The organism is Desulfovibrio sp. Fe33 (assembly GCF_028532725.1).
Lineage (GTDB): Bacteria > Desulfobacterota > Desulfovibrionia > Desulfovibrionales > Desulfovibrionaceae > Pseudodesulfovibrio.
This window is the reverse complement of record NZ_JAQKGU010000010.1, coordinates 56,269-160,327: the sequence shown is the minus strand read 5'-3', so window position 1 is coordinate 160,327 and position 104,059 is coordinate 56,269. Positions and strand designations below refer to the sequence as shown.

At 62.9% G+C, this 104,059-nt stretch carries 86 protein-coding genes (1 of these 86 cut by a window edge); 59 read left to right on the top strand and 27 right to left on the bottom strand.

Annotated features, from left to right (window positions below):
- Window positions 1–833 precede the first annotated feature (833 nt).
- The 9 genes from PSN43_RS13325 to PSN43_RS13285 all read left to right on the top strand — a co-directional run bounded on the left by PSN43_RS13325 (window position 834) and on the right by PSN43_RS13285 (window position 10,291).
- Window positions 834–2,123 (top strand): hypothetical protein, encoded by a 1,290-nt coding sequence (locus tag PSN43_RS13325; RefSeq protein ID WP_272701231.1) that lies wholly within the window; start codon window positions 834–836, stop codon window positions 2,121–2,123.
- A gap of 215 nt (window positions 2,124–2,338) precedes the next feature.
- A complete protein-coding gene (locus tag PSN43_RS13320) occupies window positions 2,339–3,136 on the top strand; it encodes a DUF3100 domain-containing protein (RefSeq protein ID WP_272701230.1) in 798 nt (265 codons plus the stop codon).
- A 2-nt stretch (window positions 3,137–3,138) separates the two neighbouring features.
- On the top strand, window positions 3,139–3,585 hold the full coding sequence (locus PSN43_RS13315) for a hypothetical protein (RefSeq protein WP_272701229.1): 447 nt from the start codon (window positions 3,139–3,141) through the stop codon (window positions 3,583–3,585).
- Window positions 3,586–4,740, top strand: coding sequence for an amidohydrolase (locus tag PSN43_RS13310; RefSeq protein WP_272701228.1), 1,155 nt, complete (start codon window positions 3,586–3,588; stop codon window positions 4,738–4,740).
- A gap of 87 nt (window positions 4,741–4,827) precedes the next feature.
- The gene (locus tag PSN43_RS13305; RefSeq protein WP_272701227.1) at window positions 4,828–6,033 is read left to right on the top strand and encodes an L-serine ammonia-lyase, iron-sulfur-dependent, subunit alpha; all 1,206 of its coding nucleotides are present in this window, start codon (window positions 4,828–4,830) and stop codon (window positions 6,031–6,033) included.
- A 246-nt stretch (window positions 6,034–6,279) separates the two neighbouring features.
- The gene (locus tag PSN43_RS13300; RefSeq protein ID WP_272701226.1) at window positions 6,280–7,119 is read left to right on the top strand and encodes a nuclear transport factor 2 family protein; all 840 of its coding nucleotides are present in this window, start codon (window positions 6,280–6,282) and stop codon (window positions 7,117–7,119) included.
- Between the two features lie 105 nt (window positions 7,120–7,224).
- On the top strand, window positions 7,225–8,160 hold the full coding sequence (locus PSN43_RS13295; protein ID WP_272701225.1) for a helix-turn-helix domain-containing protein: 936 nt from the start codon (window positions 7,225–7,227) through the stop codon (window positions 8,158–8,160).
- 10 nt (window positions 8,161–8,170) lie between these two features.
- On the top strand, window positions 8,171–8,851 hold the full coding sequence (locus PSN43_RS13290) for a 4Fe-4S binding protein (protein ID WP_272701224.1): 681 nt from the start codon (window positions 8,171–8,173) through the stop codon (window positions 8,849–8,851).
- A 162-nt stretch (window positions 8,852–9,013) separates the two neighbouring features.
- Entirely contained in the window at window positions 9,014–10,291 is a 1,278-nt protein-coding gene (locus PSN43_RS13285; protein WP_272701223.1) for a BamA/TamA family outer membrane protein, read from the top strand.
- 150 nt (window positions 10,292–10,441) lie between these two features.
- On the opposite strand, the gene PSN43_RS13280 is transcribed toward PSN43_RS13285, so the two are convergent.
- The 6 genes from PSN43_RS13280 to PSN43_RS13255 form a co-directional block, all read right to left on the bottom strand.
- Window positions 10,442–13,525, bottom strand: coding sequence for a molybdopterin dinucleotide binding domain-containing protein (locus tag PSN43_RS13280; RefSeq protein ID WP_272701222.1), 3,084 nt, complete (start codon window positions 13,523–13,525; stop codon window positions 10,442–10,444).
- The gene (gene nrfD, locus PSN43_RS13275; protein WP_272701221.1) at window positions 13,518–14,489 is read right to left on the bottom strand and encodes an NrfD/PsrC family molybdoenzyme membrane anchor subunit; all 972 of its coding nucleotides are present in this window, start codon (window positions 14,487–14,489) and stop codon (window positions 13,518–13,520) included. The genes PSN43_RS13280 and nrfD (PSN43_RS13275) overlap by 8 nt, the downstream gene beginning before the upstream one ends.
- The gene (locus PSN43_RS13270; RefSeq protein WP_272701220.1) at window positions 14,482–15,198 is read right to left on the bottom strand and encodes a 4Fe-4S dicluster domain-containing protein; all 717 of its coding nucleotides are present in this window, start codon (window positions 15,196–15,198) and stop codon (window positions 14,482–14,484) included. Before PSN43_RS13270 ends, nrfD (PSN43_RS13275) begins: the two co-directional genes overlap by 8 nt.
- Before the next feature lie 229 nt (window positions 15,199–15,427).
- A complete protein-coding gene (locus PSN43_RS13265; RefSeq protein ID WP_272701219.1) occupies window positions 15,428–16,075 on the bottom strand; it encodes a response regulator in 648 nt (215 codons plus the stop codon).
- Window positions 16,068–17,912: a sensor histidine kinase gene (locus tag PSN43_RS13260; RefSeq protein ID WP_272701218.1), complete on the bottom strand. Its 1,845-nt coding sequence runs from the start codon at window positions 17,910–17,912 to the stop codon at window positions 16,068–16,070. Before PSN43_RS13260 ends, PSN43_RS13265 begins: the two co-directional genes overlap by 8 nt.
- 72 nt (window positions 17,913–17,984) lie before the next feature.
- Window positions 17,985–18,779 (bottom strand): MBL fold metallo-hydrolase, encoded by a 795-nt coding sequence (locus tag PSN43_RS13255; RefSeq protein WP_272701217.1) that lies wholly within the window; start codon window positions 18,777–18,779, stop codon window positions 17,985–17,987.
- A gap of 173 nt (window positions 18,780–18,952) precedes the next feature.
- Here PSN43_RS13255 and PSN43_RS13250 point away from each other — a divergent pair, with 173 nt between their 5' ends.
- The 3 genes from PSN43_RS13250 to PSN43_RS13240 all read left to right on the top strand — a co-directional run bounded on the left by PSN43_RS13250 (window position 18,953) and on the right by PSN43_RS13240 (window position 20,941).
- A complete protein-coding gene (locus PSN43_RS13250) occupies window positions 18,953–19,930 on the top strand; it encodes a lipoate--protein ligase (protein WP_272701216.1) in 978 nt (325 codons plus the stop codon).
- 185 nt (window positions 19,931–20,115) lie between these two features.
- On the top strand, window positions 20,116–20,442 hold the full coding sequence (locus PSN43_RS13245) for a carboxymuconolactone decarboxylase family protein (RefSeq protein ID WP_272701215.1): 327 nt from the start codon (window positions 20,116–20,118) through the stop codon (window positions 20,440–20,442).
- A 109-nt stretch (window positions 20,443–20,551) separates the two neighbouring features.
- Window positions 20,552–20,941, top strand: a complete 390-nt coding sequence (locus tag PSN43_RS13240; protein WP_272701214.1) for a PaaI family thioesterase — start codon at window positions 20,552–20,554, stop codon at window positions 20,939–20,941.
- 99 nt (window positions 20,942–21,040) lie between these two features.
- On the opposite strand, the gene PSN43_RS13235 is transcribed toward PSN43_RS13240, so the two are convergent.
- The 6 genes from PSN43_RS13235 to PSN43_RS13210 all read right to left on the bottom strand — a co-directional run bounded on the left by PSN43_RS13235 (window position 21,041) and on the right by PSN43_RS13210 (window position 26,193).
- Window positions 21,041–21,349 carry a DUF6506 family protein gene (locus PSN43_RS13235; protein WP_272701213.1) on the bottom strand — a complete coding sequence of 103 codons (309 nt, stop codon included), beginning with the start codon at window positions 21,347–21,349 and terminating at the stop codon, window positions 21,041–21,043.
- The gene (locus PSN43_RS13230; RefSeq protein ID WP_272701212.1) at window positions 21,346–22,356 is read right to left on the bottom strand and encodes an NAD(+)/NADH kinase; all 1,011 of its coding nucleotides are present in this window, start codon (window positions 22,354–22,356) and stop codon (window positions 21,346–21,348) included. The genes PSN43_RS13235 and PSN43_RS13230 overlap by 4 nt, the downstream gene beginning before the upstream one ends.
- Before the next feature lie 65 nt (window positions 22,357–22,421).
- Complete coding sequence (locus PSN43_RS13225) at window positions 22,422–23,393, bottom strand: alpha-ketoacid dehydrogenase subunit beta (RefSeq protein ID WP_272701211.1); 972 nt, start codon at window positions 23,391–23,393, stop codon at window positions 22,422–22,424.
- 48 nt (window positions 23,394–23,441) lie between these two features.
- A complete protein-coding gene (locus PSN43_RS13220) occupies window positions 23,442–24,401 on the bottom strand; it encodes a thiamine pyrophosphate-dependent dehydrogenase E1 component subunit alpha (protein WP_272701210.1) in 960 nt (319 codons plus the stop codon).
- Between the two features lie 18 nt (window positions 24,402–24,419).
- Window positions 24,420–24,845, bottom strand: a complete 426-nt coding sequence (locus PSN43_RS13215) for a Lin0512 family protein (RefSeq protein WP_272701209.1) — start codon at window positions 24,843–24,845, stop codon at window positions 24,420–24,422.
- 10 nt (window positions 24,846–24,855) lie between these two features.
- On the bottom strand, window positions 24,856–26,193 hold the full coding sequence (locus PSN43_RS13210) for a dihydrolipoamide acetyltransferase family protein (protein WP_272701208.1): 1,338 nt from the start codon (window positions 26,191–26,193) through the stop codon (window positions 24,856–24,858).
- Between the two features lie 318 nt (window positions 26,194–26,511).
- Here PSN43_RS13210 and PSN43_RS13205 point away from each other — a divergent pair, with 318 nt between their 5' ends.
- A complete protein-coding gene (locus PSN43_RS13205; protein WP_272701207.1) occupies window positions 26,512–28,581 on the top strand; it encodes a sigma-54-dependent Fis family transcriptional regulator in 2,070 nt (689 codons plus the stop codon).
- An 80-nt stretch (window positions 28,582–28,661) separates the two neighbouring features.
- Here PSN43_RS13205 and PSN43_RS13200 read toward each other — a convergent pair whose 3' ends face one another.
- Genes PSN43_RS13200 through PSN43_RS13190 form a run of 3 tightly spaced genes read right to left on the bottom strand, consistent with a single transcriptional unit; the run spans window position 28,662 to window position 32,879 of the window.
- Window positions 28,662–30,821 carry a tetrathionate reductase family octaheme c-type cytochrome gene (locus PSN43_RS13200; RefSeq protein ID WP_272701206.1) on the bottom strand — a complete coding sequence of 720 codons (2,160 nt, stop codon included), beginning with the start codon at window positions 30,819–30,821 and terminating at the stop codon, window positions 28,662–28,664.
- Window positions 30,818–31,981: an NrfD/PsrC family molybdoenzyme membrane anchor subunit gene (gene nrfD / locus PSN43_RS13195; RefSeq protein ID WP_272701205.1), complete on the bottom strand. Its 1,164-nt coding sequence runs from the start codon at window positions 31,979–31,981 to the stop codon at window positions 30,818–30,820. The genes PSN43_RS13200 and nrfD (PSN43_RS13195) overlap by 4 nt, the downstream gene beginning before the upstream one ends.
- Window positions 31,971–32,879, bottom strand: a complete 909-nt coding sequence (locus tag PSN43_RS13190; protein ID WP_272701204.1) for a 4Fe-4S dicluster domain-containing protein — start codon at window positions 32,877–32,879, stop codon at window positions 31,971–31,973. The genes nrfD (PSN43_RS13195) and PSN43_RS13190 overlap by 11 nt, the downstream gene beginning before the upstream one ends.
- Before the next feature lie 110 nt (window positions 32,880–32,989).
- Between PSN43_RS13190 and PSN43_RS13185 the strand changes: the two genes are divergently transcribed.
- From PSN43_RS13185 to PSN43_RS13085, 21 genes are all read left to right on the top strand, one after another.
- Window positions 32,990–33,670, top strand: a complete 681-nt coding sequence (locus PSN43_RS13185) for a Crp/Fnr family transcriptional regulator (RefSeq protein ID WP_272701203.1) — start codon at window positions 32,990–32,992, stop codon at window positions 33,668–33,670.
- A 428-nt stretch (window positions 33,671–34,098) separates the two neighbouring features.
- Complete coding sequence (locus PSN43_RS13180; RefSeq protein ID WP_272701202.1) at window positions 34,099–35,313, top strand: efflux RND transporter periplasmic adaptor subunit; 1,215 nt, start codon at window positions 34,099–34,101, stop codon at window positions 35,311–35,313.
- Window positions 35,313–38,417, top strand: coding sequence for an efflux RND transporter permease subunit (locus tag PSN43_RS13175; RefSeq protein WP_272701201.1), 3,105 nt, complete (start codon window positions 35,313–35,315; stop codon window positions 38,415–38,417). The genes PSN43_RS13180 and PSN43_RS13175 overlap by 1 nt, the downstream gene beginning before the upstream one ends.
- Window positions 38,418–38,720: 303 nt before the next feature.
- Window positions 38,721–40,679 (top strand): amylo-alpha-1,6-glucosidase, encoded by a 1,959-nt coding sequence (locus PSN43_RS13170; protein ID WP_272701200.1) that lies wholly within the window; start codon window positions 38,721–38,723, stop codon window positions 40,677–40,679.
- Between the two features lie 2 nt (window positions 40,680–40,681).
- On the top strand, window positions 40,682–41,968 hold the full coding sequence (locus PSN43_RS13165; protein ID WP_272701199.1) for a glycosyltransferase family 4 protein: 1,287 nt from the start codon (window positions 40,682–40,684) through the stop codon (window positions 41,966–41,968).
- Window positions 41,965–43,167 carry a glycoside hydrolase family 57 protein gene (locus PSN43_RS13160; protein ID WP_272701198.1) on the top strand — a complete coding sequence of 401 codons (1,203 nt, stop codon included), beginning with the start codon at window positions 41,965–41,967 and terminating at the stop codon, window positions 43,165–43,167. Before PSN43_RS13165 ends, PSN43_RS13160 begins: the two co-directional genes overlap by 4 nt.
- Before the next feature lie 10 nt (window positions 43,168–43,177).
- Entirely contained in the window at window positions 43,178–47,416 is a 4,239-nt protein-coding gene (glgP, locus tag PSN43_RS13155; protein ID WP_272701197.1) for an alpha-glucan family phosphorylase, read from the top strand.
- A gap of 204 nt (window positions 47,417–47,620) precedes the next feature.
- A complete protein-coding gene (locus tag PSN43_RS13150) occupies window positions 47,621–49,021 on the top strand; it encodes a sigma-54 dependent transcriptional regulator (RefSeq protein ID WP_272701196.1) in 1,401 nt (466 codons plus the stop codon).
- A 356-nt stretch (window positions 49,022–49,377) separates the two neighbouring features.
- Complete coding sequence (locus tag PSN43_RS13145; protein ID WP_272701195.1) at window positions 49,378–49,566, top strand: hypothetical protein; 189 nt, start codon at window positions 49,378–49,380, stop codon at window positions 49,564–49,566.
- Between the two features lie 3 nt (window positions 49,567–49,569).
- Complete coding sequence (locus tag PSN43_RS13140) at window positions 49,570–49,920, top strand: hypothetical protein (protein WP_272701194.1); 351 nt, start codon at window positions 49,570–49,572, stop codon at window positions 49,918–49,920.
- 28 nt (window positions 49,921–49,948) lie between these two features.
- The gene (locus PSN43_RS13135) at window positions 49,949–50,512 is read left to right on the top strand and encodes a GNAT family N-acetyltransferase (RefSeq protein WP_272701193.1); all 564 of its coding nucleotides are present in this window, start codon (window positions 49,949–49,951) and stop codon (window positions 50,510–50,512) included.
- Window positions 50,513–50,523: 11 nt separating this feature from the next.
- Window positions 50,524–50,796 (top strand): hypothetical protein, encoded by a 273-nt coding sequence (locus PSN43_RS13130; protein WP_272701192.1) that lies wholly within the window; start codon window positions 50,524–50,526, stop codon window positions 50,794–50,796.
- 55 nt (window positions 50,797–50,851) lie between these two features.
- Window positions 50,852–51,496 carry an SET domain-containing protein gene (locus tag PSN43_RS13125; RefSeq protein WP_272701191.1) on the top strand — a complete coding sequence of 215 codons (645 nt, stop codon included), beginning with the start codon at window positions 50,852–50,854 and terminating at the stop codon, window positions 51,494–51,496.
- Window positions 51,497–51,585: 89 nt separating this feature from the next.
- On the top strand, window positions 51,586–52,665 hold the full coding sequence (locus PSN43_RS13120) for an acyltransferase family protein (protein ID WP_272701190.1): 1,080 nt from the start codon (window positions 51,586–51,588) through the stop codon (window positions 52,663–52,665).
- Window positions 52,666–52,697: 32 nt separating this feature from the next.
- Window positions 52,698–53,816, top strand: coding sequence for a spermidine/putrescine ABC transporter ATP-binding protein PotA (potA, locus tag PSN43_RS13115; RefSeq protein WP_272701189.1), 1,119 nt, complete (start codon window positions 52,698–52,700; stop codon window positions 53,814–53,816).
- Window positions 53,806–54,657, top strand: coding sequence for a spermidine/putrescine ABC transporter permease PotB (gene potB, locus PSN43_RS13110; RefSeq protein ID WP_272701188.1), 852 nt, complete (start codon window positions 53,806–53,808; stop codon window positions 54,655–54,657). Before potA ends, potB begins: the two co-directional genes overlap by 11 nt.
- Entirely contained in the window at window positions 54,654–55,421 is a 768-nt protein-coding gene (gene potC, locus PSN43_RS13105; protein WP_272701187.1) for a spermidine/putrescine ABC transporter permease PotC, read from the top strand. The genes potB and potC overlap by 4 nt, the downstream gene beginning before the upstream one ends.
- The gene (locus tag PSN43_RS13100) at window positions 55,418–56,452 is read left to right on the top strand and encodes an extracellular solute-binding protein (RefSeq protein ID WP_272701186.1); all 1,035 of its coding nucleotides are present in this window, start codon (window positions 55,418–55,420) and stop codon (window positions 56,450–56,452) included. Before potC ends, PSN43_RS13100 begins: the two co-directional genes overlap by 4 nt.
- A 310-nt stretch (window positions 56,453–56,762) precedes the next feature.
- Window positions 56,763–57,446, top strand: a complete 684-nt coding sequence (locus tag PSN43_RS13095) for a TetR/AcrR family transcriptional regulator (RefSeq protein WP_272701185.1) — start codon at window positions 56,763–56,765, stop codon at window positions 57,444–57,446.
- A complete protein-coding gene (locus PSN43_RS13090; protein ID WP_272701184.1) occupies window positions 57,443–58,534 on the top strand; it encodes an efflux RND transporter periplasmic adaptor subunit in 1,092 nt (363 codons plus the stop codon). The genes PSN43_RS13095 and PSN43_RS13090 overlap by 4 nt, the downstream gene beginning before the upstream one ends.
- Before the next feature lie 2 nt (window positions 58,535–58,536).
- Window positions 58,537–61,647, top strand: a complete 3,111-nt coding sequence (locus tag PSN43_RS13085) for an efflux RND transporter permease subunit (protein WP_272701183.1) — start codon at window positions 58,537–58,539, stop codon at window positions 61,645–61,647.
- A 51-nt stretch (window positions 61,648–61,698) separates the two neighbouring features.
- On the opposite strand, the gene PSN43_RS13080 is transcribed toward PSN43_RS13085, so the two are convergent.
- Genes PSN43_RS13080 through PSN43_RS13065 form a run of 4 tightly spaced genes read right to left on the bottom strand, consistent with a single transcriptional unit; the run spans window position 61,699 to window position 66,360 of the window.
- Window positions 61,699–63,204 carry an ATP-binding protein gene (locus tag PSN43_RS13080; protein ID WP_272701182.1) on the bottom strand — a complete coding sequence of 502 codons (1,506 nt, stop codon included), beginning with the start codon at window positions 63,202–63,204 and terminating at the stop codon, window positions 61,699–61,701.
- A complete protein-coding gene (locus PSN43_RS13075) occupies window positions 63,197–63,739 on the bottom strand; it encodes a YfiR family protein (protein ID WP_272701181.1) in 543 nt (180 codons plus the stop codon). The genes PSN43_RS13080 and PSN43_RS13075 overlap by 8 nt, the downstream gene beginning before the upstream one ends.
- Window positions 63,739–65,649 (bottom strand): TonB-dependent receptor plug domain-containing protein, encoded by a 1,911-nt coding sequence (locus PSN43_RS13070; RefSeq protein ID WP_272701180.1) that lies wholly within the window; start codon window positions 65,647–65,649, stop codon window positions 63,739–63,741. Before PSN43_RS13070 ends, PSN43_RS13075 begins: the two co-directional genes overlap by 1 nt.
- Window positions 65,650–66,360, bottom strand: coding sequence for a response regulator transcription factor (locus PSN43_RS13065; protein ID WP_272701179.1), 711 nt, complete (start codon window positions 66,358–66,360; stop codon window positions 65,650–65,652).
- A gap of 259 nt (window positions 66,361–66,619) precedes the next feature.
- Between PSN43_RS13065 and PSN43_RS13060 the strand changes: the two genes are divergently transcribed.
- The 18 genes from PSN43_RS13060 (at window position 66,620) to PSN43_RS12975 (ending at window position 88,063) form a co-directional block, all read left to right on the top strand.
- Window positions 66,620–67,480, top strand: coding sequence for a flagellin N-terminal helical domain-containing protein (locus PSN43_RS13060; protein WP_272701178.1), 861 nt, complete (start codon window positions 66,620–66,622; stop codon window positions 67,478–67,480).
- A gap of 329 nt (window positions 67,481–67,809) precedes the next feature.
- Window positions 67,810–68,394 (top strand): RNA polymerase sigma factor, encoded by a 585-nt coding sequence (locus PSN43_RS13055; RefSeq protein ID WP_272701177.1) that lies wholly within the window; start codon window positions 67,810–67,812, stop codon window positions 68,392–68,394.
- On the top strand, window positions 68,391–69,068 hold the full coding sequence (locus tag PSN43_RS13050; RefSeq protein WP_272701176.1) for a flagellar hook assembly protein FlgD: 678 nt from the start codon (window positions 68,391–68,393) through the stop codon (window positions 69,066–69,068). The genes PSN43_RS13055 and PSN43_RS13050 overlap by 4 nt, the downstream gene beginning before the upstream one ends.
- Window positions 69,069–69,094: 26 nt before the next feature.
- Complete coding sequence (locus tag PSN43_RS13045) at window positions 69,095–70,645, top strand: flagellar hook protein FlgE (RefSeq protein WP_272701175.1); 1,551 nt, start codon at window positions 69,095–69,097, stop codon at window positions 70,643–70,645.
- Between the two features lie 24 nt (window positions 70,646–70,669).
- Window positions 70,670–72,679, top strand: coding sequence for a flagellar hook-associated protein FlgK (flgK, locus tag PSN43_RS13040; RefSeq protein ID WP_272701174.1), 2,010 nt, complete (start codon window positions 70,670–70,672; stop codon window positions 72,677–72,679).
- Between the two features lie 17 nt (window positions 72,680–72,696).
- Entirely contained in the window at window positions 72,697–73,890 is a 1,194-nt protein-coding gene (locus tag PSN43_RS13035; protein WP_272701173.1) for a flagellin N-terminal helical domain-containing protein, read from the top strand.
- Window positions 73,891–73,899: 9 nt separating this feature from the next.
- Entirely contained in the window at window positions 73,900–75,618 is a 1,719-nt protein-coding gene (fliD, locus tag PSN43_RS13030; protein ID WP_272701172.1) for a flagellar filament capping protein FliD, read from the top strand.
- A gap of 171 nt (window positions 75,619–75,789) precedes the next feature.
- Window positions 75,790–76,575: a formate dehydrogenase accessory sulfurtransferase FdhD gene (gene fdhD, locus PSN43_RS13025; protein WP_272701171.1), complete on the top strand. Its 786-nt coding sequence runs from the start codon at window positions 75,790–75,792 to the stop codon at window positions 76,573–76,575.
- Window positions 76,576–76,746: 171 nt separating this feature from the next.
- On the top strand, window positions 76,747–77,091 hold the full coding sequence (locus PSN43_RS13020; protein ID WP_272701170.1) for a hypothetical protein: 345 nt from the start codon (window positions 76,747–76,749) through the stop codon (window positions 77,089–77,091).
- 79 nt (window positions 77,092–77,170) lie between these two features.
- The gene (locus PSN43_RS13015) at window positions 77,171–77,335 is read left to right on the top strand and encodes a hypothetical protein (RefSeq protein ID WP_272701169.1); all 165 of its coding nucleotides are present in this window, start codon (window positions 77,171–77,173) and stop codon (window positions 77,333–77,335) included.
- 359 nt (window positions 77,336–77,694) lie between these two features.
- A complete protein-coding gene (locus PSN43_RS13010; RefSeq protein WP_272701168.1) occupies window positions 77,695–78,582 on the top strand; it encodes a formate dehydrogenase accessory protein FdhE in 888 nt (295 codons plus the stop codon).
- 39 nt (window positions 78,583–78,621) lie between these two features.
- A complete protein-coding gene (locus PSN43_RS13005; protein WP_442874877.1) occupies window positions 78,622–79,524 on the top strand; it encodes a transposase in 903 nt (300 codons plus the stop codon).
- A gap of 293 nt (window positions 79,525–79,817) precedes the next feature.
- Entirely contained in the window at window positions 79,818–80,048 is a 231-nt protein-coding gene (locus tag PSN43_RS13000) for a hypothetical protein (protein ID WP_272701166.1), read from the top strand.
- A 24-nt stretch (window positions 80,049–80,072) separates the two neighbouring features.
- Window positions 80,073–83,099: a formate dehydrogenase-N subunit alpha gene (gene fdnG, locus PSN43_RS12995; protein ID WP_272701165.1), complete on the top strand. Its 3,027-nt coding sequence runs from the start codon at window positions 80,073–80,075 to the stop codon at window positions 83,097–83,099.
- 12 nt (window positions 83,100–83,111) lie between these two features.
- Window positions 83,112–83,837, top strand: coding sequence for a 4Fe-4S dicluster domain-containing protein (locus PSN43_RS12990; protein ID WP_272701164.1), 726 nt, complete (start codon window positions 83,112–83,114; stop codon window positions 83,835–83,837).
- Window positions 83,838–84,123: 286 nt separating this feature from the next.
- Window positions 84,124–85,347, top strand: coding sequence for an ABC transporter substrate-binding protein (locus PSN43_RS12985; protein ID WP_272701163.1), 1,224 nt, complete (start codon window positions 84,124–84,126; stop codon window positions 85,345–85,347).
- Complete coding sequence (locus tag PSN43_RS12980; RefSeq protein WP_272701162.1) at window positions 85,344–87,350, top strand: ATP-binding protein; 2,007 nt, start codon at window positions 85,344–85,346, stop codon at window positions 87,348–87,350. The genes PSN43_RS12985 and PSN43_RS12980 overlap by 4 nt, the downstream gene beginning before the upstream one ends.
- The gene (locus tag PSN43_RS12975; RefSeq protein WP_272701161.1) at window positions 87,347–88,063 is read left to right on the top strand and encodes a response regulator; all 717 of its coding nucleotides are present in this window, start codon (window positions 87,347–87,349) and stop codon (window positions 88,061–88,063) included. The genes PSN43_RS12980 and PSN43_RS12975 overlap by 4 nt, the downstream gene beginning before the upstream one ends.
- 3 nt (window positions 88,064–88,066) lie before the next feature.
- On the opposite strand, the gene PSN43_RS12970 is transcribed toward PSN43_RS12975, so the two are convergent.
- Entirely contained in the window at window positions 88,067–88,645 is a 579-nt protein-coding gene (locus tag PSN43_RS12970) for a peroxiredoxin (protein ID WP_272701160.1), read from the bottom strand.
- Window positions 88,646–88,655: 10 nt separating this feature from the next.
- Complete coding sequence (locus tag PSN43_RS12965) at window positions 88,656–89,198, bottom strand: TlpA disulfide reductase family protein (protein WP_272701159.1); 543 nt, start codon at window positions 89,196–89,198, stop codon at window positions 88,656–88,658.
- Between the two features lie 169 nt (window positions 89,199–89,367).
- On the opposite strand from PSN43_RS12965, the gene PSN43_RS12960 reads away from it, so the two are divergent.
- The 3 genes from PSN43_RS12960 (at window position 89,368) to PSN43_RS12950 (ending at window position 92,854) form a co-directional block, all read left to right on the top strand.
- Window positions 89,368–90,078 (top strand): SIMPL domain-containing protein, encoded by a 711-nt coding sequence (locus PSN43_RS12960; protein ID WP_272701158.1) that lies wholly within the window; start codon window positions 89,368–89,370, stop codon window positions 90,076–90,078.
- 183 nt (window positions 90,079–90,261) lie between these two features.
- The gene (gene phnD / locus PSN43_RS12955; protein ID WP_272701157.1) at window positions 90,262–91,257 is read left to right on the top strand and encodes a phosphate/phosphite/phosphonate ABC transporter substrate-binding protein; all 996 of its coding nucleotides are present in this window, start codon (window positions 90,262–90,264) and stop codon (window positions 91,255–91,257) included.
- A 4-nt stretch (window positions 91,258–91,261) separates the two neighbouring features.
- The gene (locus PSN43_RS12950; protein ID WP_272701156.1) at window positions 91,262–92,854 is read left to right on the top strand and encodes a sensor histidine kinase; all 1,593 of its coding nucleotides are present in this window, start codon (window positions 91,262–91,264) and stop codon (window positions 92,852–92,854) included.
- 182 nt (window positions 92,855–93,036) lie between these two features.
- Here the strand turns inward: PSN43_RS12950 and PSN43_RS12945 are convergent, their stop codons facing one another.
- A complete protein-coding gene (locus tag PSN43_RS12945) occupies window positions 93,037–93,342 on the bottom strand; it encodes a c-type cytochrome (protein WP_272701155.1) in 306 nt (101 codons plus the stop codon).
- Window positions 93,343–94,109: 767 nt separating this feature from the next.
- Here PSN43_RS12945 and tmcD point away from each other — a divergent pair.
- From tmcD to tmcA, 4 genes are read left to right on the top strand one after another with little or no spacing between them, the layout of a single operon-like run.
- Window positions 94,110–95,369: an electron transfer complex subunit TmcD gene (gene tmcD / locus PSN43_RS12940; protein WP_272701154.1), complete on the top strand. Its 1,260-nt coding sequence runs from the start codon at window positions 94,110–94,112 to the stop codon at window positions 95,367–95,369.
- Between the two features lie 15 nt (window positions 95,370–95,384).
- Window positions 95,385–96,044 (top strand): TmcC family electron transfer complex membrane anchor subunit, encoded by a 660-nt coding sequence (gene tmcC, locus PSN43_RS12935; protein WP_272701153.1) that lies wholly within the window; start codon window positions 95,385–95,387, stop codon window positions 96,042–96,044.
- Window positions 96,045–96,077: 33 nt separating this feature from the next.
- Window positions 96,078–97,397: an electron transfer complex ferredoxin TmcB gene (gene tmcB / locus PSN43_RS12930; protein ID WP_272701152.1), complete on the top strand. Its 1,320-nt coding sequence runs from the start codon at window positions 96,078–96,080 to the stop codon at window positions 97,395–97,397.
- A 9-nt stretch (window positions 97,398–97,406) separates the two neighbouring features.
- Window positions 97,407–97,805, top strand: a complete 399-nt coding sequence (gene tmcA, locus PSN43_RS12925; RefSeq protein ID WP_272701151.1) for an acidic tetraheme cytochrome c3 TmcA — start codon at window positions 97,407–97,409, stop codon at window positions 97,803–97,805.
- A 609-nt stretch (window positions 97,806–98,414) separates the two neighbouring features.
- Here the strand turns inward: tmcA and PSN43_RS12920 are convergent.
- The 5 genes from PSN43_RS12920 to PSN43_RS12900 all read right to left on the bottom strand — a co-directional run.
- The gene (locus tag PSN43_RS12920) at window positions 98,415–101,006 is read right to left on the bottom strand and encodes a PEP/pyruvate-binding domain-containing protein (RefSeq protein WP_272701150.1); all 2,592 of its coding nucleotides are present in this window, start codon (window positions 101,004–101,006) and stop codon (window positions 98,415–98,417) included.
- Between the two features lie 78 nt (window positions 101,007–101,084).
- On the bottom strand, window positions 101,085–101,492 hold the full coding sequence (locus PSN43_RS12915; RefSeq protein ID WP_272701149.1) for a response regulator: 408 nt from the start codon (window positions 101,490–101,492) through the stop codon (window positions 101,085–101,087).
- A gap of 32 nt (window positions 101,493–101,524) precedes the next feature.
- Window positions 101,525–101,896 (bottom strand): response regulator, encoded by a 372-nt coding sequence (locus PSN43_RS12910; protein ID WP_272701148.1) that lies wholly within the window; start codon window positions 101,894–101,896, stop codon window positions 101,525–101,527.
- Between the two features lie 9 nt (window positions 101,897–101,905).
- Complete coding sequence (locus PSN43_RS12905; protein WP_272701147.1) at window positions 101,906–102,340, bottom strand: response regulator; 435 nt, start codon at window positions 102,338–102,340, stop codon at window positions 101,906–101,908.
- Window positions 102,341–102,367: 27 nt separating this feature from the next.
- Window positions 102,368–104,059, bottom strand: the 3' portion of a protein-coding gene (locus PSN43_RS12900; protein ID WP_272701146.1) for a sensor histidine kinase. Its footprint extends 27 nt past the window's final position; 1,692 of the gene's 1,719 nt are visible here — the last part of the coding sequence; the start codon falls outside the window, past its right edge — the gene reads right to left on this strand; it ends in the stop codon at window positions 102,368–102,370.

Sequence of the window (104,059 nt, the reverse complement as noted above, 5' to 3'; positions counted from 1 at the left end):
ATGTGTCTTTTTCTCAAAGAACGTCCCGCCGTCAGGCGGGAAGAGGGAAACTATGCTTTCGCGTCGTCCCCGTCAACACCTTTTTTCAACTTTTTCCGTTGTTTCAGATGTCGTCCTACCCAAAGGCAGGATGGGGAAGCTAAGCCTTTCGCTTCGCCCCGTCAACACCTTTTTTCAACTTTTTTTCGTCGAAGCGGACGTTGACCCCACTCGTTGGCGGGATGGGAAAACTATGCCGTAGCCCTTCCCAAGTCAACACCTTTTTTCGCCCGGGTTCATCTTTTTTCACCACCTCCCGGGAAAGCCCGTCATACAGCCATTTCCAGCCGCAATCAAACGCACCAATCCGCCCGTCATCGCCCCTGTCCCCTCATGCTTTCGCTGTCGCGAGTAGCAATTGAGGGCAGATCGGCGAGGCGTGATCCACCGCCCCGGCCAGTCCATCGCGGCTGATTCCCTATTCCGAATGCGGCAATTCCCGACTTCACCTTCACCGCCTTGCGCCCCAACCTTCATCATTAAGCCCCCCTCACATCGTTTCAAGCCAGCGAAGCAGGCCGTGCACGGCAGTCCCCGGCTTGATGGACACCTGCTCACCGCCAGGAGGTTTTGCCTCCCGCAAATTGCAGCCCCCTCCCAGGCAACCGAACCGGCCTTCCATGACCAGGCGCTATTTCTATTATATAAGGAGAGGTTCCCATCTGCGCCAGCTCCCCAGGGAATATGGGCCGCCCCTGTTGACAAGCTTGTACGGAAAGGCTAGGAAAAGCTATTTACGGGCATTTTTCGGACAAGACCGTAACTACCCTGTAACAGCTTCCGGCCGGCATGTAATGAAAAAGACAATCGCGCTCATCGGTCCCTCCGACTCGGTGGAAATCATGCGGGAATCCATGGTCCGGTTCTTCCCAAACGTCCCGTACAGGGAATACGTCCGGGAGCGCATTGAAGACACCCACGAAGTCATAGAGCAATGCCAAAGGGAATGCGACGGCCTGCTCTTCTCCGGTATCGGCGTCCAGGAAGCCGCCAAGGCCCGATGCATCCTGACAAGGCCCTACGCCAAGATCGAACGCGGCGCCTACAGCCTTATCCGCGCCTTCTCCGAAGTTATCCGCCAGGGAATCTCCTTCGACCGCCTCAGCATCGACTGCGTCACGCATCAAATCCTGCATGAAGTCGTCCGGGAGTTCGGCATTCCCTTCGGCCAGGTTCATTCCATGCCCTTCTCGACCAAAACGCCGGAACAAGCCTTCCTTGACTGGCACCGCGAGCTCCTGGAGTCCGGCCAGGTCGACCTGGCCATTTCCGGTTTCGGCCTAGTGTATCAGGAACTGGTTTCCCACGGCCACTCGGCGCTCCGCATGTTGCCCAGCTCCCTGCAGGTCCGCGACACGGTAGAGCACCTGCTGACCGCCATCGCAGCCCAAGGGCTTCGCTCCGCAGGCATCGCCATCCAGATCATCCAATTGAGCCGCAACGAAACATACTCCACCAATCAATATGACCGGATGAAGGACGAAGGGCGCTTTTTCCTTGAGCTGCTCGATTACGTCCGTGCCGTCCAGGGCAGTATTTTCACCATCGGCAAGCGTGAATACGTCATTTTCTCCACCAGGGGCGTCATCGAAAGCCCCGAGCACCTGGAGATGTTCGGACTCCTCATAGACTGGGGCCGCAAGAACAGCATCAACGTCAGCTCGGGCATCGGCATCGGCACCACGGCCTATGAGGCGGAGAAATCCGCCCAAACAGCCATCTCGCACAGCCGCGAGCTTCCCGAAGGCGGCCTGTTCCTCGTCCACGACGACCACATTCGAGGCCCGTTGGGGGAAGAGGACGAGCTGCTTTACCGTACGCGGGTCGAGGACAACGCCCTGCTGCGCATCGCCAGGGAGATGGGCACCACGCCCCGCTACCTGGACCGCATCCGGGCCATCATCGAAAAAACCGGCAAGAACACCTTCGACTCCGGCGACCTGGCCGCATGTCTGGGCATCAGCGAACGCAGCGCCAGGCGGGTCCTGAAAAAATTCATGGACAACGGCCATGCTTCGGTGGTGGGTCAGGGCGCTCCCCACACCGTCGGGCGTCCGAAAAAACTTTTCCAAATAAAATTGTAACGTACGCGGTTTTTGTTTTACGCATTTTCGGACATATTTCTGACGTGTCCGTTATAAGACATCCAACCGCATCAACATGGAAAGGGAGGGCAAGAAGAGAGGTCCGAATCCAATGGGAGAGGCCGGCGGGAAGCGGTTCCCCGCTCCAGTGAGGGAGAGGGCGAGGCCGACCGCGCCGGATACGCATCAATCAAACCAACAAAAGGTAACATTCCATGGTAGACGCAATCAAAAACGTGAAGGTCCACCTGCTTGTGCTCGCGCTGGTGGTCGGCTCCGAGCTGATCGGCATTCTCAAGTTCAACGTTGGCCCGGGCATGTTGGTCCTGATCCCCATGCTCTATGCCGTCCTCATCGGCACGTTCATGGGACCGAAATTCCTCAAGGTCGTCAACGACAAGGATATGGGCCACGCCAGCTCCCTGGTCGCCCTGACCCTCATGCTGCTCATGGCCCGCTACGGCACCCTGGTCGGCCCGAACATCCTTGAGCTCATCAAGGCCGGTCCGGCTCTGCTCCTCCAGGAGTTCGGCAACATCGGGACCCTGATCGTCGGCATTCCGGTCGCCATCTTCCTCGGCCTGAAGCGCGAGGCCGTGGGCGCGGCCCACTCCATCGCCCGCGAGCCCAACGTCGCCCTCATCGGCGAGGTGTACGGACTGGATTCCGCCGAAGGCCGGGGCGTCATGGGCGTCTACATCTGCGGCACGGTCTTCGGCACCATCTTCTTCGGCCTGACCGCCTCCATCCTGAGCGCGCTGAACCTGTTCCACCCCTACGCCCTGGCCATGGCCGCAGGCGTCGGATCGGCCAGCATGATGACCGCCACCGTAGGCAGCCTCTCGGCCATCTACCCCGAAATGGCCGACAAGATCCAGGCGCTGGGCGTGGCCAGCAACACCCTGTCCGGGTTGGACGGCCTGTACATGTCCATGTTCATCGCCCTGCCCCTGGCCAACAAACTGTATAAGATCGTGTACCGCATCCGGTACGGCGCCACCCAGGAGGCCTAGTAATGAACAAGATCACGGAATCCGCAATCGTCCTCGTCATCGTGGCCGCCATCACCCTGGTCGGCAACTGGATCGGCTACGGCTTCGGCATCATCGACGCCCTGCCCGGCATGGCCGTGCTCGTGGCGATCTCGCTCCTCGGCATTCTGGCCAGCAAGTACGTCTTCAAGCTGCCCGCCGTCCTTTACGTCATCACCTTCGGGATGATCCTGACCATGCCCGGCGTTCCCGGCAACACCGTCATCGCGGGATGGGTCTCCAAGGTCAACTTCCTGGCCCTGACCACCCCGATCCTCGCCTATGCGGGCGTCGGCATCGGAAAGGACCTGCCTGCCCTGAAGGCGACCGGCTGGCGCATCGCGGTCATCAGCCTGTTCGTCATGGCCGGCACCTACATCGCCTCGGCCGGTATCGCCCAGATCATCCTCAAATCTCTTGGAGAGATCTAAATGCCTCTGAACCCAGAGATCGAAGCCTGTTTCGAAGAAATGCGGGCCATCCGCAGGCACCTGCACACATGCCCGGAAATCGGACTGGAAACAGCCGGGACCGCCGCATTCGTGAAAGGGCAGCTCGACAGCTTCGGCATCGGCTACCAGGACATCGGCGCCAACTCGCTGATAGCCACAGTCGAGGGGCGCAAGCCGGGTAAGACCATCGCCTTCCGCGCCGACATGGACGGATTGGAGATCACCGAAGAAACCGGACTGCCTTATCAATCCCGGACCGAAGGACGTATGCACGCCTGCGGCCACGACGGCCACACCGCCACCATGCTGACCTTCGCCCGCTATCTGGCTGACCACCGGGACTTCGACGGCACGGCGCTTCTCCTCTTCCAATCAGGCGAAGAGGGATTCGGAGGCGCGCTCAAGATCATTGAGGACGGCCTGTTCGAAAAGTTCAATATCGACTTCATGTTCGGATTGCATAACTGGCCCGGGCACGCGGAGAACCACATCATCGTCCACCCGGGTGCCTGCATGGCCTCGGAAGACCGTTTCGACGTGACCATCCGGGGCATGAGCGGGCACGCTTCCTCCCCGGACCTCTGCGTGGAGCCCTTCGCCGCCGTGGCCGACTTCATCGGCGGGGCGCAGTCGATCATCCCCCGCAAGGTCTCGGCGCACGACAAGGCCGTTATCAGCATAACCCAGGTGCATGGCGGCAGCGCGTACAACATCATCCCGGACGAGGTGGTCATTCGCGGCAACGTGCGGACCACCGACGGCGGCGTGCAGGACCTCATCGAGGAATCCCTGGGCCGCCTGGCCGACGGGTTGGCCTCCATCTACGGGGTGCGCACGACGTTCGCCTACCACCGGAAGCATCCGGTGCTGGTGAACTCGACGCCGGAACCGGCCATGAAGGCCGCGGCCCGCGTGGTAGGCGAAGAGAATGTGCGCACCAAGGAACTCCCGGCCATGGGAAGCGAGGACTTCGCCTTCTTCATGCAGCACACCAAGGGGTGCTTCGTGTGGGTCGGCAACGGCAATGATTCGCCTGTCCTCCACAACAGCAAGTTCGACTTCAACGACCACGGCATCCTCGTGGGAGCCTCCTACTTCGCGGAGCTCCTGAAGGAAGTCACGCGGCAGTCCTAAACACCGCCGCATAAACCCATTCCCACAACGCTGCCCGGGACGTCGCGTCCCGGGCAGCCCCATCCATCTTTCACAACGGAACAGGAAATGGATTCTCTGAAAGAGCTCTACAAGAAAGGCAACGGCCCCTCCAGCAGCCATACCATGGGCCCGCAAAAAGCGGCCAGGGAGTTTATGGACCGCACGCCCGGAGCCGCGCGCTACAGGGCTACCCTGTTCGGCAGCCTTGCGGCCACGGGCAAGGGGCATCTCACGGACTGGATCATCGAACAGACCTTGGGAACCGAGCGCACGGAAATCGTCTGGAAGCCGGAGATCGTGCGTCCCTTCCACTCCAACGGAATGATCTTCGAGGCCCTGGACGGCCGGGGAAGCGTCATTGATTCCTGGGAGGTTTACAGCGTGGGAGGCGGCACCATCGCCGAAGCAGATTCGCCGACCCGGGGGACGAAGACCCTGTACCCCCACTCCTCGCTGTCGGCCATCACGGCCTACTGCAAGGAGAACAACCTGGAGCTGTGGCAGTACGCCGAGGAACAGGAAGGGCCGGAACTCTGGCCGTTCCTGGAAGACATCTGGAGAGCCATGCAGGACGCCATAGAACGCGGTCTCAAACGCACGGGAGTCCTGCCGGGCGAGCTGCATTATCCCCGCAAGGCCAGCACGTTCTTCAAAAAGGCCCGTACCCAGTCCGGACCGCTGCGCAGCACGGGCAAGACCTTCGCATACGCCCTGGCCGTCGCCGAGGAAAACGCCTCGGGCGGCAAGGTCGTCACCGCGCCCACATGCGGCTCGGCCGGGCTGATCCCCGCTGTCCTGCGCTCCATGCAGGAGAGCTATGAACTGGGCGAAATGGAAATCCTGCACGCCCTGGCCGTGGGCGGCCTGATCGGCAACATCGTCAAGACCAACGCCTCCATCTCCGGCGCGGAAGTCGGCTGCCAAGGGGAAATAGGGACCGCGTGCGCCATGGCCGGAGGCATGGCCGCCTACCTGTTCGGCGGCTCGCTCATGCAGATCGACTACGCGGCCGAAATGTCCCTGGAGCATCATCTGGGCATGACCTGCGACCCGGTCGGAGGATATGTTCAGGTGCCCTGCATCGAACGCAACGCGGTCTCGGCCATCCGGGCCATCAACGCGGCCGAGTACGTCCTTTTCACGGACGGCGAGCACCGCATCAGCTTCGACCAGGTCGTGCAGACCATGGCGGAGACGGGCCGCGACCTGAAATGCGGCTACCGCGAGACCTCCCTGGCCGGACTGGCCAGACTCGGCATCAGGAAGGGCTGAGGCGACACGCGCCAAAGCGGCTGTCCCTGCCGCCCTCCTTCACCCTCGCGCACCCGGCCCGCGCATCGAACAACCGATGCGCGGGCCGTCAACGACTGTCCGCCTGAAAACGCCCCCCCCGGTTGGGTCCTCACCGGCCAAAAGTGCCACTCTTCCGCCATTCAATCCCTTTCTCCAAGGAGGGGGGCCGGATATTTTTCCTGAACGCGGCATATCCCGCCCGATAAAACAACCAGGAGATATTCCATGAAAAAACTGATCCTCTTGTTGGCCCTCATCCTTGTCGTCGCAAGCGGCGCGCAAAACGCCCGGTCCGAAGGGGAAACCGACCTGTCCCACAAGGATAAGGCCGTCGCCCTGATCCGGAGCATCGAATCCGGCGACAGCGGGCCGGTCTCGTATGTGAATCCCGAAAAGTACATCCAGCACAACCTGCTGGTCGCCGACGGCCTTGCGGGCTTCGGGGCGGTCCTCGCCCAGCTCCCCGCCGGAAGTGCCAAGGCCCGCGTGGTCCGCGCCTTCCAGGACAGCGAGTATGTCTTCCTCCACACCGAGTACGACTTCTTCGGCCCCAAGGCCGGGTTCGACATCTTCCGGTTCGAGAACGGCCTGATCGTCGAGCACTGGGACAACCTCCAGGCCATCGCCCCGGCTAATCCGGCCGGACGGACGCAGTTTGACGGTCCGACCTCCGTCGCCGACCGGGACAAGACCGAGGAGAACAAAACGCTCGTGAAGGGCTTCGTGAAGGACGTGCTCATGGGCGGCAATCCGGGCAAGATCACGGACTACATCGTCCCGGCCTACACCCAGCACAACCCCGCCATCGGCGACGGACTCGAAGCGCTGGGCGCCGCCCTGAAGGCCATGGCCGATGCCGGAACCCCGATGATATACACCGCCAACCACATGATTCTCGGCGAAGGCAACTTCGTGCTCAGCGTGTCCGAAGGCGAATTCCTCGGCAAACCCTCAGCCTTCTACGACCTTTTCCGCGTCGAGAACGGCAGGCTCGTCGAGCACTGGGACACCATCGAGGAAATCCTCCCCAGAGACGCCTGGAAGAACGGCAACGGCAAATTCTAGCGCGACGGACGCCCGGTTCCTTTGCCGGACCGGGCGTCCCTGCTCGAAAAGGAAGGTGAAACGAGTATGGAATGGCGTTCGGGCGGCACAGCCGGGAACCCTTTTATGGCTGGTTCGATCGGCGCGGTCCGTGGTATCGTGGCGGACATGAAGAGCGCAGTACCCACACACAAGGCAGCGGACCACATCGACGTATTGTCCAACTTCGAGATATGGCCCTTCACCGTCGGCACGGGCTGCCCGATCAGCGACCTGAGCGCGGCGCACTGCCACGACTTCTATGTGGTCCACTACGTTACCCGGGGACGCGGAAGGCACGTCATCGACTTCGAATACTACGATATCGAGCCGGGGACGCTGTTTTTCGTTTCGCCGCGCCAACTGCACCTGTGGCAGGTCGAGGAGGAACTGGACGGCTTCATCATGGCGTTCAGCGAAGACTTCTTCCTCTCTTCAGGCGGGCTGGGGGACGGCGTTCCCGAACTGGAATTCTTCCACACCGCCACGCACTCCCCCGCTCTCCGCCTTACCGAAGCCCACGGCCGCGCCATCGCGGCCCAGCTTTGCGCCATGCGAAAGGAATACGCCGAACGCCGCGAAGGATACGTGTCCGTGCTCCGGGCCTCCTTCCACATCTTCATCATCCAGTTGCAGCGCATCGCCGCGGAAGAGATGACACGGGTGAAAGTCCGGAAAGAACACCGGCTGGTGCGCCGGTTCAAACGGCTGGCCTCGGAACTGTACGCGAGCCAGACCAACATTCAGGAATACGCCGGGAAGCTCAACGTCAGCGTGAGCAGGCTCAACGAAGTCATCAAGGAAGGCACGGGGCTCACGCCCGGCCAAATCGTGCGGAACGAACAGGTAATGGCGGCCAAAAGACTGCTTGCCCTTTCCGACATGAGCGTGTCCGAAATCTGTTTCAGCCTCAACTTCGAGGACCCCTCGTATTTCGGACGCTTCTTCAAGCGGGAAACCGGCGCGTCGCCGTTGACCTTTCGGGATTCAATGCGAAACAAATACCATCAATTTTCCAGATAGGAGACGGCTCATGACTCTGCGGGAGATCCATTCGGCCATCGAAAAGATCGGCTGCCTCACTTTCACCACGCTCGACAACGGTGCCATGCACAGCAGAATCGTCAGCGTGTGCGGAGGCGACGACGAGGGCATCTATTTCCTGACGATGAACATCAAGCCCTTTTACCGCCAGTTGAAAAGCAACCCCCATGTGTCCATATGCGGGATTTACCCCTCCGGCCGGAAGGAAGGGAAAAACAAGGTGGGCCAGCCGTATTGGAGGCCAGGCTTTTTCCTGCGCCTCACGGGCGAGGCCCGGGAAATCCAGGAAGACGAAATGAGAAGAAAGGCGGAAGACGGCAGCGAGCCGCACAGATATGCCCTGGAGGATGCGGAACGATACCCGGCGATCAGGCTTTTCTGCATATTCAGGGGCAAAGGGGAAATCTTCGATTACGACTTCGAGATGGAAAACCGCGACCACAAGTTGCTGCGCTCGCGCTTCGCCTTCGGCGGAGAGACCGTCCGGCAGGCCGGTGTCCGCATCGATCCCGACAAGTGCGTAGCCTGCGGAGAATGCCGCGAAGCCTGCACCTTCAAGGCCATCGAGGAAGGCGACGTCTACCGGGTCGACGGTGAACGGTGCGACGAGTGCGGCAGTTGCATCCAGGTCTGCCCACAGGACGCCATCGAATTCCCCGAGACCATGTGACCCGCTCTCCCCGCCCCGGGATGCCGCATTCCGGGGCACGAAACTGTTTTCTCTTCGCGCCGGGAATGCTAACAACGGTCGCGGGGACGATATAGGCGACCCTTTTGCGGATCGGTCGGCGCGCCCCCCCTGAATTCATCTGAACCAGCGGCGGCGCATCCGATGATCGAAACGCTTTTCGCAAGAATCCTGACCGGAACCCTGCTTTTTCTCCTGGCGGGGACATCCGCGGTCTTTTGCCCTCCCGATCCGGCGCGGGCCGAAAGCTTCGGCCCGGCCCTCATCGGCAAGGCGGGGACCGAAGGCGAAAAGACCACCCGTTCACTGCTGATCCCCTTCGCCTTCCGTTCGGATCTGGTCGGGCTGGCCGTGGGCATCGGAGCCGGGGCCACGGGATTCCAGGACGGTCAGATGAGCGTTGCGGGAACCGGATACATATCGACCCAGAAGGCGCTGGTTCTAGTGGGAGCGGTGTCCAATTACCGGGTTTGGAACACGGAGCGGCTCTTCCTGGACACCGTCGGCTCCCTCGGCACCTACCCGCATCTATGGGTTTTTTCCGGGCCGGACGGCGCGGGCGGCAACGCATCGGGAAAGGACCAGCGGCTCAGCGGACGCGGCCACGACAACTGGATCGAAACGAAGTTCAAATACGTCCTGCCGTGGGGCGGCGGCGCGGAAAATCCCATCGCCGATTACCGCCTCAAAAACGGCCTGCTGGCCACCGGAGCCACCGGGGGCGGCGACTGGAATCCCCTCTCGGGAGGACTGACCTATCTCGACGTGACCCCGTTCTTTCGGGACCAGACCATCAAGGAAAGCGATTCCGACGAGGAAGTCTTTGAAACGGTGGGTGTCCGAATGGGGCTGCGCCACGACAACACAGACTTCCCGCTCAATCCGACAGTGGGGAGCAAACAGAAAATCGCCGTTTCCCACGGATTCGACGCCCTCGCGCACAGCGACAGTTGGACGGCCGTGGAAGCCGAATGGAGCAAGTTCTTTTCCCTCGGCCCGACGGATTCCGCCAGCCAGCGCGTCATCGGCATCGACGTCTGGACCGCTGGCACGCTGTCCTCCCAAAGACCTCCGCCGTTTGAAGGCGCGACCCTGGGAGGCATCAACAGGATGCGCGGTTACGACAACAACCGCTTCAACGACCGCGCGGCCCTCTACTACGGGCTGGAATACCGGTACATGCCCCGCTGGAATCCCCTGAAAGACCTCCGGTTCGCCAAGGTCGACTGGGTCCAGGTGACGCTCTTCGGCGAGCTCGGCCGCGTGGCCGACGAGTGGGACCTCATCACTCTCAACCGCGACATGAAGTACGACGCAGGCGTCCGGTTCTCGGCGCTCATCAACGACTACCTGGGCCGCGCCGACTTCGCTTTTTCCCCGGAGACCTGGCACATCCGGGTCATGGTCGGCCTCCCCTTCTGAAGCCGCCCTTCGGAGGCTGACCGACCCGCCCCGCAGACCGTTTCCATATGAATCCACGGCTGTCCCGACGCAGAAGACAGGCCCCCGCGAAAACGATGTTTCCGCGAGGGCCTTCAATCAAGGGAGTTTGACTGTATTGGGGGAACTGGGTCAGACGACCTTTCTCAGGCGCACGGGGATGCCCTGGCGGGCGGCCGCGCCGGTTTCGTGTTCCTGTAGGGTGGAAACGCCCCGGCGGGTGGGGTCTTCCGGGACGAGATCATTGAGGCTGAAGCCGTTGGCTGCGCCCGGGTTGGCCGGAATGACCGAACCGTCCACCTCCACGCTCGCCGCTCCGAGGGCGCGGTGGCCGAAGCCGTGCTCCACGGCGATGACGCCGGGCGCGACCACGGCGCCGACCACCACCCTGGCGCGGGCTGCGGCGGCCGGGCTTTCGATCTCCACCTCGTCGCCGTGGACCAGGCCGAGCCTGGCTGCGTCCTTGTCGTTGACCATGACCATGTTCAGCGGCTTGATGGCCCGCAGCCGATCCAGAACGACGGCGTAGGAATTTATCAGGTTAGACTTGAACGAGGTCATGACAAAGGGGTAGTCGGCCTCGGTCCAGACCGTGCGCAGCTCGCTGCCGTCGCAAAGCCTGGGCGGCATGAAAGTGGCCACGCCGAGGTACGGCTCGCCGGTTTGGGAGTTGATGGAAGTGCCCACGGTCTCGTTGTAGATCTGCATGGTCCGCTTCCACCGCCCGCCCAGCCATTCGCCGTCGTAGCTCTTGGAGTACGGCGCGAACCGGCCCCCCCGGCTGTACACGGCTGCCACCGGGCCTCGTTCGTCGGGCCGCAGGGTGCGCTCGATATCCGGCAGGATGCGCTCGATGCCGGACAGCCTGACGTCCTCCCCACTCGGCGCGGGCAATTCCTGCCCCTTGAAGAAGGCGATGTTGGCCGCCAGCCGCAAATAGTAATCCTCCGGCCCGTTCAGGGGGTCGACCGAGCCGTCTTCGGCCGGGATAGCGTTGTCGCCGAAGCCCGGCAAGTCCATGCGTTTGGCCGCCTCGATGAGGAACTGCTCCATGCACACAGGACGGCCGTCCGCCGTCCTCTCCTGCCGGGGCTCCACGGCGGGCCAGCGTGCCGTGGACATTTTGGTCAACACCCCGGACCATGCGCCGGAGAATCCGCCCCACCCCTCGAACATGCACGGGTCCGGGACGAGATAGTCCGCATAGGCGTTGGTCTCGTTATGGAAGGTGTCGATGCCGATAATCAGCGGCAGGCTTTTCGGGTCCCTGAGGCTTTCGTCCACGGCCCGCTGGAGGCCGCCGTGGCCGTAGATGACGTTGCCGGTCCAGTTGATCCAGCACTTGTAGCGGAACGGGTGGCCGTTCACATGGCTGAGCAGGTGCTCGGCGGGCATGTTCGGCGGGGTGAACGGGTACCAGGGATACAAGGCCGGGTAAGGGTTCTGACCGACGGCCTTTTTCTTTTTGAACTCCGTCGACTTCTGATACGGCGCGCGGCAACGGATGGCCGGGAATCCCTTGGCCTTGACCTGGCCGGGAAATCCTTCAAGGTCGTACTTCGGCCCCTTCATGGCGGGGCCGTGAAAATTGCCCGCCGTGGCCGAAATGCCGCCCTTGGCGTTGATGTTTCCAATAAGCGTGTTCAGCGTCAGCACGGTGAAGGTGGCATTGGCGCCCGAGGTGCTCATCATGCCCCCATGCACGTCCACAACCGCCTTCTTGCCGTGGGAAGTAAACTCCCGGGCCAGTTCGATCATCCGCTCCACGGACACGCCGCAACGGTCGGACATCTCGTCCAGTTCATGGGCCATGGCCTGCTCCTTGAGAAGCTCGAAGGAGGTGGCCGCCTCGACGGTTTCGCCCGACGCAAGGGTAATTTCCCCACGGAACTCCAACACGCCCTCGTCGCTCTTCTCCGAAGAGGCTGGCTTGCCGGTGGCCGCGTCCAGGACAACGAATTCCTCCTCGCCGCCCAGGCCGAGTTGAACCGCCCGAAGGAACTTTCCCCTGGACCCGCCGGACCGGGCCACCAGATAGGTGGCGTTGCTGATGCTGATTTCACCCGCTTTCACAGCGGCGGCCTCATTGGGGCGGACCAGGAAATTCCTGTCGTACCGCCGGTTCTCGATGATCCAGCGGATCATGCCCATGGCCAGCGCCGAGTCCATGCCGGGGGTGATCGGCACCCATTTGGCCCGCTCGCCTACCGCGTCCGAGGCGGGCATACGCAGCACCGGGTCGATGACCGCATAATGCAGCTTGCCGTCCGTCCTGGCCGAAGCCAGGAGCCGGGCCGAACGGTTGAACGGGTTGGAGGCCTGGGACGGCGCGGTGCCCCAGAACAGGGCGAACTCGCAATTGGCGTAGTCCGGCTTGATGTGGGCGTTCTTGGCCAGATCGTCCATGAACATGCCGGAACCGATGCGGAAGGAAAGGCCGCAGTAGGCCCCGTGCTTGCCGAAGTTCTTGGTGCCGAAGGAATTCATGCCGAACCGTCGGAAGAAGAAATCGCTGCGCCCGTCGTCCACGGCGTAGGTCAGAAGCAACTGGTTGCTCTTGGGACCGAATTCCGGGTGCTCGGGGTTGGCCGGGCCCTTGGATTCGCGGATGGCGCGCAGGCCGTCCACACGCCCTTCGCCGAACAGATCACCGCCCTCGACCACCTCTTCCAACAACTGCTCGAAGGGGATGCGCTTCCATTTGTTTTCGCCGCGCTTGCCCGCGCGCTTGAGGCAATGGGTAATGCGGAACGGGCTGTCCGAAGCCTCGAACATGGCCGCCCCGCGCCCGCAGACCGTGGACCGCTGGGCATGGCCCATGTCCTTGTCGGCGGAGAGACGGTCGAGCGCCTCCTTCACCGGCATGGACATGGGGAAGTGCTTCTCGTGAGACAGAGGGTTGTACGGGTTGCCCGCCACCCGGACCACCTTGCCGGTGGCCTCGTCGATGTGCAGACGCACGCCGCAGAAGGTGGTGCACCCCCAGCACTGGTTAAAGGCGATGCGGCTCCCCTTGCCGAGGCTGACCTCACCGTCAGGGGTGCGCTCGTATTCGGGCGGAAGGGACCGGGGGGAGACCTTTTTCGGGTCCTCGGCCGCACCGGTCACGGATTCGGCTTCCGCGCTGCCGGGCCTGATAAGCGCAGCCGCGCCGAGAACGCCCAGCCCGGCGGCCGCGAGACCGTTCCTGACGAGTTCGCGTCTGTCTTTATCCATGTGAATGCTCCTTCCTCACCGTGACGACGTTGCTGAAAAGGGATTTCAGGACCAGGCCCAGCCCCACCAGGAAGACCAGGCTTCCGGCGATGGACAGCAGGGACTGAGCCGAGACGAGATGGGCCGCCGCGCCCGCGTCGACGGCGGTGAACGATTTGCGGGGAACCGCCTGACCGAGGAAAATGAGCCGGATAAAGAAACCGAGTCCCGCCCCGTAGCCAGCCAGCCCGGCCAGGAACGCCAGTCCCCGCGCCTTGACGGCTATCAGGCCGAGCACAGCCCCGGCCACGCCGATCAGTGAAAGCGCGGTCCAGGCCCCGGGAGCGGCCAGAACGTACCCTTCGGGCGGCGTGAGCAGGAAACCGGCTCCGGCGCACAACAGGGACGCTCCGCTCATTGTCAGGAGCAGCCAGCCGGGCGCGGCCTGCCTCCGAAGTCCGCCGAGCAGCGCGGCAAGCCCCGCGCCGCCCGACAGCCCGGCCAGCGCGAAGCCAACCGGCAGCATCCCGGAAGTCCACATGACCCGGCCCTGCAAATAGCCGATTTCGCGCGAAGCGTAGGTCAGCACTCCCAAAGAAAGAAACATCGCCGCCCCGGCCACGAACCGGGAACGGGAATCGCCGTCCGCATCGAAGTACAGGGCCAGCAGGGACACGCCGAGAAACACCGGCAGCAAAAAGGTGCCGATGGTCGTCCAGGAACTGAAGGAGGGCGAGACCATGAACATATACAGATGAAAGGGATTGCCGAGGGACAGCGCGAGCGCGCCCATGCCGGTCATGGCCGAGGCGATGCCCGTGGCGAACAACGTCCTGCGGCCTTCCCCGCTCCTTCCCGCAAGGGTCAGCCCCCCTGCCAGCAGGACCGCGACGGCCGCCGATGTGAGCATGGCCAGGGCGAGCGGCTCCAGGATCTCCCAGGTTATGGCCGGGGGCACGTTGACCAGTTCAATCACCCTAGGCATATCCACCTCCCACCGGCATCGCGCCCTCGGCCATGGGCAGTCCGACATTGGCCGGGCTTTCCAGGAAGGCGTTCAGGTTGACGTAATAGACATTGGGCTTGGTGCCCATTTCCGGGGCCAGCACCTTTATCGCGCCCTTGTGCTCCTTGAGGGTCCGGCTGACCAGGCTTTCGGGATCGTTCATGTCGCCGAAGACGCGCGCCCCGCCCACGCAATTCTCCACGCAGACGGGCAGCAGCCCGGCCTGAAGACGATGGACGCAGAACGTGCATTTGTCCGTGGAACGGGTTTCCGGGTTGATATAGCGGGCATCGTAAGGGCAGGCCTGCACGCAGAAACCGCAGGCCAGACACTTGTCGCTGTCCACCAGGACCAGTCCGTCCGCGTTCTTGTAGGTGGCGTGCACCGGGCAGACCGGCACGCAGGCTGGCTCTTCGCAGTGGTTGCAGAGCCGGGGCAGCGGGGCCACCGTAGGATTCGCGCCCTCGATGACGTACTCACCCACCGAGGCGCGGTATTTCCCCACCGGGACCCGGTTCTCCACGGAACAGGAGACCGAGCAGGAATGGCAGCCCACGCACCTTCTGAGATCTATGACCATTGCGTATCGAGGGGCGTTGCCGCCCCCGGCACGCGCTTCCGCCGCCCTGAGCGCGCCCAGGGCGGGCACCCCGGCACAGGCGAGCTTGAGAAATTTCCGTCTGTCCATGAAACCTCCGGTTGCGCTTTTCGCGTTTACCGGAAGAATGCGACGGTTTTGCGACCGGAACAATCGGGAAGCTTCTGATTCGACGGTTCCTTTTTTCAGGCCGTTGCGGCGGCAGACACAACGGCACCTTAATTAAAAACAATATGTTAGAGAATATAAGCCTGACACGGACCGACGCAGCCCACGGCCAAGGGTGGGGAATTTCCCGAAGGAAGGTGCCGGACGGGCGTCAGACCGAGATCAGCCCGTGGCGGATGGCCAGCTTGGTCAGGTCCGGAATGGTCCCGACATCGAGCTTTTCCATCAGATTGTACTTGTGGGTCTCCACGGTCTTGGGGCTGATGTGGAGCTTGGCCGCCGCTTCCTTGACGGTGAGACCGTCGGCCAAAAGCCGGAAGACCTCCAGCTCGCGCGGACTCAGATGATCGAACAAGGCCGCCTCGCCCGCACGCTCCGGGGAGAGCTGACGCAGGAGCGCGGCCGGATCGATGGTCGTAAAATACGTCTTCCCGGCCATGACCGCCTCCACGGCGGCGCACAGTTCGGCGGGCGGACCTTCCTTGAGCACATGGCCGGAAATGCCCGCCTTGAACAGCTCCAGGATGAACCGCTGGTCCGAGTGCATGGTGTAAATGATGATCCGCGTGTCCGGCGAGACCTCGCGGATGCGCTCGGTGGCTTCCACCCCGTCCATCTCCGGCATGGAGATGTCCATGATGACGATATCCGGGCGCAACGCGCGGGCGCGGTCCACGGCCTCGACGCCGTTGGCGGCCTCGCCCACGATCTCGATGTCGCGGCGCGGGGCGAGCAGGCTGCGGATGCCCGCGATGACCACCTGATGGTCGTCGGCGATAAGCAGGGAGGTCTTATGCATCGTTGTTTTCCCGGATGTTCAGCTCGGCCAGTATCTGCGTGCCCCGGCCGGGTGCGGATTCGAGGTGGAAAGCCCCTTCCAGTTGGACCATGCGTTCCTTCATCAGGGTCAGTCCCAGGCTGCCGGACGACCCCGCCGCCTCGGCCACGGCCGCCGGGTCGAACCCCCGGCCGTCGTCCTCGATGGTCAGGTTGAGCCGCCCGTCCCGGTCGATCAAGCTGATGTGGACCTGCCTGGCCCCGGCGTATTTGACCGTATTGGTCAGGGCCTCCTGGGTGATCCTGTATAGGGCCAGCTCCTTTTGGCTGTCAAAACGTTTGGGCACGCCCTTATGGAAGAAATGAATGTCGAGATCGGTGGCGGCGCGATACTCGTCGAGCAGCGCCTCGATGGCCTGGGCCAGGCCGAGATACTCCAAAGTGTCGGGCCGAAGCCCCTTGGAAATAGACTTGATGTCGCGCTGGACCAGGGTGATCTTGTCCGCCGCGCTCTCCAATTGCCCCCGGCAGCACCCGTCCGACGAGGCCAGGGACTCCAATGCGGCCTGCAAATCAAGCCGCAGGGTGGTCAGAAGCTGCCCGGTGTGGTCGTGCAGTTCGCGGGCCACTTCCCGGCGGTCCTCCTCCAGCAGGTTGATAAGGTCGCGGGACAGTATCTTGCGCTGCTCGTGCTCCCCTGCCAAGCGGCTGTGAATCTTGCGCAGCTCCTCATTGGCCTCAGCCAGTTCGCGGGTGCGCTCGCGCACGCGGTCCTCAAGCTCCCTGCGGGCCTCCTCCAGGGCGTGTTCGGCCTTGAGCCGGGCGTCCAACTCGGATTTGAGGGTGGCGGTCTTGGCGTCCACCTCGGACTCCAGCTCCGAGGCGTGGAGTAGGAGCCGCCCGGTCAGCGGACGCAGCAGCCGCCACAGGCCGATGAGGCAGACCGCATAAATGAGCAGGGAGTAAAGGGCCAGTTGGATGAGCCGCAACCTGATCGGGTTGTACAACTCCCGTTCGTTGATGGACACGGCCAGTCCCCATCCGCTGCCGCTCACCGGGGTATAGGCCGTGACCTCGTCGCCGAAGGCCAGGATGCCGGATTTCCCGGCCACGGCCAGACGCAACGCCTCCGCCTGGCTGCCCGCCGTCCCGACCGTTCCCCCGGTTCCGTCAGGAAACGGCGCGACGCCGTTCCCTGTAGCGTAGCCGAGGCCGATGGCTCCCGCGCCCCGGACGTTGCGTCCGCTTTCGACGATCCCGAGGAGCCGGGAAATGTTCATGACCACCAGGTCCACGCCAAGCCTGCGCCCGGGACGATCCCGAATGGGCGCGGCGATGACCAGACACGGAACGCCCCCCAGAACCGAGGGGGCGGAGAAGCGCACGTCCCCGGCGGACGACGCCAAATCCTCGGCAAGGGCCTCGGGCACGGGCACGCCCACCGAGGTCACGAAACGGCCGTCCCGATCCAGGCGGGTCAGGCCGACCACCTCCTCGGACAGGTTCATGGCGTCTTCCAGCTTGGGCCGGGTAAAGGCGGCCAGCTCCTCCAAAGAGACGCGGCCCGCGCTGTACGCGGCCAGCTCCTCCCGGATGCGGGTCCGGCTTGTGACCTGCCGCGACAGGTCCACGGCCCGGCGGCACCACTCGCCAACGGCCAGGGCGCGGGTCTCGGCGATATGGGCAAGCCCGGCCTCCTCGGCCTGCTCAAGTTGGCTGAACAGCGTCGCAACCACGGAAAGTCCCACGCCGAGCGCCAGAACGAGCAACGCGCCGGAAGCGTAGAGAAAGAGCTGTTTCTTGAGCCGGTCCGACAGCCGGGAGCCGGAATTGCGCGGAGATGTCGTGGGTTCGGGCATGGTTGTGGTCCTTCCCCCATCAGTAGCCGCAATCGGCCGTGACCGCAATCCGCCCGCAGGAATCAGCAGCCCCTACTCGCCCGGCGGGCAGAGGCGCGCCGAGGGGTTGCCCGCGTCGAGCACATGAACCGGAAGGTCCGGGCGTCCGTACCGTTCCAGCGCGCGCCTGACCGTGAAGGCGAGATGGAACGGATCGCGCCCCTCCGGCGGCATGTGGTAGATGAACACCTCGCGCGGACGGAAGATGCCGTCGATAATCGCCTGGCCGTCGGGATTGTGGAAGAAAATCGGATTGACGAAAACCGCGTCGAGATTCACACCTCTCAGGGCGTCTCCGTAATAATCCGGCACATGATCGGCGTCGCCGGTGAAAAGCAGGTTCATGCCCGCCAGGGAAACGAGCAGGCAGTCGTTGCGCACCTCCCGGAACTGCGGCCCCATGTGGCGCGCGCCCACGGCGGTCACAGACAGCCCCGGCTCGGGCTTCACCGTTCGGGTTTGCCCCGGCAAAAGGCCCATGGACCAGTTCGGAACGCCCTTCTCCGCGAGCGCGTCCCTGTACCGTGCCAGCTCTGGCGAACCTTCGGCCGCGTCCGGCAGAAACACGCCCCTCACGGGCCTGCGGCGAAGGAACTCCAACGCCAGCCCCGGCGTGAAGTGGTCCGGATGCTCGTGGGTGAACAAAAGGTAGTCCAGGTGAACGTAAATACCCTCTCCCCGAGCCATGCGCTCCCTGTCCTCCACGCTCACACGGCTGAACGGATGTCCGTCCTGATCGTGAACGCCGTCCACGAGCAGCCCCAGTCCGCCGCCCCTGACCATGACTCCCGCATTGGCCACGAGATCGATGTCGATACACTCGGTCACGTCTTTCCCTCCTTGCGGCGTTCCCGATGCAAGGGTCATACCCTCTTCGGCCGCCCGAGGCCAGACAGATCGCCGAAGCGGAGCCTTGCCCGGCGGCCCTACAGCGGGTATAGGGCGGACGGCCCGGATTCGCCGGGCCCGCCTTTTGCAATGCCCGCCACAAAGGAGCGTTCATGCGATACATCCACAACCAATCCACCGACCCCGCGTTCAATCTGGCCGCCGAGGAATGGCTGCTGACGGAGTCCGGCGACGAGGTCTTCATGCTCTGGCGCAACCGGCCCGCGGTCATCGTCGGACGAAACCAGAACACCCTGGCAGAAATCGACGAAACCTTCACCCGGGAACGGGACATCCCGGTGGTCCGCAGGCTGAGCGGCGGCGGGGCCGTGTTTCACGACCTCGGAAACATCAACTTCACCTTCATCAACAACGGCAACCCATCGGAAGGACTCGACTTCGAGCGGTTTACCGTGCCCATCCAGCAGGCCCTGCGCTCCATGGACGTGGAATGCGTCTTCAGCGGCCGCAACGACCTGCTCATCGACGGCAAAAAATTTTCGGGCAACGCCCAGCACTTCCACGGCGGGCGCATCCTCCACCACGGCACCCTGCTCTTCGCCTCGGACATGACCGACCTCTCAGGCGCGCTGCGCGTGGACCCGGAAAAATACCGGGACAAGGCGGTAAAAAGCGTGCGCTCCAGGGTGACGAACATATCCAGCCACCTGGAAAAACCCATGGAAGTCACAGAGTTCATCGAGGCGCTCATGGCGTTCGTATCCGACAACGCCTCCCCGGACCATATGGCCCTGACCGACGGCGAGACCGAGGCCATCGACCGGCTGGCCGACAAGCGGTACCGCACCTGGAACTGGAACTTCGGCTCCTCCCCGGCCTACAATTTCAGCCGACGCACCCGCACCCCCGGCGGCCTGCTGGACGTAAACCTCTACGTCAAGAAAGGGCGCGTCCTCAAAGCCCGGCTGTTCGGCGACTACTTCGGCGTCCGCGACGTCGCCGAGCTGGAGGAACGGCTCGTCGGAAGCCGCCACGACCGCCGAGAAATCGAGGAACGCCTGTCCGGAATCCCCCTCGACGACTACTTGCACGGCGTCACCCTGCCCACCCTCCTCGACTGCCTGTTCTAAGCCCGTCCCGGACGGCCTGTTCGAAATCCGAGCAATGTTCACGTCCGGGACAGGCTTCGGCCTTCTTTCCCCATCTCCGCAATCCGTTATTTAAGCAAACATACTGTTTTCTAATACAAAAATTACCGGGGCATACTCCTTGCTGTATTCGTGCATCGCAACTTCAAAACCCAGGAGAAAATCTCATGGATGCATCCGAAAAAGCAGCAACGACCTTGGCCAAAATGACGCAGCGCGCGGGCAACGTCTTCCCGAATTACCTTGCCTTCACAAAGGAGATCAGCCAGTTTGGCCCCATCGATCACAAGACGCAGGAACTGATTCACGTGGCCTGCTCCATGATGTCCCAGTGCGAAATGTGCATCTCCCTTCATATCCAGGGAGCGGCCAGCCACGGGGCGACCAAGGAAGAGATCATGCAGGCCGCCATGCTGGCCATTTCCATGGGCGGCTCGCCGAAGGTCATGTACATGCACTACGTGTTCGACGAACTGGACGACCTTTTCGATTAACCGGACGGCGGATTTCGTCGGGGCCGTGGGGCGTGCGTTCCGCCCCGGGCCCCGAAGCTCCGCCGCCAGCCCGACGGCGGACGACCAGGCCGCCTTCCCGGAGGCATTGATGGAGATAAAGACCCACGAAGGCATCGACCGCGCCCTGTGCGGCGAGCCGGTCGAAATAAAGGAAGGGAGCAGCACGGTCCGGCTGGAATGCGCCCCGTGCATGGCCGCCGACGCCAGCGGACTGGTGCACGGCGGGTTCATATTCGGCTTGGCCGACTATGCCGCCATGCTGTCCGTCAACCACCCGAACGTGGTCCTCGGCGCGGCCGAGACCCGCTTCCTGAAACCGTCCCGAGTGGGCGACGTGCTCATCGCCACGGCGCAGGACCAGACCCCGCAGGAGCGCAAGCATCTCGTACAGGTGGAAGTGTCGTGCGGCGAAGATGTGGTCTTCAGCGGAACGTTCACCTGCTTCGTGACCAAGGAGCACGTGCTCGCCGGGGCCTGACCTGCGTCCCGGACCGGGTGATTTCGCATCCGGCGGGCAAGGCTTCCCGCCCCTGCATCCCATGTTGCGCCTGCGGCGCGGCAAACGTCCTTTCTTCGGCTAGCCGAACAGGGTGTCCCCGCTGACGTTGCCCAGGCCCGGATGCACGTCGAACCGGACCGCGCCCACCGGCACATTCACCGCCGCCGCCACGCGGGCGGTCCCCGCGACGCCGAATCCGCCGCACAGCTCTATGGCGGCGACGCCTTCCTTCTCAACCAGGTCTCGGGCCACGGTTTCGGCCTGAGCATAGTCCTTCACGGCCACGGCCAGCAGCTCCACGGCCTCGGTCCTGACCCAGTTGCGGTCCCGCGCCGGATCGGTGTTGGGCGCGACAAAGATGAATGCGGCTTTCAGTGCCTTGCTCATATCGACTCCTTTGCTTTTTTGTACGGTCCCCGAAACAGCCCCTCATCCCTGGCCAGGGCCATGGTCCTGTCCACGTCGATGACCAGGGGGCCTTCGGTGTTCAGCCGAATGGACGCGCGGGAGCCGCTCGGTATCTCCACCTCGCGTTCGCCGTCCAGGGCGATGAGTCCGGGGCTTGTCTCGATGTTGAAAATCTCTCCGGGGGCCATCTCCGTGACGCCGGTGACGGGCACGTCCGCGAACATGCCCGGCGCGATGGCGGCGGTAACCACCAAGGGCGATCCGTTCCCGAGACGCAGTGCGAGCCCCTTCGGTTCCTCCGGCCGGATGGAACGCAACTGGCCGCCGATGGCCGACAGCCCGATGGCGCTTGCGCTGCACCGGGTCAGGAACAGTTGGGGCACCTTGTCCATGTGCCAGACCGCCTTGGACGCGAGAAACACGTCGTCGTACACCGCCGCGTCCACCAGGGCCATGTCCGCCACCTCGCCGTCGAGGAGGACATCGAACATGCAGGAACGGTAGCAGCATTTGTCGCGGGACAACCGCCCGCAGGCCACCAGCCCGGCGGCCAGCCCCGCCACGGTGGCCTCCCCCATGAAGGGAAAGACGTTGTTTGTCCCCGTGGAAAGCGGCAGAAGCGGAACGGCCGTCGAGCCTTTGCAGGCCGCCCGGCTGGTGCCGTCGCCTCCGAGGACGACAAGGCACTGCGCGCCGAGGATTTCCATGATGCCCGCCGCCACGGTGGTGTCGGTCTGGCTGTTGCGGATGGGCATTTCCACCGCTTCCACGGGGATGGAAGGAGAAATGGCGTTGAGGGCTCTCGGCACGATGGCGTAGGAGTCCGGCATGTAGAGAATTCTGGTCACCCCGGCCTTTTCCAGGCCGAGGATGAGCCGCCGGACCATACGCACCTTTTCCTGGTTGTCGAAAACGGAACCGTGGGCCACCAGGCGGCGGATGTCCTTGCCGGAGGCGGGATTGGCCAGAATGGCTGCGATGCTCAATGGGTCGCCCTCATGAGAGTGCGGCGGAAGGACGGCCGAAACCGCCCTCCCGCCAGGCTATGGGATTAGCGAATGCTCTTGACTGCCGCGACGATGTTGTCCGCGCCGGGAATGTAGAACTGCTCCAGCGGCGGGGAGAACGGCACCGGGCAGAACGGCGCGCCGACCCGCTTCACCGGGGCGTCCAGGTAATCGAGGGCCTCTTCGGCCGCCATGGCCGCGATCTCCGCGCCGGGACCGGCGAACTGCACGGCCTCGTGGACCACGACCAGGGCATGGGTCTTCCTGACGGACTCCAGGATGATATCCTTGTCCAGCGGCTGGAGGCAGCGCGGGTCCACGACCTCGGCGTCGATGCCGTCGGCCTTGAGCCGCTCCGCCGCTTCCAGGGCGGAGTAGACCATCTGGGAGGTGGCCACGATGGTCACGTCCGCGCCCTCGCGCTTGACCTCGCCCTTGCCCAGCTCAATGGAGTAGCTCTCGTCCGGAACCTCGCCGGAAACCCCGTAAAGCAGCTTGTGCTCCAGGAAGACCACCGGGTTGTCGTCGCGAATGGCGCTGATGAGCAGCCCCTTGGCGTCATAGGGGGTGGAAGGGATGACCACCTTGAGGCCGGGGATGTTCATGAACCAGGACTCCAAGGATTGGGAGTGCTGGGCGGCCGCGCCGATACCCGCGCCCTGGGGCATACGCAGGGTCATGGGCACCGTAGCCTTGCCGCCGAACATGAAACGCATCTTGGCGGCCTGGTTGAAGAGCTGGTCCATGGCCACGCCGATGAAGTCGACGAACATGAGCTCGGCCACGGGCCGCAGCCCGGCCGCCGCTGCACCGGCGGCCGCGCCGACAATGGCGCTTTCGGTGATGGGGGTGTCCATGACGCGGTCTTCGCCGAACTGGTCGAACAGGCCCTGGGTGACGCCGAAGCAACCGCCGAACCGGCCCACGTCCTCGCCGAGAATGAACACGTTCCCGTCGCGCTCCATTTCCTGCCTCAACGCCTCATTGAGTGCCTGAAGATATGTTTTTTCGGACATTGTTCTCTCCGTAGAATTTTATTGGATTCGTTAAAGGTGAACCGCCGGTTAGGCGTAAACGTCGTCCATGAGCACGCTGGTGGACGGCATCGGGCTGTTCTTGGCGAAGTCCACGGCCTCGTCGATATCCTTGGCGATGCGCTCCTTGATCGTGTCCGCTTCCTTCCTGGACAGGGTCTTGCTCTCCAACAGCTTGGCCTCGAACCGGGGGATGGGGTCCTTGGCCATCCATTCCTCCAGCTCCTCCACGCAACGGTAGGTGCAGGCATCGCCCTCGAAATGACCGCGCCAACGGTAGGTCTTGCACTCGATGAGCGAGGGGCCTTGGCCGTTGCGGGCGCGCTTCACGGCCTCGGTGACCGCCTCGTGCACGGCCAGCACGTCGTTGCCGTCGACCACCACGCCGGGCATGTCGTAGGCGGCGGCGCGGTCGGCGATGTCGACCACGGCCATGGACTTGCACTGCGGGCAGGAGATGCCGTAGCCGTTGTTCTCATTGACGAAAACCAGGGGCAGCTTCCAGGCGCTGGCCATGTTCAGAGCCTCCTGGGTCGTACCTTGGTTCGATGCGCCGTCGCCGAAGAAGCAGAGGGCCACGTCCTTGGATTTCTTGTACTTGGCGGCCAGAGCCGCGCCCACGGCCAACGGCCCACCGCCGCCCACGATGCCGTTCGCGCCGAGGATGCCGAGGTCGAGGTCGGCGATGTGCATGGAACCGCCCTTGCCCTTGCAATAGCCGGTGGAGCGGCCGAAAATCTCGGCCATCATCAGCTTCAGATCGCCGCCCTTGGCCAGCAGATGACCGTGGCCGCGATGGGTGCTGGTAATCATGTCGGCATCGGTCAGGGCCGAACAGGCCCCGGTGGCCACGGCTTCCTCTCCGAGATAGAGGTGCACGAAGCCCGGAATCTCGCCCGCGGCGAAAAATTCCTGCAATCTCTGCTCGAACAATCTGATTTTGTTCATGGTTTCATACATGTGAATCAATGTCTTCTTGCTAAGAGCCATTGCTTTCTCTCCTGTAAGTTATTCGGCCTTGGCGGCGCATCCGCCGGCCTGTTGGTTCGATCCTTCCGCTCCCTCCGCCGCGTCCATCTCAATGGAGACGGTCAGGGCGGCGCAGGCCGCGACTATGTTGCTCACGCCCGGGGCGAAGCACGGGACCTCCAGCCCCGGCACGCTCATTCCCCCGGCGCGCACCGTCAGGGACGTTTCGCCGATGGGAATGCAGGCGAGCACCGCGTCGCGGTCCACGCCGTCGGGGTTCGGAACGGCCACATCCGCATGGACATGCACCCCCTGGAATCGATCACGGCCGCAGATTTCCACGATGCCGCACAGGCAGACGCGGGACACGGCGTCGCGCACCGCGCGGACAGCGGCCTTGGTCATGTCCTCGCCGTGCAGGTCGGCGGCGTAGCCGAGTTCGATCGCAAACCGCTTCAATGCCATGGGAGCCCCCTTAGACGATCATCAGGCCCGGGGTTTCCAGCATGTCTCCAAGCTCGCGCAGGAAGGCCATGGCCGGAGCCCCGTCCGTGGTCATGTGGTTGAAGGTCAGGGACAGGGTCATCATCCGGCGCACCGCGATTTCGCCGTTGTGAACGGCGGGCTTCTCGACGATCCGGCCCACGCCCAGAATGCCGGTCTCGGGCGGGTTGAGGATGGGTGTGAAGCCGTCCACGCCGAGCATACTGACGTTGCTGATGGTGAAGGTGCCGCCGCTGATTTCATCCATGCTCAGGCCGCCCTTGCGCGCCCGCCCCGCCACGTCGCGGATACGGGTCCTGAGCTCTTCGAGACCGAAGGTGTCGGCTTCCTTGACGTTGGGCACGATGAGCCCCTTGTCGATGGACACGGCGACGCCGAGGTTGACGCGCTCGTGCAGATGGATGCCGTCCTCCTGAAGCGTGGAGTTCATGATCGGATGCCGCTTCAGGGCGCGGCAGACGGCGTAGGAGATGATGTCGTTGTAGGACAGGCGGTACTCGGCGTCGCGTCTGTTGCGCTCCAGCAGCCGCGTGCGCAGGTCCACCATCCCGGTGACGTCGACCTCCACGAACACGGTCAACTGGGCGGCGTTCTGAAGGCTCGCCTGCATGTTGTCCGCGATGAGCCTGCGCACGCCCTCCATGGGCAGCACGGTGTCCCTGGCGGCGGGCGCGGCGGCCACGGGCTGGTCGGCAGCCGGATTCATGGCGCGCAGAATATCCGCCTTGGTGATCCTGCCGTCCTCGCCGGTTCCCTCGACCATGGAAAGGTCGATGCCCTGCTTGCGGGCGAACTCGATGGCCTTGGGGCTGGCGTTGATTCCGGCAAAGGCCGAATCGGCATGGGCCTGGACGTCCTTCATGGTGATGGAACCGTTCCGCCCGGTCCCGGCGACTGCGGCCAGGTCCACGCCCAGCTCGCGGGCGAGCTTGCGCGCGGCGGGCATGGCCGGAACGAACTTGCCGTCCCCGGCGGGAGCGGCGGCGGACGCTTCCGCCACGGCTGCGGGAGCCGCCTCCGCACCTGCCCCGCCGGCCCCGGAAGGCGCGGCCGCGCTCTCCACGGCCTCACCGGGCGCGGCGATGATGCCGAGCACGGCCTGTACCGGCGCCACGTCCCCCTCGGGGACGATGATTTTAGCCAGAACGCCCCCGGCGGGCGATTCGACCGAGTTGGTAATCTTGTCCGTCTCCACCTCGAACAAGGGCTCTCCGGCTTCGACCGAATCCCCTTCGCCCTTAAGCCAGCGGACGACCTTACCTTCCTTCATGGTCAGGCCCCACTTGGGCATTATCACATTTTGAGCCATAACCAAGTCCTCCTGTTTTTTTGCTTATGTTCGCAGGAGGATTGCAACGGCGGTGCCAATAGATTTAAACCAATTATTTTAGCATAATATCACGTATTTCTAGATTTTTGGCCGAACAACTGTTCGGGGCGCGAACAACCGGCGGCAATTCACTAAAACGTCTTTCAAACAGCCGCATCGCACTGATATAAAAAGTCTATTCGATAATTCGCCATAGACTGAGCGTTCGGATTTGGAACACTTGACACGATTTTGACCTTGGAGGACAACGACCATGCGGTCATAAATGCATTTCCTGTGTCAGTCCGGAGGCAAGTCATGCACCTGCTCCTCAGAGATGGAAACGGATTCGAAATACGGCGGGACCCGCACGAGCCGGAAGGCCGTGCGTCCCTTCCAGTGCTCCGCTCGCGCGCGCAACGCGGCGCGCAAGTCGACTATTCAAGCTGGAAACGGTTCGTGGAAGGCAAGAGGGTGAAGGCGAAGGACGTGGATCAGTCCCTGCTCGAATCCTGGCAGCGTTGCAAGGACATGGCCGTTGACCCGGCCCCCCGCAGTTGCTGGGACTTCCTGCCCATGAACCAGCTCGAACAGTTCACCATCACCCTGGAAAGAATCTGCGGAGAGATCGAAAACACGGCCTATGACCTCATCAAGGGCAAGGGGCTGCTCATGACCATCGCCAACGCCGACGCCCGCGTGGCCCGGACCTGCGGAGACCTCGCCGTCCTGCGCGAAGCGGACCGGCTCAACTTCGGGCCCGGCGCGAACTGGTCGGAATCCTGCGTGGGCACCAACGCCATCGGCACAGCCCTGGCCACGGGACGCCCCATGCAGGTCTTCGGCGCGGAGCATTTCTGCGAAAGCCATCACAGATGGAACTGCACCGCCGCGCCGATCCTCGACCCCCGGGGCAACGTCTGGGGCTGCTTCGACATCTCCGGCCCGACCACGGCCGACCATTCCGGAGCCATGGACCTCGTGCTCCATGCCGCCAGGGCTTTGGAGCAGAACCTGAGCCGCCTCTACTGTTCCGAACTGGAAGGCCAGATGGCCTCCCTGTTCTCCTCCATGTTCAATTCGGTCATGACCGGCGTGCTGTTCCTGAACAAATCCGGAAGGATCACGAGCGCCAACAACACCGCCGAGCTGTTGCTGAGCCGGTCAGGCGACGCCCTGCGCGGCCGCAAGGCCGAGGAATTTTTCGACCTGGCGCCGTATCTCGCCAAGGCCAAGAACGCCTCCCTGTGCGAACCGGTCATCGTCAAGTGCCTGGTCAATTCCAACCTGTACATCCGGGTCATGCCGACCTTCAGCGCCAGCGGCGCATGGCTCGACACCATAGTCACGGTCAGCGAGACCCAGCGCGCGCGGCAGTTCGCGGCCGGTTCGCGCACCGCCTCCCGCAGGCAGCCCGACTCCGAGGACATCAAGGGATTCGAGCATGTGCTTCATGTCGGCACAGCCATGCGCCAGGCCATCCGCCGGGCGGCCAATGCCGCCCGCACCCCGTCCACCGTGCTGCTCACCGGCGAATCCGGCACCGGCAAGGAGCTCTTCGCCAAGGGCATCCACCTGGCCGGCCCCCGCGCCGACCAGCCCTTCGTGGCCGTGAACTGCGGCGCGTTCACGGAAGAACTGGTCCAGAGCGAGCTGTTCGGCTACCGGGAAGGAGCCTTCACCGGCGCGGTCAAGCGGGGCAGGGTCGGCAAATTCCAGAAAGCGGACAAGGGCGTGCTCTTCCTCGACGAGATTTCCGAGATGCCCCTGTCCCAGCAGGTCAACCTGCTCCGCGCGCTTGAAGAACGCGCCGTGGTCCCGGTGGGCGGCACCAGCCCCCTGCCCGTGGACGTGAAGATACTGGCGGCCACCAACAAGAACCTGCGCGACCTGGTGGACCGGGGACTCTTCCGCGAGGACCTCTATTACCGGCTCAACGTCGTGACCATCGCCATTCCACCGCTGCGGGAACGCGGCGACGACGTCTCCCTGCTGGCCGAACATCACCTCAACCGGCTGTGCGAGGCCTTCGGCATTCCCTGCCCGGCCATCTCCCCCGAAGCCGGGGCGCTGCTCATGGCCCACGACTGGCCCGGCAACGTGCGCGAGCTCGTCAATTGCCTGGAGTACGCGGCGAACAACTTGTCCGGCGACCTGCTCCTGCCCGAGCATCTGCCCGACTACCTCCTGGAAAAAACGGGCGGCAAGGCCATCGGCTCCGCCGACCGCTCCCGGGACAAGGGATTCCTCCTCAAGCATCGCGAAGCCGACGCCATCCGCGAGGCCCTGGACTTCCATCAAGGCAACATCAGCAAGACGGCCAAGGCCTTGGGCATCGGCCGCAACACCCTGTACGCCAAGATGGACCGCTACGGCATCCAGGCCTGACGCAGCAGGCGGCATCCACATGCAAAAAGGCCCGGAGTCGCGCGACTCCGGGCCTTGCCTTTTGCGGGAGGATTTCTCCCTTACTTCGGGGCGGGCCCCTGTCCGAGCGGCAACTGGCTGAACCGGCCGCCGTAGAGGATCGGGTCGCCCTTGTAGCCGAGCTTCCTGAAGTCGACGTAGTCGGTCTTGCCTATCAGGTCGCCCACATCGCGGCCCATCATCCGCAGCAGCTCGAAGTCCGCGCCCTTTTCCGTCAGTTCCCGGAACTTCACGTCGCGGGCGTCCTGATGGCAGCGGTCGCAGGTCTTCTCACCCTTGAGGCTGTCATGGCACTGGACGCAGGAGAGCGCGTGCTCCTTGGGCATGACTTCGTGCTCTATGCGCCAGTACATTTCCGTGGCCACCCAGATGTACTCGCCGCTGTACGGCAGCTTGGCCTTTTCCATGCCTTCCTTGAAGGCGGCCTGCCAGTCCGCGCCCTTCCAATATGCGGTCTTGTCCTCCTTGTCATACGGATACAGATGCGGGAGGAGCAGATAGCGATGCTTGGCGTCGGCGGGCTGGATGCCGGACATGATCTTGAACGGCGTGATCCGCGAATGCGGGTCCTTGATGGACCCTATCGGCTCGGTGATGTTCGTCTTCACCAGACCGGCCTTCTGTGCGTCGGTCAATTGATCGCCGGACTTGAACCCCTTGGCCTCGGGGTTGATGGCGTCGCCGAGCAGCAGCCGCTTCATGAACCCGTTGTACCAGGCGTATTCGGGCTTCACGGATTCGCCCCAGCGGAAGTCGCCCTTCTTCCAGTCGTAGTCGGGCTTGCCGTACTTGTCCTTTCCGATCTCGCGCTTCTTGTCTCCGGCGGTGGACCAGTCCCACCACGTCTTGGTGGGGGCGCACTTGGAGTAGATGGGCGAATGGCAGGTGTTGCAGGCCACGGTTTCGCAATGCTTGTTCAGGTGATGGTCGAGCAGGGTCTCGCCGTAATGGGGCTTGGTGGTGTGGCAGTCCTCGCAGGCGCGGGACCCCTCGGCCACCGGAGCCGACGTGGACCGGCCCGATATCTTGTGGTTGCGGGTCTTGTGACACTCCACGCAGGAGAAGTCGTACCCGCCCATGTGTACGTCGCAGTTGCGGTCCGGCCAGTACAGCTCTGCGGACATGTCCGCGTGCTTGACCGCATCGCCCCCGCCGCCGCTGAAGTGGCAGGCCCCGCAGGTCTTCCTGCTGGTGGGGCCGACGCGCTGCGCCACGTAGAGCATGTCCACCTTGGGGTCGGGCATACCCGCCGCCGGCGGCGCCTTCTTGTAGCTGCCCGTGGTGTCGTGACAGACCAGGCAGTCGATGTTGTTCTTGTTGGAGAAGTCGAAAGACCCATCCTTCCAGCCGTATCCCGCATGACATGATGTGCAACGAGCCTCGTTGCTGATGGGGGATATTCAGAAGTTGTTGAGCGTCGTGGTCCCCTTGCCGGACATGACGCTCCGTCTGTGTTCCACCGTGTAGGGGGACGGGCCGCGCCACAGCCAGTGGGCCGTGTCGAGCATGTCCTCGCCCGCCTGCTCGTGGCAGCGCAGGCATTCCCCGGTCACCTGTTGGGGCGTGGGATTCTCCGGGAGCCTGACCAGTTCCTTGTGGTCCACGCTCCGCTTGGAATGGCACCCTTCGCAGCTCACCGGGCCCTGCTTCATCTCCTCATGGCAGTTCATGCACTGCATGTGGTAGGCCGCCTTGAGGCCGATGCGCTCGGGATTCTTCTCCGAGAACGCGTCCTGATGGCAGGAGCGGCAGGCCACGGTTTCCGACGCTTCGGGATCCGCGGGCCGGTAGTGATGGCAGGACGCGCAATCGCCGCCGAGAGCGGCCGCGTGCTTGGCGTGCATGAACCGCACGGGTTCATACTTGCGGCCGAAGGTCTCCACCAGCGGGCTGTCCAGCAGCATGTAGCTGCGCTTGATGTCCTTGGGGCCGATGCCCATTTCGCGCAAGCGCTGCTGCCGCAGGGGCAGGTCCTCCATGAGCACCTTTTCCACATACGGATACGGCTTGCGGGCCTCTTCCTCGGCCTTCACCTGGTCCACGGGCGACCAGCCTTCCGGCCTCGGCGTCTGATCCTTCCGGGACTTGGCCGGAGGCTCGGCGGACGCGCCCGGAGCCGTGGCGGCCACGGAAGGGACGGCCCCGGCCAGAATCGCCGCCGCGAAGGCGAACGTCAGCCATCCGAGTATCTTCCTCATCATTGCGACACCTCCTGTCGTTGGGCGGAAAGCACCGGGAACCAGGTCACGATCAGGCGGTAGAGGAAGAAGATCGTGGCCACGGCCCCGACGGTGACGAGAATCTCGCCGATGGCCGGATAGTACGGGTAGGTCGCGTACGGGGCCTTGAAGGAGACCACGAACACGTTGAACCGATTGAGCATGACGCCCGACACGATGAGCAGCGCCGCGATGAACAGCAGCCTGCGGGAGCTGCGCACCGCACGGGAGAGCAGCATGAACCACGGCAGGACCACGCCCAGCCCCACTTCCACCAGGAAGGCGTTGCTCTGGGCCGAACCGTCCAGCAGGGTCGTATACGCCCCCCGCGCGATCAGGTCGCCGATCTTCAGGAACATGTACACGCCCAGCAGCAGGATGGTGATCCTGGACAGCGGGGTGAGCACGTTCATCTCGGACTCCAGCTTGAGCGAGGAGGTGGCGATGGTCGTCTCCACGATGACCATGGGATACCCCACGGCGAAGGCCGAGGTCAGGAAGAGCAGCGGCAGATACGGGGTGTACCACAGCGGCGACACCTTGGTGGGCGCGATGACCAGCAGGGTGCCGAGGCTCGACTGGTGCATACAGGACAACACCACCCCGAGGATGATGAAGACCCACATGGTCTTGTCCAGCATCCGGTTCAGCAAGGCCAGAAGCCTTATCCGGTCCCCCAGCCGTTCGGCCAGCACAGGAATGAACTCGATCCACAGAACGGAGACGTAGACCATGACGCACATGGCCACCTCGAACAGGGCCGAGTTGTGATTCTGGAAGAAAACCGGCTTCCAGATGGCCCAGGAGCGGCCGATATCGAAGAACACGGCCAGGGCCACGAAGGTGTAGCCCAGCGCGGCGGTCAGCAGCGCGGGCCGGGTCACGGCCTCGTAGTAGTGGCGGCCCAGGATATGCCCCAGAAAGGCGGTGGTGAACCCGCCCGCGGCCAGGGCCACGCCCGAGGCCACGTCCAGTCCGATCCAGATGCCCCACGGATAGTGGTTGTTCAGGTTCGTCACGGCGGCCAGCCCGTAGGTGTAGCGGACCGCCAGGGTCAGGCCCGCCCCGATCATCAGGGCCAGCATGACCAGCACGCCCGGCGTCCAGAAGGGCCGGGCCACGGGTTGCGGCTTATGCGTCATGATCGCCCTCCTTGCCGTGCTTGCGGGAAGTCGCGCCCATGACCACCCCCAGAACCCCGAACAGGGCCAGCGGAGACCATAGGTAGCTGAACAGCGAACTCTGAATGGTCTCCGTGGTCTGCGGCATGGGCCGCGTGGGCAGCTTCTGGAAGCCGACCTTCTCGAAGTCCACGTTGGAGATGTACAGCCAACTCGTGCCGCCCACCTCGTGTTCGCCGTAGATGTGATCCAGGTACTTGCCGGGATCGCTCTCGATGCGGTTGCGCGCCATGCGCAGCAGCTCCGAACGCCTGCCGAAGGTGATCGCCTCCACCGGGCAGATCGATGCGCATCCGGGCTTGCCGCCCTCCTTTGCGATGCGCTCGTAGCAGAAGGTGCACTTGCGCACCCGCGGCATGATGGGCTTGTCGTACTCGTAGGCCGGAATTTCAAAGGGGCAGGCGGCCATGCAGTAGCGGCAGCCGATGCACTTGTCGACGTCGTAGTGCACCGCCCCGTTGTCCTTCTTGGTCAAAGCCCCGGTGATGCAGGCCGAAACGCAGGCCGGGTCCTGGCAATGCATACATTGCACCTTCACGAAGGTGGGCGCCAGCTTGTCGCGGTCGTCGATGCGTCCCGGATAATAACGGTTGATGACGGTGAAGACGTTCTGATCCGGCCGCCGCTTGGCGTCGAGCACGGTCAGATCGTCGAACTTCACGGCGGGCTCGGGCAGGTCGTTGACCTCCTTGCACGCCTGCTCGCACTTGCGGCACCCTACGCAGCGCGTCAAATCCACCAGGCAGCCGTAGGGATCGGGCGGCGCCTTGGATTGCCACGCCTGCGCATTTCCGGGGGCCGCCGAGGCCGCTCCCGCGACCCCCAACGCTCCCAAAAATCCTCTGCGGGAAATAGTCATTTAAATACCTCCTTACATTATAGGCTATTAAAGCCTATTCACGCATATATCATAGGAGAATTTTTTTATCATCACATTGATCGCGATCAATTTTTATGGGAAAAAAAGCCATGGACAACTTCCGGTTATTACGACGAATCCCCCTCTTCGCGGGACTTGAGGACGAGGCGGTCCGGGCGCTGGCCAACCGGGCCGAGACCAATGTCTACGAGCCGGGGGATCGGATCATCAGCCAGTCGGACGAAACCCAGGCCTTCTTCATCGTCCTGTCCGGGAGGGCCAAGATTTTCCGCAGCACCCCGGAAGGCAAGGAGCAGACCCTCTACCTGGTGGAGGCGGGGCAACCGTTCTGCTTCTGCACGGCCTTCACGGACAAGCCCTACCCCGTGGACGTGACCGCCCTCGAAGAGAGCCTCGTGGCAGGCATCCCTTCGGAGGACATGGAGGATTTGGCCCGGCGCGAGCCCATCCTCCTGCTCAAGATCATGCAGACCCTGGCGGGCAGACTGCTGGAGACCATGAATCTCGTGGAATCACTGGCCCTGCACGGCACACAGAAGCGGATCGCCCGTTTCCTCCGCCACTCCGAGGGGTGTTGCGCGACCCGTCCCGGCGACCCGTTTTCCCTGCACATTTCCCACGCCGAAATGGCCAGAATCGTCGGCACCACCCCGGAGACGCTTTCCCGCGTCATCCAGAGATTCAAACGGCTCCGCCTCATCGAGGCCTCGGGCCGGAACATTCGCATCCTCGACCACGACGGCCTCGACGACGCCACGCGCAACGACTGATGCGAACCGGCGGGACCCTCCGCCCGGACGAAGTCCTTTACAATTTCGGAAAAGGCTTGCCGGATCACCACGGCGGCTCCGCCCGGCAGTCCGCATTCTGAAAAAATCAATAAATAAAAGCTGATAACAATCTTTCAAAAATAGAAGGGGAAACGCCTTCCCGGAAAGGCGCGCCCTCACTCCTTCCCCCTGAACCTGCACCGCTCATTTTTCTGCAAGCGGCAAGAAAGCGAATCGCCTAGGGATTCCCCGTGCGGTGACATGTCGGGGCGGCCGGGACCGCTATTAGCGTGGGCAGCCCCATTGTATTTGCGTTTCTTTGCAATTATAAACTCGGTCAGTGTGAATAAAACGACCGTCCGCCGGTGTCCGGCGGTTTGACGTCATACGGCTCCCGCCCGATGCGGGGCTGCATACCGGGAGGGCATGTGCCTCGCTCACTTATTGGTGAACTCAAGAAGAATCGAGCCTGTCGCCGGGCCGTTGTCCGCCCGGTCCTGACCGGGCTGCTCTGCCTGCTTGCCGCGGGCTTCCTCGCGGCCTGCGGAAACGGCGAAAAGAAGGCCAAACGCGAACAGGTGGTCCCGGTCACGGCTGCGGAGGCCGTGCGCGAGGATGTCCCTGTGACGCTGTCCGCGGTGGGCAACGTCACGCCGCTCGCCTCGGTGGAGATCAAGTCCAGGGTGGGCGGGATCATCGAGAAGCAGTTGGTCCAAAACGGCCAGGACGTGGAGGCGGGCGACCTGCTCTTCCAGGTCGATTCCCGCTCCTTCGACCTGGCGGTCATGGAGGCCCAGGCCCGGCTCGACCGGGACCGCGCCCACCTGAACAAGGCCAAGGAGGACCTGCGCCGCTACTCCAAGCTCCGCGACCTGAACGTGGTTGCCCAGGAGTCCTACGACAACACCTTTGCCGAGGCCACGTCCCTGGAAAACACCATCCGGCTCAACGAGGCCGCCCTCGAAAAGGCCCGGCTCGACCGCGACTACGCCTCCATCCGCGCCCCCATCCCCGGGCGGGTGGGCATCGTCCAGGTGAACGTCGGCAACGTCATCAAGGCCAACGACGACCGCACCTTGTGCGTCATCAACCAGATCAGGCCCATCAACATTTCCTTCACCCTGCCGGAACGGTACCTGGGCGAAATCATGGCACGCCGCCGACAGGGCCCCATGCGCGTGCGCATCACCCCTTCCGGCACGGACGCCGCGCCCGTGGACGCGGACCTTGCCGCCGTGGACAACGCCGTGGACACGACCACCGGCACCATCCGCCTGCTGGCCTCCTACCCCAACGAGGACACCCGGTTCTGGCCCGGCCAGTTCGCCCGGGTGGAACTGACCCTGCGCATCCTGAAGGACGCCCTGCTCCTGCCCACCGGCGCGGTCATGCAGGGCATGGAGGGGCCTTACGTCTACGTCATCACGACGGACAAGGACGCCCCGTCGACGGGAACCGTTGAGGCGCGACAGGTGACGGCCTCCCACATCGTGGGCAAGCGGACCGTCATCGGCGCGGGGCTTGACTCCGGCGAGCTGGTGGTCCTGGACGGCCAGGTGAGTCTGAGCCCCGGCGCGAAGGTATCCATCAAGAACGCTCCCGGCGACGGCAAGGGACAAGGCCCGTCCAAGGACGGCGAATAATGAATCCGTCCGCCCTTTTCGTCCGACGCCCGGTCATGACCACCCTACTCATGACCGCCATCCTGGTGTTCGGCATCATGGCCTACCTGAGGCTGCCGGTCAGCGACCTGCCCAACGTGGACTTTCCGACCATCGAGGTCTCGGCCCAGCTCTCCGGCGCCAACCCCGAGACCATGGCCTCGTCCGTGGCCACGCCGCTGGAGAAGCAGTTCTCGACCATCGCGGGCCTGGATTCCATGACCTCGGTTTCAAGCCTTGGCTCCACGCGCGTCACCCTCCAGTTCGACCTGGAGCGGAACATCGACGACGCCGCGCTGGACGTGCAGTCGGCCATCACCACGGCCCTGCGGCGGCTGCCCGACGACATGACCTCCACTCCAAGCTTCCGCAAGGTCAACCCGGCGGACTCGCCGATCCTCTACCTTTCGCTTTCCTCGCCGACCATGCGGCTGTCCGACGTCAACGAGTACGCCGAGAACTTCATGGCCCAGCGCATCTCCATGGTCAACGGCGTGGCCCAGGTCATGGTCTACGGCTCCCAGAAGTACGCGGTGCGCATCCAGCTTTCGCCCGAAAAGCTCTCCTCCATGGAATTGGGCGTGGACGAAGTGGCCGAGGCCGTGCGCAAGGGCAACGTCAACCTGCCTGTGGGCACCGTGGCCGGTCCCGTGCGCGAGTACATCGTCCGCTCCAGCGGCAAACTCATGAACGCCGAGGACTACAAGCCGCTGGTGGTGGCCTGGCGCAAGGGCGCGCCCGTGCGGCTGTCCGACGTGGCCCACGTCTTCGACTCCGTGGAGCAGATCAGACGGCGCAACTGGTACAACGGCCAACCCGGCATGGTCCTGGCCATCCAGCGCCAGCCCGGCACGAACACCGTGGAGGTGGTCGAGGCCGTGCGCGACCTGCTGCCCACCTTCCAGGCCCAACTGCCCGCCGCCGTCAAACTCGACATCCTCTACGACCGCTCCGAGTCCATCAAGGAATCCATCGAGGACGTCCAGTTCACCCTGCTGCTCACCGTTGCCCTGGTCATCACGGTCATATTCCTTTTTCTGCGCAGGCTGTCGGCCACGATCATACCGAGTCTGGCCCTGCCCATGTCCATCATCGGCACCTTCGCGGTCATGCATGTCCACGGCTTCAGCCTGAACAACATCTCGCTCATGGCGCTGACCCTGTCCGTGGGCTTCGTGGTGGACGACGCCATCGTCATGCTCGAAAACATCGTCCGCCACGGGGAGATGGGCAAATCCACCATGGAGGCGGTCATGGACGGCTCCAGGGAGATCGCCTTCACCATCGTCTCCATGACCATATCCCTGGCCGCCGTGTTCCTGCCCGTGCTCTTCATGGGCGGCATCGTGGGGCGCCTCTTCCACGAATTCGCGGTGACCATCTGCGCCTCCATCCTCATATCCGGGCTGGTCTCGCTGACCCTGACCCCCATGCTGTGCAGCCTGATAATCCGCCCGCGCGCGGAACAGAAACGCGGAGGCAGGATCTTCAACCTGTTCGAACGCGGCTTCGAGGGGCTGCGCAACGCCTACGCGGCGTCCCTGGACTGGACCATCCGCCACCACAGGCTGACCATGCTCGCCTCCGTCCTGGTCCTGGCCCTGACCGTGATCCTGTTCCGCGCCATTCCCAAGGGATTCCTGCCCACCGAGGACGCGGGCAGGCTGATGGTCCGCACCGAGGCCGAACAGGGCGTGGCCTTCGACATCATGAAGACGCGCCAGCACCAGCTCATGGCCATCATCAGCAAGGACCCGGCCGTGGAAGGCTACATGTCCGTTGTCGGCGGAGGCGGCCCCAACCAGGGCGGCAACTCCGGGCGGCTCATGGTGGACCTCAAGCCCCGCCGCGAACGCGGGCCCATCGAAGCGGTCCAGCAGCGGCTCCGGGCCAAACTCGCGCAGGTGCCGGGAATCCGGTCATACGTGTCCAATCCCCCGGCCATCCGCATCGGCGGGCGCAGCTCCAAGGGGCAGTACCAGTACACCCTGCAAAGCCCGGACACCGAAGCCCTTTTCCTGGCCGCCGCCGAAATGGAAAAACGCATGAGGGACCTGCCCAACGTGCAGGACGTCTCCTCGGACATGGAATTCGACAATCCCGAACTGGCCATCGACATAGACCGCGACAGGGCCTCGGCGCTGGGCATCTCCGCCTACCAGATCGAGGACGCCCTCTCGACATCCTTCGGAAACCGCAAGGTTTCATCCATCTACGCGCCCACGGACACCTACGACGTCATCATGGAGCTGGCTCCGGAATACCAAAGCAACCCGGACGCCCTGGCCATGCTCTCCGTGCGGTCGCAAAACGGCAGGCTCATCCGCCTGGAAACGCTGGCCAAGTGGGGGCTCGGCGTGGGGCCGCTGTCCATCAACCACTCGGGCCAACTGCCTTCGGCGACCATCTCCTTCAACCTGCCGCCGGGCGAGTCCCTGGGCTCGGCCGTGGACGCGGTCTCCGGGCTGGCGCGCGAAGTGATTCCCGCCTCGGTGTCCACAAGCTTCCAGGGCGAGGCCCAGGCGTTCCAGGACTCCATGCGCGGCCTGTGGGTCCTGCTGGCCATGGCCATCCTGGTCATCTACCTGGTCCTCGGCGTGCTCTACGAATCCTTCATCCACCCCCTGACCATTCTTTCCGGCCTGCCGTCGGCGGGCGTGGGCGCGCTGCTCACGCTGATGCTCTTCGGGCTCGACCTGAACATTTACGGCTTCGTGGGCATCATCATGCTCATCGGCATCGTCAAGAAAAACGCCATCATGATGATCGACTTCGCGGTGGAGACCCAGCGCGAACACGGACTGCGCGCGGCCGAAGCGATTCGCGAAGGCGCGCTGATACGTTTCCGGCCGATCATGATGACCACCATGGCGGCCCTCATGGGCACCCTGCCCATCGCGCTGGGACTGGGCGCGGGGGCCGAGGCCCGACGGCCGCTCGGCCTGGCCGTGGTCGGCGGGCTCATGGTCTCCCAGCTCCTGACCCTCTACTTCACCCCGGTCTACTTCATGTACCTGGACGCGGCGCAGCAACGGCTCAACCGGCTCTTCGGCAAGTCCGAGGCCGTGCGTCCACACTCCGAATAACGAGTCTTCCCCGGCCATCCGCCGGGGCGAAAAGCACCGCCGCAACCACGGCGCGGGACGCGGCCTCAGGGCCGCGTCTTCGTTTATCCGAACCCTGCCGGGAACCGCGAAAGACCGCCCGCGGGCAATTCCGCGCGCCCGTTGTCACGCTTCGCAATCCTTTCGCGTACCGTTTTGAAAATAATAATCCACAAAATACTTTTTCGCTTGCAACCAGCCGTATTTTTCTATCAACTATCACAATCGGAAATACCCCTTCCGGGGCAGCTCCCATCTTCCGAACCTCATGAACAGGTGGTCATCATGCTGCATATTTCCAGGGAAGAATGCGTCAACACCGAAACGGCGACCAGAAAGGAATGGATAGACGGGAACGGTCTGGGCGGCTACGCGTCCAGCACCATCATCAATTGCCACACCCGCAAGTACCACGGAATACTCATCGCGGCGCTCAAGGAGCCGAAAGGGAGGTTCGTCCTCCTCTCCAAACTGGAGACATCGGTCCTGGCCAACGACAAGGAATTTCTCCTGTCGTCCAACAAATTCCCCGGCGTGTACCATCCCACCGGGCATCAGTTCGTGGACTCCTTCGACCAGGGCCTCTATCCCTCCACGACCTATCGCATCGGCGACGCCCTCATCCGCAAGTCCTTCCTCATGATCCACGGCCAAAACACCGTGCTGGTCTGCTACGAACTCCTTGAAGGCAAGGTCAAACCCGCCCTGCGCCTGCGCCCCCTGCTGGCCTACCGGGAAATCCACAAGCTGACCAGGGAGAACATGTTCCTGCGGCCCAAGTCCTACCCCGAGCGCAACGGCCGCAAGATTCAGCCCTACGAAGGGATGCCCCCGCTCTACATGGCCACCAACCGGGCCTCGGAGTTCTTCCCCGGCCCCAAGTGGACCTACAACATCGAATACCTCATGGAACGGGCGCGCGGTTTCGACTATCAGGAGGACCTGTTCTGCCCCGGCATGTTCGAAACGCGCCTGGAAAAGGGCAAACCCGTAATCTTCGCCGCGTCCGTGGAGCCGCTTGGCAACCTGGAGCGGCTGCGCAAAAAGGAGATCGCCCGGCGCGAGGACGAATTCGAGGCCTGCAAGGACCGCAGCCGGTCCACCCGATGGCTCAAATATTTCTCCGGCATGTTCCTGATCCGCAACCCCTCCGGGTTCGCCTCGGTCATCGCCGGTTACCACTGGTTCGGCGAATGGGGCCGCGACACCATGATAAGCCTGCCGGGACTGACCTTTTACGCCGGACGCCGCAAGTTCGGCGAAGAGGTCCTGGCCGCCTATGCGGGGCTGTGCCGCGACGGGCTGCTGCCAAACTACCTGGACCAGAACTCCGACCACCTGGCCTACAACTCGGTGGACGCCTCCCTGTGGTTCTTCTGGGCCGTCCAGGAGTATCTCAAAACACGGGGGAGCATGGACTTCGTCATGGACCGGATATACCCGGCCCTGCGCTCCATCGTGACCGCCCACCTGGACGGCCGCGTGCCCCTGTGCGGGCTAGACAGTGACGGGCTGCTCCACGCGGGCAACGAACACACCCAGCTCACCTGGATGGACGCCCAGGCCTACGGGCGGCCGGTCACGCCGCGCCACGGCGCGGCGGTGGAGATCAACGCCCTGTGGTACAACGCGCTGCGTTTTTTCCAGGAACTGGCGACCGGCCCGGACAACGAAACGGCCGGGCGCGCCGGTGAGGCGGCCGACCGTCTCCAGGCGAACTTCGTGGCCCGCTTCTGGAACGACCGGGACAACTGCCTGTGCGACGTGGTCAACGAGCACGGCCGGGACCGGCGCATCCGGCCCAACCAGATATTCGCCCTGTCCCTGCCGCACACCATGCTCGACTACCACCTCATGCGCGCGGTCATCGGCGTGGTCCAGGCCCACCTGCTGACCCCTTACGGCCTGCGTACCCTATCGCCCCGCGATCCGGCCTACTCGCCCTTCTACAAGGGCGACGCCGACTCACGCGACTCGGCCTACCACCAGGGCATGGTCTGGCCCTGGCTGGCCGGGCATTTCGGCCAGGCCCTGCTGCGCCAGGCCGAGGACCGCGCCGGAACCGGAGCGTTCCTGCTCAAATACTTCAAGCCGATTCTGCGCGCATTCCCCGACGACCTCTGCATCAACGCGGTGCCGGAGCTGTACACGGGCAACCCGCCGCACGCGCCCAAGGGCGCCGTGGCCCAGGCATGGTCCATGGCCGAGGCCATCCGCCTGAACAAGCTCCTCAAGGAGAAATAGCCATGCGCGTACTCATGTTCGGCTGGGAATTCCCGCCGTATATCTCGGGCGGCCTGGGAACGGCCTGCCTGGGCCTGACCAAGGGACTGGCCAATCTCGGGACCGACATCCTGTTCGTCCTGCCCCGGCTGGACTCCGACGAGGAGGCGCAACACCTGACCCTGCTCGGAGCCAACCGGCTGCGCGCCAAGGTCGGCGTGTCCGAAATCCGGGAGTTGCAGGAAAGGATGTCCGTGCTGGAGGTGCTCTCGCCACTGCGCCCCTACCTCACGGAAAAGGAATACCGCTTCCTGCTCGAAAAGAACGAGCAGGTCACCACCGAAGACATCTTCGCGGAACTTGAAAACGACTTCTCGGGCGGATACGGCGCGAACCTCATGGACGAAATCGTGCGCTACAGCCTCATAGGCGCGCACCTGGGCCTGACCGAGCGGTTCGACGTCATCCACGCCCACGACTGGCTGACCGCCCCGGCGGGCATCGAGGCCAAACGGGTCTCGGGCAAGCCCCTGGTGGTCCACGCGCACGCCCTGGAGTTCGACCGCTCCGGCGAGCACGTCAACCAGTCCGTCTACGACATCGAGCGGGCCGGATTCGAAGCCGCCGACCGGATTATCGCGGTCAGCCACCTCACCATGGAAACCATCGTCAACCGATACGGCATCTCCCCGGACAAGATCTCCGTGGTCCATAACGCCGTGGCCAAACACCGGCGGCTGGGACAACTCCGCGTCAAGAAGCCGTTCAAGGAGAAGCTGGTCCTTTTCCTGGGGCGCATCACCTTTCAGAAAGGCCCGGACTACTTCGTCGAGGCGGCGGCCAAGGTGCTCGAAAAACACCGCGACGTCCGCTTCGCCATGGCCGGGACCGGCGACATGTTCCCCCGCATGGTCGAACGCATGGCCGAACTCCGGCTGGGCGACAGGTTCCACTTCACCGGCTTCGTGCGCGGAACCGACGTGGAGCGCATCTACGCCATGAGCGACCTCTACGTCATGCCGAGCGTGTCCGAACCCTTCGGCATCACCCCGCTGGAGGCCACGGTCTTCGACGTGCCGTGCATCGTCTCCAAGCAGTCCGGCGTGGCCGAGGTCCTCAAGGACGCGGTCAAGGTGGACTTCTGGGACGTGGACCGGCTGGCCCATGAGATCGAGGACATCCTCACCAACGAGGAACGGGCCAGAACGCTGGTCGAACGCGGGCGGGAAACACTCAAGAACATCCAGTGGGACCAGGCCGCGGAAAAGGTCCTCGACGTATATCGGCAACTGACCGGAGGACTGTCATGACTTCCGTGTGCTTCTACTTCCAGGTCCACCAGCCCATGCGCCTGGACAAGGACTATTCGTTCTTCAGCCTGGGGCGCAGCCACCACTATCGCGACGAAGCCGCCAACCGGGACATCATGCGCAAGGTGGCCCAGAAGTGCTACCTGCCCGCCAACCGGCTGATGCTCGACCTCATCGAGGAGTTCAAGGGTAAATTCCGCATCTCCTACGCCATCACCGGCGTGGCCATGGAGCAGTTCCAGGAGTTCTGCCCCGAGGTCCTGGATTCCTTCCGGACCCTGGCCGACACCGGCTGCGTGGAGTTCATCGGCGAGACCCACTACCACTCCCTGGCCTTCCTGTTCTCGAAGGAGGAGTTCCGCCGACAGGTGAAGATGCACGGCCGCATACTGGAGGAGTTCTTCGGCTCCAAGCCCGTGACCTTCCGCAACACCGAGCTGATCTACAACAACGACCTGGCCCAGGAGATCGAGAAGATGGGCTACAAGGCCATCCTGGCCGAGGGCGCGGACCAGGTGCTGGGCTGGCGCTCGCCCAACTTCGTCTACCAGCCCGCCGGCTGCTCCAAGCTCAAGGCACTGCTCAAGAACTACCGGCTTTCGGACGACGTGGCCTTCCGTTTTTCGGACCGGGGATGGACCGAGTGGCCCGTGACCACCGAGAAATTCGCAGGATGGGTCCACGGCTCGGCAGGCAGCGGCGAGATCATCAACCTGTTCATGGACTACGAGACCATCGGAGAGCACCAGTGGGCGGACACCGGCATCTTCGAGTTCTTCAGGAGCCTGCCGGGAGCGGTCCTGGCCCACGGCGACTTCGTCTTCGAAACGCCCGGCGAGGCCGCCGCCCACCTGGACCCCATGGCCCAGCTCGACGTGCCCTACTTCACCTCCTGGGCCGACCTGGAGCGCGATGTGACCGCATGGCTGGGCAACCCCATGCAGGACCAGGCCGCCGAAATGGCCTACTCCCTGGAGAGCAGGGTCATGGCCTCGGGCGATGCGGACATCATCGCCACCTGGCGCGAGCTCCTGACCAGCGACCATTTCTATTACATGTGCACCAAGTGGTTTTCCGACGGCGACGTGCACAAGTACTTCAACCCGTACGACACCCCGCATCAGGCGTTCATCACCTACATGAACGTCCTCAACGATCTCGCCCTCCGGCTGGACGGCGGGAACGGAAAACAGGGGTAGGAGATCAGCCATGGAGACAAGCTGGCTATTCGAAGTTTCCTGGGAAGTGTGCAACAAGGTCGGCGGCATCCACACCGTCATCAGCAGCAAGGCCGTGCAGGCCATGGCGGCCTTCGACGACCGCTACGTGGCCGTGGGGCCGCTGCTCGACCGCAACCCCGGCTTCGTCCCGGAAGGCCCCCCGGAGGAAATCCGCCCGGCCCTGGAACGGCTCAAGGCCTGGGGTGTGGAGACCGCTTCCGGCCGATGGGACATCCCCGGCGCCCCCCTGGTCCTGCTCATCGGCTTCCGCAACGCCTTCCCGGCCCCCGACAAGCTCCTCTTCCAGCTCTGGAACGACTACGGCGTGGATTCCATGGCGGGCGGTTGGGACTACATCGAGCCGGTCCTCTTCTCCACGGCCGCGGCCATGGCCATTCGCGAGATCAGCGAGGACGTGGAGGAAGGAGCCGACGTGTACGCCCACTTCCACGAGTGGATGACCGGAGCGGGCGTGCTCCACCTGAAGAAGCACGCGCCCTCGGTGGTCACGGTCCTGACCACCCACGCCACCATGCTCGGCCGGGCCATGTCCGGATCAGGTGTGGACATCTACAAGCGGCTTGAGGAGATCGAACCCTCCCAGGAAGCCAAGGCGTTCGGGGTCACGGCCAAGCACTCCATGGAATCGGTCTCGGCCCGCGAGGCGGACTGCTTCACCACGGTCTCCAACATCACCCGCAAGGAAGCCTCCAACCTGCTCGGCACCAATCCCGCCGTGGTCACGGTCAACGGCTTCAATCTCGAAGGATTCGCCGAGCCCCGGACCGTCGCCCAGACGCGAACGGCGTCGAGAAAACGGCTCATCGACCTGGCCGCCAACTTCCTCGAACGCGACCTCGACCCGGCAAAGACCCTGCTGGTGGCAACCAGCGGACGGTATGAATTTCACAACAAGGGCATCGACCTGCTCCTGGACGGACTGGGCGACCTGGATGAAGAGCTCGCCAAGGCGGGCAACGACGTCACGGTGGTCGCCTTCCTGCTCGTCTCCTGCGGGTACGCGGGATTCAGCGACGAGGCCCGGCGGCGTCTCAAGCAGGAACGGTACGACATCGAAAAATACGCGGGCATCAGCACCCACCACCTGGGCGACGCCGAACACGACCCCATGGTCGTCAAATGCCGCGAACGAAAGCTCGACAACCAACCGGAGAACAGTTGCTGCGTCATCTTCATCCCGGTCTACCTGGACGGCAACGACGGCGTCCTCAACCTCGAATATTATGACGCGCTGGCGGGCATGGACCTGACCGTCTTCCCCTCCTTCTACGAGCCGTGGGGCTACACCCCCATGGAAAGCGCGGCCTTCGCCGTGCCCACGGTGACCTCGGACCGGGCCGGGTTCGGCCAATGGGTTATGGAGAAACATCCGCAGGGCCATCCCGGAGTGCACGTCCTCAACCGGCTGGACGATGACTACGAGACCACGCGTGAGAACCTGGCCCGATTCCTGGCCGATTTCACCCGCTGGACCCCGGAGGAGCGGGCCTCCCGCAGCGCGGAAGCCCGGAGCATCGCCGAAGAGGCCACCTGGTCCCACTTCTACCCCCGGTACCTGGAGGCGTATGAGCACGCGGCGGACATCCGCACCGAGCGCATCGCGGGCGTGCAGCGCATGGCCGCCGCGCCCGGGACCGAGATCAGCTTCTCCGGCGTGAACACCACCCAGCCCAGGCTGCGCTCCTTCACCGTAATCACGGAGCTGCCCGCGCCCCTTGCCAGGCTGCGCGACCTTGCCGAAAATCTCTGGTGGGTCTGGCATCGGGACTCCCAGGAACTGTTCGAGTGGATGGACGCGGACAAATGGCGCGCCAGCGGCCACAACCCGGACCTCTTCCTGAACACCATGCGCATCGACCGGCTGAACGAGCTGGCAGGCGATTCCGAATTCATGGCGCGGCTCAAGACCGTTCTGGAGCGCTTCGACGCCTACATGGCCGAAAGCAAAACGGCCAACGTGCAGGGCATAACCTGGAAAAATCCGGTGGCCTACTTTTCCATGGAGTTCGGCCTGCACGAATCCATTCCGGTCTACTCCGGCGGACTCGGCCTGCTCTCCGGCGACCACATCAAGTCGGCCAGCGACCTGAACCTGCCCTTCATCGGCATCTCCCTGCTCTACAAGAACGGCTTCTTCCACCAGCGGATCAACGGCAACGGAGACCAGGTGGTGGAATACCATGAGAACGACTTCGCCACCATGCCCATCACCCCCCTGCACAAGGACGGGGAAAAGGTCATGATAACCCTGAGCCTGCCGGGCCGCACGGTCTTCGCCCAGATATGGGAGGTCCACGTGGGCCGCGCCAGGCTCTACCTGCTCGACACGGACGTTGTCGAAAACTCCCGCTCGGACCGGGACATCACCTCCAAGCTCTACGACCCGACCTCCAAGGGGCGCATCGAGCAGGAGATCGTTCTCGGAGTGGGCGGAATCCGCCTGCTCACCGCCCTGGACGTAACCCCGTCGGTCTTCCATCTCAACGAGGGCCATTCCGCTTTCCTGCTCTTCGAGCGCATCCGCCAACTCATGATGCTGGACGGCGTAAGCTTCGCCACGGCCAAGGAGATCGTCCGGGGCAACACCGTGTTCACCATGCACACCCCGGTCCCCGCGGGCAACGAACGGTTCGAGAAGTCCCTGGTGGAAAACTACTTCCGCGGTTACGCCGACGAAATGGGCGTGCCCTGGGAGGGACTGTGGAACCTCGGGCACATCTATGCCGAAGAAGCGGACCACCTGAACATGACCGTGCTGGCCCTGCAACTCTCCTGCAAACGCAACGGCGTCTCCCGCCTGCACGGCGACGTGTCCAGGCGCATGTGGCAGGACCTGTGGCGCGGCTTCATCCTGAGCGAAGTCCCGGTGGGACACGTGACCAACGGCGTACACATCCCTTCCTGGCTGGACGAGCGCGTCCGGCACGATATCGAGGAATCGTGCCGCCTGTCCGTACACCACGCCCTCTTGGAGAAGGACGGCTGGGACCGTCTGGACGACCTGGACGACAGGCGGCTGTGGGACACCCACGTCACCCTCAAGCACCGCCTCTACGATGAGGTCCGGCGGTCCATCTCCACCCAATGGACCCGTGAGGGCGAGCCGCCCAACCGGCTGCACGCCTTCCTGAGCACCCTGAATCCCGACCACCTGACGCTGTGTTTCGCCCGTCGGTGCACGGCCTACAAACGCCCCACCCTGCTCTTCCACAACCTGCAACGGATCAAGGAAATCCTGTGCAGCGCGGACCGGCCGGTGAACGTCATCTTCGCGGGCAAGGCCCACCCGGCGGACACCATGGGGGCGAGCTACATCAACCTCATCTGCCGCCTGGCCAAGCAGGAAGACTTCCTGGGCCGGGTCATCTTCCTGGAAAGCTACGACATCCGGCTGGCCCGGCTGCTCGTGTCTGGCGCGGACGTCTGGCTGAACAACCCCACCCGGCTCATGGAGGCCAGCGGCACCAGCGGCATGAAGGCCGCGGCCAACGGCGTACCCAACTGCTCCATCCTGGACGGTTGGTGGGACGAGGCGTTCGACGGCACCAACGGCTGGGCCGTGGGCAGCGGCCTTGTCTACGAAAGCCAGGTCAACCAGGACATCGTGGACGCGGACAACCTATACGCCACCCTGCAATCCGAGGTGGTCCCCGAATTCTACGACCGGGGCGGCGACGGCGTGCCCCACGCCTGGCTCGCCCGCATGAAGGCGGCCATTCGAACCGCCTTCATGCAGTACGGCACCCACCGCATGGTCCGGGACTACATCGACGACATGTACCTGCCCGCCATCAGGCTGTCCGCCGCGCGAGGGAAGAACAACAATGAACTCGCGCAACGGCTGGGCGAATGGCGCATACGCATCCCCGGCCGGTTCGCCACGGTGAACATCAGGGAAGTCCAGGTCGAGGGCATCAACGGCGACGTCTTCAGGCTGGGCAACGAACTGACGGTGACCGCCAAGGTGGACCGGGGCCAGCTCCTGACCGAGGAAATCCTGGTGGAATTCGTGGCCGCCACCCCGGACGAGGAAACCATCGTGGCCTGCATCCCCATGGAATTGAAGCACACCGAGGGAACCACCCTGCTCTACCGGGCCAAGTTCAGCCCCATCGAATCCGGCCCCGTCCGCTACGGCGTCCGGGTGCTCCCCGCGCACCCCGGACTCGCAAGCAAATGCGACCCCAGGCTGATCCGCTGGAGCTGAGGAACCCGCCGCCAAGCGGCTCCCGCACTTCCACTCCGAAGGGCTTTCCCCATAGCGCAACCGACTGCGCGAAGGGGAAAGCCCTTTATAATATTGTCCGTTCCGCCCACGCCAAAAGCCCCCTCTCCCCGGCCGCGAAGACGCAGATTTGAATTGTCTCAATTGCGGCATCGAAGTAAAAGGTGGCTTGGAGACCAAGCCATTATGCGTAAAATGCTCGTCATCACCCGCAACGGAAGCCGGTCGAAGGAGATCGGCGCCCTGCTCGACCAGGAAAAACATCTGAAGACCGAGATGGCCCCCGTTGCCGTGGACACGCCGCCGGACCGCGAAGTGGATACACTGTTCGTGGATGTGGAATCCCTGCTCGGGAAGCACACCTCCGTAGCCAGGGGACTGGAAGGGCTGTGGGAGCAGTATCCCTCGGCGGCCATCGTGGTCATGGCCGACGAAGCCAACACGCACCACGCCGTCGACGCGGTCAAGGCCGGAGCCTTCGACTACCTGACGCATCCCATCGAAAAGGAAGAGCTGGACCTCATCGTGGACAAGGTCCGCGAATCCGACGTGCTCAAGTCCGAGCTGGACTACCTGCGCGGCCAGTTCTGGAACGAGGACTCGCTGGAATACGTGGACACGCGCAGCAAATCCATGCGCGACGTGTTCGTCAAGATACGCCAGGTTGCGGGCACCCGGACCACGGTGCTGCTCACGGGCGAAACCGGCACCGGCAAGTCGCTCATCGCCAAGCTCATCCACGCCCACTCCAACCGCAAGAACCAGCCGTTCATCAGCGTGCACTGCGGAGCCATCCCGGACACGCTGGTGGAAAGCGAAATGTTCGGCCATGAGAAAGGGGCGTTCACCGGCGCGGTGCGGCGCAAGCTCGGCAAATTCGAGCTGGCCCACGGCGGGACGATATTTCTGGACGAAATCGGCACCATTTCCCAGTCGGTCCAGGTCAAGCTGCTCAACGTCATCCAGGAACGGGTCATCCAGCGCGTGGGCGGCGAGTCCGACATCCCGGTGGACGTGCGCATCATCGCTGCCACCAACGAGGACATGCAGGAGCTGTGCGAACGCGGCAAGTTCCGGCGCGACCTGTTCTACCGGCTCAACGTCTTCCCCATCCGCATCCCGCCCCTGCGGGAGCGGCGCGAGGACATTCCCCGCCTGTCCGAGGCGTTCATTCAACAGTTCAATGGCCTGCTCAACACCGAGGTCAAGGGCATCCACCCCCAGGTGCTGGACACGCTGCTGGAATACGAGTGGCCGGGCAACGTGCGCGAGCTCGAAAACGTCATCGAGCGGGCCTGTATCCTGGAAACCGGCGACGTCCTCCAGCCCGAGAGCTTCCCGCCCGACCTGCTCGACACCCAGGGAGAGGTGGTCACCTCCCCGGTGAAGACCAGCCTGCCCCTCAAGGAGGCGAGGCGCATCACCCTGGACAAGTTCGAGCGCCAATACCTGTCGAGCCTCCTGGAGCAGTGTCGCGGCGTCATCAAGGACGCGGCCCAGCGGGCGGGCGTGACCACCAGGCAGCTCTCGAAACTGCTAAATCGCCACGGCCTCGACAAAATGAACTTTCGTAAAAAAAAGAATTAGTAGTTCCGTATTGCATACAATCGGAATAAAATATTCCTATATTGTTTCAACATTATGAAAATACTAACTTTTTTACCAGAAGCACACCCCCTTCCCGGCCTGTTCTTCGCCCGTTTCTGCCTGCCTCGTCCGCCTCAGGCTATAAACAGGAACAATCAATTCCGATTCAAGAAGAGGCTCAATCCAGCTTTCCTCATATATTCCAACCAATTAACCCGCTGGCACGCTCCATGCTTTTGTCATGACTTCAAAACACCTGGTAGAGAAGTTTCATGCCGCAAGAAAAAAGACATCAGCAAGACACGGTCATAGTCAGAGGAACGCTTGTCCCCAGACAGTGGGACAAGCAATTCCGCGTGACCGAAGTGCTGATCGCCTGCAAGGATGAGCGGGAAATTCTCGTGGAGAACTTCAAAAGCCTCCCCAACCTCCTCTCTCTGTCGAGGACGGAAGCAATCTTCACCGGCGTGGTCCGCAAGGAGTGCGGGGTGGAGTCCATGGTCGTCGAAAGCTTTGCGCCCGTGGAAAACAACATATCAGGATAGCCCATGCGAAAATTACTGTTTCCCTTGCTGCTGGTCATGGCCCTCTGCGTTTCTCCCGCCCTGTCCGTCGCGGCCTCTGCCGCCGACGGCACCGTCACCGTCTGGGGTCTGGTGGTCAACACCGACTTCGGGCTGGTCATCAAGGACGGCGACACGGAGTATCTGCTCCTGGGCGTCAACCAGGACCCCGGCTCACTGGAAGGCAGGACTTGCGAAGTCACCGGCACGGCCTCGAGTACGCTCGGCATCGATTCCATTCATGTCGATTCCATTCAGGTCGTCGGCGACACCTCGTCCATGAACTATACATCCATGAACGCACAACCGAGCGGACGGACAGACCGTCTCGCCTGACTACTCCCCTAGCGGATTCGGAACCACCATGGACACGACAACCAGAAATGACGACGCTTCCGAGGAAATGCGGGAAGTCCGCATCTCCACCGGCATCACGCCCGAGGACGTGGAAACCGTCCTGAACATGGCAGCCTCCAGCGGGCTGTTTTCGTCGGACGCGATGATGTCCGCCGAGGACATGGCCTGGGACTGCGCCTACGGCAACGGTGAGGAGGCCCAGACCTTCCTCGTTGCAAAACTCGAAGATGCGGAGGAGAGCCGGATCATAGGCTTCCTCTGCTACGGCCCGATCATGCACTGGCCCGGCGAGTTCGAGCTCTACGGCATCACCGTGGACCCCGAATTCCGCAGGCTGGGCATCGGCTCGGCCCTTGTGGCCGAAATGATTCGGAGGGTGGCCCGCGAGACGGGACGATCCATATTCCTGGAGACCGGCGAAGGCCGGGCCTTCGAGAACGCGCACCGTTTTTACGAAGCCAACGATTTCTCGTTGCAGCAAAGGTTCTGCAAGCAATTCATTCCCATGGAAGGCGGTCTCGTCTACCGCCTGCTCATCGACGAAGACGACGCGGAAAATCAATACCAATAGGAGTGGGAGAAATGGCTATTGACGTGTATGAGGATTCCCTGTTCGGGCAGATACTCCCCCTGGAATGGGACAACGAAACAGTATCCGGCATCGTCCTGCTCGTGGACGGCGAGGAGGAGTTCATCGTCGAACCCGACGAGAACGGAGAAAGCCTGATCGAATTCATAGACAGGTGGGTCACGGCCGAAGGCGTGGTCACCGAAAACGACGACGAGCTGCGCATCAAGGTGCGCAACTATACCCTGGAAGACGATATCGACTACGATACCGACGAGGATTGGTAAACCGGCCCTGAAAAGACCGAAAACGCCCCCTGTCCCGCAGGGGCGGTGACTGCCCATGATGCATCCCAAGACCGAAGTGCGCTTCGTCGACCCCGCCACGGGGTACGGCGTATTCGCCACCGCAGACATTCCGCGCGGAACAATAGTCTACGTGCGCGACCGGCTGGAAGCGGCCTTTGTGGCCCGCTCCATGAACCGGCCCCGCCTGGCCGAAACGCCCGGAAAGACCGCCTACGCCGACGAAACCGGCGTGCATATCGTGAGCAGGGACAACGCGCGTTACGTCAACCACCGCTGCGACTGCAACATCATGGCCACGGCCTACGGCTTCGAAATCGCCGTGCGGGACATCTGGCAGGGCCAGGAAATCTGCGAGGAATACGGCCTGTTCGACCTGGGACGGGATATTCCCCTGGCTTGCGGCTGCACCCGCTGCCGCAAGCAGTTGCGCCCCGACGACCTGAACCGCTTCCACAAGGCCTGGGATGAGCAGATCCGGGACGCGCTGAGCCGCACGGCCGACGTGTCCCAGCCGCTCATGGCCCACATGGACGCCGAGACCCGGCAACGGCTGCGCGCCTATCTCTGCGGCGAGGAGCCGTACCAGTCGGTCGCGGCCCTGTGTCGCCACACCCCGGCCGTATTGTCCGCAGTCCCGCCGGATCACCCCAAGCCCGCCCCCTTCGGGTTCAATGGCTGAGCGCTTGAGGCGGTCCGCGGCGGCCCTGTCCGCATCGTGCACCCCACCGGCCCTGAAAGGTCCGGTTTCCCGGAGAGGGAGGTAATGCCATGGGCTTCATCCGCCTGCTGCTCGCCTTTGCGGTCTTCAACTCGCACTTCCCCACACTGGAGCACTCTCCTCTGGTCAACGGCCATGAAGCCGTGCTGACCTTCTTCGCCATTTCCGGCTTCTACATGGCCCTTGTCCTGGACAAATCCTACGGCGACGCGCGTTCATTCTACCTGAGCCGCTTCCTGACGCTCTATCCCATGTACGTCCTGGCGCTGACGATCAGCCTGGGACTGCTCGCGGGCCTGGACATACACTCCCTGACCAACCGGGAAAGCCTGCGGGCCATCCTGGCCGATCCGGCCGCCTTCGCGGTCATGGCCTGGACCTCGGCCGTGACCTTCGGACAAGAGCTGCTGTTCAGCCTTGCCCGGCTTCCCGAAGGGGGGCTGCGCTTCGTGACCGACAGCCGCCAGGCCCTGTGGTCCGACGCACCGCTCATCCAGGGGTGGTCCCTTTCGCTGGAGCTCACCTTCTACGCCCTGGCCCCGTTCCTGGTCAGGCTGCGCACCAGGACCCTCCTGTCGCTTTTGGGGGCCAGCCTGGCGCTCAAGCTCGCGGTCATGAATTCCCACCTGTCCGGGATAGTCTTTTTCAAGCGCTTTTTTCTGCTGGAATTCTGGCTTTTTGCCGGTGGAATCCTGGCCTACCGCGTCCACAGGAAACTGCCCGCCGCCCCCCGCTGGTTCGACTACGGTCTCTTTTCCGTCCTGATCGGACTGGTCCTGACGAGCGACGGCGTCGCCAAGCCTCTGCTCCCGTTTTTCCTGCCCGTGGCGACCCTGCTGATGCTTCCGCTTGTCTTTCGAGGCTTTAAACGGTTACAATTCGACAGATTCACGGGCAAGGTAAGCTACCCGTTCTACCTGCTGCACTACATCGTCATCGCCCTGTTCGAGACCTACGCGGACGAGCCCGAGGGGTGGCTCATCCTGGCCGCCGCGTTGACGGCCTCCGTCGCGGTCCACTTCCTATTCAACTCGGGCATAGAGTCCCTGAAAACCAAATTGCGCCGCCGCCATACGCTGCCCGTCCCGGCCGCCGGAGCTGTCATGCAGCCCGCGGTACAGATCAGATAGCGCCTGTCGGCGTCCACATATCGAGGAGATACATGTCACAACCTGTCGCCAATCTGGACAGCGTCACCAAGTCTTTTGACGGGGAGACCGCCGTCGAAAATATCTCGCTGTCCATAATGGACGGAGAGTTCATCACCCTGCTCGGCCCATCCGGATGCGGCAAGACCACCCTCTTGCGCATTCTCGGCGGTTTCGAGGAGTGCGACCACGGCCTGGTGGAGCTGGACGGCCGCTCGGTCAAGGGCGTGCCGCCCGAATCGAGGGCCATAAACACCGTATTCCAGAGCTATGCCCTGTTCCCGCACATGAACGTCTTCGACAACGTCGCTTTCGGCCTGCGCATCGCCGGAAACGCCGAGGCCGACATTCGGCGCACCGTGGACGAAGCTCTCCAACTGGTTTTCCTGTCCGCCATGGGCAAACGGATGCCCTCGGAGCTTTCCGGCGGGCAGCAACAACGCGTGGCCATCGCCCGGGCCATCGTCAACAAGCCCCGGCTCCTGCTCCTGGACGAGCCCCTGTCCGCCCTGGACTACCGGCTGCGCAAGCAGATGCAGAAAGAGCTCAAGGACCTCCAGCGGACCCTGGGAATCACCTTCGTCCTCGTCACCCACGACCAGGAAGAAGCGTTCACCATGTCCGACCGCGTGGTGGTCATGAACGACGGGCACATCGAGCAGGTGGGCACCCCGCGCGAAATCTACGAGGAACCGGCCAACCTCTACGTGGCGCGGTTCGTTGGCGAGATCAACGTCCTGGAAGGGACCATCACCGGCCGCAGGGGCGAGAGCTACACCGCCGAGGTGGAAGGCGCGTCCGTGCTGGTCAAGGCCCGCCGCGAATTCGCGGACGGGGACCGCGTACACGTGCTCCTGCGCCCCGAGGACTTCCGCGTGGAAGTCATGAAGGACGTGGAGGAATCCCCGGACCTGGCCGACAAGTTCGCCAAGGCCCTGCTCAACGGCACCGTGGACGGCACCTGCTACAGGGGCGCCACCTACGACGTGGACATCACCCTGGATGACGGCAAACGCATCCAGGTCACGGAGTTCTTCGACGAAGACAGCGAAAGCCTGTACTTCCACGCAGGCGACCGGGTGGCCGTAGGCTGGTTCGAGGGATGGGAGGTGGTCCTGCCCCATGAAGGATAGCCTGTTCAAGCGACTGGTCGTCACCGGGGTGCTCGGCTGGATGTTCCTGTTCGGAGCCGTGCCCACGCTCATGCTCCTGGGGGTCAGCTTCCTCAAGCGCCACCCGGACAACCTCATCGAGCCGGTCTTCTCCCTGTCGAGCTATCACGAGCTGCTCCGGCCCGCCCTGGGTTCCATGCTGGCCGACTCCATGATTATGGCGGCCACGGCCACCCTGTTGTGCCTGGTGATAGGCTATCCCTTCGCCTACATCGTGGCCCGCGCCGGCAAGCGGTATACCAAGACGCTGCTTTTGCTGGTCATGATCCCGTTCTGGACCAACACGCTGATCCGCACCTACGCCCTGGTGGCCGTGCTCAAGGCCGACGGCGTGGTCAACAAGTTCCTGCTCTTCCTCGGCGTCATCGATGCGCCGATCAAGATCATGTACACCCAGACGGCGGTCTTCATCGGGCTCATCTACACCCTGCTGCCCTTCATGATCCTGCCGCTCTACGCGGCCATCGAAAAGCTGGACCTCAAGCTCCTCGAAGCCTCGCGCGATCTCGGGGCGAGCCGCTTCGCCACCTTCCGCAAGATCACGGTGCCCCTGACCATGCCCGGCATCGTCTCGGGCTGTATGCTCGTGTTCCTGCCCGCGCTCGGCATGTTTTACATCCCGGACATCCTGGGAGGAGCCAGGACCATGCTCCTGGGCAACTATATCCGCGACCAGTTCCTGGCGGCCCGCAACATCCCCCTGGGCGCGGCGGCCTCCATCGCCATGACGGTCATCATGGGCCTCATGCTCGCCCTCTACTACAAGAGCGCCCGCCGGGCCGGAAGGAAGGTGCACCTGTGAACCGCTTCGTCAAGACAATTTACGCGGCCCTGGTCTACGCCTTCCTCTACCTGCCCCTGGTGGTCATCGCGGTCTATTCCTTCAACGCCTCGAAGTATTCCCTGGCCTGGAAGGGTTTCACCCTCCAATGGTACGGAAGGCTCCTGAACAACTCCACCCTGCTGGACGCCGCCTTCCGCTCCATGACCATCGCCGTGGTTTCGGCCACGGTCTCGTGCATCATCGGCACCCTGGTGGCCTTCATGCTCCATCAGTACCGGTTCAAGGGGCGGCGCGCGGTATTCGCCGGGATCTTCGTCATGATGATGTCCCCCGACATCGTCATCGGCATATCGCTCCTGGTCCTCTTTCTCGGCGTGGGGCTGTCCCTCGGCTTCTGGACGCTGCTCATGGGCCACGTGACCCTGTGCGTGCCCTTTGTCGCGGCCACGGTCTACTCGCGGTTCAAGGGATTCGACCCCACCGTGGTCGAAGCGGCCCGGGACCTGGGAGCCGTCGAATACCAGGTCTTCCGGCGCATCGTCCTCCCCATGGCCGCGCCCGGCCTCATCGCCGGATGGCTCCTGAGCTTCACCCTGTCGCTGGACGACGTCATCGTCAGCTTCTTCACGACGGGGCCGACATACGAAGTTCTGCCTCTTCGGATTTATTCAATGGTCCGTCTCGGCATAAAGCCCGACGTCAACGCGCTCAGCGTGGTGATGATCACCATAACCGTGGCCGCCGTCCTCCTGTCCCGGCAGCTGCTCAAGGAGAAATCATGAAAAAAACACTGCTTGCAATCGTCCTGACTCTCATCCTCGCGGTTCCGGCACTTGCCGGCAGTGGGGAGCTGTACCTCTACATCTGGTCCGAATACATCCCGGACGAGGTCGTCGAGGCATTCACCAAGGAAACCGGCATCAAGGTCCACCTGTCCACCTACGACAGCAACGAAGCCCTGTACGCCAAGATCAAGCTGGCGGGCGACGGCTACGACCTCGTCGTGCCCTCTTCCGATTACGTGGGCCTCATGCGCCGCCAGGACATGCTCCTGCCCCTCGACAAGTCCAAGCTGCCGAACTTCAAGAATCTTTCCGCCAAGTTCACGGACCAGCCCTTTGACCCGGACAACACCTACTCCGTGCCGTACATGTGGGGCTCCACCGGCATCGCCGTGAACACCGGCGCCCTGGCTGAGGACGCCGTCACGTCCTTCAAGGACCTCTGGAAACCCGAAATGAAGGGCCACTTGCTCCTGCCCAACGACCCCCGCGACGTCTTCGCCATCGCCCTGAAAAGCCTGGGCTACTCCTTGAACGAAACCGACCCGGCGCACCTCCAGGAGGCCTTCGAACGCCTCAAGGCCCTCATGCCGTACGTCCGCGTCTTCGACTCCGATTCGCCCAAGCAGGCGCTCCTTTCCAACGAAGTCACCGTGGGCGTCGTCTGGAACGGTGAAGCCTTCATCACCAACCAGGAAAACCCGGAAATCAAGTTCGTCTACCCCGTGGAGGGCTTCTCCCTGTGGATGGACTCCCTGTGCATCCCCAAGGGCGCCAAGAACCTGGATGAGGCTTACGCCTTCCTGAACTACCTCCTCCGCCCGGACGTGGCCGCCACCATCTCCACCGAGATGGGCTACTCCACACCCAACGCGGCGGCCCGGGCGTTCATCCCCGAGGACGTGCGCGACAACGACATCGTCTACCCCGCGGACGACATCGCCGCTCGCGGCGAGTTCCAGGACGACATCGGCGAAGCCATGAACATCTATGAAGACTACTGGGTCAAGCTCAAGGGCGACAACGAATAGCCCCGCTCCCCATCTCAGACAAAAAAAGGCCGGACCCAACCCCGGCCTTTTTTTGTTGGAACGCCACCCCGTTTACCGAAAAGACGAATCCGGCGAAGAACGCGCTCAAGCACATGCTCCCCTTCATCCGTTCAGCCGCTATCTTCCTATTATATCCGTGTTTTTTGAAACCTATCCGGCACTATGGAGCAATGGCGATTGAACTGGATCAAGGCCTTCTTTCATGTTAAACGAACGTTTGACAAAGACCAATGACGGGAAGTATCCATCCGGCTTTCCCTGTTCCAACACCCGTTCCATGGAGGCGGACATGAGCAGAAAGGGAGGCAAATCCCTCAAGCAGGCCCAAGGCGAGGAAACACGCGCGACGCTGATCTACACCGGCGCGCGGCTTTTCGCCCAGAACGGGTACAACGGCGTATCCATGCGCACCCTTGCCGCCGAGGCCGGTGTCAACCTGGCCACGGTCAGCTACCATTTCGGCGGCAAGGCCGGACTGTACGAAGCCGTCATCCGGGAGATATTCAAGGTGCGGGATCAAATATATCCGCCCACCCCGGCGGTCGAAGCCAGGCTGTCCGAGGCAGGGGACACCCCGGAGGAGAAAGCCGCCGTGGCGGACTGGTTCATGGACACCCTCATCAACGGGCTGCTGATCCGGACGGAGTACGCCTGGGGAACGGTCATCATCTCGCGGGAGCTGGTCCACCCCTCCGAGCTTCATCCCAAGATGGAGGAGCTGTTCTTCCGCCCCAACCTGGAATCCCTGCGCACCCTGGTCCGCGGCACCGCCGCCCACTGCCGAAACGAGGCGGACGAGGTCATCACGGCCCACGCCATCATCAGCATCGTCGTCAAGCTCCTGGAAAGCCACGGACTCATCTGCAAAATCATAGGATGGGACTCCTTCGAGAACCATCTCAAAGACATATCGCCGATCATCAAGACCCGCATCAGGGGGCTGCTCGGCCTCCCCATGGAGAACGCACAATGAACCGTTTTCTCATCCCCGCCGCCCTTGTCTGCCTGGCGCTCCTCGCCGCCTGCGACCGTTCTCCCGAACCGGTGCCCGAGCCGGTGCGCCCGGTCAAGACCACCAGGGCCGTGCGGGTCGACAGCAGCAAACTCTGGTCCTTCGCAGGAACGGCCGAGGACGCCCTGGCCACCAAACTGTCCTTCCGGGTGGGCGGCAAAATCGTCTTTTTCCCCGGAAACCAGATCGGCCGCAGGTTCGCCAAAGACGAGATCATCGCCCGCCTCGACCCGTCCGATTACGAGCTTGAGCTTCGCCGGGCCGAAGCCGACATGGAACAGGTCCGGGCCAACTTCGTACGCGCCAAGGCCGACATGCAGCGCAACTCCCGCCTCTTCGAGAGCCGGGTCATCTCGCGCGGGGAGCTGGACCAGATCGAGGCGGATTTCAAATCCTACGAGGCCCGGCTCAGCGCTTCGGCCAAACAACTGGACATCGCCCGCAAGCAAGTGAGCTACGCAACCCTGCGCGCACCTTTCGACGGCTGGATCGGCGAAGCGGAGGCGGACCTCCACCAGAACGTGTCCGCTGGCCAGTCCATCGCCACCTACAACGCGGGCCGCCAGATGAAGATGTACATCAGCGTGCCCGACACGCTCATCTCCCGGGTGAAGGAAGGGGACGAGGTGTCCGTGGCCTTCGACGCCCTGCCCGGAAAGGTCATGAAGGGCGCGGTCCATGAGATCGGCGTGGAATCCGGCTCCGGCTCGACCTATCCGGTCAAGGTCTATCTCGAAAACGTCGGGGGACAGGTGCGCAGCGGCATGTCCGGCCACGTAAACTTCATCAACCTCGGCCGGGCGAACGCGGCGTTCTACCTGCCGCCCGTGGCCGTGGTCGGCGAACCGGACGGCGCTCACGCCGTGTGGGTGGTGACCCCCGAAACCTCCTCCGTGACCCGGCGCGACGTCACCGTGGGCCAACTCACCCCGGCCGGTCTTGAAATCCTCGAAGGGCTGAATGAAGGCGATGTGGTGGTCATCCGCGGCGTGCACAGCCTGGAGGAAGGACGCAAGGTCCGCCTCCTCGACAGCGGGGCGGAGGGCTGACCATGAACCTGGCCAAATGGTGCATCACCAACAACCGCACCTCCATCGTCCTCTTCCTGCTCATCGCGGTGAGCGGAGTGATGACTTTCTTCTCCATTCCGAAAAGCGAGGACCCGGATTTCACCATCCGCACCGGCGTGATATCCACGGTCTTCCCCGGCGCGTCGCCCCAGCGGGTGGAGGAGCTGGTCACGGACAAGCTGGAGGAGAGAATCCGCGAAATCGACGGGGTCAAGACCGTCAAGTCCCAGTCCATGTCCGGCCTGTCCATCATCGAAGTGGAGTTCAACGACACCATCAAGGACATGCAGCCCTATTGGCAGAAACTGCGCAACAAGGTGGATGACGCCGGATCGGATCTGCCCGCCGAGGCCATGACGCCGCTGGTCAACGATGAGTTCGGCGACGTGTACGGCATCGTCGTCGCCCTCACCGGCGACGGGTTCTCCTACCGCGAGCTCAAGGACGCGGCCGACGACCTGCGCGACGAACTGCTCAAGATCAAGGGCGTGGGCAAGGTCGAGAGATGGGGCGAACAGGGCGAGCGCATCTTCGTGGACTTCACCAACTCCCGCATGGCCACCGCCGGGATAAGCCCATTCGTCCTGGCCAAGATGATCGACAGCCAGAACACCCTCCAACCCAGCGGTTCGAGCATGGTCGGCCCGGAGCGCATCGTCATCGAACCCACGGGCGAATTCAAGGGCGTGGAGGACATATACTCCCTGGCCATCCGCCCGCCGGGCAAGAAGACCTCGGTCCGCCTGGCCGATGTGACCGACATCTCGCGCGGCTTCTCCGACCCGCCGACCACCCTGACCCGGTTCAACGGCAAGCCGAGCCTCATGCTCGCCGTATCCATGGCCGACGGAGGCAACATCGCCGAACTGGGCGAACGGGTCGCCAAGCGGCTCGACGAACTCAGGGCCGCAATGTACGTGGGCCTTGACGCCGACGTGCTGGTCTTCCAGCCGGACTACGTCAACAAGGCCATCAACGATTTCACGATCAACCTGATCGAATCCTTCGCCTTCGTGGTGGTCATCATCCTGCTTTTCGCCGGTCTGCGCACGGGCGTCATCGCCGGGTCCCTGGTGCCCATGGCCATGCTCGGCTGCATCGCGCTCATGCCCTACCTCGACGTGGGGCTGCAACGGGTGTCCATCGCCTCGCTGATTATCTCGCTGGGCATCCTGGTGGACAACGGCGTGGTCGTGTCCGAGGCCATCCTGGTCCGCCTCGCCTCGGGCGAGGACCGGCTCAAGGCCACAACCGGCGCGGTGAGCGAGCTGTGGATGCCGCTGCTGGCCGCGTCCCTGACCACTGTTTTCGCCTTCCTGCCCATCCCGCTGGCCACCACCCACCCTGTGGGCGAGTTCTGCACCTCCCTGTTCATCGTGGTATCCCTGACCCTGGCCTGCTCGTGGGGACTGTCCATGTCCATGGTGCCCATGATGTGCTTCTACCTGCTCAAGCCCAAGCAGGCCGTCCAGACCTTTTCAAGCAGGCTGTACCAGAGCTACCGCGGACTGCTCCTGTGGAGCCTTCGCCACCGCACCATGTTCCTGGCGTTGATCCTCGCAGGCTGCATGGTCTCAGGATGGGCGTTCCGGTACGTGCCCAAGATATTCTTCCCGCCCAACGAACGGGCCCAGTTCACCATCGACTTCTGGCAGCCCTACGGTACGGACATCACCGCCACCGAACGGCGCGCGGAACGGCTGGAGAAAATCCTCCTCGCCGACGAGGACGTGAACAGCGTGGGCGTGTTCGTCGGCCACGGCGGTCCCCGCTGGTATCTGCCGCTCAACATCGAGCAGAAGAACGACAACCTGGCCACCTTCGTGGTCAACACCAAGTCCGTGGAGAGCGTGGACCAGGTCATCAAACGCACACGCCAGGCATTGGAAGAGGGCTTCCCCGACGCGGACTACAGCCTGAACAAGCTCATGAACGGCCCGCCGGTGGGAGCCAAACTGCAAATCCGCCTGTCCGGACCGAACATCAAGACCCTCTACGCCCTGCGCGACAAAATCCTGCCCGTCGTGGAGGAGCAGGAGGGCGTCACCCGCGTCTGGGACGACTGGGGCCAGTGGACGAAGAAGATGATCGTCAAGGTGGACCAGGACAAGGCGCGGGAGGCCGGGCTGTCCAGCTTCGACGTGGCCGTTTCCCTTCAGACCGCCATGTCCGGGCTGACCGCCTCCAACTACCGCGAGGGCGACACCATCATCCCCATCCTGCTCCGCAACGACGAGGGATTCCGCAACCGCCTGGACAAAATCGACAGCCTGAACGTCTACTCCTACGACACCGGCGAGAGCGTGCCGCTGTCCCAGGTGGCGAGCACCCATCTGGACTGGCAGCCCTCGGACATCCGCCGCCGCGACCAGGCCCGGACCATGACCATCAAGGCGGACGTGGCCGACGGCTACTTCGCCCTGTCCATCCTGAACAAGGTCCGCCCGGCCGTTCGGCAGCTCATGGACAAGGGAGACTGGCCGATAGGCTACACGGTGGAGTACGGCGGCGAGTTCGAAGAGAGCGCGAAGGCCCAGGCGGCCATCAACGCGAACATGCCCCTGGCCATGGGACTGCTCGTGCTGGTGCTCATATTCCAGTTCAACTCCATCCGGCGGCCGCTGATAATCCTGCTCACCCTGCCGCCCATGCTCATCGGCATCACCACGGGCATGTTGGCCACGAACTCGCCCTTCGGCTTCATGCCCATGCTCGGCATGATCTCCCTGCTGGGCATCATCGTGAACAACGCCATCATGCTCATCGACCGCATCGAGATTCAACGCGGCCGGGGGCTGAACCTGGCCGACGCCATCGTGCTCTCCTCCCTGGAGCGCGCCCGGCCCATCATCATGACCGCCACCACGACCATCATCGGCATGGTCCCGCTCTCCCTCCAGGGCGGCGAAATGTGGCGGCCCATGGCCAACCTCATCATGTCCGGCCTGACGGTCGCCACGGTCCTCACCCTGGTCCTCTGCCCGGTCCTCTACTCCATCTTCTTCCGCCAGCGGTTCAAGGGATACGAGTGGGACCCGAAGGTCATCCAGCGCGGGAGCGACCTCAATCCAAGCCTGCATCCGACCGAATAGCACGCGTCAAAGGGCCGCCGGAACACATCCGGCGGCCCTTTTCCTTTCCGATCAGCGGTTCGCCGGGCTGCGAAAGGCGATGCGCAAGGTGGTGCCGTTCCGCTCGCCGGTGTTCATGGTAATGTCCGCGCCGTGGGTGCGGGCGATAAGCGCCGCAAAGTAGGTGCCGAGGCCGGTGCCGTTTTCCTTGCCGCAGGTAACGTATTTCTCGAAAAACCGTTCCCGGATTTCCGCAGGCACAGGCGCGGGGTTGGTCACGGTCAGGGTCGGACGTTCGCCCCGCTCCAGAAAGACCGCCACCTCGTCGCCGGGGCCGGAAGCCTCGATGGCGTTCTGGACGAGATTGCGGCACATGGTCCGCAAAAGGGGCCCCTCGCCGGACACGGTGAAGGTCTCGTCGCCGACCACGTCCCGGCCGTCGAGGCGGATGACCAGACGCACCCCGGAACTGTTGAGCTGCGGGGCGAGCTCCTCTTCGAGATCGCACAGGGTCTCGACCAGATCGGTCGGCAGCCGGTTGAGGGCGTAGACGCCCTTCTCCATCTTGAACATGTCCAGATGATTGCGGATCATGTCCAGCATCCGGTACCCGGCCGCCCGGATGCGCTTGATGAGCTTGGCCTGTTCAGGGGTCAGGCCCCCCTGCTGGAGCAACAGCTCAGGATAGCCGATGACCAGGCTCAGGCCCGACTTGAGGTCATGGCGGTTGATGCGCTCCACCTCCTCCCGGATCATCTCGGCCTGTCCGCGCCGCTGTATCTCGCTGTGCAACTGGCGGTTGTTCCTGAGCAGCTCCAACTGCTTGACCTTGAGCTGGAGAGTCCGCTCCTCCACTCTCTGCTCAAGCATCTCCCGATGCCGGTTCAGCCGCGCGTCGCGGTCCTGGATGCGTTCGAGCATGGCGTTGAACTCGGTCACGAGCACGCCCAGCTCGTCGTTGCTCACGTAGTCCACCCGCCGCGAATAATCCCGGCTGGCGGAGATGGCGTCGACCGCCTCGGTCAGTTCGCGCAGGGGATCGCCCAGCCTGCGCCGGAAGGTTCCGGCCAGCTTGAAGCAGAAGACGAACACGCCGAGCAGGATAAGCGCCCCGCTGACGAGATAGGACCTGAGCAGCCCCCACTGCCCGGCCAGCGAAACGTCCAGCGCCACCACGCATCCAGCGCGGCCCGACGGAACGGGCGAGACCACGGTCAGGGAAGACAGTGCGGATCGCACGCCCGGCTTGGGCGGGACTTCGCAGGAAAGAGGCGCGCCCCAGACGGCGAGAGTCGAGCCGTCGGCGAGATAAACCGCAGCTCCCAGCACGTCGGGCGTCAGGGACAGGGTCCGAAGGTTCTCGGCCGCGGCCTCGGGATCGTCGAAATCCACCGGCGCGACCAGGGACGCGGCCATGAGCCCCGCCAGGGTGCGGGCCTTGTCCGCGCCCTCCTGGCGGTAGGCATGGACCAGGGGGATGGCGTTGAGGAAGAAGCTCAATGCGAGGGCCAGCAGCGTCGTCCCGAGAATGGCCGCCACGATCTTCCGGCCCAGGGGGGTCACTTTGGCATCACTCATGGACGCCTCCCCGATAAATGCGGGCCAACTGCATAAGCCGCGAACTGACCCCCAGCCCCGCGCGTCCGGCCGCTTCGGGGTTCACCTCCAGCTTGAGCCTGCCGCCCTGCATGTAGAAATTGATGACCGCGCCCTGCTCCGGCCCCTCGGGGTCCTGGGCAATGGTCAGCACGGGCAGGTCCGCCACCCGCCGGAGGATGGCCGCGCCTTCGCGCCGGGACGCCCCGGCCAGGACCAGGACGTGGCACTCGGCGGGCCACTGGACCAGCCGGAAACGGGGGCCGTCGCCCTCCGCATCGGAATCCGGGAAATAGGGCCGCAGCCGCGCCGGGTCCGTGGCCGCGACCACGAAGGGTTCTCCCGGGGCCGGCCCCGCGCCGTGCGGCCAAGTCACATATTTAACCAGCCGCTGCACGTAAAGCGCCCGCAACTGGTCCGGTTCCGCAGTCAGGCGGGTCCCGCCGCACGCCTGGTACGGTGAAGCGAAAACCGTCCAGGCGAGGACCGCGAAAAATATCGGCCGCAACAAGCTCATCAGAAATCCCAGGTCACGCGGCAGTCCACGCTCGGCCCCACCGCAAGGTCCGAGAACTGCTCGTTTGAGCCGCTCAGGTTCCGGCCGATGAGTTCGAGCAGAAGCGTGTCGGAAACCCGCCAGGAAGCGTGCGCGTCCAGGCTGAAATAGGCGGGCAGGTGCCGCTGGTCCGGGCTGTCGATGTACCCCAGGAAGATATCCAGCCCCACGTCCTTGAGCGGCTTGGTGAGGATTTGCAGCTTCATCTCGCTGCCCAGCCCCTCCTCGGGCATGGAGTCGCCCACCGGCCCGGAATCCAGGCCGTAAATATTCTGGTAGATGAGACTGGCCGACGGCTTGAGGGTCAGCCGGTCGGACACGGCCCATTCGACCACGGCTTCCAGGCCGTAGGCCGTGCCCTTGAGGGAATTGCTCACCGTGGCCGTATCGGTGGCGTCGTCCAGTTCGAGCATGAGCAGTTCGGAATAGTCGTTGACGTACAGCGAGAGGTCGAACCGGACATCCGGGGTCAGGACTCGGCGGACTCCGGCCTCGTAGGAGACGAGCTTTTCGGCCTTGAGGTCGTCCGGGGCCTCCACCTTGTAGTCCTTGCCCCTCGCATGAACCACATAGGTGCCGCTGCGCTGGTAGCGGGTGTCCGCCCGCACGCCGCGCGAGACCGCTATCCAATACTCGGCCTCGTCCCGGGTATGCAGCAGGCGAAGCGTGGGTTGCAGTTCGACGGACTTCTCGTCGAGCACGTCCGCCTTCAGCCCGGCGACAAAATAGAGGCTCTCCGGCAGCAGAGTGATGCGGTCGCGGATGAAGCCGGTGCCGGTCCAGGTGTAGATGCGCTCCAGATCCACATCCACGTCGTCCCCGTCGTGCACGTCATCCCAGAAATACTGGGTGCCAACGCCCCAGGTCAGGTAATGGCGGCCCATCCGCTCCATGGCCGAGGTCAACTCCGCGTCGAGGATGTTCGCCCCTCCTTCGAGGTCGGCGAGCATGGCGGTATCCCGGGTGAAGGAAGTCCTGAAGCGCAGATTCGAATCCAGGCCGGTCGCACGGTCCCAGACGAACTGGGCGTAGCCGTTGACGTCGGTGCGCGAACGGGTTTCCCGGTTGCCGGGAGGGGGACCGACCGGCCCGTCCTCCTCGGTTTTGGAGCGGACCAGGTCGCATTGCAGGGACAAGGCGTCGGTAAAGGCGTTCTCCCAGTCCGCGCGAAGGCCGCTCTGAAACTTGGACCATTCATGGCCGTTCTGGCCCCGGTTCGAGCCGCTCAGCCAGTCGCCGTTCAGGTATTGGGCAGTGCCGTAGACCATGAAGGCGGAATCGTCGCCGGTCTTGCGTCCGTAGCGCACGGTCTGTCCCGCGCCCCTGGTGCCACCCACGGACACGGACTGCCCGCCCAGCGACTCGAACGCGGTCTTGGTGATGATGTTGATGACCCCGGTGAAGGATTCCGCCCCCCACAGGCTGGTCCGGGTGCCGCGCACCACCTCGATACGCTTGATCTGACCAATGGGCACGATGTTGTCCCACTGCACCCCGGTCATGACCGGCGAGGTCACCGGCCTGCCGTCCACCAGAACCAGATGTTTATTGCTCAACAGGCCGTTGAACCCCCGGATGCCCACGGCCCAGCGGTCCGTGTTCATCTGGGCGACATGCACGCCGGGCACGAGCTGAAGCGCCTCGGGCACGTTGGTGGCCCCGGACCGAAAGATATCCTCCTCGGTCAGGACTGTGACCGCGGCCGGAATCCGCGACAGGGGTTCGGTGCGGCGGGTGGCGCTGGCCACCTCCACCTGCAAGAGCTCCTCCAGCCCGAGGCCGGATAGATCGTCGTCGGCCAGGGCCGGAACCGTCCAGAGAAACGAAATCAGTATTCCCAGAACAATCGGCCGCAGCAGGTCTGCTCCCATCTAGGCGGCCCCTTCCTGGGGAACGGCCAGGAGGTAGCCCCTGCCCCGGATGGTCTTGATGCTGACGTGCCGGTCGAGTTTCTTGCGCAGATTGCTCATATGCACGTTGAGCACGTAATCGTCGAAATCCTCGCTCCGGCCGAGCGCCTTTTCCATGAGGCTGCCCCTTTCAACCACGTTCCCCATGTTCAAGGCGAGCATCTCCAGGATGTCGAACTCGGTGGAGGTCAGGTGGACCGGGCTGCCGCTCACGGTCATGTTCCGGGCATTGCGGTCCAGAAGCACGTCGCCGATACCCATGTCCGGCTTGGGCTTCACCGCCGCCGTACGGACTTCCTCCTCGTGGCCGCTGCCGTACCGGCGCAGCACCGCGCGGATGCGGGCAAGGAGTTCGCGAAGCTGAAACGGCTTGGACACGTAGTCGTCGGCTCCCATCTCCAGACCGACCACCCGGTCTATCTCCTCCCCCCGTCCGGTGAGCATGATGACCGGCACGGAGGTATGCGCGCGCAACCGGGTCAACACGTTGAAGCCGCTGGTGTCGGGAAGCATGACGTCCAGAATGACCAGCCCGTAATCCCCCGCGCGGGCCATTTCCAGACCCTCGCTTCCGGTGGCGGCCGCATCCAGGCCGAGCCCTTCGCCGCCGAGATAGGCCTTCAGCAGCTCCGCCAGTTCGGGGTCGTCGTCGATCAGCAACAGGTCTTTCATCCGCACACTCCTTTTGAATGCATCATAAAGATTCAGAACAAATTATGATATTAACTTAATCTCAATTAATATTAAGAAGCTCAACGAACATCACCGCCGCATTCAGAAATCCATAGCAGGCCGCGCCGAAATCGCCTCGGCACATTTTTCCTCCATGAACGCCTCCCCATATTGCATCCGTATATATGGGGAGAATTTGGTTCTCCGATCATCGGGACGGAGAAAATGCATGGAAGCATAACCATTCAAGGAGGAAATCATGTCTCTCGTAGTAAACAACAACCTCATGGCCAATGCCGCCGCCCGGAACCTGAACAGCTCGTACAACGCGCTGAGCACGTCCACGGAGCGGCTCTCTTCCGGTCTGCGCGTCAACTCCTCGGCCGACGATGCGGCCGGGCTGGCCGTACGCGAACTGATGCGTTCGGACATCTCCACCCTCAACCAGGGAATCAGGAACGCCAACGACGGCATCTCCATGATTCAGACCGCCGACGGAGCGCTCTCCGTCATCGATGAAAAGCTCATCCGCATGAAGGAACTGGCCGAGCAGGCCGCCACCGGCACCTACACCGACGCCCAGCGGCTCATCATCGATTCGGAATACCAGGCCATGGCCTCGGAGATCACCCGAATCGCCAACGCCACGGACTTCAACGGCATCTACCTGCTCAACGGCAACCTCTCCGCCGACGGCATCACCATCCATTTCGGCACGGGCAACGACGCCGCCGAGGACAAGTATGACGTGACCATCGGCAACTGCACCGCCTCCGCCCTGGGCGTGGGGCTGGCCGCGGGCACGGACAAGGCCGGATCGGTGGTTTCCACCCAGGCCGCGGCCCAGAGCGCCCTGGACGCCCTGAACTCGGCCATCGTGTCCAAGGACAACGTGCGCGCCAACCTGGGCGCCATGCAGAACAGGCTGTCCGCGACCATCTCCAACCTGGAAATCCAGGCCGAGAACCTCCAGGCCTCGGAGTCCCGCATCTCCGATGTGGACGTGGCCACAGAGATGACCGAGTACACCAAGCAGCAGATCATTACCCAATCTGCCGTGGCGATGCTCTCGCAGGCCAACTCGCTCCCGCAGATGGCCCTGTCGCTCATCGGCGGCTAGTCCGCACCTTCTCCAACCGAGGGCCGGTTCCCGCAAGGGACCGGCCCTCAATGGATGTATCGCCCGAACATTCCGGACGGTTGCACCTTTTCCGCATGAGAAGGAAAAAAACTCCCCACTCCCGCCCCCATCCCGCACGAAGCGGCCCTCCGACGTTTTCCCAGCCCATTCCGCCTAATTTTTTCTTCATTTTCTCATGCGAATCGCGATGCCGGACAGCGCATCTTTATCCGTCGCAAACATCGGTCAAACAAAACTCAATACGACTTTACGTTCTCTTGATGTTGATCGGCACCTGCATTGCTCATTGGGGATGCAGGAGGTTCAAAATGAGCAGCACAATAATGGAAATTGAAAAGCGATATGATGAAATATCATATGAAAGCCTGTTCAAGGAACATTCCAGGCTCATCTACAAGCTCATCATCAACTTCGTAAAATCCAGAAACATAAATCTGCATGGATCTGAAATAGATGATGTCTACCAGGAAATAGCGCTGAAAATATTCAAGAACGACTACATTTCACGCTACAACGTCGAGAAGAGTTCCTTCATCACCTGGCTCAACATCATCTGCCGCACCACGGTCATCGACTACTACAGAAAGAAGCTCCGCTGGATGGAATCCGTGCTCACCGACGAGCCTTTGCGCAACCCGGAAGGCGGACTCGACACCTCCCTGTTCAGCCTGCCCGCGGGCGTGCTGACCGACCGGCAGGCGGAAGTCCTCACCCTTTTTTTCAAGGAAGGGCTGATCGCCTGCGAAATCGCCCGGAAGCTCGGCATCACCTCGCGCACCGTCCGCAGCATCAAATCCCAGGCCCTGAACAGGCTCCGCATCCATTACGGCGCATCCGCTCCCCTGGCCGAAGCCGGCGAGCCGCGCCTTTCCGAAAGGAGGAAAGCCTCATGAGCATCGACACCACCAGCTATTACGAGTCCCTGCTCGCGTCGTCGACCTCGGTGTCGACCGCCGCCGCCAGCTCCACGTCGCTGACTTCGGACGACTTCATCACCCTGCTGTGCGCCGAGCTTGAGCATCAGGACCCCACCGAGCCCGTGGACAACGCCCAGATGGTCGACCAGATGACGCAGTACTCCCAACTGGAGCAACTGACCGAGATGAACGAGAAGATGGATTCCCTGACCGACAGCATCAACTCGCTCGGAGCCGTCAGCGGCCTGGACTACATCGGCAAGCAGGTGGAGGCCGAGGGGTACGCCGTCAGCAAGGATGGCGAGGACGTCTCCATCCTCTACCTGACCCTCGACGAAGACGCGGCCGAGCTTGCCCTGAACCTCTACGACTCGAACGGGTCCATCGTCGACACGCAGACCTTCACCGACATTGGAAGCGGCACCGTGGCCTTCACCTGGGACGGCACAGGCTACGACGGCGACGAGGTCGACGACGGCATCTACTACGCCGTCGCCAAAGCCTACGACGCCGACGGGGACAAGGTCGGCTGCACCACCACGACCACCGGCACCGTGACCGGCGTGAGCACCACCGACGAAGGCGTCGTCCTGACCCTCGAAGACGGCCGGACCGTGAACCTGGCCGACGTGACCTACGCCACCCAGTAACCAGACCGTTTTTCAAGGAGCGCATCATGAGCATCAGCGGATCCATGTACACCGGCATTTCCGGACTTCAGGCCCAGAGTCAGGCCACTTCCGTGGTCAGCAACAACCTCGCCAACTCGACGACCACGGGCTACAAATCCGTGTCCATATCCTTCGAGGACGTCTTCTACTCCACGGTCTACGCCGGGGGGAGCATCGGCCAGGTCGGCAACGGCGTGACCACCTCCTCCCTGACCACCGACTTTTCGCAGGGAGCCTACGAGACCACCAACACGGTCACGGACGTGGCCATCAACGGCGACGGCTTCTACATCGTGGTCGACCCCGACACCGGCAACACCTACTACACCCGCGACGGCGGATTCTCCTTCGACACCAACGGCTACCTGGTGGACTCCCACGGCAACCGGGTGCAGGGATGGGAAACCGAAGACAGCTCCATCACCGGCGGGCTGGTGGACATCCGGCTGGACAATTCCCAGTCGCCGCCCCAGGCCACCGGCGAAGTCGCCATGCAGGTCAACCTGGACGCCACCGAACAGGACAACACCGCATCCTCGACCAACCCCTACGCCTCCCTGTTCGAAATCTACGACGGCACGTCCGATCCCGCCCTGGACGACTCGCGCTACGCCTACCAGACGACCATCACGGTCTTCGACGAGAACGGCGCGTCCCACGACCTGACCACGTACTACGACCCCGTGGAGACCGACGACGGCTCCATCGTCTGGGAATACACGGTCTGCTGCGACGCGGAAGAGGACATGCGCGACTTCGCGGGAACGGACATGGGCGACACCAGCGGCGCGGGAATGCTCGTCACCGGCACCCTGACCTTCTCGACCTCGGGCGACCTGCAATCCATGACCGCCTTCACCCTGTCCGACACCCCCACGGACACCACCGATCCCCTGGCCGCCGAGAACTGGCTCCTGGCCGAATTCGACGACAGCGGCCTGCCCCTGTTCGAGGTCAACTTCACGGGAGCCGAGGAAAACCAGACCATTTCACTCGACTTCGGCATATCAAACGCGGACTTCGCCACGGGCACGGGCTGGGACGTTTCGGGCGGCATCGATTCCCTGGACGACTTCTCGGCCGCCACCACGCCGGACGAATTGCCCGCCTTCAACACCGGGGTCCTGTCCACCCGCGCCACCACCAGCACCACTTCCAGCTCGGCCACCTACACCCTGACCCAGGACGGATACGCGCCCGGCGAGCTGACGGACATCTCCATCAGCGAGAACGGCATCCTCGAAGGAAGCTACACAAACGGGCAGAGCCAGGAACTCTACACCTTCGCCCTGGCCGACTTCACCAACACCCAGGGCCTCTATTCCGAGGGAGGCAACCTCTTCTCGGCCACCACGGAATCAGGGCAGGCGCTCATCGGCACGCCCGGCTCGGCCGGATTCGGCACACTGGCCTCGAACTCCCTGGAGCAGTCCAACGTGGACACGGCCACCGAGCTGACCAACCTCATCATCATTCAGGCGGCATACCAGGCCAACTCCAAGATCATCACCACGGCCGACACCCTGCTGTCCACGGCCATCAACCTGAAGCGTTAGCCACGGGGACCGCCGGAGGACAGGATGATCAACAACCTCTACAGCATAGGCAAGTCCGCGCTGCAAAACGCGCAGGTGTCCGTCAACAACGCGTCCAACAACATCGCCAACGCGGACACCACCGGCTACCAGCGCACCACGACGGTTTACGACACCGGCGGCTCCATCACGATCAACGGCATCACGGTCGGCACCGGAGCGGACATCACGGCCATCCAGTCCGAGTGGGACAAGTTCGTGGAGAGCCAATACCTGGACGCCCTGGCCGACCTGGCCGCGCAGACCAGCGCCCTGGATTACCTGGACGGGCTGGACTCCCTGCTGAACCAGTCCGAAGGCGGCATAAGCGACGTCCTGGAGGAGTTCTTCGACGGCTGGAACGAGCTGGTCACCGACCCGGATTCCACGTCGGCCCGCGCGGCCCTGCTCGGCCAGGCCGAAACCCTGGTCTACGCGTTCACTTCCACCGCCGCGAGCCTGGCCTCCATGACGGACGCCATCAACGGCGACATCCGGGATCAGGTGAACGAGGCCAACGGGCTCATCGAGGACCTGGCCGAACTCAACTCGGCCATCGCTGCCAACCCCGACGACAACCAGGCCGTGTCCGAACGGGATCAGAAAATCAGGGAGCTGGATTCGCTCATCGGCGTTGAGGTCCTCTACAAGTCCGACAACACGGTCACCATACTGACCGGGGAGGGATACAGTCTCGTGGACGGAAGCGAAACACACAGCCTGGCGTACTCGGAGGCAAGGGTCTCCGAATCCCCGGTACGCGGTTCGGACTATGACGGCAGCCTGAGCTATTCGGGCTCGTCCAGCGAGGAGCTGCTCATCGAATTCGTCTCCTCCGGATCCGACGGAACGGCGCAGTTCAAGGTCTCCACCGACGGCGGCCAGAGCTGGAAGACAGACGATAACGGGGACGTCGTCCTCTACACCGCGTCCGGCGCGGACGATCCGGCGGAGATCGAGGGGGTATCCATCTGGTTCGAGGACGGCGCGGGAGAGCACGCGGCGGGCGACAGGTACACCGTCGTGCCCAAATCCGGCCTGTACTGGCAGTCCGGCGACGGCGACCTGACCAACATCACCCCGCTGACGGACGACAGCGGCGACATGGTCTCGGGCCGGACCTCCGGGGGAAGCCTGGCCGGCCTGTTCCTCACGCGCGACGACACGGTGACGCCCACCCTGGACGGGCTGAACGACCTGGCCGAGGCCGTTATCCGGGAGGTCAACGAGATCCATGCGGCGGGCACGGGCCTTGAGCACCACACGGCCCTGACCGGCAGCTACGCCGTTGACGACGCTTCGGCCCCCCTCAACGACAGCGGCCTGCATTTCGCGGACGCCATCCAGGCGGGAGAGCTGGCCCTGACCACCTACGACTCCGACGGCAACGTTTCGACCAGCTCCATCCTGTCCATCGATCCGGCAAGCGATTCCCTGGACGACTTGGCTGCGGACATCAACGCGGCCTTCGGCGGGGAGCTGACCGCCACGGTCACGGACGGAACGCTCCGGCTCTCCGCGGGAACGGACGCCGCATTCGAGATCACCGGGGACACCGCCAACCTGATGGCCGCCCTGGGCCTGAACACCTTCTTCACCGGCACGGACGCCTCGACCATCTCCATCAACAGCTACGCGGCCGCCGACTCCTCGCACATCAACAGCGGCTCGGCGGGCGACGACGGCCTGGTGGCCACCGGCTCCAACGAGACGGCCTCCGCCCTGGCATCCCTGTACGAGAAGACCCTTTCCGTGGGCAGCCTGCAAACGAGCCTCGCCTCGGCCATGGCCGCCCTGACGGCGAGCGTCGGCTCCGCCGCGTCCGCGGCGGATTTGCAGCAGACCTACGCCCGGACCTCCGTGGACTACCTCTACGAGCAGCAGTCCTCCACCAGCGAGGTCAACGTGGATGAAGAGCTTATCGAATTGACCAAGTACCAGCAGGCCTACCAGGCCGCCGCACAAATAATCAGCGTGACCAGGGAAATGATGGACACCGTCCTCGACCTGGTCTGATCCGCAGGAGGCACCCCATGCGCATCAGCACGGCACAGATTTTTTCGCTTTCCCTCAACCAGATGAATTCGGCCCTCAACGATGTGAGCAAGCTCACCATGATGAACGCCAGCCAGAAGCGGATCAACAGCCCGTCGGACGACCCGGCGGGAATGGGCAGGGTGGTGGAGCTTTCCGCCTACGAATCCTCTTTGAGCGGCTACATAGACAACTGCGGGACCGCCCTGGACTACCTCGGCACCGCCGACCAGTCCCTGTCCACGGCCAGCGAAACCATCACGGCGGCCCTGGAATTGTGCGAACAGGGCTCCACCGAGACCTACACGGACGACGAGCTCAAGATGATGGCCTTGGAAATGGAGGGATACCTCGACGCCCTGTACGCCATCGCCAACACCCAGCTCGGCTCGGACTCGCTCTTCGCCGGGGACGACATCGGCGACAACGCCTACGAAATGGGGCTGGGCGTGACCCTGTCCAACGACTCCCTGCACCACGCGGACTTCGTATCCCTGTCCGGCGAGGTGGACGGAACCGTGGCCGTGCGCTTCACCTCGGACGGGACCGTGGGCGCGGACGCGCTGGATTACGAATATTCCACGGACGGCGGCGAGACATGGACCCAGTCCGCCCTCGCCCCGGGCGACACCGTTCTGGACCTTGGAGACGCCCAGGTGGAATTGGCCTCGGGCACGGCCGTGACCGCATCGAACGGCGAAGGCGACGGCTCCCTCTTCCACCTGCGCGAGGCGTGCGTCTACACGGGCAGCGCCAAGGCCATGTCCGTGGCCGTCTCGGAAAGCACCTCCGAGGACATGAACACGGTGGGCAGCGACATCTTCGGCGGCGTGGACGATTCCACGGGCCAGCCCTTCGACTCCCCCAACCTGTTCGAGACCCTGTCCGACTGCATCGTCTACATGGAAAACGGCGACCACGAGGGTGTCGCCCGGTGCCTGGAGGTCCTCGGCGACTGCCACGAGACCGTGGAAACGGGCGCGGCGGACATCGGGGCGAGAGAGAACAAGGTGAGCTACACGCAGACTTCGCTCTCGCTGGTCAAGGAGCTGGCCGCCAACTCCATCAGCCGCGAGGAGGACGCCGACGCCACCCAGCTCGTGGTCGAGCTGGAACAGGCCAACTACGTGTACGAGGCGGTCCTTTCGACCTCGTCCAGCATCATGAGCATGTCCCTGCTCGACTACATCTAGGAGGCCGCCATGGGCTACATCTCCTCCCTTTCCAGCACGGTCGAGACATACGAGCCGATCACCACCTCGGGCGACGTGTCCTTCTCCGGACTCGGCAACGGCACCGACTTTTCCGAGATCATCGACGCGATCGTCGACTCCGAGAGTTTCCAGCTTGAGGAGTACCAGGACAAAAAGGACGAGTACGAATACGTCATAGACCTGATGGAGCAGCTCGCGGACAAGATCGACGACTTCAACACGCTCCTGGACGACATGGACGAGCCCGACGAATTCTTCTCCATGACCGCAAGCGTCAGCAGCGAGGAGGTGGAGGTCGACGCCGATGGCGACGCCGAACCGGGCATCCACACCATCGAGGTCAACCGGCTCGCCCTGAACGATGTCTGGGTAAGCATGGACACCGCATACGAATCCGAAGACACCGTGATCGCCGACGAGGCGACCTCCCTGACCGTGACCTTCGGCGGAGAGGACATCACCATCGACGTGGCCTCGGGCACGACCCTGTCGGGGCTGGTTTCGGCCATCAACGGTTCGGTGGACGCGCGCGACAAGTTCGAGGCCTCGGTCATGGACGACGGCGACGCGAGCTATCTCGTGCTCAAGAGCTGCGACGTGGGCGACGACAATGTCATCGCCGTAACCGACACGGGTTCCCTGACCGGAATGAGCGCGGGAGGATTCGTCAATACCCAGGCCGGGCAGGACTCGCAAATCAAGGTGGACGGATTCCCGCCGGACGAAGGCGACTGGATCGAGCGGGCGTCCAACTCGATCGACGACGTGGTGGACGGCCTGACCTTCGATCTCAAGGACACCACGGACGGCGACACCCTTCAGGTCTCGGTGGGCTACGACACCGACGGCATGTACGACGCCATCATCGAGTTCCAGGAATCGCTCAACGCCATCATTGAGGACATCCAGCTTCTTACCGGGCGCGTCACCGCGGAAGAGGACTCCGACGAGGAGACCTACACCGTGGACAGCTACGCCCTGGACATCGTCTACAACAACATCAAATCCATCGTCTCCTCGGCGGCCCAAGGGTTCAAGACCTGGAGCGAAGACGGAGGCGGCGACTACTACACCGCCCTGTCTCAAATCGGCTTCAGCACCGACACGGATGAGGACTCGGACACCTACGGCCAGCTTCTCCTGGACGAGGACGACCTGGAGGAAGCCCTGGACAAGGACGCCGCGGCCGTGGCCTCCCTGTTCTCGGCCCGCGCCCAGGGCGAATCGGACAGCGAAGGGTTGCAGGTCATTTCGGTCATCGACGGCGTTACCGGAGCCGGGGAGCACGCCGTGGAGTACACGATCTCCGGCGGCGAACTGGTTTCGGCCCGGGTGGACGGGAAAGACGCAGCCGTGGACGGCTGGACCATTCTCGCCTCCGACGGAGACGCGAAAGGCCTGTACCTGTCCGTGACCGCTAACGCGGACGGCGATTACCAAGGCTCGTGCCGGGTCAAGCAGGGCAAGATAGGAGAGCTGTCCGACTCGCTCGACGGCGTGACCAACGCGGAAACCGGTTCCCTGACCATCCTTATCGAGCATTACGAGGAGAACGTCACCAGCCTGGACAACCAGATATACAACGAAAACAAACGGCTGGATGCACTGGAAACCTCGCTGCAACGGAAATACGCGGCCCTGGATTCACTGCTCGCCACCTACGAGGCCCAAGGCACCACCCTGACCTCCCTGCTGGAATCCCTGTAGGCCGCTCGTTTCATCGTCAATGTCCGTGGCGCCGCGCCCCGTAGTGTTCCCGAACACGCTCTGACCCCGCCGGAGTGTGAGAATCAGGGCAAAATCCGCCGACTTGCCCGCACGCCCCGTCCGGATTAAGAGATGCCTGGAAGGGAAGCCGCGCTACGCACGGAGGCGGATATGAGTTCGGATAGCCAAGAATACGTTATACATGAATACCGGCGGGGCTTCTCCCGCAAGACCGTCAGTTCCATCCGGGAAGTGCCGTTGACCATCTTCCTCAACGGACGCGAGGTGGTCACGCTGCTGTGCACGGCCAAGTATCCAGAATACCTTGCGGTGGGCTTTCTCAAGTCCGACGCCTTCATCTCCAGCCCGGCCCAGATCACGGACCTGACCATCCGCGACGAGGGCGACCGGCTGACGGCCGAGGTGGAGACCTGCCACGATCCGTGGAAGGACCGGGTCATGGAGCGGTCCATCACCTCAGGCTGCGGCAAAGGCACGAACTTCGGACGCAATGTGGCGACCATCTCCAAACGCACCGTGGGCGGCGACGTGCGCGTCAGCCCGGAACAGATTCTCACTCTGGCGAAAGAGCTGCACGAACGGTCCACGCTGTACAAAACCACGCGCGGCTGCCACAACTCCTCCCTCTGCACCCCTGAGGAAATCCTGCTCTTCCGCGAGGACATAGGACGCCACAACGCCATCGACATGCTGTGCGGCCAATGCTTCCTGGACGACGTGGCCGTGGACGACAAGATGATCGTGACCACGGGCCGGGTGGCTTCGGAAATCCTGCTCAAAGTGGTCCGCATCGGCGTCCCGGTCCTGGCGTCAACGGCCGTGGCCACCAGCTTCTCCGTCGAGCTGGCCAGGAAAACCGGCATCACCCTCATCGGGAACATCCGCGACGACAGCTTCTGGGTCTACAACGACAACGGGAGAATCATCGGCTTTTGACCACCGGCCCCCGCGCCCGGTACGCCGAAATATCCCTTTGCAGGAAGTTCGTACTCATGATAGCGCTGACGGGTAGCGCCTCGCGCACCCGCTGAAGACGGATGCGCCCGTCCCGCGCGACAAGCTGAAAACCGAATGCGAGCCGGACCGTTGCCGATCAAAATCCGCCATATGTCACGACTGATCGTCTTCCTGCTGCTGGCCTTGTGCCTGGCGCAGACGGACGGCGGACGTTTCCTCGACGACGGGCAGGAGTTGAGCCGCGACACCGGCTTTATCCTTTCCGCGCCCGGTCATGCCGGAGCGACGACATGCGGCGTCGAGCCCCTCCATCGCACGAGTCCCGAATTTCTTGAACAGGGGCATGTGCTCGCCTTAAGTCCCGACAGGCTGGCCGCCGACTTCGTCAGGGCGGCCGCGTTCCTGTCCGGGGCCACAGCAAGCCGCCCAGCCCTCCATTGCGCGCACAGGTCGATCGCGACCCGGGCGCCTCCGTTCTTCCCCGTCGCGTCATAGATTCGACCAATGCCGCCGGGACCCTCGCCGTCCCAGGCGAAATTGCCACTCGTTGGAACAACGGAGGTTCTCTTACCCTATGGTTGATCCCAAGTTTCCCGACATGGAAAATTCGTCTTCGCAGAAACCTGAAATCGATTATTCACCCAAGGAATACTCACTCAGGAAGCTGCTCCTGATCGGGCTGATCTTCGCTGCCGGCGCAGCGATCTTCATCTTGCCGATCGTGCTCTGTGAATCATAACCGACAACGACACCCATGAAGGCCCTTTGGCGGCCTCGCCGCCAAAGGGCCCCGTATCCGAAAGTCCCGCCCGCGCGTCACCACCCGCAAAGGGAAGCCGCCCGCGCCGATTACATGCGCGCGGAAGCCTCTTCCCGACGAGCATCTCAGATTTTTTTCGTCTCTGTAACTAACCAGCTTTATTGATCCATCCTATTCATATTATGTCAATTTAGACACAATTGCATACATTAATAATATATTATTACAATATGATACCATGCATTAGTGTAAAACCTTGAGGAAGTGCAAAACCTTTGGCATGATGACATCCACCTCAATACTGTTTTCCCAGATCGGAAAACACTCTGGAGAACCACATGGAACGCAACATGGCCCAAGAGACGCGCAGACTGGATCGCAAGCTGGCGCAGCTTAGAAAGAAATCCTATATATCGTCAGAGCTTATCGACCTGCTCGACGAAGTGTCGCACCTACAGTTGGCCGCCCTGCCCGAAGCGGAAGTGCGGTTGCCGCCCGATGAGCAACTCGCCGCGCCCGAAGCCGTGCTTCAGGGCGTCTCCCTGGTCAACCGCGAGAATTTTCCTTTTGACGCGGCCCAGGCCGAACGGCTGCTCGGCGAGCTGATCCGCATTGTCAGCAAGATCGACGGCCCCCTGGGCGACGGCGCAGGAATCGCGGCCAAGGCCCTGGAGTCCGGTGAACTCACCCCGGCCGAGCTGTTCCGGCGTTTTCTGGACGACGACACAGCCTTCTTCGGCAAATGGGCCGAACGGATGCCGGGCGCTCCCAGGACGTTGCCGTTCCTGGTGCAGGCCGCCATGGGACCGTCCATGGAGGCCGCCGCCGGAATGCTCGCCGCAAAGCTCCCCGACATGAAGATTTCGCCGGTCGGCACCTGCCCCGTGTGCGGAGCCATGCCGCTCATCTCCTCCCTGGAGCAAAAAGAGGGCTTCCGGCACGCCACCTGCTCGTTCTGCCGCCATCACTACCGGATCAAGCGCATCGCCTGCCCGGTCTGCGGCGAGGACGACCACAAGAAGCTGACCTTCTTCACCGTGGACGAAGAGCCCGGGTTCCGGGTAGACGTCTGCGAGACATGCAAGACATACGTCAAGACCATCGATTTCCGGAACCTGGACCGCGTCGCGCTCCCGGTCCTGGACGACCTGGATTCCCTGGCCCTCGACTACGTCGCCGCCAACCAGGGATATCGGCGGGCCACACTGTCCGCCTGGGGGTTCTAACATCCGGAGGGTGCCATGCCCGGTTCACAGCGGGACGCCATGCTGAAGACTTCGCACATCGTGCCGACCATCTCGACGGATGACGGCGCGGCCTTCGAGACGCTGCTGCACGACGAGGACAAGGCCAGGGACTACCTGCTGGACCTGGCCTGGCCCACCGGCGACCCTTTCTGTCCGCGCTGCGGGCATCGCAAGGTCTACACGCTGTCCGGCGAGCGGTTGCGCTGCGCGGCCTGCAAGTACACCTTCCAGCCCTTCTCCGGCCGGTGGCTCAACAACGGGGCCCTGAGCCCGAGCGAGTGGCTGCGCCTCATCGTGCAGTTCGTCGAGGAACGCTCGGTCCACCAGATGAAGGAGGAGCTGGGGCTGTCCTACAACACGGTCTACAAAGCCCTGACCGCCATCCGCTTCGCCATCCTGGCCAACGCCCTGGACGCCCGGCAGCTCATCAGCCCGGCCACGGGCCTGGACTCCTATCTCAAGGGCAACAGGCTGACCGGCGGCCCGCGCGAAATGCACATGGACACCATCCCGGTCTACGGCATCCTGCGCCGCGACGGCCTGGTCTTCATCGACCTGGTGCCCGGCTTCCAGGCCGAGACCCTGTTCCACTTCCACATGAACTTCCACCTGAAGCTCATCCGTTCGGGCAACCTGGTCTACACAGACCGCTACAAGGAATACGACGCCCTCATGTTCTGCGGCAACGACTCCCTGCCCTACGAGATCATCCGCCGCTACGACGAGCCGCCGCACATCGACGCGGTCCACGACGAATTCTGGGAGTACGCCCAGTCGCGCATCAAGAAATTCCGGGGCATCTCCTGCCAGCGGTTCCCCCTGTACATGAAGGAGCTGGAGTTCCGTTTCAACAATCGAAACAACCCGCTGTGCGAGATACTGGCCTCCTACCTCTGCGCACTGGTGCCGAACACGGACTAACTCGTCCGAAACACCCCGCCATGATAGTGAAAAGCCCGATTCCACGCCATGGGAACCGGGCTTTTTCGCATCCTCCGCAGCCTTTCGGCGAAGGCATCCCGCCTGGTGTCAAACCGTGGGGCGGAAATCAACTTATGTCAAATCCGACATAAAGCGGACCCAGGAATGGCGTCATCCTGTTAAATAGAGCACATTTTTCCCTGTGTAAGACCCACCGCAAGACGGCTTTCTTTGCCCGCTCCCCATCTATGGATCATAAGAGGAATAATAGAAAAGATGGGAGAGGTACGCGTATGCGCTTGATCAATCAACACCCACAGGCTTCGACCGCGGCAACCGCCCTGCCCTTCGCCGGGCTGGGATTCGTCTCAGCCGAGGTCCGTCAGGCGGCCAAAAGCATGACCCCGGTGGTTCACCGCATCTGCGGCGACCCCGTGTTCATCCCGGCCGACTACGGTCACGCCGCCCAACCCGGGGGGTACAAGCTGCTCGTGGCGCTCGGCCGCGAGATCCGCGGGCGCTGACCCGCATTCAACACAGGAGGTAGAATGCACACCAATCGTAGAAACTTTCTGAAGCTCTCCGCAGTCGCGGCCACGGCCACGGCGTTCGGCGGGCTCGGATTCGGCTGCAAGGCCACGGCGGCGACGCTGCCTGACCATGTGTCGGCCATGAATCCGAAATGGAGCAAACAGACCACGTCCGTTTGCTGCTACTGCGCAGTGGGTTGCGGCCTGGTCGTGAACACGTCCCTCAAGGACATGCGGGCCATCAACGTCGAGGGCGACCCCGACCATCCGATCAACGAAGGCGCCCTGTGCGCCAAGGGCGCGTCCATCTGGCAATTGGCCGAGAACGACCGCCGCCCCGACTCCGTCCTCTACAGGGCTCCCTACGCCAAGGAATTCAAGAAGGTCTCCCTGTCCTGGGCGCTGGAAACCATCGCCAAAAGGATCAAGGATTCCCGCGACAAGACCTGGACCGAGAAAAACGCCAAGGGCCAGGTGGTCAACCGCTGCGACGGCATAGCCTCCGTGGGCTCCGCCGCACTGGATAACGAGGAGTGCTGGGCTTACCAGACGATGCTCCGCAGCCTTGGCCTGGTGTATGTGGAACACCAGGCGCGTATCTGACACAGCGCGACTGTTGCGGCTCTGGCAGAGTCGTTCGGACGCGGCGCGATGACCAACCACTGGATCGACATCCAGAACTCCACCTGTATTCTCATCATGGGCAGCAACGCTGCCGAAAACCATCCCATTTCCTTCAAATGGGTGACCAAGGCGCAGGAAAAGGGCGCGACCCTGATCCACGTCGACCCCCGCTTCACCAGGACCTCGGCCAAGGCCGACTTCTACGCGGGCATCCGCTCCGGCGCGGATATCGCCGTGCTTGGCGGCATGATCAAGTACATCCTGGACAACGACCTGATCTTCCGGGATTACGTGGTCAACTATACGAACGCCTCCTTCATCGTCGGCGACAAGTACAAGTTCGAGGACGGCATGTTCTCGGGCTACGACAAGTCCACCCGTTCCTATGACAAGTCCTCCTGGGCTTTCGCCATGGACGCGGAAGGCAATCCGAAGAAGGACCCGACCCTCGCCGATCCCAACTGCGTGTACCAGCTCCTGAAGAAGCACTACGCGCGCTACGATCTCGACAAGGTCGTCTCCATCTCGGGCATGAAGAAGGAAAACCTGGTCAAGCTGTACGAGACCTACGCGGCCACAGGCAAGGCCGACCAGGCCGGAACCATCATGTACGCCATGGGCTGGACCCAGCATACCGTGGGCGTGCAGAACATCCGCGCCATGGCCATGATCCAGCTCCTGCTGGGCAACATCGGCATAGCCGGCGGCGGCGTCAACGCCCTGCGCGGCGAGTCCAACGTCCAGGGGTCCACGGACCACTGTCTGCTGTACCACATCCTTCCGGGCTACCTGAGCACCCCCAAGGCGTCCCAGCCCACCCTGGAAGTGTACAACAAGGCGAACACCCCGGTTTCCAACGATCCCAAGTCCGCCAACTGGTGGGGCAACTTCCCCAAATACTCGGCGTCGCTCCTCAAGGCCATGTGGCAGGACGACACCCCCGAGGACGCCTACCAGTTCCTGCCCAGGCTCGATTCCGGCTCGGCCATGGAATATTCCTGGCTGACCCTGTTCGACAAGATGGAGAAAGGCCAGTTCAAGGGCCTGCTCGCATGGGGCATGAACCCTGCCTGCTCCGGCGCGAACGCCGAAAAGAACCGGCGCGCCATGGGCAACCTCGACTGGCTGGTCAACGTGAACATCTTCCCCAACGAGACAGGCTGGTTCTGGGAAGGACCGGGCATGGACCCGACCAAGGTCAAGACCGAGGTCTTCTTCCTGCCCTGCGCCGTGTCCATCGAAAAGGAAGGCTCCATCACCAACTCCGGCCGCTGGATGCAGTGGCGCTACAAGGGACCGGACGCCCCCAACGGCCTGAAGCCGGACGGCGACCTCATGTACGAGCTGATGGCGGAAATCCGTCACCTGTACGAGAAGGAAGGCGGCGTCTACCCCGCGCCCATCACCCGTCTGACCTGGGACGCCATCGCCACCAAGGGCGTATTCGACCCCCACAAGACGGCCAAACTGATAAACGGCCACTTCACCCGTGACGTGGACATCAAGGGCAAGATCTACAAGAAGGGCGAACAGGTTCCCAGCTTCGCCTTCCTGCAGGCCGACGGCTCCACCTGCTCGGGCAACTGGCTGTACTGCCACTCCTACACGGACAAGGGCAACATGGCCGCCCGGCGCGACCTGACCCAGACTCCGGAACAAGCCAACATCGGCCTGTACCCGAACTTCTCCTGGTGCTGGCCCGTCAACCGCCGCGTGCTGTACAACCGCGCCTCGGTCGACCTCAACGGCAAGCCCTGGAACCCGGAAAAGGCGGTCATCGCCTGGAACGGCGAGAAGTGGGTGGGCGACGTGCCCGACGGCGGCTGGGCCCCCGGCTCCAAGTACGCCTTCATCATGCGCAAGCACGGCTTCGGACAGCTCTTCGGTCCCGGCCGGGCCGACGGTCCGTTCCCGGAATACTACGAGCCGCTTGAATGTCCGGTGAAGTCGCATCCGTTCTCCAGCACCCTGCACAACCCCACGGCGCTCACCTTCGACACCGAGGAAAAGGCCGTGTGCGATCCCAGGTATCCCCTGATCGGCACCACCTATCGTGTCACCGAGCACTGGCAGACCGGCGTCATGACCCGCAACCAGCCCTGGCTGGTCGAGGCCGAGCCGCAGGTCTTCGTGGAGATGAGCCCCGAACTGGCGGAACTCCGCGGCATCAAGAACGGCGAGAAGGTCACGGTCGATTCCCTGCGCGGCTCCATCTGGGCCAAGGCGATCGTCACCAGCCGACTCAAGCCGTTCATGGTCCAGGGCACCATCGTCCACCAGGTGGGCCTGCCCTGGCACTTCGGCTGGACCTGGCCCAAGGATGGCGGCGACTCCGCCAACCTGCTGACCCCGTCCGTAGGCGACCCGAACACGGGCATCCCCGAAACCAAGGCCTTCATGGTCAACGTCCGCAAGGCGTAAAGGAGGAATGACATGAGTAAAACATTCTTCGTCGACCTGACCAAGTGTACGGCCTGCCGTGGTTGCCAGGTTGCCTGCAAGCAATGGAAAAAACTGCCCGCCGAACAGACCGAGAACTGGGGCTCCCATCAGAACCCCAAGGACCTGTCCGGCACGACCCTCAAACTGGTCCGCTTCGAGGAAGTGGAGACCGCCGACGGAATGCAGTGGCTGTTCTTCCCGGAACAGTGCCGCCATTGCGTCGAGCCGCCCTGCCTGGATGCCATGACCATTCCCGGTTCCATCATCCATGACCAGGAGACCGGCGCCGTCGTCTACACCGAGCTGACCGCCCAGGAACCCGACAAGGACGCCTTCTCCATGGCCTGTCCGTACAACATTCCCCGCGTCAACGAGGAAACCGGCCAGGTGGTCAAGTGCGACATGTGCGTGGACCGCGTCAAGGCGGGTATGCTGCCCGCCTGCGTCCAGACCTGCCCCACCGGCGCCATGAACTTCGGCGACCGGGACGAGATGCTGGCTCTGGCCGAGGAGCGGCTGGCCGCCGTCGCCGGGAAATATCCCGACGCGGAGCTGGTGGACGCGGAATACGTGCGGGTGATCTACCTGGTGCAGACCGATCCGGACAGCTACTACGAGTCCCTGTCCGCGGACGCCTCCGGCGTTCGCCGCGGCCCCCTGTCCAGGAAGCAGTTCCTGGCGAAACTGGGCCGCCCGGTCAAGCGCATGACCTCATAACGAACCACTCCCCCGGCGCGGGTCCCTCCCCCCGCGCCGGGGATTTCCCACTCGCACGCATCATGCGGGAACACCTCCGTAAGCCACACCGTCCGGCCGCAAGGCTTGGGGCAAGCGGAGTTTTTCGTGACCCCGGCAGCCCGCGCTGCCGGGGTCTTTTTCCCCGCATATCGGGGCAACGGACGATGTTGCTTCGTGGGGAAATGGGTGTTTCTTGTGTTTTTCCCCACGAAAAGATAACGGGAAATAGCGACGTTGTGCCGCCACCAGAACATGGAGCCGAACCGTGCGAAACGCCACCCTCATCTGTATCCTCATCTTCCTCGCGCTCGCCCTTGCCGGGTGCGATCCGTCCGAGGACACCGCAGCGGTGGACGCCGGGACGCCGGGGGTGTCCGACACCGAGATAGTTCTCGGCTCCTCCCTGACCCTGTCGGGCCACGCGGGATACCTCGGCACCCAGACCCTTCAGGGAGCCCGGGCGTATATCCGCTACGTCAACGAACGGGGCGGGGTCCACGGCCGCAAGATCGTGGTCGAGGTCATGGATGATTCCTACGATCCGCCCCAATGCCTGGCCAATACCCAACACTTCATCGTCGACAAGCAGGTCTTCGCCCTGTTCTGCTACGTGGGCACCCCCACCACCATCAAGGCCCTGCCTCTTGTGGAGGACGCGCGCATCCCGCTCATCGGCATGTTCACCGGCGCCAACGCACTCAGGCAGCCGCCCAGCCGCTACGTCATCAATATCCGGGCTTCCTACTACCAGGAAACCATGGCCGCGGTCCGGCACATGGTGAAGGACCTCGGCCTGACCAGGATCGCCGTCTTCTACCAGTACGACGCCTACGGATTCGACGGCCTCATCGGCACGGAACTCGCGCTCAAGCAGTTCGGCATGGAGCCCGTTGCACGCGGCTCCTACATTCGGGGCACCCTGGACGTCCAGGACGGCCTGGACCGCATTCGCAAATCCAAAGCCGAAGCCGTGGTCATGATCGGCACATACGGGGCCTGCGCCCGGTTCATCAACCTGTCGGTCGAAGAGGGCTACAACCCTCTCTTCTACACGGTCTCCTTCGTCGGCGCGGAAGAGCTCGCCTGGCGCGTGGGCAGGGCCTCCCCGGCGCACGTATTCATGTCCCAGGTGGTCCCGCCGCCCGTGGAGTCCGACGACCCGGCCGACTCGGCGGGGAACTACGTCAAGCTCCTCAAGCGCTACTATCCGGAAGACACCCCGAGCTTCGTGGGCCTCGAAGGTTTTCTCAACGCGGAAATCCTGGTCGAAGGTCTTCGCCGGGCAGGCCGCGACCTGACGCGCGAAGGGTTCATCCAGGCCATCGAGTCCATCAAGGATTTCAAGCTCGGCCCGGGACTGACCATCACCTACGGCCCGCATGACCGCCAGGGACTGGACGCCATCCACTTCACCAAGCTGAGCGACGGACGGTTCCTGCCCTTCACTGACTGGGCAGGGTTCAAAAAAGGAATGGAGGCGCAGCGATGACCGCCGGGGAACGCCGATTTTCCCGTCTCGCCCGCATCGGCCTGCGCGAGAAGCTGCTTATCTCCATGCTGGCGGCCGTTCTCTTCATTTCCGTGGCCATCGCCCTGATTTCTCGCTACATCCTGGTATCCTCCCTGACCAACGAACTGGAAATGCGCGGCTTCGCCATCGCCCACTCCGTGGCCGAACGCGGCGGCTCGTACATCCTGGACAACGACGTTCCCAAACTGCTGGCGCTCATTTTCGACGAGGCCAGACTGCGGCAGCGCAAGGACCTGGTTACATACATTTTCATCGAGGATCAGGCGGGCAACATCCTCGCCCATACCCTGACCCATCCCCTGCCCGACAACCTGCGCGCCAATACCCTGTCGCCCGGCAAGAACGACTCCATCAAGCTCATGGAGCTGGGGCACCAGGAGGTCTACGACCTGGCCGCGGCCATCCACGAAGGATTGTACCGCATCGGGACGGTCCATGTCGGCCTGAACAAGCGGCACATCGACACCCTGGTCGGCAAGCTGCGCGTGGCCTTCCTCGGCTTCATCTCGGCCGTGGTCATCATTTCCATCATCCTGTCGAGCTGGCTCTCCAAGCGGATCACCAAACCCGTATCCGACCTGACCCGCCTGTCGGACGAGATCAGCCGAGGCAACTTCGACATCCCGCTCAAGCTCGGCTCGGGCGAGGACTGGAACTCGGCCGAATGCCCTGCCTTTTCCAATACGGACCTTCCCTGCTGGCACTTCGACCAGTCCCGCAGCGGCCAGACGCCGGCCGAGACCCATCGCAAGTGCGCGGACTGCGCGTTCTACCGCAAGCATGAAGGCGACGAGGTCATCCAGCTCGGCGACTCCTTCCGCAACATGGTCTGGTCCATCAAGCTCTACCGGCGCCGCCTGCGCGAATCCGAGGAAAAATACCGCTCGCTGTTCGACTCGGGGCCGGACCCCATCTTCGTGGTGGACTGCGCCACAAGCCGCATCAGGGACGCCAACCCACGAGCCACCGAACTCTATGGCTATCCCATGGACGAGCTCATCGGCCTGGACTTCCTGCAACTGGGACCGGAGCACAACACCGTCTGCCTGGACTACTTCGCCGAAATCGGCGGCGGCTGCGTCTACTATCCCAAGCGGCTGCACTACAAGAACGGCGGCGAGCCCTTCTTCGTGAACATGCACGCCTGCCCCATCTCCTACCGGGGCAAGCAGGCCATCATCATCGCGGTCACGGACATCACCGAACTCATCGAGAAGGACGCCCAGCTCATCCAGGCGGGCAAGATGAAGTCCCTGGGCGAGATGTCGGCGGGCATGGCCCATGAGATCAACCAGCCCCTCAACGCCATCAAGGTCGGCAGCGAATTCCTGTCCATGATGCAGGAGGAGGACCTGGAGATACCCAAGGAGCACTTCAAGGAAGTGGTCAACGAAATCTCGGCGCAGGTCGACCGCGCCGCGGAAATCATCGACACCCTGCGCTCCTTCGGCCGCAAGTCCGATCTCATGGAGGAGTCCGTGAATCTGAACCAGCCGATCCGGGCGGTCCTGTCCATGATCCGGCGGCAGTTCGAGCTGGACAACATCCGCTTCGAGCTGGAACTGGACGAAGGGCTTCGGCCCGTGCAGGCGCACTCCAACCGGCTGCAACAGGTCATCTTCAACCTGGTGACCAACGCCCGCGACGCCATCAACGACATTTCCAACGGCGAAGGCGGCGACAGGCGAATCATCATCCGCACCGGCAACGAGGCGCAGCGGGTCTACGCCGAGGTGGAGGACACCGGCGGCGGCATCGACGAAAAGGACCAGCAAAGAATATTCGAGCCGTTCTTCACGACCAAGGAGGCCGGGCAGGGCATGGGCCTGGGCCTGGCCATCACCTACGGCATCATCAAGGATTACGGCGGAGAAATCCGCATAAACAGCACCAAAGGACAAGGCACGGTCTTCCGTATGGAGTTCCCTGCCGCCGGCACCCGAGGAGAGTCCAAGGCATGAGCAGCAAAGTACTTGTCATAGACGATGAAAGGCCCACACTGAAGATGTTCTCCCTCTTGCTCTCCGCCTACGGGTACGAGGTACTGACCGCCGAAAACGGCCGGGAGGGCGTCGAGACCTTCAAGAGGGAAACGCCTGAGCTGGTGCTGACGGACATCAAGATGCCCGTCATGGACGGCATCGAGGCCCTGCGCGCCATCAAGGAAATCAGCCCCGGCACCGAGGTCATCGTCATCACCGGCCACGGCGACATGGACCTGGCCATCCAGGCCCTGAACCTCGACGCCACGGATTTCATCAACAAGCCGCTCAAGCGCGAATCCCTTGAGAAGGCCCTGACCCGCGCCCGGGAACGAATGACCATCGCCCGCAACGAAGAGGGGCAGGTCGTGCTCAAGCAGGAGGATAAGTCGGCCGTCATCGGGGTGCGCGGAAACGTCTCGGCCATCACCATGCCCAGGCTGACCGAAGCCTTCGAACAGGCTGCGGCCATGGGCAAGGAGGCGGTGCTCATAGATTTCGAGAAAAACGCCTCCATCAACGGCGCGGGAATCACCGGCCTGACCTCGCTGTTGCGGGAATACGCAGGCTCGGGCGGACGTGTCTACCTGACCGGATTGTCCAGCAATTTCCGGTCCGTGTTCGAAACCCTGGGCATAACCCGGTTCGCCGAGATCATCGACCGCGACAATGCCCCGCTGCCCTGGGACTAGGCGCTACCTGGCGAGCTTTTCCAGTTCGCCGATCATGACGCCCAAGTCGGGCCGCGAATTGATGTCGTGGACGTCGATGTAGCGGATGACCCCCGCCTTGTCGATGATGATGACGGCCCGCTCGGCCGTGCCGTCTCCCCGCAGGACGCCGAAGGTGTCGGCCACTTTGCCGTGGGGCCAGAAATCGGACAGCACAGGGAAGTTCAGCCCGTGCATGGCCTTGGCCCACTCGGCCTGGGTCGGGGTGTTGTCGACGCTGATGCCGACGAGTTCGGCGTCCAGGGCGCGGATCATGTCCAGGGCCAGGTTGTAGCCGGGCCACTGGTCGGAGCAGACCGGCGTCCAGGCCGCCGGGACAAAGGACAGGACCACGTTCTTCTTCCCCCGGTAATCGCTTAACGAGACCGTGCCTCCTTTGATCTCCGGGAGGGTGAAATCGGGGGCGGGGTCGCCTACCTTGACCTTGAGCGTCGAATCCGTGGGCTTGAGATGTCCCACAGGATAGGGAACGATATCGTCGGCATACGCCGCGACCGTCATCAGACAGCAAACCGCGAGTGCGGCGAGCAGCGTCCGTCTCATGGTTTATCTCCTATTTTCCCATCGTATCCAGCACATTCTTCAAAAACACGCCCTTGTCCTTGATCTCTCCTTCGTGGAAGATGAGGACGGTCCGCTTTCCTTCGCGCAGGTCCACCAGGTAGTAGGCCGGGGTCCCGACGTTGTCCAACGCCTTGTGGGCCACATAGTCCGGGTCCTCGAAGAGCGGGAACTGGATGTCGAACTTCTTGCGGTAGAAGGCCACCTCGAAGGGGGTGTTGCCTGCGGCGATGCCGACAAAACGGACACGGGCCGCCTTGTCCGACGCCTGAACCCGGGCGAACATGTCGTTCACGCCCGGCGCGTCATGCTGGCAAATGGGACAATACATACTGAGCACCTCGACAAACGCGAAGTCCGCGCCGATGTCCGATATCTTGATATCGCCTTCGGAAACGCCCAGATATTCACGATGCTCCGGACTGGTCTTGCCCATGAGCGCGAGGTTGGGGAAGATATCCGCGGCCGACGCGGCCGGGACCAGGGCCGCAGCCAGGAAGAGGCAGGCGGTCAGGATAAAAATATGTTTTTTCATGCCGATATCCTTATCGCTTATGGTTTTCGGTTCTTACCTTCCATAATAACCGGAAAAACGAAGAAACGGCAACGGCCCGTTTCTCTCTCCCGCTTCAGCACCTTGCCAACCCCATGCGAACGACGTATCGTCCGTTGTGACTGGAAAATTCCAAATCAAAGGACATGCCATGGAACGCAAATCATCCGCTCACTCCATATTGACCGGCCTCGTCCTGGCCGTCGGTTTCATCCTCGGCTGCTGGGTTCTTGCCGGGGCCCTGGTCGACTTCAAATCCATGGACCGCTATGTTTCGGTCAAGGGGCTCGCCGAACGCGAGGTGCCCGCCGATCTGGCCATGTGGCCCATCAGTTTCAGCGCGGGCGCCGACACTTTGCCCGCACTCAACAGCGCCTTGGCCGTCTCCGGAACCGCCGTCATGGAATTCCTCAAGGAGCAGGGGCTGGGCGAAGCCGATATCATGACCTCCGCCCCCCGCGTCCAGGAGAACCAATACAACTCGCCCGGCCAGCGACCTGTGAGCAGATACTCGGCGCAGTCCGTCATCACGGTGCGTTCCGGCGATATCGCCACGGTCAAAAAGGCCATGTCCGCCGCCGGCGAACTGGTCTCCCGAGGCGTGCTGCTCGTCCGCAACTACGAATTCCAGCCCACCTTCGCCTTCACCGGCCTCAACGACATCAAGCCGGACATGATCGCCGAAGCCACGCGCAACGCGCGCAGCGCGGCCAAGCAGTTCGCCGAGGACTCCGGCTCACGGGTGGGGGGAATCCGCCGCGCCTCGCAGGGCTACTTCAGCCTCCAGGACCGCGACCAGTACACTCCCGAAATCAAGAAAGTCCGGGTCGTCACCAGCGTCGACTATTTCCTTGAAGACTAGTCGGGGGCCATGTTCAGGACGACTCAATGCAGGCCACTCCGTGTCGGAGTGGCCTTTTTGCTTAGCCGTCCTCACTTTCTCCCGTTACAATTGCGAAACTTCGCTGCCCCCGTCCTTGCCGGACTTGCAAAATGCTGTAGCGACAAAGGACTCCGTTTTCACAACTCCAATCAGGGACGGTTCATGAAGAAGCTCAGCATCCCCGGGCTCGCCCGAACGGCGTTTACCGTCCTGGCTTGCCTTCTGTTCCTGCCATGGCAAGCCCCGGCGTCGCCCCTGGTCATGGGACTGGCTTCCACGGATTCCAGGGAATCTCTGCTCAAGGACTGGCAGCCCATACTCGACGACCTTTCCACAGCTCTGAACCGCCAAGTGGAGGCCATGATTCTGGACGACTACGCAGGGGTCATCTGGTACATGGCCACGGGCCGCGCCCAGATCGCCTGGTTGGGCAACAAGGCGGCCATCGAGGCCGTTGACCGCGCCGGAGCCGAAGTCCTGGTCCAGACCCGAAACAAGTACGGGCCAGGCTACCGCGCCCATCTCATCACCCGCCGGGAGGCCCCCTGGACCTGTGAGGAGGACGTTCTTGCGCATTCCGCAGAAATAGAGTTCGGCATCGGCGATCCCAACTCCACATCCGGCTACACGGTTCCGAGCTACTATCTGTTCGCCGCCGAGGGCATTGACCCGAACAAGGCGTTCAAACGGCTGGTCCACCACAATCACGAGGAGAATTTCCTGGCCGTGGCATCCGGGGAGCTGGACGTGGCCACCAGCAACAGCCAGGCCCTGTCCCGGTTCAAAACGAGGTTCCCGGCACGGTACCAGCGCATCAAGATCATCTGGACCTCGCCGCTCATTCCCTCCGACCCGATCCTGGTCCGCTCGGACCTTGATCCGGCCCTCAAGGCGGACATCCGCGCTTTCTTCCTGGGCTACGCCAAACCCGGCCCCGGCAAAAGCGAAGCGGACGTGCGACGCGAAACGGCCAATCTGGCCGCCCGGAGCTGGACCGGCTTTCAGGGATCGGACAACTCCCAACTGGAGCCTGTCCGTAAACTGGAATTTTATAAGCGGCGTCTTCAGTTGGAACGCGACGAGAGTCTTTCCGAGACAGAGAAGCTTGACCGCCTGCAAAAGATCGACGCCGCCATCACGGGCCTGGACGAGGAATAGGCCCATGACACGCCGCCGTCTGAATCTGTCTCCGCTCGGCCCTCCCGAAGCCTTCCCCGTTTCTCTGGGCGTGAAAATCCTGCTGCCGGTGCTGCTGGTCTTCCTCGCCACCAGCATCATCCTCTTCTCCTTCTACACGGCCCGCATCAAGATGCAGGGCACAACCGCTCTCATGAACCAGCTCGAAGTCTTCACGGCCAGCAAGGCCGCCGAGCTGAGCGGCCCGGTATGGAATTTCCAGGAAGACGTGCTGGAAACCCTGATGCGCAGCTACCTGGACAACCACGACCTCCACCGCATCATTCTCTTTGACGCCAAAGGGCGGGAACTCTTCCGGGAAGGCGAAGGGGACGATCACCCGGAACACTCCCTTCTGACGGCCGTGAAACCGCTGACCCGGAATGTGGGTGGAGAACTCCTGACCATCGGCAATCTGGAGGTTCAATACCATACCGACCAACTCGCTGCCGATCTCAGGCAGCGCGGCTACGACGACCTCATACCGGCGGGAGTGCTCCTGGCGGTCGTCATGACCGCCACATGGCTGGTCCTCCATTTTATCGTGGGCCGCCCCCTGCACCGGCTCAAGATATCCCTCAGGGAGAACGCCCGCAACGAAGAGCGCAGGCCCCTGGTCTGGGAGAGTCGCGACGAACTCGGCGAAGTGGTCGCCGAATACAACGCCCTGCTCGGGGAGGTGGCGTTGCAGACCGGGATGCTCAAGCGCAACAACGAAATGCTCCAAGGCCAGATAGCCCAGCGCAAGAACGCCGAGCGTCTGCTGGCCCGAGCCCACGACGAACTGGAACAGATAGTGGCCGTCAGGACCATGGAGCTGCGGGAGGCCAACCGGGAACTCGTCCGCCTGGACAACCAGCGCTCAGCCTTCCTGTCCTCGGCGTCCCACGAGCTGCGTACGCCGCTGGCGGCAGTGCTCGGGTTCTCGAAGCTGGTGAACAAGGCGTTTTCCAAGTACTTCGCCCCCCATGCCGAGGAACTGCGCATGAAGGACAAGAGCGACCTCATCCTGGCCAACCTGGAAGTCATCGCCGTCGAAGGCGACCGGCTGACAAGACTCATAAACGACCTGCTCGACATCAATAAGATCGAGGCGGGACAGATGGAATGGCGCGACACGCTGCTCAACGTTGCCGACGAAATCAAACGGGCGGCCAGGACCATGCAGCCGCAGTTCGAAAACAACGGATCGGTGCGCTTTGAAACGGAAATCCCGGGCACGCTGCCGCCCCTGCCTTTCGACCCGGACCGAATGCAGCAATTGCTCCTCAACCTGTTGTCAAACGCATACAAGCACACCGCGTCCGGCGAAATACGGATCGCGGCCGAGGCCTCGCCGAACAAGATCCGGATAGAGGTCCGTGACACGGGCCAAGGCATCCCGGCCGACGAACTGGAACTCATCTTCCAGAAATTCTACCAAAGCGAATGCAGGGAACAGGGGAAGCCGCGCGGCACGGGCCTGGGCCTGCCCATTTGCAGGCACATCGTCGAGCACTACGGAGGAAGCATCTCGGCTTCGTCGGAGGTGGGCGTCGGCAGCGTCTTCACCGTCACGCTGCCTATTCCGGGCGTCTAGCCCGACATCACGGCTGCTCCGGCCAAACAGAAATGCCCGAGGCCGCGAGGCCGCACCGAGATCGGCAGCCTTCCGCGCAGCCGTGGATTTACCCCCGCCGTCATCCCCGCCGCCGCCCCGCAGGAGGCGGCAGGCAAGATGACGGACAGGGGCGGAGGGATTCGGAGCCTCGCCGCTCGGGCCTACATGGCGCCGATGTAATCGGACAGGGCCTTGATGTCGTCGGCCGACAGTTTGGTGAGCAGGCGCTCCATGGTCTTCTTCTTGCTGCCGCCATAGGTCCCGTCCACGTAACCCTTGAGCTTCATCTCGATCTCCTGGGCGGATTGTCCCTTCAGGACCGCGTCGCCGCCCGCCTTGGAGGATTCGCTTCCGTCGCGATGACACTTGGCGCAGCGCGTGCGATACAATTCGCCGCCGTCCACGGCAAAAGCGGCGGTCACGCCGAAGCAGCATATGATGGTCAAAACAGCCAATAATTTTTTCATATTGCCCTCCACAACTCGTCGTAACAGTTAAATATCCATTTCGTGCCGTCAGGATAGCCTTTTATCATTTTTTTTCAAACCTGACGAGTATGATAATCACGTGCCGTTTTTCTGGGCCGAAACCTCAACGAACTCATTTAAAAACCTCCTTAACGAGGAGGAAACGCCTTCCAACCCCGCCGCACGGCCTATTCCAGAGCCGTTTGTTCATTTTTGCTCTCCAATAACGAACCGAACTAGTCTGGAATACCCATTTAACTCTGAAAAGAATGGACTATTTTCTTGCCATGTGCTTATACATAGCTCTGTCTCAGGCCAAGAGGTTGCGGACTGTCGGAAATACCTGGAAATGTATGAACATTTACCGCCCGGCCGTCTCTTTGACCAAGGGCCACAGCTGGTATCAGCAACGGAATCGAGGGTGCACTTCGGGAAGGGATGCACTTCCGGGTCCGTGCGGCATTGTCCGCCGGACCACCTCGAATCCTTGGGCGTCGAAATCGTCATAGGCGGCGATCCCCGGGCAGATCGTTCCAGACGGGTTTCACAACCCTGCAACGGGTCATCCCATGGATTCAGTCACACCCGCCGGACTGCGCGCAGCAGACCCCGCCGGGCGTCTGCAATCCTGTGACCCCTGCCGGGATGACCCGAAGCGAACGCCGCTTGACGAACACGACCCCGCGTTGAATGAACGATCTCGCCTTCGGGCGGGATGACTATTTGCCGCTCCCGCTGGGAGCGGTGTCACAACACAAGGGGGTGCTATGGGAATAATCTCCTCTTGGGATTGGGAACCCGGCCAAAAAACGGTCGTTAAATCCCTCTCCCCTCTCGAAGGACACGAATGGCAGGAAGAGCCGTACGCCTCGCCTGACGGCGAGACCATCGCCGCCATCGTCAAGGTGGGCGACGGCGAATTCACCGTTCGAGTCAACGACTCGGTATGGGAAGCCACGTTCGAAAAGATCTGGTATCCGAAATTCTCCCCGGACGGCCGCCTGACCGCCATCTGCCAGCAGGACATGGAATGGGTCCTGGTAGCGGACGGCGAAGCCATGGGCGAGACCACCGATTACGTATGGGACACCAAGTTCAGTGAGGACGGCTCCGTCATCGCCACCATGACCAAAACCATGGAACAGTATGGCATGAGCGTCAACGGCGAGCCTTGGGAAACCCTGTACGAAAACGCCAACCAGCCCGCCTTCGCCAAAGACGGTTCGCACACCGCCGCCGTGGTTCAGGCTGAAAGCCTGGGCGCTGCCGACCTGGAAGGGTTCAAGCGCGGCGTCTACACCGTGGCCGTGGACGGCGAGGCCTGGAAGGGCCGCTACGTCAACATCTGGAACCCGGTCTTCAACGACGCAGGCGACTCCGTCGCCGCCACCTGCCGGACCACTGTCTACGCCCACACCGTCACCGTGGACGACAAGCCGTGGGACAAGAGCTACACCCAGGTTTGGGAGCCGATCTTCTGTCCCAAGGACGGCGGCGTGGCCGCTCCGGTCCGCGTGGCGGGCAAATGGGGCGTGGACAAGGACGCCAAGACCCTGTGGGAACCCCGCTATATCCAGTGTTTGCAGCTCACCTACGACGCCTCCGGCGACAAGCTGTGGGCCATCGTGGCCACCAGCTACGGTCAGTTCACCGCCTGCGTGAACAACGCCCCTTGGGACGAGACCTTCCCCACCGTGTCCGACCTGGTGATCAGCCCCAACGGCGAACGCGGCGCGATTCTGGCCTCCAATTACAACGAGGACTTCCGCATCGTGGTGGACGGCACTCCCTGGGCCGGCACCTACGACATGGCCTGGCCTGTGGTGTTCTCCCCGGATTCCAAGGCTGCCGCCGCCAAGGTGGAAAAGAACGGCAGGTTCCGGATTCTGGTCAACGGCAAGTCCTTCGAGCGCGATTTCGACGCCGTCTGGCCCCCGATCTTCAGCGAAGACGGGACCAAGGTGCTGATCCGAGCCATCGAGAACAACAGCTTCGTCCGCATCGTCGCGGAAGTGTGCAACTTCTAAGGGAGGGGAGCAGATATGACTGATTTCTACGTCTTCGTCACCGGCCCCCTCGCCTGGGTCGCCTGGGGCGTCTTCGTCCTCGGCTCCATCTACCGTCTTGTAAGCATGTATGCACTGGCCAAGGCCAAGGACGGCTCCTCTATCGCCTACATGAGCTGGTACTACGGACTTCGCTCCATCCTGATGTGGATGATTCCGTTCAAGTCCATGGGCTGGAAGTCCGACCCCCTGATGACCGTCACGACCTTCATCTTCCACCTCTGCTTCCTGCTCGTCGCCATCTTCCTGGGCGGACACGTCGTCATGTGGAACACCGCGTTCGGCATCAACCTTCCGAGCCTGCCCTCGCAGTTCGGCGACATCATCAGCTTCGTGGCCCTGGCCGGGTGCGCGGTCTTCGCGTACCGCCGCCTCGCCCTGCCGCACGTCAAAGGCGTCACCCGTTGCCAGGATTGGTTTGCCCTGGTCCTCGTGGCCCTGCCGTTCATCACCGGCGTCCTGGCCTACCATCAGGTCGGCCCGGTCCTGTTCATGACCACCCTGCACGTACTCGCCGGGGAACTGCTGATCGCCCTGATCCCGTTCACCCGCCTGAGCCACGCGCTGTTCGTCCTCTTCACCAGGGCGTACATGGGTTCCGAGTTCGGCGGCGTCCGCCATGCCAATGACTGGTAGGCCAAACCATCACAGTAACGCGAGGTACGAACAATGAGTCACATTGCTGACAGAATCATATCCGACGTCGGCCTTGAAGCAGGCGTCGCCGCGCTGACCACCGAGAAAATCGAAGAGGTGGTCAACCGGACTCTCAAAGGTGAAACCGGCGCCAAACTCCGGGCCTACAAAGAAACATGCATGAGGTGCGGCCTGTGTTCGCAGGGCTGCCACTTCTACATGTCCCACGATGCCGATCCGAGCTACTCGCCCGTGAACAAGGCTAGCAAGACCATGTACGAGCTGATGGACAAGAAGGGCAAGGTCTCGCCCCAGCGCATCTACGAAATGGCCCAGATGGCCTACACCGAGTGCAACCTCTGCAAACGGTGCGCCCACTACTGCCCCATCGGCATCGACACCGGCTACATCATGTCCATGGTGCGCCGCATCTGCTACCTGCTGGACGTGGTCCCGCAGTACATCCGCGACACCGCCCACTCCCACGCCTCGACCATGAACCAGATGTGGGTCAAGGACGACGAGTGGATCGACTCCCTGCAGTGGCAGGAGGACGAGGCCCGCGACGAGTTCCCGGACCTGCGCATCCCCCTGGACAAGGAAGGGGCCGAAATCTACTACTCCGTCATCGCCCCGGAACCCAAGTTCCGGACCCAGCTCATCTACCAGGCCGCGGCCATCATGAACGCGGCCGGCGTGGATTGGACCATGCCTTCCCATCCGGGCTGGGACAACTCGGACATGTGCATGTTCGTCGGCGACTACGAAAATATGGGCCGCCTCAAACGCGCCCACTACGAATCCGCCCAGAAGCTGCGCGTCAAGCGCATCGTCATGGGTGAATGCGGCCACGCCTTCCGCTCCGTCTACGACATGGGCAACCGCTGGCTCGGCCACAAGAAGATGCCGGTTCCGGTCATCCACGCCATCGACTTCTACTGGGAACTGATCAACGAAGGCAAAATCAAGATCACCCACCAGTACGAAAACCCGGTGACCATTCAGGACCCGTGCAACATCATCCGCGGCCGAGGCCTCATGGACAAGCTCCGCGACGTGGTCCACTTCCTGTGCAAGGAAGTGGTCGAAATGACCCCCAACCGCGAGCACAACTACTGCTGTTGCGCAGGCGGCGGCGTCATCAACTGCGGGCCGCCGTTCAAGAAGACCCGCATGACCGGCAACCGCGTCAAAGCCGAACAGCTCAAGGCGACCGGCGTGCACGACATCGTCATTCCGTGCCACAACTGTCACGGCGGCATCGAAGACATCATCGGTTACTATGATCTCGGGATGCACGGTAAGTTCATCAGCGACATCATCTACGAACTGATGGAAAAACCGGAAGTCTAGGAGGACGCAATGAAAAAGAACACCTTCACGCTTGCGGCCTCCATGCTGACCGTCATCCTGCTGGTCGTCGCCTACATGGCCCCCACGGCCTTTTCCCAGGACGACATGACCGAGGTGCCCGCCGACGGCTTCGCCAAGCTCGAACGCCCCCGCGTGCCCTTTGTCCATGATGCCCACAACGAAAAGGCCGGCCTGGACGACTGTGTGGTCTGCCACCACTCCAAAAACGACGACGGCACCCAGAACCTCGAAGAATCCTCCGAGGGCGAGCCCTGTAGCTCCTGCCACGCCGAAGTCCGCGACGATGGCGGCACCCCGCTCATGCGTGCCTACCACCTGCAATGCCAGGGCTGTCACGAAAATGAAGGCAAAGGCCCCGTCGCCTGCGGCGAATGCCACGTAAAGTAGCATTGCCCATTGCTGATACAAGGCGGCTCCCCCCGGGGAGCCGCCTTTTTTTGCGCCTTTGATCGAGAATGCCTCCGGCGGCCAGAGGAGGAAACTTTCGAGAAAGTTTCCCCTCTGGGCTCCCCTTCAAAGCTTCTTATCGCGCCTTCGGCGGGGCCGGGCGAACGCGACATGGCCGACTTGAGGACAGAAGATTGAAAGGAATGCCTCCGGCGGCCAGAGGAGGAAACTTTCGAGAAAGTTTCCCCTCTGGACTCCCCTTCAAAGCTTCTTATCGCGCCTTCGGCGGGGCCGGGCGAACGCGACATGGCCGACTTGAGAACAGAAGATTGAAAGGAATGTCTCCGGCGGCCAGAGGAGGAAACTTTCGGGAAAGTTTCCCCTCTGGACTCCCTTTCAAAGCTTCTTATCACGCCTTCGGCGAGGCCAAGCGAACGCGACATGGCCGACTTTCGGACGACAGACCGACACAACGTCGTGAAAACCCGCGAAGCGGCCCAAAAAGTTTAGGAAGGAAAAGGGGATGGGGGTCCGGGGGAAGGGGAAAGGGAAAACCCTTTTCAAAGGGTTTCCCTTTCCCCTTCCCCCGGCCGCCGGAGGCACTCTCCCTTACTCCCCTTCAGCGGGCGGATCGTCGAACAGCTTGAAGTCGTTAAGAAACCGATCTCGGCGGCGGGCGATAGCGCTTTCGTCCGACATAATCATGTCGAGTTGGCGGGTATGGGTAATGAGGTAGCCGATGATCTTGAGTCGATGGCCCATGGTTTCCCGATCGAGCCCTTCCACGCGGGCGAACATGTTGTCCTGACGAACGCGAACGCGGAAGTCGAACATTTCCAGGAGATCGCCTACGAAACGGGCGCGACGGATGCGCCGTTCCATGTTGGCGGCCCCGCCCTTGAACTGGAAGGAAGCATAGTTTTCGCTAACCCGGTCGCCCACAAGGGCCTCGACGCCGCAGAAATGAAAGCCGAAGCGCGATTGCAGGGAACAGTAATTCTTGGAGACCATGAAATAGTTCTTCTGCGTGTAGCGGGTCCCGGTGGACGGGACGAGGTCCGGGTTCATGGTGGCCTCGAACATGACCGACATGAGTCCTCGGCCGTGGACCGGCGGAGGGCCTTCCCACGGCACGGCCTGCATCCCCTCCCATAACTTTTGCATGGGGTAGGAAACTATGTGCTCCAGAAGAATGCAGCGGTCCTTGCGCTCCTGGCCTTCGGGGGAGAATCCGTCGTCCAGATTGAGAATCCAGAATTGTTTGGGCACGTCGCAGATGAGCTGGCGGCTGGCGGCTTCGATGTAGTCGTCGTGAGTGCCGAACTCGAACATGACGTTCACGGCCCGCTCGTGACAGTAACGCATGACGTCATGCAGGGTCCGGCAGTTGGAGGGCTTGAATTCCGGGGATTCCGGGTTGGTCAGATTGAGACGGACAATGTGGCGGGCCGCCTTGCGCAGAGCGCCCTGCACCGGACTGCCGCGCATGATCCGCTGCCGGGTATGCTCCTTGAGCAAGGCCTCCACCGCGCCTTCGTACACGGCCCTTCCCTCCGCATCCACGGTGAGAATCCGGCCGTTCTCGAAACGGCTGACGGCGCCTTTGACCCCGAACAGGGCCGGGACGCCGAACTCGCGGGCCACGTTGGCCAGATGTCCGGCCATGCCGCCCTGTTCGGAAATGAGCGCGCTGGCGCGATCGAGAAGGGCCGCCCGGCTGGGCAGAGCCTGGCGCAGGATCATTACGCCGCCGTCGGGGAAGCTGAGAGCGTCCACATCCTTGCGCACGACGAAAGCCGGTCCCACGCCCACGCCGGGGCTGGCGGTCTTGCCGCCGGAGAGTACTGGTTTGGGCAGGTTGGCCGACGGCGTGCTGTGCTCGCCCGAGGAGACACGCATGAGCGGACGGCACTGGAGTAGATGAAAGGCCCCGTCCGGGCTCATGGCCCACTCGATATCCTGGGGCGTGCCGAAATGCTCCTCGATGCGCACGGTTTCACGCGCCACGAGCAAGGCCTGCTCCTCGGTCAGGGAAGGCTGGGAGGCCTTATCTTCTGTAAGCTTCTCCCGGCATACGCCCTCGCCGTCGCTACAGACGTACATGTCGGTTTTCTCGGCCACATGCACCTCTTCCAGACGAAGGGGATCGCGGGAGACAATGAATTCGTCGGTTCCGGCGGTGCCGTCCACGACAGGCTTGGGCAGTCCCCAGACCGAACTGATGGAGATGCGATCGTCGCGCACGTTCACCGGATTGCCCGAATACGCCACGCCGCCGACAACGGACTCCACCATGGTCATGCAGCCGACGCTCATGGCCACATCGTCGTCGCGGATGCCGTGGCTGAGCCGGTAGGCCATGGCCTGGCGGGAGTACTTGGAGGCGACGACTTCCTTGTAGGCATCGAGCAAGGAAGCGCGGTCCACGTTGAGCACCGACCTGTATTGCCCTGCGAAGGAAGAACCTTCGATATCCTCGCCGAGCGCGCTTGACCGCACGGCCAAATCCGGAGGCGAACCGAGCTTCGCGGCCAGGTTGTCGTAGGCGTCCAGTATGGTCGCGGCAAGATCGTCGGGCAGCCGGGTATCCATGATGAGCTGCATGATGCTCGACGAAATCTGGAAAACGGACTCCCGGTCGTCCCCGGCCATGGTCTGAATAAGCCGATCGATCTCGGCGCCGAGCCCCTGGTTCCGGGCAAATTGTTGATAGGCGGCCACGGTGATGACGAAGCCGGAAGGAATGCGCAGCCCGAGGTTGGACCCGGCCTCGCCGAGCATGGCCATCTTGGGGCCGCACAGGTCGGCGTGGTCGCGGTTGACCTCGGCCAGGTCGATGACCAGCTCGCCGCCCACGGCATGGACGTCGGGCTCCAGCTCCTCCATGATGCGCTCGTTGATGGCCTGCATGGCCGCCACAAGATCATCGTGGCCCTTCTCCTCCAGCTCGCCCAGGTGGCGAACCATCTGGTAGATGGATGTGGAAATGCGCGTGCACAGAGTCCGCACGAAATGCATCCCGTAGGGGGTGAAGCCTCGGAGGGCCTCCTCCAGCTCGCCCATGAGTTCATGGGCGCGGGTGTTGGCCTGGATGAGCAGCCGGAAGTGGTCGTAGCGGGTGGCGAAGACGCGGCGCATCTCGGCCCGCTCCTCGGGGGTCTTTTCCTTTTTCCGGAACCGCAGCCAATCGAACAGGCCCATGAAATGTCGTCCTCTGGAAAGCGTCTAAGTCAAGGTCACAGGGTCATCTGCTTCTAGCAGGGTACGGACCGAAAATCACTAACTCTTCGCCCGGGCCGCGATGCGCTCCTCATGCCGCTTCTTTCGGCTGGAGGCGTCTTCGAGCTTGTAGAGCAACTCCTCGAACTCCACCGGCTTCATCAGGTAGTCGAAAGCTCCTAGTTCCATGCCCCGAATGGCTATCTCCATGCTGGCGTGGCCGGTAAGCATGACCACCTCCACCAGCGGATCGACTTCCTTGATTTTGTGCAGGGCGGTCAGTCCGTCCATGCCGGGCATCTTGACGTCGAGCAGGATTACGTCCGGCTGGTAGGTCTTGAGGCGTTCCAGGGCCTCCTCGCCCGAGCCCGCCTGCTCCACGGTCATCCCCCGGCGGGAAAGCCGCTTGCACAGCGTGTTGCGAAAAGATTCCTCGTCGTCCACAAGGAGCGCTTTTATGTCGGCCATGGCCACTCCCGATTCTTCGTTGTCGTTCCCGACTAACCGGCCACGGCCTCCCCGACCTTTTCGAGGAGGTCGTCCAAATCACACGGCTTGAGCAGGTAGTCGAAGGCGCCGGACTCGACGCCTTCCCTGGCGGCCTGCTCCGAACCGTGGCCGGTAAGCATGATGACCGGCAGTTCCGGCACCATTTTCTTCATTATCTGCAAAACCTCGATACCGTCCATATCTTCAAGCTTGAGATCAAGGACTGCAACATCAAAATCATGGTCCCGGAGCACCCGGATGGATTCGGCCCCGCTGCCCGCGGTCGTAACCGCATAGCCCCGCTTGCCCATGCGCTTGGCCAGCACATCGAGAAAGCCGAGCTCGTCGTCGACCAGAAGGACGCGGATGGGCGTATCAACCATGGCTCCCCCCTAGTCTCCCCTGCGCAACTCGATGTGCCGGGCGCGGGCTTCGAGGATTTTGTCCTCGTGCGCCTGTTTCTTGTCGTAGGCTTCGCCGATCTTGTCGATGAGCTCGCTCAGTTCGCACGGCTTCATCATGTAGTCGAAGGCCCCGGCCTTCATGCCCTCGATGGCCGATTCCACGGTGGCGTGGCCGGTGAGCATGATGACCTCAACAAGGGGATAATCTCCCCTGATGCGCTTAAGCACTTCGTTGCCGTCCATTCCCGGCATCTTGACGTCCAGGACGACCACATCGAAGTTTATTCCGGCCTTGTCCAGCGCGGCCAGGGCTTGCGGCCCGTCATAGGCCACGCCCACGGTGAAGCCGCGGCTCTCAAGGCGCTTGGTCATGGTATCCACGAACCCTTTCTCGTCATCGACGAGCAATACTCTAGCAGGCATGTCGCCCTCCTGTTGGTTGTATGCTCATTACATCCGTACGGCCGCAAATTCCTCGGCGTCCCCAGCCGCGCCGGCCGGCAGACGGAGGGTGAAGGTGGTGCCCCTGCCCACGGCGGAGTCCACCGAAATGTTGCCGCCCATCTTGTTGATGATCCCGTAGATGATGGACAGGCCCAGACCGGTCCCCTTGCCCACGGGTTTGGTGGTGAAAAACGGATCGAAGATACGCGACAGGTTGGCCTCGGGAATGCCGGACCCGGTGTCCGACACCAGGGCCAGCACCGTGTCGCCTTCCTGGCGGGTGCTGATGTCCAGGCTACCCCCGCCCGGGTCCATGGCGTCGATGGCGTTGTTGACCAGGTTGAGGAACACCTGCTGCATTTCGGAAGGACTCGCCTTGATGGGCGCGATGTTGTCGCCCAGGCTGGTCTCGATGACCACGTTGGCGTACTTGGCCCGCTGGGAGGACAGCTCGGCTATCTCCCGGATCAGTTCGTTGAGGTCCACGGACATGACCGTGGGATCGATCTTGCGGGCAAATGAAAGAAGCTTGTGGGTGATTTCCTTGCAACGCGCGCCCTGGGTGCGGATCTGGTTGAGCGCCCGCTGGACCTCGCGCTCGTTGTCGCCCCTGGAGAGCCCCTCCTCGAGCAAGTCCTGAATCCAGCCCGCCTCCTCGACCATGATGGCCACGGGGTTGTTGATCTCGTGCGCGATGCCCGCCGCCAGCTCGCCCACGCTGGCCAGCTTGCCAGCCTCGATGAACTGCTCGTTCATGATGTCTTTGGCCGCGTCCGCCCGGGCGACCTTGCGGGCCATCCGGCGGCTCATGAGGCACGCCATGACCGAGATGGCCGCGCCTCCGATGAACAGGATGACGATGGCGAGATCACGGCTACGGTTCAGAGTGGCGAAGGCGTCGGCCGAATCCTGCTGGTAGACCATAAGCCAGTCGCCGCCCTTGATCTGGCTGGTCACGAAGATGGTCTCGCGGCCCGTGGCGGGATTGTCCATGACGGCCATTGCGGCCTTGCCGCGCACCTGATCGGCGCTCCCGGAGATGGACCGGGCGAGTTCGCGCAGGAACGGGACCTCGGCGGACATGTCCCGATGCGGGGTGGTCTGGAACTCGCCCTGCAAATTGATGATATAGGCCATGCCCGTCTCGCCGATACGGATATTTTCCACCAGCCGGTTGAAGGTAATGAAGTCCAGCGTGGTGCGCAGGACCCATTCGCGGCCGTCGGCCCGCATACGCAGGGCGATGATGAAATGCGGCACGCCGCGCATTCCCAGCCCCACGTCGCTGACGTGAACCATGTTCTCGCGCACGGCCTGGAACCACGGCTCGCCGGAATAGTCCAGCCCCTGAAGTTGGAACGGGCCGGAATAGGCGACCTGGATGCCGTTCTCGTCGATGAGCCCCAGGTCCACGAAATCCGAGCCGTGCCCCCGGCCGAGCGCGTCGTGCAGGGACTTGATCCCTTCCGGCGAGGCCAGGCCGCCGAGATCGATGACCTCGGCCAGCACCCGAATTTCGGAAACCTTCTCGTCCAGGTAGGCATCGATGGTCTGGTCATGTTTGAGGACCAGTTCCCGCAGATGCGCCTCGACCTTCTCTTCGTAGGCGACGCTGTACTGGTACCCGGCGATGAGCACGACGATGAAAAGAGGAGCGAAGGAAACCAGGATGATGGTGAACATCATGCTCCTGGCCAA

Excerpts from the sequence above, each read along its gene's own strand:
- PSN43_RS13175 (WP_272701201.1), top strand. The coding sequence starts at position 35,313 with ATGAATCCGTCCGCCCTTTTCGTCCGACGCCCGGTCATGACCACCCTA.
- PSN43_RS13000 (WP_272701166.1), top strand. The coding sequence starts at position 79,818 with ATGCGCTTGATCAATCAACACCCACAGGCTTCGACCGCGGCAACCGCC.
- PSN43_RS12975 (WP_272701161.1), top strand. The coding sequence starts at position 87,347 with ATGAGCAGCAAAGTACTTGTCATAGACGATGAAAGGCCCACACTGAAG.
- PSN43_RS13100 (WP_272701186.1), top strand. The coding sequence starts at position 55,418 with ATGAAAAAAACACTGCTTGCAATCGTCCTGACTCTCATCCTCGCGGTT.
- PSN43_RS13190 (WP_272701204.1), bottom strand. The coding sequence starts at position 32,879 with ATGACTATTTCCCGCAGAGGATTTTTGGGAGCGTTGGGGGTCGCGGGA.
- PSN43_RS13280 (WP_272701222.1), bottom strand. The coding sequence starts at position 13,525 with ATGGATAAAGACAGACGCGAACTCGTCAGGAACGGTCTCGCGGCCGCC.
- PSN43_RS13235 (WP_272701213.1), bottom strand. The coding sequence starts at position 21,349 with ATGAGCAAGGCACTGAAAGCCGCATTCATCTTTGTCGCGCCCAACACC.
- PSN43_RS13170 (WP_272701200.1), top strand. The coding sequence starts at position 38,721 with ATGCTGCATATTTCCAGGGAAGAATGCGTCAACACCGAAACGGCGACC.
- PSN43_RS13165 (WP_272701199.1), top strand. The coding sequence starts at position 40,682 with ATGCGCGTACTCATGTTCGGCTGGGAATTCCCGCCGTATATCTCGGGC.
- PSN43_RS13070 (WP_272701180.1), bottom strand. The coding sequence starts at position 65,649 with ATGGGAGCAGACCTGCTGCGGCCGATTGTTCTGGGAATACTGATTTCG.
- tmcA (WP_272701151.1), top strand. The coding sequence starts at position 97,407 with ATGAAAAAGAACACCTTCACGCTTGCGGCCTCCATGCTGACCGTCATC.
- tmcC (WP_272701153.1), top strand. The coding sequence starts at position 95,385 with ATGACTGATTTCTACGTCTTCGTCACCGGCCCCCTCGCCTGGGTCGCC.
- PSN43_RS13055 (WP_272701177.1), top strand. The coding sequence starts at position 67,810 with ATGAGCAGCACAATAATGGAAATTGAAAAGCGATATGATGAAATATCA.
- PSN43_RS13045 (WP_272701175.1), top strand. The coding sequence starts at position 69,095 with ATGAGCATCAGCGGATCCATGTACACCGGCATTTCCGGACTTCAGGCC.
- PSN43_RS12905 (WP_272701147.1), bottom strand. The coding sequence starts at position 102,340 with ATGCCTGCTAGAGTATTGCTCGTCGATGACGAGAAAGGGTTCGTGGAT.
- fdhD (WP_272701171.1), top strand. The coding sequence starts at position 75,790 with ATGAGTTCGGATAGCCAAGAATACGTTATACATGAATACCGGCGGGGC.
- PSN43_RS13205 (WP_272701207.1), top strand. The coding sequence starts at position 26,512 with ATGCACCTGCTCCTCAGAGATGGAAACGGATTCGAAATACGGCGGGAC.
- PSN43_RS13295 (WP_272701225.1), top strand. The coding sequence starts at position 7,225 with ATGGCTGGTTCGATCGGCGCGGTCCGTGGTATCGTGGCGGACATGAAG.
- PSN43_RS13130 (WP_272701192.1), top strand. The coding sequence starts at position 50,524 with ATGGCTATTGACGTGTATGAGGATTCCCTGTTCGGGCAGATACTCCCC.
- PSN43_RS12970 (WP_272701160.1), bottom strand. The coding sequence starts at position 88,645 with ATGAGACGGACGCTGCTCGCCGCACTCGCGGTTTGCTGTCTGATGACG.
- PSN43_RS13270 (WP_272701220.1), bottom strand. The coding sequence starts at position 15,198 with ATGGACAGACGGAAATTTCTCAAGCTCGCCTGTGCCGGGGTGCCCGCC.
- PSN43_RS13300 (WP_272701226.1), top strand. The coding sequence starts at position 6,280 with ATGAAAAAACTGATCCTCTTGTTGGCCCTCATCCTTGTCGTCGCAAGC.
- PSN43_RS13010 (WP_272701168.1), top strand. The coding sequence starts at position 77,695 with ATGGAACGCAACATGGCCCAAGAGACGCGCAGACTGGATCGCAAGCTG.
- PSN43_RS13310 (WP_272701228.1), top strand. The coding sequence starts at position 3,586 with ATGCCTCTGAACCCAGAGATCGAAGCCTGTTTCGAAGAAATGCGGGCC.
- PSN43_RS13050 (WP_272701176.1), top strand. The coding sequence starts at position 68,391 with ATGAGCATCGACACCACCAGCTATTACGAGTCCCTGCTCGCGTCGTCG.
- fliD (WP_272701172.1), top strand. The coding sequence starts at position 73,900 with ATGGGCTACATCTCCTCCCTTTCCAGCACGGTCGAGACATACGAGCCG.
- flgK (WP_272701174.1), top strand. The coding sequence starts at position 70,670 with ATGATCAACAACCTCTACAGCATAGGCAAGTCCGCGCTGCAAAACGCG.
- PSN43_RS13065 (WP_272701179.1), bottom strand. The coding sequence starts at position 66,360 with ATGAAAGACCTGTTGCTGATCGACGACGACCCCGAACTGGCGGAGCTG.
- PSN43_RS12910 (WP_272701148.1), bottom strand. The coding sequence starts at position 101,896 with ATGGTTGATACGCCCATCCGCGTCCTTCTGGTCGACGACGAGCTCGGC.
- PSN43_RS13060 (WP_272701178.1), top strand. The coding sequence starts at position 66,620 with ATGTCTCTCGTAGTAAACAACAACCTCATGGCCAATGCCGCCGCCCGG.
- PSN43_RS12945 (WP_272701155.1), bottom strand. The coding sequence starts at position 93,342 with ATGAAAAAATTATTGGCTGTTTTGACCATCATATGCTGCTTCGGCGTG.
- PSN43_RS13160 (WP_272701198.1), top strand. The coding sequence starts at position 41,965 with ATGACTTCCGTGTGCTTCTACTTCCAGGTCCACCAGCCCATGCGCCTG.
- PSN43_RS13290 (WP_272701224.1), top strand. The coding sequence starts at position 8,171 with ATGACTCTGCGGGAGATCCATTCGGCCATCGAAAAGATCGGCTGCCTC.
- PSN43_RS13090 (WP_272701184.1), top strand. The coding sequence starts at position 57,443 with ATGAACCGTTTTCTCATCCCCGCCGCCCTTGTCTGCCTGGCGCTCCTC.
- PSN43_RS13005 (WP_442874877.1), top strand. The coding sequence starts at position 78,622 with ATGCTGAAGACTTCGCACATCGTGCCGACCATCTCGACGGATGACGGC.
- tmcB (WP_272701152.1), top strand. The coding sequence starts at position 96,078 with ATGAGTCACATTGCTGACAGAATCATATCCGACGTCGGCCTTGAAGCA.
- PSN43_RS13215 (WP_272701209.1), bottom strand. The coding sequence starts at position 24,845 with ATGGCATTGAAGCGGTTTGCGATCGAACTCGGCTACGCCGCCGACCTG.
- PSN43_RS13075 (WP_272701181.1), bottom strand. The coding sequence starts at position 63,739 with ATGAGCTTGTTGCGGCCGATATTTTTCGCGGTCCTCGCCTGGACGGTT.
- PSN43_RS13085 (WP_272701183.1), top strand. The coding sequence starts at position 58,537 with ATGAACCTGGCCAAATGGTGCATCACCAACAACCGCACCTCCATCGTC.
- PSN43_RS13120 (WP_272701190.1), top strand. The coding sequence starts at position 51,586 with ATGGGCTTCATCCGCCTGCTGCTCGCCTTTGCGGTCTTCAACTCGCAC.
- PSN43_RS13080 (WP_272701182.1), bottom strand. The coding sequence starts at position 63,204 with ATGAGTGATGCCAAAGTGACCCCCCTGGGCCGGAAGATCGTGGCGGCC.
- nrfD (WP_272701205.1), bottom strand. The coding sequence starts at position 31,981 with ATGACGCATAAGCCGCAACCCGTGGCCCGGCCCTTCTGGACGCCGGGC.
- PSN43_RS13315 (WP_272701229.1), top strand. The coding sequence starts at position 3,139 with ATGAACAAGATCACGGAATCCGCAATCGTCCTCGTCATCGTGGCCGCC.
- PSN43_RS13225 (WP_272701211.1), bottom strand. The coding sequence starts at position 23,393 with ATGTCCGAAAAAACATATCTTCAGGCACTCAATGAGGCGTTGAGGCAG.
- PSN43_RS12980 (WP_272701162.1), top strand. The coding sequence starts at position 85,344 with ATGACCGCCGGGGAACGCCGATTTTCCCGTCTCGCCCGCATCGGCCTG.
- PSN43_RS12915 (WP_272701149.1), bottom strand. The coding sequence starts at position 101,492 with ATGGCCGACATAAAAGCGCTCCTTGTGGACGACGAGGAATCTTTTCGC.
- potB (WP_272701188.1), top strand. The coding sequence starts at position 53,806 with ATGAAGGATAGCCTGTTCAAGCGACTGGTCGTCACCGGGGTGCTCGGC.
- PSN43_RS13135 (WP_272701193.1), top strand. The coding sequence starts at position 49,949 with ATGGACACGACAACCAGAAATGACGACGCTTCCGAGGAAATGCGGGAA.
- PSN43_RS12950 (WP_272701156.1), top strand. The coding sequence starts at position 91,262 with ATGACACGCCGCCGTCTGAATCTGTCTCCGCTCGGCCCTCCCGAAGCC.
- PSN43_RS13125 (WP_272701191.1), top strand. The coding sequence starts at position 50,852 with ATGATGCATCCCAAGACCGAAGTGCGCTTCGTCGACCCCGCCACGGGG.
- PSN43_RS13140 (WP_272701194.1), top strand. The coding sequence starts at position 49,570 with ATGCGAAAATTACTGTTTCCCTTGCTGCTGGTCATGGCCCTCTGCGTT.
- nrfD (WP_272701221.1), bottom strand. The coding sequence starts at position 14,489 with ATGCCTAGGGTGATTGAACTGGTCAACGTGCCCCCGGCCATAACCTGG.
- PSN43_RS13220 (WP_272701210.1), bottom strand. The coding sequence starts at position 24,401 with ATGGCTCTTAGCAAGAAGACATTGATTCACATGTATGAAACCATGAAC.
- PSN43_RS13325 (WP_272701231.1), top strand. The coding sequence starts at position 834 with ATGAAAAAGACAATCGCGCTCATCGGTCCCTCCGACTCGGTGGAAATC.
- PSN43_RS12960 (WP_272701158.1), top strand. The coding sequence starts at position 89,368 with ATGGAACGCAAATCATCCGCTCACTCCATATTGACCGGCCTCGTCCTG.
- glgP (WP_272701197.1), top strand. The coding sequence starts at position 43,178 with ATGGAGACAAGCTGGCTATTCGAAGTTTCCTGGGAAGTGTGCAACAAG.
- PSN43_RS12990 (WP_272701164.1), top strand. The coding sequence starts at position 83,112 with ATGAGTAAAACATTCTTCGTCGACCTGACCAAGTGTACGGCCTGCCGT.
- PSN43_RS13185 (WP_272701203.1), top strand. The coding sequence starts at position 32,990 with ATGGACAACTTCCGGTTATTACGACGAATCCCCCTCTTCGCGGGACTT.
- PSN43_RS13015 (WP_272701169.1), top strand. The coding sequence starts at position 77,171 with ATGGTTGATCCCAAGTTTCCCGACATGGAAAATTCGTCTTCGCAGAAA.
- PSN43_RS13320 (WP_272701230.1), top strand. The coding sequence starts at position 2,339 with ATGGTAGACGCAATCAAAAACGTGAAGGTCCACCTGCTTGTGCTCGCG.
- PSN43_RS13150 (WP_272701196.1), top strand. The coding sequence starts at position 47,621 with ATGCGTAAAATGCTCGTCATCACCCGCAACGGAAGCCGGTCGAAGGAG.
- PSN43_RS12920 (WP_272701150.1), bottom strand. The coding sequence starts at position 101,006 with ATGGGCCTGTTCGATTGGCTGCGGTTCCGGAAAAAGGAAAAGACCCCC.
- PSN43_RS13245 (WP_272701215.1), top strand. The coding sequence starts at position 20,116 with ATGGATGCATCCGAAAAAGCAGCAACGACCTTGGCCAAAATGACGCAG.
- PSN43_RS12965 (WP_272701159.1), bottom strand. The coding sequence starts at position 89,198 with ATGAAAAAACATATTTTTATCCTGACCGCCTGCCTCTTCCTGGCTGCG.
- PSN43_RS13250 (WP_272701216.1), top strand. The coding sequence starts at position 18,953 with ATGCGATACATCCACAACCAATCCACCGACCCCGCGTTCAATCTGGCC.
- PSN43_RS13020 (WP_272701170.1), top strand. The coding sequence starts at position 76,747 with ATGTCACGACTGATCGTCTTCCTGCTGCTGGCCTTGTGCCTGGCGCAG.
- PSN43_RS13035 (WP_272701173.1), top strand. The coding sequence starts at position 72,697 with ATGCGCATCAGCACGGCACAGATTTTTTCGCTTTCCCTCAACCAGATG.
- PSN43_RS13285 (WP_272701223.1), top strand. The coding sequence starts at position 9,014 with ATGATCGAAACGCTTTTCGCAAGAATCCTGACCGGAACCCTGCTTTTT.
- potA (WP_272701189.1), top strand. The coding sequence starts at position 52,698 with ATGTCACAACCTGTCGCCAATCTGGACAGCGTCACCAAGTCTTTTGAC.
- PSN43_RS13210 (WP_272701208.1), bottom strand. The coding sequence starts at position 26,193 with ATGGCTCAAAATGTGATAATGCCCAAGTGGGGCCTGACCATGAAGGAA.
- PSN43_RS13240 (WP_272701214.1), top strand. The coding sequence starts at position 20,552 with ATGGAGATAAAGACCCACGAAGGCATCGACCGCGCCCTGTGCGGCGAG.
- PSN43_RS13095 (WP_272701185.1), top strand. The coding sequence starts at position 56,763 with ATGAGCAGAAAGGGAGGCAAATCCCTCAAGCAGGCCCAAGGCGAGGAA.
- tmcD (WP_272701154.1), top strand. The coding sequence starts at position 94,110 with ATGGGAATAATCTCCTCTTGGGATTGGGAACCCGGCCAAAAAACGGTC.
- PSN43_RS13260 (WP_272701218.1), bottom strand. The coding sequence starts at position 17,912 with ATGCCCGAACCCACGACATCTCCGCGCAATTCCGGCTCCCGGCTGTCG.
- PSN43_RS13305 (WP_272701227.1), top strand. The coding sequence starts at position 4,828 with ATGGATTCTCTGAAAGAGCTCTACAAGAAAGGCAACGGCCCCTCCAGC.
- PSN43_RS13265 (WP_272701219.1), bottom strand. The coding sequence starts at position 16,075 with ATGCATAAGACCTCCCTGCTTATCGCCGACGACCATCAGGTGGTCATC.
- phnD (WP_272701157.1), top strand. The coding sequence starts at position 90,262 with ATGAAGAAGCTCAGCATCCCCGGGCTCGCCCGAACGGCGTTTACCGTC.